Origin of the sequence: Actinomadura sp. NBRC 104412, from assembly GCF_030269515.1 — a bacterium.
Classification (GTDB): domain Bacteria; phylum Actinomycetota; class Actinomycetes; order Streptosporangiales; family Streptosporangiaceae; genus Spirillospora.
The window spans coordinates 1-85,269 of record NZ_BSTM01000030.1; the positions used below are offsets into that span (position 1 = coordinate 1).

The 85,269-nt window shown below is 70.2% G+C and carries 68 protein-coding genes and 2 pseudogenes; 37 read left to right on the plus strand and 33 right to left on the minus strand.

From position 1 onward, the window contains the following. Positions 1–123: 123 nt before the first annotated feature. Positions 124–288 carry a hypothetical protein gene (locus QSK21_RS28850; RefSeq protein ID WP_285700494.1) on the minus strand — a complete coding sequence of 55 codons (165 nt, stop codon included), beginning with the start codon at positions 286–288 and terminating at the stop codon, positions 124–126. A gap of 283 nt (positions 289–571) precedes the next feature. Here QSK21_RS28850 and QSK21_RS28855 point away from each other — a divergent pair, with 283 nt between their 5' ends. Then, on the plus strand, positions 572–997 hold the full coding sequence (locus tag QSK21_RS28855; protein ID WP_285700495.1) for a hypothetical protein: 426 nt from the start codon (positions 572–574) through the stop codon (positions 995–997). Positions 998–1,017: 20 nt separating this feature from the next. Further along, on the plus strand, positions 1,018–1,854 hold the full coding sequence (locus QSK21_RS28860) for an ABC transporter substrate-binding protein (protein ID WP_285700496.1): 837 nt from the start codon (positions 1,018–1,020) through the stop codon (positions 1,852–1,854). Between the two features lie 413 nt (positions 1,855–2,267). Here the strand turns inward: QSK21_RS28860 and efeU are convergent, their stop codons facing one another. From efeU to QSK21_RS36385, 4 genes are all read right to left on the minus strand, one after another. After that, positions 2,268–3,092 (minus strand): iron uptake transporter permease EfeU, encoded by an 825-nt coding sequence (efeU, locus tag QSK21_RS28865; protein WP_285700497.1) that lies wholly within the window; start codon positions 3,090–3,092, stop codon positions 2,268–2,270. Continuing rightward, positions 3,092–4,351 carry an iron uptake transporter deferrochelatase/peroxidase subunit gene (efeB, locus tag QSK21_RS28870; RefSeq protein WP_285700498.1) on the minus strand — a complete coding sequence of 420 codons (1,260 nt, stop codon included), beginning with the start codon at positions 4,349–4,351 and terminating at the stop codon, positions 3,092–3,094. The genes efeU and efeB overlap by 1 nt, the downstream gene beginning before the upstream one ends. Positions 4,352–4,361: 10 nt before the next feature. Beyond that, complete coding sequence (gene efeO, locus QSK21_RS28875; protein WP_285700499.1) at positions 4,362–5,501, minus strand: iron uptake system protein EfeO; 1,140 nt, start codon at positions 5,499–5,501, stop codon at positions 4,362–4,364. A 291-nt stretch (positions 5,502–5,792) separates the two neighbouring features. Further along, a complete protein-coding gene (locus tag QSK21_RS36385) occupies positions 5,793–5,960 on the minus strand; it encodes a hypothetical protein (protein ID WP_502871607.1) in 168 nt (55 codons plus the stop codon). A gap of 1,341 nt (positions 5,961–7,301) precedes the next feature. Between QSK21_RS36385 and QSK21_RS28885 the strand changes: the two genes are divergently transcribed. From QSK21_RS28885 to QSK21_RS28900, 4 genes are all read left to right on the plus strand, one after another. Beyond that, positions 7,302–9,299, plus strand: coding sequence for a fibronectin type III domain-containing protein (locus QSK21_RS28885; protein ID WP_285700501.1), 1,998 nt, complete (start codon positions 7,302–7,304; stop codon positions 9,297–9,299). A 201-nt stretch (positions 9,300–9,500) separates the two neighbouring features. Beyond that, complete coding sequence (locus QSK21_RS28890) at positions 9,501–10,481, plus strand: AAA family ATPase (RefSeq protein WP_285700502.1); 981 nt, start codon at positions 9,501–9,503, stop codon at positions 10,479–10,481. Between the two features lie 5 nt (positions 10,482–10,486). After that, a complete protein-coding gene (locus QSK21_RS28895; RefSeq protein WP_285700503.1) occupies positions 10,487–11,686 on the plus strand; it encodes a DUF58 domain-containing protein in 1,200 nt (399 codons plus the stop codon). Beyond that, the gene (locus QSK21_RS28900) at positions 11,683–13,842 is read left to right on the plus strand and encodes a transglutaminase TgpA family protein (RefSeq protein WP_285700505.1); all 2,160 of its coding nucleotides are present in this window, start codon (positions 11,683–11,685) and stop codon (positions 13,840–13,842) included. The genes QSK21_RS28895 and QSK21_RS28900 overlap by 4 nt, the downstream gene beginning before the upstream one ends. 25 nt (positions 13,843–13,867) lie before the next feature. Here QSK21_RS28900 and QSK21_RS28905 read toward each other — a convergent pair whose 3' ends face one another. Continuing rightward, complete coding sequence (locus tag QSK21_RS28905; RefSeq protein WP_352231337.1) at positions 13,868–16,054, minus strand: serine/threonine-protein kinase; 2,187 nt, start codon at positions 16,052–16,054, stop codon at positions 13,868–13,870. Between the two features lie 160 nt (positions 16,055–16,214). Then, the gene (locus QSK21_RS28910; RefSeq protein WP_285700506.1) at positions 16,215–17,357 is read right to left on the minus strand and encodes a hypothetical protein; all 1,143 of its coding nucleotides are present in this window, start codon (positions 17,355–17,357) and stop codon (positions 16,215–16,217) included. A gap of 206 nt (positions 17,358–17,563) precedes the next feature. On the opposite strand from QSK21_RS28910, the gene QSK21_RS28915 reads away from it, so the two are divergent. After that, on the plus strand, positions 17,564–18,562 hold the full coding sequence (locus QSK21_RS28915; RefSeq protein WP_285700508.1) for a hypothetical protein: 999 nt from the start codon (positions 17,564–17,566) through the stop codon (positions 18,560–18,562). Positions 18,563–18,668: 106 nt separating this feature from the next. Continuing rightward, positions 18,669–19,157 carry a hypothetical protein gene (locus QSK21_RS28920; protein WP_285700509.1) on the plus strand — a complete coding sequence of 163 codons (489 nt, stop codon included), beginning with the start codon at positions 18,669–18,671 and terminating at the stop codon, positions 19,155–19,157. On the opposite strand, the gene QSK21_RS28925 is transcribed toward QSK21_RS28920, so the two are convergent. Next, positions 19,144–20,316 (minus strand): hypothetical protein, encoded by a 1,173-nt coding sequence (locus QSK21_RS28925; RefSeq protein ID WP_285700510.1) that lies wholly within the window; start codon positions 20,314–20,316, stop codon positions 19,144–19,146. The two genes, QSK21_RS28920 and QSK21_RS28925, sit on opposite strands and share 14 nt — an antisense overlap. 41 nt (positions 20,317–20,357) lie before the next feature. Next, positions 20,358–21,959, minus strand: a complete 1,602-nt coding sequence (locus QSK21_RS28930; protein WP_285700511.1) for a CpaE/TadZ family protein — start codon at positions 21,957–21,959, stop codon at positions 20,358–20,360. 137 nt (positions 21,960–22,096) lie between these two features. Here QSK21_RS28930 and QSK21_RS28935 point away from each other — a divergent pair, with 137 nt between their 5' ends. After that, entirely contained in the window at positions 22,097–24,607 is a 2,511-nt protein-coding gene (locus tag QSK21_RS28935; protein WP_285700512.1) for an ATP-binding protein, read from the plus strand. A 98-nt stretch (positions 24,608–24,705) separates the two neighbouring features. Next, positions 24,706–27,744 carry a hypothetical protein gene (locus QSK21_RS28940; RefSeq protein ID WP_285700514.1) on the plus strand — a complete coding sequence of 1,013 codons (3,039 nt, stop codon included), beginning with the start codon at positions 24,706–24,708 and terminating at the stop codon, positions 27,742–27,744. A gap of 31 nt (positions 27,745–27,775) precedes the next feature. Here QSK21_RS28940 and QSK21_RS28945 read toward each other — a convergent pair whose 3' ends face one another. Further along, on the minus strand, positions 27,776–31,063 hold the full coding sequence (locus tag QSK21_RS28945; protein WP_285700516.1) for an NlpC/P60 family protein: 3,288 nt from the start codon (positions 31,061–31,063) through the stop codon (positions 27,776–27,778). Positions 31,064–31,156: 93 nt separating this feature from the next. Continuing rightward, positions 31,157–31,828, minus strand: a complete 672-nt coding sequence (locus tag QSK21_RS28950; protein ID WP_285700517.1) for a hypothetical protein — start codon at positions 31,826–31,828, stop codon at positions 31,157–31,159. A gap of 78 nt (positions 31,829–31,906) precedes the next feature. Here QSK21_RS28950 and QSK21_RS28955 point away from each other — a divergent pair, with 78 nt between their 5' ends. The 5 genes from QSK21_RS28955 to QSK21_RS28975 all read left to right on the plus strand — a co-directional run bounded on the left by QSK21_RS28955 (position 31,907) and on the right by QSK21_RS28975 (position 36,672). After that, positions 31,907–32,485 carry a hypothetical protein gene (locus tag QSK21_RS28955; protein ID WP_285700518.1) on the plus strand — a complete coding sequence of 193 codons (579 nt, stop codon included), beginning with the start codon at positions 31,907–31,909 and terminating at the stop codon, positions 32,483–32,485. A gap of 75 nt (positions 32,486–32,560) precedes the next feature. Next, positions 32,561–33,814, plus strand: coding sequence for a hypothetical protein (locus QSK21_RS28960; protein ID WP_285700519.1), 1,254 nt, complete (start codon positions 32,561–32,563; stop codon positions 33,812–33,814). A gap of 21 nt (positions 33,815–33,835) precedes the next feature. Continuing rightward, the gene (locus tag QSK21_RS28965; protein ID WP_285700520.1) at positions 33,836–34,204 is read left to right on the plus strand and encodes a hypothetical protein; all 369 of its coding nucleotides are present in this window, start codon (positions 33,836–33,838) and stop codon (positions 34,202–34,204) included. A 9-nt stretch (positions 34,205–34,213) separates the two neighbouring features. After that, positions 34,214–36,103 (plus strand): type IV secretory system conjugative DNA transfer family protein, encoded by a 1,890-nt coding sequence (locus tag QSK21_RS28970; RefSeq protein ID WP_285700521.1) that lies wholly within the window; start codon positions 34,214–34,216, stop codon positions 36,101–36,103. Beyond that, positions 36,100–36,672, plus strand: a complete 573-nt coding sequence (locus QSK21_RS28975) for a hypothetical protein (protein ID WP_285700522.1) — start codon at positions 36,100–36,102, stop codon at positions 36,670–36,672. The genes QSK21_RS28970 and QSK21_RS28975 overlap by 4 nt, the downstream gene beginning before the upstream one ends. On the opposite strand, the gene QSK21_RS28980 is transcribed toward QSK21_RS28975, so the two are convergent. Next, entirely contained in the window at positions 36,617–37,072 is a 456-nt protein-coding gene (locus tag QSK21_RS28980) for a hypothetical protein (RefSeq protein WP_285700523.1), read from the minus strand. The two genes, QSK21_RS28975 and QSK21_RS28980, sit on opposite strands and share 56 nt — an antisense overlap. A 31-nt stretch (positions 37,073–37,103) precedes the next feature. Continuing rightward, positions 37,104–38,000, minus strand: a complete 897-nt coding sequence (locus tag QSK21_RS28985) for a sigma-70 family RNA polymerase sigma factor (RefSeq protein WP_285700524.1) — start codon at positions 37,998–38,000, stop codon at positions 37,104–37,106. A 426-nt stretch (positions 38,001–38,426) separates the two neighbouring features. On the opposite strand from QSK21_RS28985, the gene QSK21_RS28990 reads away from it, so the two are divergent. Together QSK21_RS28990 and QSK21_RS28995 are read left to right on the plus strand one after the other, a co-directional pair. Then, positions 38,427–39,203, plus strand: coding sequence for a hypothetical protein (locus QSK21_RS28990; RefSeq protein WP_285700525.1), 777 nt, complete (start codon positions 38,427–38,429; stop codon positions 39,201–39,203). Between the two features lie 15 nt (positions 39,204–39,218). Beyond that, on the plus strand, positions 39,219–40,034 hold the full coding sequence (locus tag QSK21_RS28995; protein WP_285700526.1) for a hypothetical protein: 816 nt from the start codon (positions 39,219–39,221) through the stop codon (positions 40,032–40,034). On the opposite strand, the gene QSK21_RS29000 is transcribed toward QSK21_RS28995, so the two are convergent. After that, positions 39,961–40,692 carry a response regulator transcription factor gene (locus QSK21_RS29000; protein WP_285700527.1) on the minus strand — a complete coding sequence of 244 codons (732 nt, stop codon included), beginning with the start codon at positions 40,690–40,692 and terminating at the stop codon, positions 39,961–39,963. The genes QSK21_RS28995 and QSK21_RS29000 overlap by 74 nt on opposite strands. Positions 40,693–40,745: 53 nt before the next feature. Between QSK21_RS29000 and QSK21_RS29005 the strand changes: the two genes are divergently transcribed. After that, the gene (locus tag QSK21_RS29005; RefSeq protein ID WP_285700529.1) at positions 40,746–41,102 is read left to right on the plus strand and encodes a response regulator transcription factor; all 357 of its coding nucleotides are present in this window, start codon (positions 40,746–40,748) and stop codon (positions 41,100–41,102) included. Between the two features lie 31 nt (positions 41,103–41,133). On the opposite strand, the gene QSK21_RS29010 is transcribed toward QSK21_RS29005, so the two are convergent. The 15 genes from QSK21_RS29010 to QSK21_RS29080 form a co-directional block, all read right to left on the minus strand. Next, the gene (locus QSK21_RS29010; RefSeq protein ID WP_285700531.1) at positions 41,134–42,585 is read right to left on the minus strand and encodes a sensor histidine kinase; all 1,452 of its coding nucleotides are present in this window, start codon (positions 42,583–42,585) and stop codon (positions 41,134–41,136) included. A 188-nt stretch (positions 42,586–42,773) separates the two neighbouring features. Further along, complete coding sequence (locus QSK21_RS29015; protein ID WP_285700533.1) at positions 42,774–43,970, minus strand: hypothetical protein; 1,197 nt, start codon at positions 43,968–43,970, stop codon at positions 42,774–42,776. A gap of 272 nt (positions 43,971–44,242) precedes the next feature. Then, positions 44,243–45,214 (minus strand): DMT family transporter, encoded by a 972-nt coding sequence (locus QSK21_RS29020; protein ID WP_285700534.1) that lies wholly within the window; start codon positions 45,212–45,214, stop codon positions 44,243–44,245. Between the two features lie 311 nt (positions 45,215–45,525). Beyond that, complete coding sequence (locus QSK21_RS29025) at positions 45,526–46,599, minus strand: hypothetical protein (protein ID WP_285700536.1); 1,074 nt, start codon at positions 46,597–46,599, stop codon at positions 45,526–45,528. 158 nt (positions 46,600–46,757) lie between these two features. Beyond that, positions 46,758–47,813, minus strand: a complete 1,056-nt coding sequence (locus QSK21_RS29030; protein WP_285700538.1) for a hypothetical protein — start codon at positions 47,811–47,813, stop codon at positions 46,758–46,760. Positions 47,814–47,992: 179 nt separating this feature from the next. Next, positions 47,993–49,027 carry a hypothetical protein gene (locus tag QSK21_RS29035; protein WP_285700539.1) on the minus strand — a complete coding sequence of 345 codons (1,035 nt, stop codon included), beginning with the start codon at positions 49,025–49,027 and terminating at the stop codon, positions 47,993–47,995. A gap of 210 nt (positions 49,028–49,237) precedes the next feature. Then, entirely contained in the window at positions 49,238–49,849 is a 612-nt protein-coding gene (locus QSK21_RS29040) for a lysozyme family protein (RefSeq protein WP_285700542.1), read from the minus strand. A 269-nt stretch (positions 49,850–50,118) separates the two neighbouring features. Continuing rightward, positions 50,119–51,114, minus strand: a complete 996-nt coding sequence (locus QSK21_RS29045; protein ID WP_285700543.1) for a C40 family peptidase — start codon at positions 51,112–51,114, stop codon at positions 50,119–50,121. 256 nt (positions 51,115–51,370) lie between these two features. Further along, positions 51,371–52,330 carry an ABC transporter ATP-binding protein gene (locus QSK21_RS29050; RefSeq protein ID WP_285700545.1) on the minus strand — a complete coding sequence of 320 codons (960 nt, stop codon included), beginning with the start codon at positions 52,328–52,330 and terminating at the stop codon, positions 51,371–51,373. 2 nt (positions 52,331–52,332) lie between these two features. Next, entirely contained in the window at positions 52,333–53,100 is a 768-nt protein-coding gene (locus QSK21_RS29055) for an ABC transporter ATP-binding protein (RefSeq protein ID WP_285700547.1), read from the minus strand. Further along, positions 53,097–53,996, minus strand: a complete 900-nt coding sequence (locus tag QSK21_RS29060; RefSeq protein WP_285700548.1) for an ABC transporter permease — start codon at positions 53,994–53,996, stop codon at positions 53,097–53,099. Before QSK21_RS29060 ends, QSK21_RS29055 begins: the two co-directional genes overlap by 4 nt. Continuing rightward, positions 53,993–54,997 (minus strand): ABC transporter permease, encoded by a 1,005-nt coding sequence (locus tag QSK21_RS29065; RefSeq protein ID WP_285700549.1) that lies wholly within the window; start codon positions 54,995–54,997, stop codon positions 53,993–53,995. Before QSK21_RS29065 ends, QSK21_RS29060 begins: the two co-directional genes overlap by 4 nt. 15 nt (positions 54,998–55,012) lie before the next feature. Next, complete coding sequence (locus QSK21_RS29070; RefSeq protein WP_285700551.1) at positions 55,013–56,599, minus strand: ABC transporter substrate-binding protein; 1,587 nt, start codon at positions 56,597–56,599, stop codon at positions 55,013–55,015. A gap of 146 nt (positions 56,600–56,745) precedes the next feature. Continuing rightward, complete coding sequence (locus tag QSK21_RS29075; protein ID WP_285700553.1) at positions 56,746–58,320, minus strand: hydantoinase/oxoprolinase N-terminal domain-containing protein; 1,575 nt, start codon at positions 58,318–58,320, stop codon at positions 56,746–56,748. After that, positions 58,313–59,395: an S-methyl thiohydantoin desulfurase family protein gene (locus QSK21_RS29080; protein WP_285700554.1), complete on the minus strand. Its 1,083-nt coding sequence runs from the start codon at positions 59,393–59,395 to the stop codon at positions 58,313–58,315. Before QSK21_RS29080 ends, QSK21_RS29075 begins: the two co-directional genes overlap by 8 nt. Before the next feature lie 90 nt (positions 59,396–59,485). Between QSK21_RS29080 and QSK21_RS29085 the strand changes: the two genes are divergently transcribed. The 3 genes from QSK21_RS29085 to QSK21_RS29095 all read left to right on the plus strand — a co-directional run bounded on the left by QSK21_RS29085 (position 59,486) and on the right by QSK21_RS29095 (position 62,973). Next, a complete protein-coding gene (locus QSK21_RS29085; protein WP_285700555.1) occupies positions 59,486–60,946 on the plus strand; it encodes a PucR family transcriptional regulator in 1,461 nt (486 codons plus the stop codon). 259 nt (positions 60,947–61,205) lie between these two features. Then, positions 61,206–62,564 carry an alpha/beta fold hydrolase gene (locus tag QSK21_RS29090; protein WP_285700556.1) on the plus strand — a complete coding sequence of 453 codons (1,359 nt, stop codon included), beginning with the start codon at positions 61,206–61,208 and terminating at the stop codon, positions 62,562–62,564. 193 nt (positions 62,565–62,757) lie between these two features. Further along, complete coding sequence (locus QSK21_RS29095) at positions 62,758–62,973, plus strand: hypothetical protein (protein ID WP_285700558.1); 216 nt, start codon at positions 62,758–62,760, stop codon at positions 62,971–62,973. A gap of 557 nt (positions 62,974–63,530) precedes the next feature. On the opposite strand, the gene QSK21_RS29100 is transcribed toward QSK21_RS29095, so the two are convergent. Then, entirely contained in the window at positions 63,531–65,801 is a 2,271-nt protein-coding gene (locus QSK21_RS29100) for a GmrSD restriction endonuclease domain-containing protein (protein WP_285700560.1), read from the minus strand. Positions 65,802–65,966: 165 nt separating this feature from the next. Between QSK21_RS29100 and QSK21_RS29105 the strand changes: the two genes are divergently transcribed. Together QSK21_RS29105 and QSK21_RS29110 are read left to right on the plus strand one after the other, a co-directional pair. After that, positions 65,967–66,182 (plus strand): hypothetical protein, encoded by a 216-nt coding sequence (locus QSK21_RS29105; protein ID WP_285700561.1) that lies wholly within the window; start codon positions 65,967–65,969, stop codon positions 66,180–66,182. A gap of 643 nt (positions 66,183–66,825) precedes the next feature. Next, positions 66,826–69,471, plus strand: a complete 2,646-nt coding sequence (locus tag QSK21_RS29110) for a type 1 periplasmic-binding domain-containing protein (RefSeq protein WP_285700562.1) — start codon at positions 66,826–66,828, stop codon at positions 69,469–69,471. Between the two features lie 31 nt (positions 69,472–69,502). Here the strand turns inward: QSK21_RS29110 and QSK21_RS29115 are convergent, their stop codons facing one another. Next, the gene (locus QSK21_RS29115; protein WP_285700564.1) at positions 69,503–70,138 is read right to left on the minus strand and encodes a hypothetical protein; all 636 of its coding nucleotides are present in this window, start codon (positions 70,136–70,138) and stop codon (positions 69,503–69,505) included. A 413-nt stretch (positions 70,139–70,551) separates the two neighbouring features. Here QSK21_RS29115 and QSK21_RS29120 point away from each other — a divergent pair, with 413 nt between their 5' ends. The 14 genes from QSK21_RS29120 (at position 70,552) to QSK21_RS29185 (ending at position 83,652) form a co-directional block, all read left to right on the plus strand. Next, positions 70,552–72,210 (plus strand): helix-turn-helix domain-containing protein, encoded by a 1,659-nt coding sequence (locus tag QSK21_RS29120; RefSeq protein WP_285700566.1) that lies wholly within the window; start codon positions 70,552–70,554, stop codon positions 72,208–72,210. A 90-nt stretch (positions 72,211–72,300) separates the two neighbouring features. Then, complete coding sequence (locus QSK21_RS29125; protein WP_285700568.1) at positions 72,301–73,272, plus strand: fumarylacetoacetate hydrolase family protein; 972 nt, start codon at positions 72,301–72,303, stop codon at positions 73,270–73,272. 36 nt (positions 73,273–73,308) lie between these two features. Beyond that, positions 73,309–74,109, plus strand: coding sequence for a cyclase family protein (locus QSK21_RS29130; protein ID WP_285700569.1), 801 nt, complete (start codon positions 73,309–73,311; stop codon positions 74,107–74,109). A gap of 14 nt (positions 74,110–74,123) precedes the next feature. Next, the gene (locus QSK21_RS29135; RefSeq protein WP_285700570.1) at positions 74,124–75,434 is read left to right on the plus strand and encodes an ABC transporter substrate-binding protein; all 1,311 of its coding nucleotides are present in this window, start codon (positions 74,124–74,126) and stop codon (positions 75,432–75,434) included. A gap of 78 nt (positions 75,435–75,512) precedes the next feature. Further along, complete coding sequence (locus QSK21_RS29140; protein WP_285700571.1) at positions 75,513–76,424, plus strand: branched-chain amino acid ABC transporter permease; 912 nt, start codon at positions 75,513–75,515, stop codon at positions 76,422–76,424. Beyond that, a complete protein-coding gene (locus QSK21_RS29145) occupies positions 76,408–77,391 on the plus strand; it encodes a branched-chain amino acid ABC transporter permease (protein WP_285700573.1) in 984 nt (327 codons plus the stop codon). The genes QSK21_RS29140 and QSK21_RS29145 overlap by 17 nt, the downstream gene beginning before the upstream one ends. Beyond that, a complete protein-coding gene (locus tag QSK21_RS29150; RefSeq protein ID WP_285700575.1) occupies positions 77,388–78,116 on the plus strand; it encodes an ABC transporter ATP-binding protein in 729 nt (242 codons plus the stop codon). The genes QSK21_RS29145 and QSK21_RS29150 overlap by 4 nt, the downstream gene beginning before the upstream one ends. After that, entirely contained in the window at positions 78,109–78,816 is a 708-nt protein-coding gene (locus tag QSK21_RS29155) for an ABC transporter ATP-binding protein (RefSeq protein ID WP_285700576.1), read from the plus strand. The genes QSK21_RS29150 and QSK21_RS29155 overlap by 8 nt, the downstream gene beginning before the upstream one ends. Then, a complete protein-coding gene (locus QSK21_RS29160) occupies positions 78,813–79,433 on the plus strand; it encodes a carboxymuconolactone decarboxylase family protein (protein ID WP_285700577.1) in 621 nt (206 codons plus the stop codon). The genes QSK21_RS29155 and QSK21_RS29160 overlap by 4 nt, the downstream gene beginning before the upstream one ends. After that, positions 79,423–80,955 carry a class I adenylate-forming enzyme family protein gene (locus tag QSK21_RS29165; RefSeq protein ID WP_285700578.1) on the plus strand — a complete coding sequence of 511 codons (1,533 nt, stop codon included), beginning with the start codon at positions 79,423–79,425 and terminating at the stop codon, positions 80,953–80,955. Before QSK21_RS29160 ends, QSK21_RS29165 begins: the two co-directional genes overlap by 11 nt. A 136-nt stretch (positions 80,956–81,091) precedes the next feature. Further along, positions 81,092–81,238, plus strand: a complete 147-nt coding sequence (locus QSK21_RS29170; RefSeq protein ID WP_285700579.1) for an ArsR/SmtB family transcription factor — start codon at positions 81,092–81,094, stop codon at positions 81,236–81,238. Positions 81,239–81,382: 144 nt separating this feature from the next. Then, a complete protein-coding gene (locus tag QSK21_RS29175; protein ID WP_285700581.1) occupies positions 81,383–81,823 on the plus strand; it encodes a YbaK/EbsC family protein in 441 nt (146 codons plus the stop codon). 360 nt (positions 81,824–82,183) lie between these two features. Further along, positions 82,184–82,792 carry a TetR/AcrR family transcriptional regulator gene (locus QSK21_RS29180; RefSeq protein ID WP_285700582.1) on the plus strand — a complete coding sequence of 203 codons (609 nt, stop codon included), beginning with the start codon at positions 82,184–82,186 and terminating at the stop codon, positions 82,790–82,792. Continuing rightward, positions 82,789–83,652 (plus strand): phytanoyl-CoA dioxygenase family protein, encoded by an 864-nt coding sequence (locus tag QSK21_RS29185; RefSeq protein WP_285700583.1) that lies wholly within the window; start codon positions 82,789–82,791, stop codon positions 83,650–83,652. Before QSK21_RS29180 ends, QSK21_RS29185 begins: the two co-directional genes overlap by 4 nt. 477 nt (positions 83,653–84,129) lie before the next feature. Here QSK21_RS29185 and QSK21_RS29190 read toward each other — a convergent pair. Both QSK21_RS29190 and QSK21_RS29195 read right to left on the minus strand, forming a co-directional pair. Next, positions 84,130–84,391, minus strand: a pseudogene (locus tag QSK21_RS29190) (helix-turn-helix domain-containing protein); the annotation flags it as partial. 12 nt (positions 84,392–84,403) lie between these two features. After that, positions 84,404–85,147, minus strand: a pseudogene (locus tag QSK21_RS29195) (MFS transporter); the annotation flags it as partial. Between the last annotated feature and the right edge of the window lie 122 nt (positions 85,148–85,269).

An 85,269-nucleotide genomic window follows, 5' to 3' on the forward strand; every position in this document is an offset into this window, starting at 1 on the left:
GATGCCCCACCAGCGCCGCCGCGTCCAGCAACTCTGGCTCGCCCTTGCTCACACCCTGCACCACACCAGTATCCCAGTCGAGCGTTAGCTCGACCGGGACAACCGCAGTTATTCAGTGCAGTCCTAGGCGGTCTTGGTGTCGCCTCCGAACCGGGCCGACCGTGTCACCACAACCGTCCGGTTCTCCAGGTCCACCCGGTCCCAGCCCAGCGCCCGCAGCTCCTCGGTCCGCATCCCCACCAGCAGGCCCAGCACGACGTACGGGCCCAGCCGATGCCCGCCGTACATGGCTTCCCGTCGCAACAGCGATGCCTGTTCACATGACATCGACATCGACGCGGTCCCGGCCGGCCACATGGCGTGTCGACCAGCTCGGAGACGTTGCGGGCGACCTTGTCGTGCCGCCGCGCCCGCCGCAACGCTCGTGTCAGCAGCGCGTGCAGGATGCCGAGCGTGCTGGTCGACAACTTGTCCGCCCGGTCGAGCAGCCAGGTCTCCACGTCATCGGCGGTCAGCGTCCGACCCCGCGCCTGCCCGAGCCGCGGGATCAGGTGCAGATCGACCATCTCCCGTGGGTTTGCACGGTCGTGTCGGCCCGGCCCTGCGCGGCAAGTCTTCTCAGCAGATCATTCACGGCGCGCTCGACCGTGCAGTTCCGGTCAGCCTCGATGCCTTTCTCCAGCTCATCGACCGCTTCGCTGAGCTTCTGCATCACCAGCGCCTGGGTCGGCGCCTTACGCTTCAACCGCCGCCGCCCATCCGGGGCCGCCTGCCCCGTCAGGACCTCGAGGCGGCCGCGTCGGCGGCGGCCGTTCAGGTCGCGAGCGACATGTTCGCCCTGACCGGCACCTCGGCCACCGACGAGCGCTGGAATCTGCACCGGCACTGGCGCAATGCCCGTACGCACACGCTCCACGATCCCGAGGTCTGGAAATACCACCACATCGGCGACTGGGTGCTGAACCGGCGGCTCCCACCCGATGGCGCGCTTTTTTAGAGCTCTTTGAAGGAGGGACAATGTCCGCGACAGCAGGACCACGCGACGTCTGGTACACGGTATGCCCGGTGCCCGCGGCGTCGAGCCTGGCCATCGCCCGCGGGGATCTGCAGGCCCGGTTCTCCGGCGGCGACGTCGAACTGCGCTCGATCCGTGCGCACCCCGACCGTTCAGTGCGGGAGGCCCACTACGACCAGAGCCGGCCGGACGCGTTCCGCGAGGGCGGCAACATCCCGCCGATCTGGGCCAGGTCGCGGGGACGGAACGTGCGGGTCATCGGGCTGAGCTGGGTCGAGCACTACTCCGCCGTCCTGGCGCTGCCCGGTTCGGGCATCGCCACGCCCGCCGACCTGAAGGGCAGACGGCTGGCGCTGCTCCAGCGGCCCAACGATCCGGTCGACTACCCTCGCGCCACCGCGCTGCGCGGCTACCTCACCGCGCTGGCGTCGGCCGGGCTCGGGCCGGACGACGTGGAGTTCGTCGACGTGACCATCACCGAGCCACTGGTCGGCAAGGAACCCGAGGCCGGTGTTCTGAGCCGCTCACTGTTCAGCGCCCGTGACATGCGCCGCCGCCAAGGCCCCGAACTGCGGGCGCTGTTGCGCGGGGAGGTGGACGCGCTGCATGTGACTGCGCAGGGCGCGGAGTTGCAGGCCCTTCTGGACGCCACGGTGGTGGCCGACCTGGCCGCGTCGCCCGACCCCGCGACCGGATCAACAACCTCGCACCGGTCGTGTTCACGGTTCGGGGCGAGCTCCTGGACGAACGCCCGGACATCGTCGTCCGGTACCTCGCGCAGGCGCTGCGCACGGCGCGCTGGGCGGCGGACGACCAGGCGGAAGCCAAGCGGCTCATAGCGCGGGACTCCGGAATCGCGGAGGAATGGGTCGACCTCGCCTACTCCCCCGGCGTCGCAGCCGCCCTGCAGCCCAGTCTCGACGAGAACCTGATCGCCCTGCTGGAGGACCAGAAGAACTTCCTGCTGCGGACCGGATTCATCGACGACGATTTCGACGTCCACGCCTGGATCGCGCATGAACCGCTGGCGACGGCCCGCCGCCTGCTCGAGGAGGAAGACAGGAAGGGGGCCGCATAACGCCAGGTCGCCGCGGCCTCAGGCGCTGTCTGGCGCGGTGTGGGCCGGGCTCGGTGGCGCCCTCCTCATCGGCGCCATAGCCGGGCTCTACCCCACATCGCGCGGCGCGCCTCGCCCCCGCCGACGCGCCGCGAACCGCCTGACGCCGGAGCCGGCGGGCACCGGACGGGGCGATCAGCCGGAAGGGGCCGGAGCGGGCTTGCGCCCGGCGGGGAGCAGGAACAGCGTCAGGACCGGGACGACGTACAGCAGCCAGACGACCACCTGCAACACCGTGGGGTCGGGCTGAAAGTTGATCGTGCCCTTGAGGAGGGTGCCGTACCAGCTCTCGGGCGGAATCGTGCCGCTGACGTCGAACGCCTTGGTGCCCAGGCCCGGCAGGAAACGCGCCTCCTGCAGGTCGTGGAAGCCGTAGGCGAGCACGCCGGCGGCCACGACCACCAGCATCGCGCCCGTCCAGGTGAAGAAGCGGCCCAGGTTGATCCTGAGCGCGCCGCGATAGAACAGCCAGGCCAGCAGGACCGCGGTGGCCAGCCCCAGCAGCGCGCCCGCCAGCGGCCGTGCCCCCTCGCCGGTGGCTTGAACGGCCGACCAGACGAACAGGGCGGTCTCCAATCCCTCCCGGCCCACCGCCAGGAACGCCGTCACCACCAGTGCCATGGTGCCCATGCCCAGCGCCTGGTCGAGCTTGCCGTGCAGCTCGGACCTCAGATGCCGGGCGGTACGGCGCATCCAGAACACCATCCAGGTGACCAGCCCCACCGCGACGATGGACAGGGTGCCACCGAGGAACTCCTGCGCCTCGAACGTCAGCGTGGTCGTCCCGTACTCCAGGACCGCGCCGAAGGCCAGGCTGATGCCGACCGCGATGGCCACGCCCGTCCAGACGGGCCGTAGCGCGTCCCGCCGCCCGGTCTTGACCAGGTAGGCGACCAGGATGCCGACGATCAGGCCGGCCTCCAGGCCCTCACGAAGCCCGATCAGGTAGTTGGCGAACATCAGGCGAACAGCTCCTTGCCCCACCAGTCGGCCGCGTCGCGGACACCGGGTGGGATCGCGAAGACCGCCGAGCCGACATGCTGGATGTACTCATTGAGTGCGTCGCTCCGTGCGAGCCGGGTCTGCACGGGGAGGAAGCCCCGGCGGATGTCGCGCTGGTAGGCCAGGAAGAACAGGCCCGCGTCGAGCCGTCCCAGCCCGTCGGTGCCGTCGGTGTAGGAGTAGCCGCGCCGCAGCATCCGGGCCCCGTCGTTGGTGTCGGGATGGGCCAGCCGCACGTGCGCGTCGGGCAGCATCGCCGCCAGGTCCGGCTCGTCGTGCTCGCGCCGGCGCCCGACCGGCGCGCCCTCGCCCTTGGTGCGGCCGATGATGTCCTCCTGCTCCTTGAGCGAGGTGCGGTCCCAGGTCTCGATGCGCATCGCGATCCGGCGCGCGACCAGGTACGAGCCGCCGACCATCCACGGCGGGCCGTCCTTCGCCGACACCCAGACGTGCTCGTCCAGCGCGGCGACGTCGGTACCGGAGACGTTGCGGGTGCCGTCCTTGAACCCCAACAGGTTGCGCGGGGTCTGCGCCTCCGGCGTGGTCGAGGACGTCTTGCCGAATCCCAGCTGCGACCAGCGCACCGACACCTTGCCGAAGCCGATGCGCGCCAGGTTGCGGATCGCGTGCACCGCCACCTGCGGGTCGTCCGCGCACGCCTGGACGCAGATGTCGCCGCCGCTGCGCGCCGGGTCCAGGTTGTCGCCCGGGAACGTCGGCAGGTCGACCAGCGCGGGCGGACGGCGCGCGGCGATGCCGAACCGGTCCTTGCCGTCCTTCGCGAACAGCGTGGGGCCGAATCCGACGGTCAGGGTGAGGCGGGACGGCTTGAGGCCCAGCGCTTCCCCGGTGTCGTCCGGCGGAGCCTCGGGCAGGCCGCCGACCGCGCCGTCGCCGACCGGCCGTCCCGCGGTCATCCGCGCCGCGGCCCGCGTCCACTCCTTGAGCATGGCGACCAGCGCGTTCCGGTCATCGGTGGTGACGTCGAACGCGGCGAAGTGCAGCCGGTCCTGGACGGGGGTGGCGATGCCCGCCTGGTGCGCGCCGTAGAACGGCACGGCCTCCCCGGCCGGGGAGGCGGCGTCGTCGGCGATGCCGATCGCGGCGGCGGCCGCGCCGCCGGAGGCGGTCACGCCGAGCGCGAGGCCCGCGCCGCCCCAGCCGAGCACCGCGCGGCGCGGCACCGCACCGCGCGCGCCGGTGTGTTCGATGCTCACGGGGCCTCCCTCATCTCGCGACCGCGGCGGCCAGCTTCGACAGCGGCTCGGCGAGGGCGTTGACACCGTCCGACAGTTCCTTGCGGTCGTCCTTGCCGACGGTGTCGTAGGCGACGAAGCCGTCGGGCGAGCCCTTGTCCCGGTGCTCGTCGAGGAGGGCGAACAGGGCCTTGAACCGCCTGTCCAGCTCGGTGGTCAGCGCGGGGTCCCGCTCGGCCGCGACGGTCTTGAGCAGCTCGTAGGACTTGTGCGCGCCCTCCACGTTGGCCTGGAAGTCGGCCAGGTCGGTGTGGCTGTAGCGCTCCTCCTCTCCGGTGACCTTGCCAGTGGCGACCTCGTCCAGCAGTTCCTTGGCGCCGTTGGCCATGCTGGTCGGGGTGATCTCGGCGGTGCCGACGCGCTTCTGCCAGTCCTTCAGATCCTTGATCAGCTGGTCGGCCAGGTGCTTCTCGTCGGCGCCGATCCTGCCGTCCTGCCACAGCGCCTTCTCGAGGCGGTGCCAGCCGGTCCAGGTCTGGCCCTGCTCCAGACCGTCCTCGCGCACGTCCACCTTGGGGTCGATGTCGCCGAACGACTCGGCGACCGGTTCGGTGCGCTCCCAGCCGATCCGGGAGGCCGCGTAGGCGTCCTTCGCGGCCTCGATGTCGCCCGCCTTGACGGCGGCGGCGAACTTTTCGGCCTTGGGCAGGGTCTCGTCGGCCTGCGCCTGCACGTACTTGCGGTAGTCGGCGACGGCCTTGTCCAGGCGCGGGTCCCGCTGCTTGGGAGCGCCCTGGCCGATGGCGGTCACCTTCTGCCGGATGCCGTCACCCTTCATCCCGGGCTTGCAGGCGATCTCGTAGGACCCGGCCTTGACCTCGGCGGTGATGTCGGCACTGGTGCCGGGCCCGATGTTCTCCCGCTCGGTGACGATCCTGTCGCCGGGCGCGTAGATGTAGACCTCGGTGACCTTGGCGCCACTGTTCTTCACGGCGAGCCTGACATGTCCGGCCGGGAACCGCGTGCGCGAGACCTTGCACTCGCTGTCACTCGCGGTCACCTGGATGACGTCCGAGCCCCCGCCGCCATCCTTCTCGGCACAGCCGGTAACGGCGACGAGGGTCACGGTCAGGGCTGCCGCGACGCCGCTGAGGTGACGGACGGCTCTCATTCGGAACTCCAGGGGGTCGGGTGGCGGGCTGACCCGCGCACCGCATTTAGGCCAGCCTAAATTTAACTTAGCCTTGCCTAAGCTTCCATGCCGGGGCCGGTGATTCGCGACACCCCGTTGCCGGAGGTCAGCCGCCCGTCGGGGGCAATGTCGCCCGCACCTGTCCGAGGCCGACCGCAGCTCCTTCCACACCTTCGCCGCGATCGGGACGCCGTTGGCGGTGCGGGCCTCCGCGGTCGCCGCGCCGCGCTCGCCCGGGTACGCGACCTCAACCGCCTCGTCCGCGCGGATTCACGCCTTCCGCTTGCCTTCGACGATGTCCGCCACATACTCGGCGATGGCCATGGACGGATGGCGGATCAGCCACTGCTTGACCTGCTCGGTCTTGTGGGTGGCGTGGTTGTCCAGCACCAAGTGCAGATCCAGATCCTGGGGGACGGCGGCGTCGATCAGCTTCAAAAGCGCAGGAACTCCTGGTGGCGGTGGCGGCGGTAGTGCTGGGCGATCACCGACCGCGAGCCCAGGTCCAGGGCGGCGAACAGGCTGGTGGTGCCGTGCCGGACATAGTCGTCGGATCGGCCGACAGCTTCCAGGTCTGCACGGTGTGCGGCCTGAGGTCGAACGCCCGCCAGATCCGCGAGATGGCCGACTGCGACATCCCGGTCGCCGCCTGCGCGACAGGAAAGGCTCCGGAGTCCAGGCGGTACCGGTTATGGACCCGCTCGACGAGCAAGTCGACCTCTCACCCGCGCGGCACGTCCTTCCATACGACACCGCCGTGGCCAGTGACCTTCGAAAAGGATGGGTCGCATTCAACTCGGGCCTAGACCGTATCGTAGAATTGCGCAGGTCGCTTACAACTCTGTCCGTCGCCCCGACCAGCGCGCCGGTCAATGTCACGGTCGCCGGGCTACACCGCACAGGTGCCATCTCCATGCTGCACGGCCGCACGGTTCCTGAACACCTGCTGCACCGTGGAGAGCGTCCACCATCCGGTGTCCGCGTTCTCATGCTCGCGGATCTGCTTCTCGGTAGTGGCCCCGAGCACTGGATTGATGCCGCAGACCTGGGGCAGCTGAAGAATGCGGGCGATAGCGAGCTTTTGACGCCTGGGTTGAGACCGCCCCTATAGTGCTCGGCCCGCGGCTGACAGTCCCACGCCCGATGGTCGGACGGCTCGACCCCTGGTATCTGGCCGGGAGCCTGCGCACATCCGCCAACCTACGCCGCGCCGGAGGCCACGCCTCCACAACATCACGCGTCGATCTTGGCCGATCGAAATACGCCACCTGCCACCGCAAGAGCAACTGGGGATGTCTTCCGTCGGCTCATGATCTTCGGGGCCTCCCTTGCAGAGCTCTCAAACGTCGGCAGCGACCTAGGCCGCGCACTCAGCGACCTGCTCGCCGCTGGGCTGCTCCTCACCAATGACCGCACACCGCCCCCATCAGGGCCGATCGCTGGGCATAGGCGTCGCCACCCTCGGCGCCGGGGAACACCTCCGGCCGGCGGTACCCGCCAGTGATCTCGCCGGAACGACACGGAAAGTGGCCGACCGACCGTGATCAGTTATCCGAGCGGGAAGTGTTATCAGAAGTTCATAGATGTCTCTATGATGTTCAGATAGCCTTATTTTATTCATGTCGTCCACTGGGCAAGGGCTGCATCAGAGCGCCAATGGGTGGTTTCGTGTGCCCGACCTGGTGATGGGACCGGCGAATCGGAAGGATCACCGTGAGGGATCGACTCGCCGCAGTCAGACTCCGGATCCGCGGCGGCCTATCGGCGGGAACCGCGGGAGTGCTGGCGCTCGCATTGCTGGCGACCGTGTTCGGGGTCGGCGCCCTCGGCCGGACCGCCACGGTCTTCGACGGCAGCGGCTGGCTGTGGAGCAGCGAGAAGGCACAGGTCAGCCGGGTCAACGCGCAGACCGGCGAGGTCGATCTGCGCCAGCCCGTGCCGGACTCGCGGGGACACCGGGTGACCGTCACGCAGAACGACCGGTACCTGATCCTGCATGACCTCGACACCGGCCGGGTCACCTCGGTGGACCTGACGTCCCTGGGCTTCTCCGGCCGGCTGGACGTGGGCACGCGGGGGAGTTTCCATATCGCCCTCAACGACAAGGACGCTTTCCTCATCGACCGGGCGAAGGGAGAGATCCGCAAGCTCGACCCGGCCACCCTGCAACCGGCGGCACACGGGCTGCGCCTGCCCGGTCCGCTGGTCGGCGGAGAGTTCGACCGCAAGGGGGAACTGTGGGTCGCCTCACCGGGGCAGGGGACGGCCATCGGCGTCCGCCTGACCGGGGACGTACCGAAGGTGACCCACACGGTCCCGGTCGCCCGGCCCGGCGGTGATCTGGCGTTCACCGTGCTCGACCGGGGCGCGTTGGCGGCCGACCGCAAGGGCGCCCGGCTGGTGGTGGTCGACGGGGAGAACACCCGCGAGATCACCTCACCTGTGACGCTGACCGATGCGATCGCGCCCGATCGCACGGAGGGGTCGCTCGCCGCCGTCACCGTGCCGCCCGCGCGTGCCGTGGTGACGATCGACAATGTGCTGAGCGGCGGGGACAAGGCGCAGAAGACGTTGGTGCACAGCCAAGTCCCGAGCCCGGCGGTGCCCTTCTCCGGACGGCTCTACGTACCCGACTCCGAGGGGCGCCGGGTGCGGGTGTACAAGCCGGGCGGCCCCCAGGTGAGCGTGATCACCATCCCCGGTGCCGGTAGCCGCGGCGGCGCCGGCCTGGAACTCCGGATTCATGACACCAACCTGTTCATCAACGATCCCAGCGGCCCCAACGCCGCCGCCGTCACACCGGAGCACCAGGTCAGGATCGTCGACAAGACAGAGGGGCCGTCCACCATCGGCGGCGAAGAGAATCGTGACCCCGACCCGTCCGACGATCGCGGCGCTCCCTCGCCACCGCCGCAGTCGTCCGGGCCCGCACCGGAGACGCCCTCCACGCCCTCCACGTCCCCGTCCCCGGCGCCCCCGGCGCCGGAGGGCAGTGATCCGCCAGGGGCGCCGGTACCGGTGACCGCGTTGGCCGGTGACCGGCAGGTCACGCTGTCGTGGGAGGCGGCGTACTCGCCGGACGCCCCCGTCAGCAGCTACCGGGTGACGTGGAACGGCGGTGAGACCACGGTGGCCGGTGACCAGTTGAGGACCACGGTGACAGGGTTGACCAATGGCCGTGCGTACCGCTTCCGGGTGGCTGCGACCAACCGCTTCGGCACCGGCGCCTTCGCCCAGTCGGGGCAGGTCACACCGGCTGCGGCACGCCTCGACACCCCCACCGGGGTCAGCGCGGAGGAACTGGCGAACGGTGTCGTCGAAGTGAGCTGGGACCAGGTCGCCGGGGCCGACCAGTACATCATCGCCGCGACCAACCACACGGGCGGCGCGAGCTACCCAACGCGCACCTGGGGCACCTCACCGGTCACCTACGTCAACGGGCGGCCCAAGGTGCAGATGTCCATCGCCGGCATGCCCGACGGGTCCTGGACGTTCACCGTCGTCGCCCGTAGCAGCTCCGGAGTCAGCAGCGGCACCAGTGCCCCGAGCAACAGGGTGGTGATCTCTACGCCGAGCGCCCCCGGCAATGGGGGCGTCACCCCTGTCGACCCCGGCGGCGGGGACGTCACCCCCGTCGACCCCGGCGACCCCGGCGGGGGCAGCGAGGACGTCACCCCCATCGATCCCGGCGGCGGGGACATCATCTCCGTCGACCCCGGCGGTGGGGGCTCCGACGAACCCGGGATGATCCCCGGACACGGCCCCCTCGACCCGTAGATATTCGATCGATGGTCGACGGTGGCGATCGGCCCGCCGTCTCACGATGGCGGGCTCGGGTCGATTCCGGACGGTCCCACCATGCCCGGACGGCGCGTGACGACGGGACGGCCGGTCATCGGGACGACAGTGGACGCCCCGCGGGCAGCGGGACGACGTGAACGCCAGAGTTGGGACTCAGTGAACGACACTTCCAGACCGTTGACTCCGAACGAGGCCGCCATCGCATCCGACGAGGCGGATCGGATCGCCACCGCCATCGAAACGGTCGTCCTCGGCAAGCCCGACGTCGTGCGGCTGGCACTCACCGCACTGTTCAACGAAGGGCACATCCTCTTCGAGGACGTGCCCGGAGTGGGCAAGACGACCCTGGCCCGCGCCATCGCCGCGATGATGACCGGTACGTGGCGGCGGATCCAGTTCACCCCCGACCTGCTGCCCGCCGACGTCACCGGTGTCACCGTCTTCGACCAGGCGGCCGGCCGGTTCGAGTTCCATCCCGGTCCGGTGTTCGCGAACGTGCTGATCGCCGACGAGATCAACCGCGCGTCCCCCAAGACCCAGTCCGCGCTGCTGGAGGTGATGGAGGAGCGGCATGTCACCGTGGACGGCACGCGGCACCCCGTGCCGAGGCCGTTCCTGGTCGTGGCGACGCAGAACCCGGTGGAGATGGACGGCGCCTACCGGCTGCCCGAGGCGCAACTCGACCGCTTCATGGTGCGTCTGTCACTGGGGTATCCCGACGCGGCCGTGGAGCTGGCGCTGATGCGCGGCGCGGCGCGGCGTTCCGCGGACGAGGTGGAGCCGGTGACCGACGCCAAGGGGATCTCCCTGATGGGCGAGCTGGCCAAGCGCGTGTACGTGCACGACTCGGTGTACGACTACGTGCTCAGGATCGCGCGGGTCACCCGGGAGCATCCCGCGCTGCGGCTGGGCGTGTCCCCACGCGCCACGGTGGGGTTGATCCGCGCCGCGCAGGCGCATGCCCTCGCCGACGGGCGGCCGTTCGTGCTCCCCGAGGACGTCAAGACGCTGGCCGGGCCGGTGCTGGCGCACCGGCTGGTGCTGACCCCCGATGCGGCGCTGCGCGATCTGACCGGCGACGCACTGCTGGAGCAGATTCTGGAGGCGACGCCGGCGCCGCAGCCCGGAGCGGCGTACGCGGCCGCCGAGCGCGTCTGAACGCCATGCCGACCCAACGGGGACTGCTGGTGGCCGGAAGCGGCGCGGCGCTGCTGGCGGTGGGCCTGCTCTTCGGCTACAGGGAGCTGGCGCTGCTCGGCGCCGTGGCCCTGGTCGCCGTCGCAGCCGGGATCGTGCAGGCCGGGTGGCCCGCCCGGTTCCGGGTTCGGCGCCTGGTGGCCAACGCCCGGGTGCGTGAGGGGGACATGATCACGGTGACGCTCGAGGTCGCGGCCGAGACGCGTGGCCGCAGGCCACGGCGCGTCCTGGTGGCCGCGGAATGGGTCGACGGTCCGGACGGCCTCGTACGGCTGCCGCTGCCGGAGCTGCGGGTGCTCCCCGCTCAGGTCGGCTACGCATTCCGCGCCGACCGCCGGGGCGTGGTCGACATCGGCCCGCTGGAGGCCGGTCGGGTCGACGCGCTGGGCTTGGCGAGCAGCGTCCGCCGCCATGGCGAGACCACGCGGGTGCTGGTGCACCCACCGGTGCACCCGATGCGCGCGGTCCCGAACGGCGCGGTCGCCGACCCCGATGGGCGGCGGGACGCCGCCGACTCGAGCGGCCTGACCTTCCATGGGTTGCGGGAGTACGTCCCGGGCGACGACCTGCGGCGGGTGCACTGGCGCAGCTCCGCGCGGCACGGGCGGCTCATGACGCGCGAGCACGTCGACACCTCACGGCCCCGGATCGTCGTCCTGGTGGACCGGCGGGTGACCGGGCTCGGCGAGCTGGACGAAGTGGCGGCCGCCGCCGCGTCGGTACTCGTCGCGGCGTGCCGGGCCGGGCTCGGCATCGAGCTTCAGCTGATCGGGGGGCGCCGTGCCGACGGGAGGACCGGTCCCACCGCCATGCTCGACCTGCTCGCCGAGATGACACCGGCGACGGCCGCTCCCGCCCGCCCGGGTGACCGACACGAGCCGTCCGCGGACCCGCCCGCCACCGCGGGCTCCGCGGACCCCGAGCTGGTCACCGCGTGCCGGCTGCTGCGGCTGCGCCCGGCCGGAGACGTCGTCGTCCTGATCAGCGCCGCCGCCGATACGGCGGACCTGGTGGTGCTGGGCGAGCTGCGCGGCTTCTACTCCGCTCTCATCGTGGGCCTGATCGGCGCCACACGCGACGTGGCCATGCCGGGGCTGCTCGTCCTGAAGGCCGCCGACGCCGGGGAACTGGCCCTGCGCTGGGACAAGGTAAAAGAGTGGCGGTGAGGGCCGGCGACGGTCCGCCGGGAGGCCGTGGCGGTGCCGTCGCGGCGCACACGGCGCTGATCACGGCGGTGGGCGCCCCGGCGCTGGTGTTCGCCCCCGGCTACGAAGAGCCGACGCCGGTGCTCGCGCTGCTCGGATGTGCGGCGGCGCTGTCGGTGGCCGTCGCGGCGGGTCTGACCGCGCGCCTGTCCACCGCCGGCGCCCTCCTGTGCGGGCTGCTGGTGCCCCTGGCCTGTGTGACGGCACTGGCGGCATGGCGGCCGGGCCCGGTTCCGGGGGCGATCCCCGGGGCGGCCGACGCGTTGCTGCATTCGGGCGCCCGCATCCTGACGACGACTCCCCCGGCGCCGGCGACCGTGGACACCCTCACCCTCCCGCTGCTGGCGACATGGCTGGCCGGCGCGGCGTCGGCGTCGGCATTGCGCAGGGCCCGCCCGCTGACCGCGCTGCTGCCACCGGTGGCCCTGCTGACCGGTGCGGTGGTGCTGGCCGGTCCCACCGACAGGCCAGGCCATGCCGCCGTGGCCATCCTGGCGGCCACCGCCGCGATGCTGCTGGGCACCATGGCACCCGCAGGCTCCGGCGGTGGTCCGCTCCGGCGTCCCGACACCCGCACGGTCATGCGGACGCTGGCCTCGGCCGCCGCGCTCGCCGCGCTCGCCGCGCTCGCCGGACCACCGATCATGGCGGACTGGTCGCGGCGCCCCCCCGACCCCCGATCGGCGGCACGGCCGCCCACGGCCTCGCAGGACGTCGTCAACCCGCTGAGCTACCTGCCGGCCTGGGGACGGCGGCCGAACGAACGGCTGCTGCGGGTACGCGCCGACCGGCCCGTCGAGCTCCGGTGGGTGACGCTGGCGGAGTTCACCGGCCAGACCTGGCTGCCCGAGGCTGCGTACCGCCCGGCCGGCGTCCGGCTCCCGCCACCGAGTCCGGTGCCCCGGCGCGCCACCGCGCACACCGCGGACATCACCGTAGAGGACATGCCCGGCCCCTGGCTGCCGACCACCGGATACCCGCGCAGCGTGCGGGGCCTTGCAGTGGCCTACGACCCGAACTCGGGCACGCTGGTGGCACGCGGCGGGCAGAGCGCCGGACGCCGGTACACGGTCACCGGTGAGGTGCCGGACTGGCGGCCGGCCGACCTGGCCGACGCGCTGGTGCCCACCGACCCGGCGTTCCAGATCTATCGAGAGCTGACCCCGGAGCCCTCCGCGCGCATCAGGGACCTGGCCGTGCTCGTTGCCGGAAGGGGCGCCCCGTACCACCAGGCGGCGCGGCTGGCCGAGTACCTGCGCGAGCACTACGTCCTCGACAACCGGGCCCGGGGCGGCCACGGGTACGCCAGCCTCGCCTCGTTCCTGGTAGCCCCGGGCGAGGGGCGGCAGGGGGCGGGCACCGCCGACCAGTTTGCGAGCGCGTTCGCCGTTCTGGCACGCGCCGCCGGGCTGCCCAGCAGGGTCGTCGTGGGATTCGGGCAGGGGCGGCCCGACGGATCCGGCCACCGGTGGATCTACACCGGCGACGCGGTCGCCTGGGGTGAGATCTACTTCAAGGACGTCGGCTGGGTGCCGTTCGACGTCATACCAGGCAGCCGGACCACCACCGGTTCGCGGGCCGCCCCCGAGGGGGCCGTACCGAGCGCGAGGCCGAACAGCCGGCCGTCCCAACGGCCCTCAGCCGGGCAGCCGGCCGGACCGAGCGTCTCGGAACCGGGATACGCCACCCGGGACGGCGATCGCGGCACCCGGATGTGGACGCCGATCCTCGTGGCCGCCGGAGTGGGACTCCTCGTGTCGCCGCTGCTCGTCGTGCCGGCGCTGCGCCGTCGCCGAACGCGCAGACGGCTGCGCCGGGGTGCCCCCGCCGAGCGGATCCTGGGCGCCTGGGCGGAGGCGCTGGACGCGCTGCGCCTGGCGGGACGGCCCGTTCCCGCGGCCTACACCGTCCAGGACGTCGCGACCCGGTATCCCGAGCTGGAGTGGCTCGCCGGGCAGGTGAACGCTGCCGGCTTCGGGCCGCGGCCGGCGGCCGGTCCGGGTGACGCGGCGGCGGCGGCCGACCTCACCAGCACCTATTCCCGGACGCTGCGCAGGTCACAGCCGCCGCTGCGCAGACTGCTGTGGTGGCTCGACCCTCGTCCCTTGTTCTGGTGACCGCGGCGCCTGATGACGCGAGAGGTCACGGGGCGCGCGTGGTGCAGACGGGCTTGGTGGCGGCGACCTGGTCGATCGTGAGGACCGCGACCACGACGAAGCAGTAGTCCACGCTCGGGTTCAGCCCGCTGATCTCGGCTTTCGCGGTACCGGCCGCCGCCTCGGCCAACCTGGTGGGCGTTTGTCCCTTGGGGCCTCCCACCACATAGTGGGCGGCCTCACCCTCACTGGCGTCCTCCCACGTCAGCACCACCGCGATCTGGCGATCGACGATCCGGACCTGCCGCGGGGTGTGGGCTCCCGCCTTGCGCACCTTGACCATCGTGCTCTGCGAGGCACCCGTCTTCATGGACGCCTTGGCCCCGCCATCGGACGGGGGCGTCCCCCCGCGCAGCCCGAAGACGGCGTACAGGATCAAACCGAGCACCGCTCCGCCGATCGCGGCGGATACGTACGCCGAGCGGCGGCTACGGGGGTAGGCGGGCTCGACGGGCGGGACGCGGTGTCCGAGCGGGACGTCGTCCTCATGGTGCCGTAGGGGGACGTGCTCGGGCTCGGGCGGCGCCTCCGCGCTCATCCCCGGCGTGCTCACGCTCGCGGTCGGGCGGGGCTCACCGGACACGGCCGGCTGGTGCTCCTCCACCGCGAAGGGCTGGAACGCGGGAGCCGGGGAAGGCGGGACTCCGGACGCCCCGAACGGCTGGGAATCTGTCGCCGGGACCTCGGACGCGCCGAACGGCTGCGGACCGGAATCCGGAAAGAGCGGGGTCTCGGACGATGTGCGGGGCCGGGACTCGGACGCCTGCGACTGCGACTGCGACTGCGGAGCCTCGGACACCGCGAAAGGCTGGGGCGCGGACGCCGGCGACTGTGACTGCGAAGGCTCGGACACCGCGAAAGGCTGAGGCGCGGACGCCGGCGACTGCGAAGGCTCGGACACCGCGAAAGGCTGGGGCGCTGAGACCGGGGAGACGTCGTCGGTAGGCGGCACGGCCGGCTGGACCCGATCGCCCTCGGCATCGCCCTGGCCCGGTTCTCGCCCGGTCGCCTCGTCCAAGTCCAGGATGAGTTCGGAATGGCGTTCCGGCGGCCGCGGCTCCCCGTCCGGATCGGGATCCGGCGCGTGCCCGTCCGGAAACGCCAGCCACTCCTCGTCCAGCCACTCCTCGTCCAGCCAGGACTCCCCGGGCTCGGGCGCCGGTTCGGGAGGCGCCGGTTCGGGAGGCGCCGGTTCGGCGGACTCCGCCTCGGCGGGCGGAACCGGATCCGTCTCCCGAGGCTGGGGCGATGGCGACGCGTCGGGCGCCACATCGAAGAAGCTCCATCCCACCGTCGTCCCCGGCTCGGGCCGGGCGGCCTGCCTCGGTTCCGCCGCAGCCGACCATGCGGCCGCCGACAGCGCCAAGGCGAACTCCTCACCGTCGCCGAAACGGCGGTCGGGGTCCCGGGCCATGGCCCTCGACAGGACGTTCTGGAATGCGTCCGGCACATCCCCGCGCCGGATCCTCGGCGCCGGGTCCCTCAGTACCCGTTCCCGGTAGATGACGACGTCGGGCTCGGCGCCACCGGGGTCGGCGAAAGGTGAATAACCGGCCAGCAGGGTCCACATGGTGGAGGCGAGAGCATAGATGTCGGACGCCGGCGACGGAGCGGATCCCTCCAGGATCTCGGGCGCGAGGTGACGGATCACGCGGACACCCAGCGCGTCCGAGAGCTCCTCCGGCGCGCGGCAGACGGGGAAATCGGCCAGCAGGGCCCCGGCCTCGCCGCGCAGTATGTTGCCCGGTGTCACAGCCCCGTGCAGCTGGCCCGCCGTATGCGCCGCCGTCAACGCCGCCACGACCGCGGTACCCATCTGGACGACCTCGTCCACCGGCAGCGGGCCGCGGGCGGCCAGGATGTCGGCGTAGGACCCGTCGGGGCAGTACTGCATCGCCACATAAGGCCGGCCAGTCGAGGTGACGCCCGTGTCGAAGATCTCGACGATGTGCGGATGTGCGCCGAGGCCGAGGGTGACGGCCCATTGCTCGTCGCCCACCGGCCCGGCCGATCCCGATCGGTTTCGCCGGAGCACCTTGAGAGCCGCCGGCGCGTCGGTGCCGTCCCGCAACGCATGGTAAACAACGGCGGTTCGCCCCCGACGCAGCACGGAAAGCGAGTCATAACCGGGAACCAGGCGGGTGACGACGTCGTCACCCTTCATCCACGACATATCAGAGACTCCTCCCCCGCGCTTCCCAGTTTCTGGAACCCTAGAGGGAATCGCGGCACCGCCCCGGCATACCGCCCTAGAATACGGCTGTTGTCCGCTTTTATGGCTTAACCTGGCCGGTCGTTCGCTTCCCCGCCCGTGCCGCGGGAGGGCGGGCGGCTCAGACCGGCTGTACCGGCTGTACCGGCCGTATCTCGGCCGAGCGGGGCGTGGCCTTCAACCCGGGCAGGTCGGTGGTCGCGGCGCGCAGGTCGGCCACCGCCTCCTCGCCGAGATCGGACAGCATGATGTCGTAAGCCATGTCGTTCACCGTCTCCGGGCCCAGCTGCCTCTGGACGACAGCGGCGATGGTGTCGGTCAGCACTCTCTCATAGGCGGGGAACGCCACCATGCCCGCCACCGCCGGGTTCCATTCCATGTCCGCGCCCTCCGCGAGGTGGAACTGGAGCGCCCCGGTCACAGGGTCGAGGTGGTCCAGGTCGATCTCCGCGGCCACATGGCCGCGCGCCGCCAGCGTCCCCTCCTCGGTGAAAAGCAGCACCGGCACGGTGAAGCCCACCCGCTCGGCGGGAGTGCGCACCCAGGGAATGGACGGCAGAGGCGGGACGTCGACATGGGTCAGGGCGGACAGCATCCGGAACGTCGCCAGGCCGAGCACGCTGTTGAGCGCCATCGCCGTGGCCCGGGTCACCGTCTCCGCCTCTCCGGGCTTGCGCGTGAGGTAGCCGGCGAAACCGTACGCGAGAATCCGGTCCCTGACCGGGGAGCGCATGAAGACGCGCAGACGGACGCCGGTGACGGGAAGTTCGAACCATACGTCGGGGTCGTCGATCGCGGTCCAGACGTATCGGTCCTCGACCCGGCTCAGCTTGGCCGTCAGGCTCAGCCTGTCCTTGACGCCGGTCCGGGACAGCGTCAGGACGTACAGCTCGCCGTCCAGCTCGGCGATCACCTCGTCGCCGAGCACCACCGCCAGTGAACGCGCCGACTCGCTCAGGTCGTGCAACGTCTTGCGGGGCATCCGGGTGACCAGCAGGTTTCGCGCAGCGGACTTCCCGTCTCCCCCGGACGCGACGTGCTCGATCTCCTTCTCGGCTTGCCTGGCCGTGTAGTTGCGCAGGCTGAACGCCACCACCTCGTCGTCGGTGCGCACACCGCAGGTGGCCTTCAAAGATTTCTTGGCGCTGAGCGGAAACGGCAAGTTCTGCCTGACGTACTTGGTCGCGTCCACGAACAACGGGACGTCGTCATCGAAGAGACGCAGAACATAGAATTCTTCTTTGGTGTGCGTACTTTTAGCCAACGTCCACCTTCTTCGTGTCCCCTCCACCGACCGTCGGCCAATCGCCGGTTATGTTGTAAGCCTGGCCGGGCTCGGCACCGATCCATCATCATGACCGTTCGGGGGCGCACCGATTCGGCAAGCGCCGGATCGAGCGGGTGCGGATCGCCTCGCGGTCAGGACGGTAAGCATGCGATCCCTCGGACAGACCACGGAGGCAAGGACACATGAACAAGCTGACCGACTACGTGCTCGCCGTCCGTACCGCAGGGTCGCCACCGGGGCCGGAGGGCATCAAGACCGTGGACCTCGTCCCCGGCGAGGGCGACATCACCTCCTCGACACTCGACGCGCTGCGGACCAGCGGACTGATCCCCGAGGACTTCCGGTCACGGGTGATCTACCTTGCGCCCGAAGGCCCCGGCTGTCTGGTGCCGTACACCGCGCTGTGCGGATTCGCCGGGCGGCGTGTCGACGCGTACGCCGGCGGCACCGTCCTGGAGTTCTCCCGGCTCGACCAGGAGGACCTCCCGGATGCCGGCAGACCTCCGGGGCATCTGATGTGGGCGCAGGTCGGCGGCCCCGCGGCCGAGGGCATCCCGACCGTGCACCTCGACCCGGACGGGGGGGCCACCCCGGAGGCGGTGAGCGTGATCCGCTACGCGGCGCGGCTTCGGATGGTACCGCCGGAGTCGGCCCATGGCGCGCTGGTCATGCTCATGATCGTGGCCGCGATCCGCCGCCGGACCGAGGACCGGTTCCCGTACCTGTCCACCGGGACCGAGCCCGCTCCGGTGACCAAGGCCGACCCGAACCAGGGCATCGACCTGGAAAACATCCGGCGGGGCGCGGCACGGCACCGGCAGCTGCTGCGGGCCGGCCGCCGTGGCGCCGAGGTGGTGCCGCCCGTCCCGGTCTCGGACCGCAACAAGCGCCTCACACGAGCCAACAACGCGGACATCCGTGTCGTGCTGAGGCGGCTGGGCTCATCGCCCGAAGCCGACGATGCCGGCCACTGGCACTGCCCGCGTGCGCGCCGGCATCGCCACGGCGACAGGAATCCGTCGATGACGGTGTACAAGGACAATCGCGCCAGATGCCAGCACTGCGACGCCGAGAAGATAGGCCCGCTCCGGCTGATCGTGGATGTGCTGGGACTGACGCCGGACGAGGCGGCCACCTTCATCCTGGAGTCCGACCGTGCGATCGGAGCGCACGCCGGCTGAGCGGTAGGGTTCGAACGAGGCTGCCGCCAGGGTGGAGAAAGCGCCATTGCATGAATCGCGACCAGCACAGGACCGGCCGGACGAGCCGGGCAGGAGGCTGGGTTTCATGGTGCTCACCGTCGACGGCCAGGATGCCGGCGTCCTGCATCGCAGCGTGCTGGACCTGGTCGCGGAGATCGCCGGTCGGCTGGGCGGCGGCCACGCCACCGCGCTTGGCACCCGGCCGGCCGCGTTCGACGCCGACCAGATGCCGCGGCTGCGGCGTGAGCTGGAGCAGGTCGCCGCGTTCGCGGACGCCACCCGGCGCCACGGGTGGTCGCTGGGGGAACTGGCCGCCGCCCCGGGAGAGCGGCCGGTCCCGCTGCTGGAGACCGAGCAGGGCACGGTGTGGGTGAATCCGGTCCGCGGGTTCGAGCTGCACGGCCCAGCCGGTGTGCGGCCGCTCACCGAACTGGCCGGAATGCCGGGTACCGTACGCCGGACGCCCGTGACCCGCCTCATGGGTCCGTTGCTGGCGGCGGCGGCACGCGCGCGTCGACTGGAGATCCGAGAGCGGGACCGACCGGCGCCACCGCGCCCGGTCAGTGAGCGGTGACCTTGCCGGGCGCCGCGAACCGGCCGGAGACGGTGTACCGCACCCCAGTGGTGAACGGCGTCCGCGGGTTGGCGATCAGGGCGCCGATTTGCCCGGCCGCCGCCATCTCCTCCGCCTCCCCACCCAGGCGGACCCCGACGACGTAGTCGGCGCACAGCGGACTCACCGCCGCGACGCACCCCCGGGGGAGCACCCCGAACGGGCCCAGGAAGATCCGGCTGCCCGGCGGGATGAGCGAAGCGAAGGCCCGCAGGACGACCCAGGCCGCCGGCCCTGTCAGCGTCACGGCGCTCAGGTCGCGCAGCGTCCGCTCGACCTCGGAGATCTGCTGGCGGGTGACGACGCCGGCGTCGACGAGCGCGGCCGTGTCCGTGGGCCCGACATTACGGCGGCTCACGATGATGGAGCCGCCGGACTCGGTCAACACGGCGCCCGCGTCGTCCGAGGAGACGATGACCGCCTCGACGGCCCGTCTTGCGGCGTCAATGGCCCCGAAACCGGGAATCTCCCGAACGCCGGACGAACCGCAGACAATCACCTCGGTACCCCGGATGTGAATCTCCTCCACATCCGGGTCGCGCCACAGCTCCCCCAGGAGATGCCATCCGTTCAGCAGGTCGTGAACCTTGGCGGCCAGGCCGCTGTCTCCCTGAGCCGGCCCGATCAGCGCTTTCAACCCGGCTGCCCGCCGCGGCCCGTCGACGACGTCGGCCGGCCGCGCCGTGAAGTGCCCGCGCAGCGAGTGGTACAGCCGCTCGGCGGCCTCCCAGGACGGGGAGGACGGAGCGGACGGAGCGGACGCGGCCGTGGGAGGGGCCGGCCACTGCGCCGGCCGGACGGACGCCGGCTCCGACGAGGCACCGTTAGCCGCGGGTACGCCTTTCGCCACGGGCGCGCCTTTCGCCACGGGCACGGCCGCCCCGACCTCCGTGGATCCCTTGGTCTTCCCTGCCTTTCTCGCTTCCCTGACCTCGTCGGCCTCCCTGGGCGCCTTGGGGGGTCTAGGCGCCTTGGCCCGGGGGGCGCGCCCCTTTCCGGCCGCCCGTTCGCCCTGCGGCGCCTGACCCGGCTGGGGGGCCGCCCCGTCCCCGTCCGCTTCGGTGACGCCGATGAACGCCCAGAAGTCCATGCCCTGATCGAAGTCCTGGTCACTCGCCATGATGGTCGGTCCTTCCCTGAGAGATTCGTCGGCGGCGCTGATCAGACCCGGTTCAGTCCGAGCACCTTCTTCCACAGATTCGCGCGGCCGTTCCCCGGCGGGTTGAGAGTCGCCGTGCCGAACGCGGTCTCACCGGTCACGGCCTGGAGGATCTCGCGGAACGTTGCGTCCAGCCCTGAGCCGACGTGCATGCCGACCAGCCGGTGGTTGTTCACCGCCTGCATCCACTCCTCGTCGTCGGGAATCACCCCGACGAGCCGCCAGCCGGACAACAGGTCCATCACGTCCTCCGGGCCGCAGTCCACGTCGCCGCGGGCCCGGTTGAGCACCAGCGACAGCTTGCGCGGATCCACGCGCCCGTCCCGGGAGTGCTGCGGCAACGTGATCGCCCGCAGCCAGGCTTGGGCGGCCTCCAACGTCACCCGGTTGGGCTCGACCGGGACGAGTATCGCGTCGGCCTCGGGCAGGATCAGCTCGGTGAAGGTCGTGTGGTACAGCTCCGCCACCGGCGTATCGACGAACACGAAGTCGAACGCGTCCCGCAGCGCCGCGATGATCCGCTGGTACAGCTTCGCGTTGATCACGGCCGGGTCGGCGGCCACGATGTCGGGCGGCCCGAGCAGCGCGTAGAGGTCTATCTCGGCGATGCGCGCCATGTGGCCGCGCAGGGCCTGCGGGTACAGGGCTCCGGGGTGCTGGAACACATCGAGAATCGTCGGGGAGTCCAGGGAGAGGTAGCGCCCGACGTCGGCTTGCTGGAAATTGGTGTCCACCAGGGCCACCGTGCCCGCCCTGTCCACCGCCTGCAGCAGGCGGGCCGCGTACACGGCCAGATTCACCGTCATGCTGGTCTTGCCGACCCCGCCCTTGGCCGCGGTGACGGCGATGACCTTGCCGCGGCGGCCGACGGATTCCGGCGTCTCGGCAGCCACCGGTTGTCGCGCCGGCCACGCGAGCGAGGCAGCGGGCCTGGGCGGCTGCTCGGCGGTCGCCGCACCCGCGACACGAAGGTCGGACCTGGACGACTCGACGGTCGCCCCACCCGCGACACGAAGGTCGGACCTGGACGACTCGACGGTCGCCCCACCCGCGACACGAAGGTCGGACCTGGACGACTCGACGGTCGCCCCACCCGCGACACGAAGGTCGGACCTCGGCGGCTCGGCGTTCGCCGCACCCGCGACACGAAGGTCGGACCTCGGCGGCTCGGCGTTCGCCGCACCCGCGCCGCGGGGGGTGGCCGCCGCGTGTACGGCGTGGGGCCCGGCCGCGGTCGTCCCGTCCGGATTGCGGGTGGCGCCGAGCATCGTCAACAGTTCCGACAGCCGCAGTCGGCCGCCGGTGACGCACACCCCGGAGCCGAACTCGTCCCCCCGTTTCTTGAAATGGTCGTGGACCAGCACGGTGAAGCCGTTGCCCGCCAGCCCGTTCGCCAGCACGCTCACGTCGGCGCCCGGAAGGTCCTCGATGAATCCAGGCGCGAACATGAACGCGGCCGGGCGGCCGACCCGGCCGCTTTTGGAGAGGGCGCGAAGTTCGGCCGCCGAGGCGACGTCGAACACGGCGGTGAACCTCCCGGTCTCCCGCAACTTTCCCGCGACGCTCGGATCCCCCGCCACGACGAGGTTCGGCGTAGTTGCCATCTCTGGTCCCCAGGTTGTCCGCCAACCGGTGCAGGCGGTTGGTCTCTGCTGCGATCGTGCGGACAAGGGCGGCTGCGGCCACCACCGATTTCCGGACGATCCCCCCGAGACCTTACGCAAACCGGGAGACGACATACATGGCGCACCTCAGGGCGACGCTCCGGCGGCTGGCAGGAGTCGGCCGAGCAGGCCGGTCGGAGGCCGATACCGCCACCATGTGGACGACGCCGTACGCATGGCGCACCGCCGACGGCATCTACGTCGGCCACAACGGCGAGGTGTGGATGTACCGCGCCCTGCCGCTGTCGCCGATGAAATGGGAGGATCCGGAGCAGCAGCTGACGCTCGCCCTGCCGCTCGCACGGCTTTTGGGCGAGCTCGGGGGAACATCCCGGCAGCCCATCGGCGGCCTGGCCACGCTGTCCAGCAACCGGCACATCCACGTCATCTCGATCACCTGGGACGACCTGGTCGTCCCACCGCAGGAGAACGCCCCTGCCCTGCGGTCCTACCAGGCCGGGGCCTTCGGGTTCCTGGCCCCCCGGCGGACCCTGCTCGTCGGGGTGCTGCTCCGGTCGTCACTGATGGACAAGGCGTCCAGAACGGATCGGAACGCGAGCGGCGTGGCGAAGTTCAAGGCGCTCACGGAACTGGTCAAGGAGTCCATCGCCGAGGACGTGCCGAACCTGGAGCTCTACCGCAAGGACATCGAGCTCCTCCAGGTCATCTTCGAGCGGGGGAACGCGCGGCCGCCCACCCGCCAGGAACTGGACCACCTGGAGTCCTGGTACAACCTCGGGCGCGGCCCGGACGCGGTCCTTGAGGAGTTGCCCACCCGGCTTCGCGTGCACGGTCTCGGAGAGCTGGAGATGGCCGCCGTGATGCGCTTCGACCAGCCGATCCTGGAATCCCCGCACTCGCAGTGGGCGATGGAGGCGGTCAGCCTGCCTGGCGACGCGCCGCACGTCATCTCCATCCGCGCCGAACTGGAGCCGGCGAACCTGACGCGGGCCCGAGCCCGCAGGGCGCAGCGCCGGATCATGGCGAACATGCAGGAGGAGCAGAAGACGCAGGACCTGGAAAAGGTCGAGCTGTCCAAGACCTTCCGGCAGGCCAAGGAGGTCGAGGACTACCTCGCAGGCTCCAACCAGCCGATGCTCGCCAACTGCAGCATCATCATGGCACGCGAGGTCAGTGGCGCCGCCCAGACCTACACCGACTACCTCAGCCAGGTCTACGGCATCCAGATGAAGCCGCTGGAGCACCGGCAGATCCAGGCCCTGGAGGAGACCCTGCCGTGCTCCTCGGTACGGGTGAACCCGTTCCTCCAGGACGTCAACGTGCCGATGATCTCGCACGCCGGCCTCCAGTCGTTCTCCCACCTGGGCGACGGCACCGGGGTCTTCGGCGGCCTGATCGACCCGGACGGCACCCCGTTCTTCGTCGACCCCCTCGGCGCACCGCGCCGCAACCTGCCGCCGGTCTTCGGGATCTTCGGGGACCCCGGCAGCGGAAAGACGTTCTTCGCCCAGTCGGTCGCCATCCAGTCCGCGCTGAACGGCCTGCCGGTGATCTTCGTCAATCCCAAGGGCGGGGACTCGCTCTACGGGATGGTCGACTACGCCCGCAAGCTCGGGCTGCCCAGCGGCCGGGTCTCCATGGCCGCCCTGGAGGAGGCCCCGGGCGCCTTCGACCCGTTCCGGTACGCGCCGCCGGTGATCGCTGCGGAGATCGCCAACGTGCACATCCTGGCTGCGCTGGACGACCACCGGGACGGACTGACACTGACCGAGCGGCTGGCTCTCGGGTCGGGTCTCAAACGCGGCGCGCTCAACGGAGCGCGCTGCGTGTGGGACGCCCTGCGGTACGTGCCCGGCGAGCAGGCCGAGCGGCTGCGCGGCCTGGTCGAGCAGCAGATGGAGGCGTCCAGCATGTTCGCCCTCGGCATCGCCCTCACGCCGCTGCCGCGCCTCGACATGACACAGCTCCTGACGCTCGTCGACTTCGATCGCGATCTGGGCCTCCCGGAGGGCAAGTCCCCCAGCGAGTACTCGGTATCGGAACGGATCGGACTCGCCGCCGTGCGCCTGGTCATCCGGGCGTCGTTGGAGATCCTCATCTCCAACCGGTCCGGGGTCCTGGTCGTGGACGAGGCGTGGACGTTCCTGTCGCAGGCGGAGGGCCTGGCCTCGCTGCAGCGCATCTCCCGGGAGGGCCGTTCGCTCAACATCCTCCCGGTCTTCCTCACCCAGCGGATCGCGGACGTCGTGACCAAGGACCTGGAGTCCTACCTCAGCCGCGTACTGGTGCTGAAGCTGAACGAGCGGAAGGAGGCGGAGGCGGCGCTGAACCTGTGCGGGCTCCAGCCGACTCCCGAGCGCATCGCCGATCTCCGCGATTTCGGGCCGCTGCCCCCCGAGAACGGCAAGCCCGGCCGCTGGGCGCGCGGCATCTTCCGCGATCTGGCGGGGCGGCACGCCCAGGTCGTCCTCGGGCCGACGCCCCCGGAGGCCGCCGCGGCCTACAGCACGCACCCCGAGGACCGCCGGAAGCGCGAGGAGCGGCGGGCGGCCGCCGAGCGGGCCGGGCACGACGCCGCCGTACCCTCCAAGGCGAACGTCGAGGGAGACGCGTGGCTCACCACCTGAGCCGACGACGGAGTGGGCCGGGTCCGGCGGAGCGCTCCCGCCCGGTGAGGGCATCCGGCGATGCGGCGACGCGGCCCCGGCGAGGTCTCCAGCTCCTCGTGTGGGCGCTGGTCCTCACGGTGTTCTCCGGCCTGGCCCTGCTCTCGGGACAGCACTCCGGTTCCGATGACGCCGACACGGCGCCGGTGATCATCGCGATGGCCGCGTCCACCACGGCGGGCGCGCGGCAGGCCGGTTCACCGGCTGCCGCCACGCTCGGTTCCCCGGCCCATGCGCCCACCGCCCCACCCAACGCCGAGCCAACCGAGCCAACCGACACCGAGCCAACCGACACCGAGCCGAGCGACGCCGAGCCGAGCGACTGCAAAACGTACGGCGAGGTACGGGACTACCTGCCGCTGAACCGATGGACCTCTTTCGAGCTCTTCGTCGTCGACAACGCCAGATTCATCCAGACCCGGGCGTTCATGTCGATGCTCGCCAGCTTCCTGTTCATGGCGGCGGCGCTGGCATGGCGCATCATCGGCATGGCCATGGGGTTCAGCTACAGCTTCGACATGGTGTGCCTGGCCGCCCCTTCGATCAACTCGGCCGCCCGGACCTTCGCCCTCTACGCGTCCTGGTTCCTGATCCCGGCATGGCTGTTCGTGCTGGCCGCCGCGGCGCGGCGCTGGAACGGCGGCAAGCGGAAGGGCGGGCCGGCGGCGGCCATGCGGATGCTGACCGCGTTTCTGGCGGCCACCGGACTGATCTTCTTCATCGCGGACCAGTCCGACGAACCCAGCAATCCGACCGGCGCCTACACCGTTCCCTGGATGGCCAGGACGGTGCAGGACTGGTTCGGCCGGGCATCGGAGTCCCTGCTGGACCTGTCCAACCTCGCCGACCTCAGCCGCCGGCGGGAGGAGAGCAACGTCTTCTACGACCATGATGCGGCGGTGGCCGGGAAGGCCACGTGTGCCGCACTGGAGAAGGCGCTCTACGACAAGTACCGGGCCGACAACGCATCGACGGGGTTCGACGAGGGCGTCGCGGCCATGGACCAGGTGAGCAGGATGTGGGAGACCACGCTCGTCCGGTCCTGGATGCTCGCGCAGTTCGGGGACGGCAGCGCGAAGAACCCGTCGCCCGCCCACGCGGCATGCCGGCTGCTCGAAGCGCGCGCCGATGTCGACGTCACGCAGAAACTCGCGGCCTACGACCTGTCGATCGGGCAGGCGCCGGGTACCACCACGCCGGAGATGCGGCGCGGGGTCGCCATCACCGCCCGGACCGGCGAACAGACCCTGATCGTGGCGTGGGGCGCCTGCCGGAGCGACAGCGGGCTGGGCGGCGGGCAGCCCCTGCCGCAGTGGGACGGCACCGGCATGAGTGGGATGTCCGAGGCTTGCGAGTTCCTCTACAGCAGTGACGGGCTCGGGATGACCTTCGGGGAGTTCGTCGACGTTCTGCTGGACACCGCGCTCCCCGGACAAACGAGCGGCGAGGGTCTGGGGGCTTTCTACTTCAACGGCGACGACGAACTGAACGACAAGCTCGGGGAGTGCGTGATGACCTCGGAGGAATGCCGCGCCAACTGGGCGTTCGTCGCGTCCTGGCTCGGCGGCAACGAGGCCGAGCGGATCAGCCAGGGGCTCATGTCGCTGATCATCGCCGCCATCTTCCTGTTCGTGCTGGGTCCCCTGTCGATCGGCCTCACGCTGGTCAGCGTGGCACTGGCGGGGCTGGCCATGATTCTTCCCATCTCCTTGATCATGTTCGCCGCCCGGCTCGAACAGGGCAAGCGGCTGCTGAAGTTCACCGGTGCCGCCGCCGCCGGGAAGTTCGTCCTCACCCTCGCACTGACCGCCATGTTGATGCTCATCGTGGTGACGACCGGGGCCATCCGGGCTGCGATCGGCACCGACACCCCGAGCTTCTTCGAACAGATCGCCGAGGCCGCGGCCCCCCTCGCCGCGCTCTGGCTGTTCAAGAAGGTCACCAAGACCATGGGGCTCGGGAACATCACGAGCATCAACGGCGCGGTGGGCTTCGCGGGCGCCGCGGCGCTGAAGGCGGCCGGCGACGGGCCGGCCTCCCGTAACGTGGCCGACCGGGCGAGCACGGCGCCGGCGGAGGGGCTCGCCGCGTTCAAGCGGGGCTTCGGCACGCTGAACGAGCGGTTCCTGAAACACTCGGGGACCGCCGACGGGACCACCGACGGTCAGGCGGACACCGCCAAGGACAAGCCGGACTCGGCGGACACCGCCAAGGACAAGCCGGGCTCAGCGGACACCGCCAAGGGCGGGACACAGGGGTTCACGACGCAGCCGACCTCGTCCCGGGCACCGGATGACGGACCGATCTCGGCGGAGCAGCGCGCAGCCGCCTATCTGAAGGTGCTCGAAAGGATGGACGGACCGTCCCCGCGGGGCGGCACGAACGGCCCCGACCCGGACGAGGGCGGCACGCCGCCCGGCCCGGCATGGGTGGGGCACGCCTCCCTCAGCGAGATCAGGGACATGAAGAACGCTCCGGCCCGGCTTCCCGACGGACGGCCGACGACCGCCGGAATGATCGGGGAGGAGCTCGACCACGCGTTCGGCGCAATGGAGGACGTCGCCGAGCGGATGCGCCGCCTCTTCGAGCAATGGGACCGGCTGCCGCCGGAGGAGGTGCGGACCCGCCGCGATCGGCTCGTCGCCGAGCACGGCGCCAATGTCGAGCGGATCGACGGCCTGACCACGAGCCTGCGGGACTCCCTGCTGGCCTCGATGTCGGCGCGCAGCCTGGTCGACATGCGCACCGACGAGCTCAGCCGCCCCGGCGGCGCGCGGAACACGGGGGAACGCCTCAAAAACCTGCACGACCAACGGACACGGATGAACGAGCTGTTCGACCGTGGGATCGGGGCTCTGTCCGTCGTACCGGGCGACGCCGGCGCAGCCGAGAAGCTCGGTACCAGTGTGCAGGAGTTCAGGTCGGCGGTGGCCACGCTGATCAGGAACGAGTACTTCGCCAACCAGGATTCGGTCCGCTTGCACGACGAGGCGCAGCGGATCGCGGACGAGGTTCGGCGGACGCGCGAGTCCGATCCCAGGCAGTCGGCGACGCCGAACTCGCGCGCGATGCTGAAACGGATGTACCGGCAGGAGTGACCGCGAGGCGCATCCGCCCGGGAGGCCCCGTTCAGACCTTGGAAGGGTCGACCCAGCCCACCCAGGTGGCCGACGAGTAGGCCCGAGTGACGTGGGCGACGTCGCCGGGCCTGTTGGTGTGCACCTTGTAGCCGCCGGCGAGTTGCATCGCCACGTGCCCGGGGTGCGGCTCCACCAGGTCACCGGGTTTGGCCCGCCCGAGGGAGATCTGTCGCATCCAGCTCAGCCGGCGCAGGGTGTGCGTGGTCGGCGCGTTGCCCGTGTAGAGACCGGGGATCGCGTCCCGATAGGCACGGGACACGAAGCTGGAGCAGTCGGCGTAGCCGGGGTCGTTCCGATGGGCCTGGCTGTACTTCATGCCGAGATGCGACAGGGCCCAGATGATGGCCTTGGCGGCCTCCGGGGTGCGGGCCTTGGCCACCGCGTCGGCGCACAGCTTCGCGATGCCGATCTTCGCGGCACCCTGCCGGAGCGTGTTGGGCGGCGCCTTGGTGGGGCAGCCATCCGGCCCGACCTCCTTCTGCTTGGGTGCCGGTGGCCCGGATCCCTTCGGGTCATCCTTGGGCCCGGATTCCTGGTCATCGTTGGGCCCGGATTCCTGGTCATCGTTCGGCCCGGAGCCGTCCGGGTCATCGTTGAGCAGGGTGCCGATCCGTTCGCCGGCGCTGTCGAACGGATCGATCACCCCGCCGAAGAACCAGGCGAAGTCCACAGCCCGCTGCGCGGCCGGCAGGTTCACCCCCTCGCCGGTGCCGGCCCGTGACCAGGCCTCGGTGGCGTCGGGAGCGATCGGGGCGCCGACGTCCTCCAGCGGACGTACCGCCAGCCTGGGGATGACCAGGGTGTCCTTGCCGGGAACCGGCTCGGTGGGCCGGATCGCGTCCTCTTTGCCCTGGTAGTAGTTACCCAGCCCGACGAGGTTCGGGCCTCCCGCAGGGTCGGCGCCGGCCAGCTCGGTGGCGTGTTCGGCCAGCGCGGCGTTGAAGCCCCGCGCCCATGAGCCGACCGCGCAGGCCGGGTCGGACTCCGGGGCGGTGATGCCGTGCGCACCGCGCAGGGCGGTCAGTTTCGGATCCCAGGTCCGCCGCAGTTCGGACGCGGTGGGCACCTCCCGCAGCGCCGCGAACTCCGCGGCGTGCGGCGCGATGGCCCGAAGATACGCGATCATCACCGCGGTGCAGGCCTCGCTTTCGGTGTAGTTCCGGCTGGGGCCGACCTTCGAGAACAGCCCGAGGTCGTCGCCCATGGCGATGCTCAAGCGCTGCCACCCGCCCGCCATCGGCTGGAAGGGCCCGAGCCCGGCCGCCCGGCTCCGCGGCGGCACCGCCTCATCACCGAGCACCAGCCGGGCCGCCCCGGCGATGTTCGCGTCGACGTCGCAGCGGTCGGTCACCCGGGCGGCGGCGGCCTCCTGCTTGGTCATGGGGAAGACGCCCTGCCGCCCGTCCGCGCCGTCGTCGCACCGGCGGGTCTCCCAGCCCCCTGCCGCGTAGCTGACCGCCAGCGCCTCGTCGACGAGGAGCTTGATGGCGGCGGACCGGTCGGGCTCGACCTCGAACTCGACGGAGCCGTCCGCGTACCTGCCTCCGGTCACCAGATGCAGCTCCGCCGACCGGGCGCCCGCGCAGCTCCAGATGGAGATCACCTTGAAGCTGATCGACCACGGCTTGTCCGGATCATCCGGCCGTGGCACGGAACACTCCGCATCGTCGTCGGCGGCGCCTCCAGGCTCGGTGAACAGCCCGGAGGCCGCGATGACCTTGGCCCAGTACTCGCGGGCCCGCTCCTGCCTGCCCTCGGACTCGGCGGGCATCTTGTAGGGGTTGGACGGGTCGTCCGCCATCTTCCGCGCCGTCGCCGAAAGCTTGCGTGCCACGTAGACGGAGGCTTCGCACGGGTTCTGTGGGTCAAGGCCCGCGCGGCGCATCTCGGCCGCGGCCGCGGGGCCGAGCAGGTAGGGCCCGGAGCCCTCCGTGCCCTTGCCGCCGATGGGCGGGGACGGGGCGTCCACCACGCAGCCGCCCGCGTCCGCCCGAGACGGCGTGCCGCTGGGCGAGCCGGTGGCAGCGGCGCGGCGCACGGTGGGCGTCATGGTCGCCGTCGTCGGCGCAACGGCCGGTGACGTGGTCGTGGACGTCGGCGTGGACGTCGGCGTGGACGTCGGCGTGGACGTCGGCGTGGACGTCGGCGTGGATGTCGGCGTAGGCGTCGGCGTCGATGTGGATGTGGATGTCGGCGTAGGCGTCGGAGTGGATGGTGCCGTGCTCTCGGGCGCCGGACGGCCCTCCGTCCCACCGCCGGTCAGGATCTCCTTCACCGAGCGCCCGGGGTCGCGGTCGATGGCGTCGTACGGGCTGTACCGGCCGAAGGTGGTCTGCGCCGCGGCCAGCCCGGCCAGGATCGTCCAGGGCACCGCGGCGTGCACCGGCGCACCGGCCTCGGCACGTTCCGCGGCGTGCTTCAGCATCTGCTGCCAGCCGGGCGGGAAGTACTCGGCGACGGCCTCGTCGGACTCGGCGGGCGGCTGGGACGGCGTGGCGTCGAAGGACGCCTGCGTTCCCAGCACCAGCGTGGCGATCAGCATGACGCACAGCAGCGGCAGCAGTAGCGGCAGGGTGACGGCCAGCACCATGGCATACCGGCCGCTACCCGAGGCCGCGCCGGAGCCGCCGGTCTCGTCGTCCGCACTCCCACCGGAGCCGCCCTTGCCGCCACCCGACTTGAAGAAGCCGTCCTTCACGGATTTGGGCAGCAGCCGGCCCGCCACCGAGCGATCCAGCAGAGCCCGGCCCGCCTTGGTGTTGAGCAGGCGTTTGGCCGCGTCGTAGACGGGCGGCGGGACACCGGCCGATGCCGCTCCCTGGCGGGCGCCTTCGTCCAGGGCCTGCCCGGCCAGATGCCCGGCCTTGTCCTTGAGCGTGTCACCCTCCGGTGGGACGAACCCGGGTCTGCCGGCCGACCCAGCAGCGCTCGCCGAACCACCGGCGCCCGCCGGCCCGGCGGCGCCCGGCAGGCCCGCCGACGCGCCGGGAGCATCGCCGCCGGTCCCGGCGGCTCCCCGCCCGGCAACGGGACCGGCCGAAGGGCCGGCCGAGGGATTGCCGATCCCTTCCCGTGCCGGGGCGCCGAGCGGGTTGGCGGGGACGTCCGGGCGGCCGCTCCCGGTGCCCTGAGGCGGGCCGGGCGCCGCCTCGGCCGGTGGGGTCCTGTCCGCCGTACCGGAGTCCTGGTCGGCGATGAACGCCGAGGCGCGTCGGCGGGTCAGCCGTGACGCCGCAGCTCGCGGATCGGACCCGGCAGCGCCGTCCGCTTCGTTCATCCGCCACCTCGCGAAGGTCTCAAGGTCGGAACCGGCCAGTCGGACGCGGACCGGGGATGTCGTTGCGTCGTGACGGGACGCCCGGCGGGGGTCTCAGGGCCGCCCGGTCTCCTGCGGCGTTCGCGAGACCACAAAGCCGGACCGGTCGCGTTCGACGTCGATCGCGACGCGATAGGGCGGCTCCGCCGGGCCGTGTGTGATCGTCGCGCTGAACCTGTGCAGGCCGGGGCCGGTCACCGCGGGGTCCTCGACGGTGACGGTCCCGATGACGGAGCCCTCCGGCGTCTTGACCACCCCGCCGGCGTCGCCGCGCACCGGTACCCCGGTCCAGTCACCGGTCGCCGCAGCGCGGGCGGCGGCCAGCGCCAGGTTCCAGGCGCCCACGGGGATGGTCGCCATACCGCCCCCGGTCCGGGGCACTCGCACCGGTGCGGTCGCCCCGAAGTCCCCGTGCGAGGGAACCCGTGGGGCCTGCGAAGGGCCGGGAGGAGCGTCCGCCCCCGCTGCCTCGGGGGACGCCGCTTCCCGCGTCGGAGCCACCCGGTGAGGGTTCACGGGCTGGATCGTGTAGCGAACGGCCCCGGTACTGGCGGTGGCGCCACCCGATCCACCACGGGCGGCCAGCCCGCTCACCACGAGAGCGACCACGACGCCGACGAGGCCCGCCCAGATGGCCAGCGTCCACCACTCGGGCAGTTCCACCGCCTCCCACGGGCGCCGGCGGCGTTTGAAACCGGCTCGCACGTGGTCCGTCATCTTCGGCATGTATCGGACCGTCTGTGGTGACGCCGAAAAGGCAACTCCGGCTGTGGCCAGGGTCCGGTGAGCGCGGACGGTCCCGGCATGAGCGCCGAAGACGAAGTGCGCGGCCCGACGATGCTGGCCGCGACCAACATGCTCAAGCCGCCGCCACCCGTGATCGGCGGCATCACCAAGGAAGTCACGCTGCCGCGAACCGTCAGGCTGACCACCCTCGTCGTTGTCACGGCCGGCGCGACGCTGGGATTCCTCGGGACCGTCTTCATCTTCGGGCCGGGACTCCGGGCGTTGATCTACGGCCCGATGCTGGGCGGCGCGGCCGGGTGGGCGGCGGCCAACTTCTCGCCGCTGCCCGGCGAGTCGCTGACCCGATGGCTGGGTCTGCGGCTCAGCACCGCCAGGACGCGCGGTCCGGTGGTCGACGGGCGCCCGGTCCGCCTGTACGTGGGGATCGCGCCCCTGCTCAGGACCGCCGCGGGGACGGTCCGGATGCTGCCCGGTGGGGTCCCTGTCGACGCCGTCGACTGGGACTCACGGGGATACCCTCTGCGCTCGGTACCGCGCGCCGGACGGCGGCGTGGCCGCTACCGGCTGAGACGACGACCGAAGGCATCCGGCTCCGGCCGCGGGAGGCGCCGCGGCACCCGGGGCCGGCGTGGCTGAGCGCCCTCGCTTGCCGATGGGCGTGACGACCGGACGGTCCCGCCGACGAGCGGAGTACAAACCAGGAGCCGGAGCATGCCGGAACCATCGCCCACCCGTTTCACCATGGTCCCCGCCAGGCGTTCGAACGAGCCGACGGCCCGCAGGCGCGCCAGGCGGATCCTTTATGTGCTGTACCTGGCGGCCGCCCTCAGCGTGGCCGCGACGGCCATCTCCGTGGCGAACGGACGTTCCGGCCGCGAGGCGCCTCCGGCGGAGCCCGAGGGCCGGAGCCTGGCGCACGCGGCGGCGATGAGCTACCTGTCGGGGGGTACGCTGAACGTCCCGCACGCCGCCTCGTTCGACCCCGAGCAGGCCGCGCCTCCGGCGACCGGCCGCGCCGAGGACGAGGGTGGCCCTCCGCTCCCCTACCGGTCACTGAGCTGGGTGGGCTTCACACCTCAGCACTTCGGATCGAAAGAGCTCGGCTTCACCGACTTCGAGATCCATCATTTCCTGGTCATGCTGCCGGCGCCGGGGGAGCCGGACCAGGATGGGAACGAGGCCGGCACCGAGCCGGCCCCCACCGCTTCCCCCCGGGAGCGGCCGGGCACCAGGGCCCCGCGGGGGGCCACTCCGAGCGCCTCGCCCAGCAGATCGGCTGACGGCTCGCCCACCACCTCCCCCAGCGCCACGCCCAGTGCCACGCCCAGCGGCTCCCCCAGCGGCTCCCCGAGCGCCACGCCCAGCGGCTCCCCGAGCGCCTCACCGACTCCGGGCGCGGGCCCGCAGGTCCTGCGACTCGACGTTCCCGTGCTGCTCAGCGCTCAGGGCCCGCGGCTGGCCGCCGCACCCGCCTTCTCGGCCCGCGGCGACCAGCCGGGCCAGGCGGTCGGCCAGGGCGATTACACCGGCTATCGCGACCTGGTCACCCCGGTTGGCGACCGGGTGAAGGAGCAGGTCGGGCGGTGGGCGCACGCCTATGTGACCGGCGACTCGGCGGCGCTGCTGGCGCTCACCGGTGATCAGAACGCCGACCATCGCTACGTGGGGCTGTCCGGTTTCACCCTGCCCGACTCGGCCCGGTCCGTTCAGGTGCTGTCGGCGATCCGGGCGTCCGGTGGACGGCTCATCGTCCGGGTGCGCGTCCTGCTGGCCAGGGCGCCGCAGGCCGGAACGGCGCCCGAAGAGCCGCCGGAGGGCGCCACGGCCGCAAGGTTCACCGTGCACGCCGATTTCGACCTGCTCGTCGGGGCTCCGGAGGGAGTGCGGCCGCCCGTCCTTGCCTGGGGACCGGCCGGTTCCGCCGCCGGGCTGGAGCCGTTCTCCAACGCTTACACCACCCGATAACCCGAACACGGAGAAGCCGAGATGAGAATCACCATGCTGTTGGTAGCGGTACCTCCTGAGGGCGCCGAAGACGGTGCCACCAATTTCCTTGAATCCACGCTTGGCAAGGGCATCGCGGCCGGGTGCGGCGCGGTCGCCGTCATCGTCGGCCTCATCTGCATTCTTACGCTGGTCAGGCACGTTTCCGCCGGGAGGGCCGGGGAGGGATTCAAGAAGCTGTTGTTCGGCCTGACCGTCTGCGGTTTGCTGTTCAACCTGGACTTCACCGTGGAGGGCTCGAAATTCATGGGCGCCGTGGCCGGCGCGGTCTTCGAGAGCGTCACCTCGGCCACCGGCCTCGGCGGAGACGACAACGACGAAGACGGCACCGGCGGAGACGGCACCGACTGAGGACCGCAGATGGTGGACTTCGGCGAGCCGATCCGCGGACGCGAGGAACCGGGCGTCGGCTATGTCGGCGCGGCCTTGATCACGCTGGCGCTGGCGCTGGCGCTACTGCTGACGCTGCTGGCCGCCTGCGCGATCGTGCTCTTCCTGCTGCTGCGCCGCGTCCTCCGCCGCCGGGACTGGGTCATCCTGCTGGTGGCCGGGCTGGTCGGGTTCTGCTGGCGGCTGCACGAGAACACGCTGGCTTACGGCCACTGGCTGATGAGCTTCGCCGGCGTCGGCGTCGGGCACCCCGCCCGGGTGCCGGCCACCGCGGTGCTCTGCGTGGCGGTCGCGCTGGCGGGATGCGCCGGCCTGGTCCCCCGCTCCGCCCAAGCCCCCACGTTCGGGGCGGTGATGCGGTGCAAGAAGGCGGTTCAGGACGTGCTGGACGGCACGTGGCTACGCCGCCTGGAGATGACCGAGGACCCGATCACCCCTCGCAGGGGCCGGCGCGAAAGGCTCCGGCGGCAGGTGTCCCGCCGGATCACCCTGGCGGACATCCCCGCCGTGCGCGGCCCGCACGCGACGCAGAAGGCGCGCGCCACCGCCCTGGCGGACAAGTCCATCCCGCTCGGGCTCGGCGGCAGGAAGCGGCCCGTGTGGCTGAGCACCGGCGAGCTGGGCATGCACGGCTGCGTGGTCGGCTCCACCGGGAGCGGCAAGACCGTCACCCTGATCTGGCTCATCGGCGCGGCGGCCGACCTCGGATACGACGTCACCGTCATCGACATGAAGGAGGACACCGAGCCCGGGGGGCTGCGGGATTTCCTGCGCGGCTACTCCCTGATGCACCAGGTGCCGCTCCAGGAGATCGCGCTGGGGGACCGTCAGTCGTCCTACTGGTTCAACGCCCTCGCCGACATGTCGGCCGACGAGGCGTTCGACACGATCATCTCGCTGGTGGAGTTCGACGACGCCTACTGGAAGGCGTTGAACCGCAAGATCCTCCAGCAGGTCGTGCAACTGTGCTACGAAGCCGCCGAGGTCGCCCCGGACCGGTTCCCCCCGCCCACCTTGCTGGAGCTGGGCAAGATCATGGAGGCCGGCCCCAGGATGCGGAACGCCGTCCGGGACCGGGTCCAGGCGATCGACACGGTCCGGCGCGCCGGCCACTGCCAGGGCCGGTACACCAATGTGCTGGAGCCGAGCGCCGACGAGGCCAAGTCGGCGGCCGGCTTCGGCACCAAGCTGACCGGGCTCTACGACTCCGGCGCGGGCCGCGCCCTGCTGATCCCCGGGGACGGACGGCGGATGCTCGACGTCCGCGGACACGGGCTGACCTACATCGGGCTCAACTCGCTGGGTCAGCCCGACATGGCCCGCATCCTGTCCTCCTCGGCGCTGCAGCGCCTGTCGGTCTACGCCGCGCAGCGCATCCAGGGCCGCCTGCCCAAGGAGCGGCCCCGGCTGATCGTCATCGACGAGGCCAACTTCATCAACCGGGACATCGCCATGAACATGCTGGCGCGGGTCCGGTCCGCACAGTTCAGCATGGTCCTGTGCACCCAGGGGCCCACCGACTGGATCGACAAGGACGGCGACGACTGGTCCCGCCTGACGCAGAACATCAACTGGCTGTTCGCCATGGCGCAGTCATCCCCGGAGTCGGCGGAGAAGTGCGCCGAGTTCCTCGGAATGCGCGACACCAACAAGCTCACCGAACGGGTCGACGGGTCCCCCGGTGCCAGCGAGATCCGGGCCCAGGACGACGAGAACTTCCTGGTGACCCCGAAGGAGCTGCGGGACCTGACCATCGGCGAGGGCTATCTGCGGGTCAACAAGCCGCGGAGCAGGGTCGCGTTCGCGACCGTGCCGCTGCGTGATCAGGAGCTGCGGTTCTACGAACGGTCACCGCTGTGAGCGGCCCGCCCGAGCCCCGCGGCAGGCTGCGGACGGCATCGGCCGAGGTCGCGATCGTCGCCGCGCTGGGCCTCGGCCTGGCGGCGGGCTCCGCGGCCCTCATGATCCTCCAGTACGGGGCACGGGTGCGCTTCGGGACCGCCGACCTGATCGGCGGCGCCGCCGCCGGAGTCTGCGCCGCCGCGATCATCCGGGTGGTCGTGCGGCTGCATCGCCACTGGAAGCGGTCGATCGGCCGGATCACCGCCGCGGCGGCGCTGTGCGGGCTCGCCGCCGTCATCGGGGCGCTGGCGGTGTTGATCCCGCCGCACTGCCCCGGCGACATCGTCGTCACCGGCCGATGCGGGGTGCGCGAGTCGGCCGCCTGGGGTCAGGTGGCGGGCCTGGCCATGGTGCTGAACTTCTTGGTGGCCGGCCTGGCGCTGGCACTGGCACGCGGCGTCCGCGGTGTGCTGCGGGACGGCTCCGCCCAACTACTGGCCTGGGCCGCGAAACTCCCCGCTCACCGCCGGCTCAACGCACCGAGAAGATCACCAGCAGCACGGCCAGGAAGGTCACGACCGCGGTGACGGCTATCGGGCCCAGGTCGGGGCGGGAGGTTCGAGTGGGGAGCCCGGGCGCCGACACCGCGGGCTGAGGCGACGCGGGGGGCGAGGGGGGCGCAGGGGGCACGGACGGCGCGGGGGACGCCACCGGCTGAGGGGGCGCGGACGGTGCGGGGGCGGGAGGGCCGCCGTGGGCGGCCAAGCTGGAGGACGGGGCTGCGGGCGGGGTGACCCGCATGCCGTTCCACGTCGTCCCGGCCAAGTCCCAGCCCTCGTTGTGCCGTTCGGGTGCCGGGCGTCGCGGACGGGGGTCGGGCGGGCTCGCGTCACCCTCGTCGAGGTCGTCGACGATGATCCACGAGTTCGGCTCCCCGTAACCCGCCGCGGACCCGGTGCCGGATGCCGGCCTGTGCGCGTCGTCCATCGGGCTCGTCCTCGGCTCGTCCCGCTGCGTGTCACACCGCGTCTTCGAGGCGCTGGTGCAGCTTGGCCAGAGCTCTGCGGTGAATCTGCCGTACGCCCTCCCGGGACAGCCCGAGCTGCTCCCCGATGACACGGAACGGCTGCTCCGGTTCGCCGTCCAAGCCGAACCGTCGCGTCAGGACATACCGTTCGCGGGAATCGAGGGCCGGCAACCCCTCGTATCGGATGATCCCGAGCTGGAACCGCAAGAGGACCTGTTCCTCGATGGACGGGACGGCATCGGCCATCCGCTCCTCCCGGGAGTCGTCCTCTTCGTCCGGCGCGGCGCCGCCCGCGTGCAGGCTGTCGAGCCGCGGCGGCGCCAGCACCCGCCGGACCTGGGCGACCGACACCCCGGCGCGCTCGGCGATCGCGGCGAAGTCCAGGACGGCGTCCGCGCCGGCCTCCTCCAGCAGGGCGCGCTCGGCCGCGAGAATGATCGGGCGCTTCTCGAAGTCGCCCGGGTTGAGGTTCGGGTGGTCGGCGTCGCGCACCGCGCGCAGGATCTCCCGCTGGATCGGCTTGAACGCCCAGCTCGCGAACGAGCCGCGGGCGGGGTCGTAGGTCGAGATGGCCCACAGCAACCCGACCTTGCCGGCGCTCTCGAAGTCCTCACAGTGTTCATAGGACTTGGAGGTGAACAGTGCGACGTAGCGCCGCACCAGGCCGTAGTTCTCCTGCACGAGCTTCGCGGTCACCTCGTCGAGCTCGCGCTCGGCCCGGCGCAGCACCAGTTCCGGCAGCGCGCCGAACTCGCCGGTGGCGACGCGCTCGCGAAGCCGATCGATCCGCTCCAGGAGTTCCCGGCGCCGGGCGAACAACCGGGCGTTGCGGTCGTGGAACCCCGTGACGTCAGGCTGCCGGTCGGCCGGCCGGAAGATACGGTCCATCGTGCCCCTCCGATTCGATGCCCACCCGGACAGCATGGCCTGTCCGCGGGGTACCCGTCCTGTCGAGCCGGAGATGTTGACGGGCCGCGGCGACCGCCGCGGCCCGCGTCCGGACACCGCGCCGGCATGCTCCCGGGCGACTCCCTCCCAGGTCGGTAGGGATATGCGCCGGTGGTGGCCCGGTGCCGGCGGGAGCCGTCGCGCCGCCGAGGCGTTGACACGGTGTTGAACGATCGGTGTACCGGTGTTGCGATGCTGGTGACGGCGTCATGCGCGGCCGGTGACATGCCCGGACGCCGGGCGGCCCGGATACGACGTTGCCATTCCCACGGCGGAGCGGACTCTATAGGTAAGCGGCACCGTACGTATATAGGATGCGGGCAAAACCGGGGCCGCAGTGCGCCCGCGCGGATGGAAGGATCACCGGTGCGAACGATCTTGGGCGATCTCGGGCTTGAGTCCCCGATGGTCGGGACGACGGTGACCGCCCACATCAAGTCCAGCGGGCCCGACGGGTTCCGCTGCGCCGTGTACGACCCCGCCACCGGCCACGCCATGGGCGCGCACTTGCCTCGGGCCGACGCCTACGACGTCCCGGACGGCGCCGCGCCGCCGGAACTGGTCGCGGGAGACACGCTCATCGCACTGGTCGTGGGGGCGCCCGCGGTGACGCCGGACGGAGACCAGCGGCTGCTGCTGTCCGTCACCGCCCCCGAACTGGTGGAGCGCCTCCTGTCCGGGTTCGTCGACGAGCTGCGCACCGGCGAAGTCGTGATCAAGAGCATCGCCCGGGTCGCCGGGAGCAAGACAAAGATCGCTGTGGCGCCCACGAACGGCCGGGTCGACGCGCGTGGCGCCTGCATCGGGCGCGGCGCGAGCCGGCTCAAGGGCGCCGAACGCCTGCTGAACCGGGCCTTCGGCAAGGAGCGGCTTGAGATCATCGAGTATTCGAGCGACCGTGCCACCTTCCTGGCCAACGCGATGAACCCGGTGCACGCGATCGACGTCCTCGTCGAGCGCGACACCGCGGTCGTCTCGATCGAGGAGCACCAGCTGTCCGGCGGCATCGGCGAGGGCGGCCTGAACGCCCAGCTCGCCGGGCAGCTCACCGGCCTGTACGTCCGGGCGGTCAAGGACGGCACCGACCTGCGGGCGGCGCTGCGTCAGGCCGTGGCCGACCGGTCCGCCGCACGGGCCGTCTGAGGGGTTGGTGGCCCGTTGCCGAAGCGCACGTTGACGATGCCGCCGCTGATCGTGCGCGCCCGAGGCGGAACCCAGCCACGCGACGTCGACGACGTGCTGGGCGGCACGCAGCGCCTCAGCAGGGAGGCGCTCGTGGCGGCCGGGCAGGCGCTGACGTGGCAATGGATGTTCACACATGGCCGGTTCACCGCGATTCCGCTGGACCGGGCCGTCGCGGTGCTCCTCACCGATTCCGGCGGCGGGGGGCCGGAGGGCTGGCACGAGCGGTTCACTCGGGGGCTCGCCCATCGGGTGGCGGGTGAGCTGACCATCGCGGCCGTGGCGGCCGGGCTGCTGTCGGAGCGCTCCGGCGAGGGGGACGGCGCCGACTACGCCGACGATGCCGAGCTGCTCGGCTCGGCGATCGGCGGGCTGTTCGACGTGTGCACCGACCTCGGTGAGGGCGGGCACGGCGAGAACCCCGCCGAGCGGATCGTGCGGGACGCCGCCCGAACCCACGAGGCGCTGATGGGCACGCCGCTGCGCCAGCGGATCTCGGTCCGGTGGCGGGACGGTTTCGCGGTCCACACGGTGCGTTCGGTCTCCGGGAACCTCGGCCGGGCCGCCCTGGAGGAGATCCGCGGCCGGATCGGGCTGCCCTGGCCGTCCCGCGACGGCGACCAGGTCGGCCCCGACCTCGGGGTGGTCCGCTGGCGCGCCGCGATGCAGGCCCGCGGCGAGCAGATGTGGTGCCGGCTGGAGGGCGAGAACGCCCTGGTCACGGAGTTGTGGTTACGGAGTCCAGCGAGGTCGGAGCCGCCGGGATCAGATACCCGAACCCCGTCTGCGTGACGATCACGTCGTCGCCCAGTTTGCGGCGCAGCCGGGAGATGTGCTCGGCGAGCGTCCGGGAGGCCCGCCGCTCGATCCCCCACACGTGCAGCATGATCTCCTCCTTGGCGACCGCCCGGCCGCGGTTGACGGCCAGGTACTCCAGCACCGCGTACTCCATGGGGGCGAGCCTGACCGCCACGCCGTCCTTGAAGACCTGCCGGGCGGTGAAGTCGATCCGCACCGCAGGCAGCTCCAGCACGTCCCCGCGGGTGGCCGGGGGCCGCTCGGCCGGGCCGGAGGACGGGCCACCGCCCGCGGTGCGCCGCAGCACCGCCTGCACGCGGGCCACCAGCACCTCCGCGTCGAACGGCTTCGGGATGTAGTCGTCGCCCCCCAGCCGCAGACCCAGCGCCTGCTCGTGCGCCCGGCCGTGCACGGTCAGCAGAATGATCGGCGTCTGGTTGCCCTCGTCGCGCAATTGATGGAGCAGGGACAGGCCGTCGATGTCGGGGAGGTTGACGTCCAGCAGAGCGATATCGAAGTTGCCCCGGCGCAGCGCCTGGAGGGCCGACTCGCCGTCGTACACGGACTCCACGTCGTACTTGCGTCCGCGTAGCAGCCGCACGATCGCCCTGACGAATCTCGGATCATCGTCAACTACCAGGACCCGTGCCACAACCAGATGATATCCGCGTTCGCCTCGCGGCGGTCCTGGTACCTTCTGTCGCCATGCGGGTGCTGATCGTGGACGACGACGCGGGAGTGGCCGGGCTGCTGCGCACGATCCTCGTGAGGGACGGGCACGGGGTGAGCGTGGCCGCGGACGGCGCCGCGGGACGGTCCCGCCTCGCCCTCCCTCCGCCGCCCGACCTGCTGATCCTTGATCGCATGCTGCCGGACATGGACGGCGCCGACCTGCTGGCCCAGGTGCGCGCCGATCCGCGGACGGCGCGGCTACCGGTTCTCATGATCAGCGCGGACCGGGCGCCGGTGGACGCCTACGGCGGAGGTGCCACCCGGGTCCTGGCCAAGCCGTTCGACCTCGCCGACCTGCGCGCCGCGCTGTCCGCCCTGCGCACGCCCTGACCGGCGGCCCACCCGGCGAGGCCCGGCGCCGTCAACGAGGTTCGGCGGGCAGCGGCAGCCACAGGACGACTTCGAGCCCGCCCGACGGCGCGGCGGCGAGCCGCATCCCGCCCCGCATGGCCCGCATCGTCACGTCGGCGATGTGCAGCCCCATCCCCGAACCGGGGCGGGAGCGGGTCGCGGGCGACCGGTAATACGGCTCCGTGGCCCGGCGGCGCTCGCCCGGCGAGAGACCGGGCCCGCTGTCCGCGATGCTTATCACCGCGTGCCCACCCTGGGCGCGCACGGTGATGGCGATCTCTCCATCCGGCGCGTACTTGTCGGCGTTGGTGAACACGGCCAGCAGGCACTGCCGGAGCCGGACGGGGTCACCGAGCACGGCCAGCTCCGGCGGTGTCGCGACCGTGGTCCGGGCCGCCACCGCCGGAACGCCGCGCAGGGTCCGGCGCAGCAGCGGCGGCAGGTCGACGACCTCCGTCCGTGCGGCGGGGACCGCCGCGGCCGCCCCGGTACCGGCGGTGCGGATCAGGTCCTCGGTGACCCGGGCCATGATCTCGGTGGCGTCCAGGATCGCCTGCGGCGAGCCCGTTCCGGTCACCCCGGCCTCCAGCAACTGGGCGTGCCCGCGGATCGTGGTGAGCGAGCCGAAGAGCTCATGGCGGACGGAGTTCAGCAGCAGGTTCCGCGTCCGATCGGCCTCGCCCTGCGCGGACCGGTCGACGAACACCGCGGTGAGCACACCGGACGCCGTCGCCTGCGCGGGGCTGGAGGACGTGACCTCGACCCGCAGCAGCCGTCCCGTGCACGTGGCCAGCCTGGCCCGGGCGCGCAGCCCCATGGTGAGGGGGGTGGGGGCGCCGTCCTCGGCGACCAGTTGGAAGAAGTCCGTGGCGAGACCGCCGATGGCATGCTCCCGGGGCACCCCGACCAGTTCGGCCATCGCCGCGTTCCAGACGACGATCCGGCCGTCCGGGTCGACGGCCACGATCGCGGCGCCGCACTGGTCGATGACCGAGCCGAGCCGCGGCCTCGACAGCCAGGTGCGCAGGTACAGCATGCCGACCGGGATCAGCGCGAGAAGCAGCCACAGCAGCTGCCCGGTGTGCACGCCGCGCAGCGTCAGCAGCGCGTAGGCGACGCCGCAGCCCACCGCCGCCAGCGAGTCGATCGTGATCGCCCGGCTCACCAGCCCGTACACCACGACGGCCGCGACCGCCAGCACCGCGACCTGGGCCGCGTCGGCGCTGCCGTTGGCCAGCGCGGCGGCGGCGACCAGCAGGCCCGCGCCCGCCAGCGGGAACGCGGTGAGTGCCGCGTCGACCGCGGTCCGCCGCCGGTTCCGCTGCACCAGCGCGTCGCACAGCAGCAGCCCCGCCAATGCACCCGCCGACACCGGGAAGGGCAGGGCGGCCAGCCCGTATCCCAGCGGCACCGCCGAGACCAGGATCGCGGGAAGGACGATCGCCCTTGGAAGCCGTGGCATGCCTGGACCGATAGGGCTCATGGGGACCCTCTCGCGCGCGACAGACAGGGCATCCACCCAGAAATCTATCACTGAGAGCCGAAAAAGGATCTTTTTCCGACGCTCCGCTCGATCAGAGAATGCCCTGGTGGAACGGCGATCGCCGGTCCACCAGGGCATCGTTTCGCTACGAGGTCACCGTGGCGACCTCACCTCGGGGACGGGTACAGCCGCCGGAGCAGCTGACTCGTCCCGATCCTGAACCCCGTATGGGTGAGGAGGTGATGACCCGGGTCGTTGTGGTACGTCCCGGGCCGCTCCCCCTCGGAGCCCTCGGAGAGGGCGATGAACGTCTCGGCCGACAAGACCGCGATGGCGTTGATGGGCAGACGCGGGTTCTTCTTCGCCACCCTCGCCACGTTGTCGTAGATCTTCGCCTCGGAGCCGGTGTCGAGCTCCAGGACGAAGCGCGTGGTCGTCCTGTCGGACAACGCCCGCCTGAGGAGAGCAGCCGAGTACGCGAGCCCGTTGGCCTGCTGGACCGTCTGGGGAAGGCCCACCGAGTCGAACAGGAGGCGCCAGACCGGGTCCTTCGTGCTGAAGTCCACGATCTTTCCCAGGTGCGGGACCCGGTTTTGGAGCAGCTGCTCCAGGATCCGGGGGGCCACCCGCTGCAGCTCGTTGCTCTGGGTAATGACGGGCAAGTTCCTACCCCGGTAGGACAGGAACTCCTTGAGCCGTCCTCGGTTGTGCTCGACCACCATCGAGCTGTGGCGGAGCACGTTCTCACCCCAGTACTCGCGAAGGTGGAGCGGGATGAGCCCCTTTTGCGCGGCGTCCAGGATGTAGAGGAGGTAGTGCTCCCTGGGGATGTCCAGGGTCACCGTGAGCCGCGGACCGCGAACTCCCCGCACGAGGGCGGCGAGACCGTGGTCGAGGCGCTCGGAGATCTCGACCTCGTAGCCCGTGAGCCCGGTGGCGCACCGGAGCTGCGTGGCCTCTTCCTCCAGCTTGGCACTGGATGCCTGGCCGACAAGGTCGAAGCGACCGCCGCTCGCGGTGGTGAGCTGGACCCCCTGAGAGCTCCAGAGGCATCCGCCCGTGACGGTGTTCAGCTCGTCGAACGCCGTGAGCGGCTGCGTGGGGAGGTTCCCGAGCACCGTCCAGAAGTGGACGGCTCCCGCGACCTCGCACCCCACGAAGACCCGCAGGGACTTGCCGTCGACTCGCACCAGAGCCTCGTCGAGCACCTCGGCGCCAGGAACCTGGAGGTAGTCCACCAGGCGCTGAAGCCTCCCATGCATCTTGGCCGCCGCCTTGGCGAACCAGTCCGCATTTTCGTAGTTACTGCGCCGGACCCGCTCGATTCCACGGAGGTGGAACCAGTCGGTGGCCAGTTCGACCACTTGCCCCTGCCTCGGTTCGGGGAGAGGCATGATTGTCGTCAGACCCCCGCCCAGGGGTCGGACGGTCTTAAGGCGTTGCGCCATAAGACACTCCTCTTGTTTGTTGTTCGCCCCGGCCGAGCCGGAGCGGCGTGGCATGTGCCGCGCATTAGGGACCGTGCCGACCCGATGGGAATCGGCAATGGCCGAAGAGGCACCGTTTCCGCAAAAGGGAACGGCGGGGAGGATCACTCCTCCCCGCCGTTGTCATTCGGCCGCGGACTCCGCCGCCGTCAGGTGATCTGCCCCTGCCGGGGCGGATCGTCGGGCATCAGTGTGTTGAACACCGATGCGATCATGAGGATGGCGATCCCCGCCCACACGAGAAGTGAGGGATGGTGGGACGCCGCGATCAGCCCCAGACCGGACCCGATCAGGCCGACCACCGCCGCCATCGCCGAGTCGGACAGCAGCCACAGGCCCAGATCCCCGGCCGACAACCGCGCCGAGCCCCGGACCTGGAGGAGCATGGGGATGAACAGGATGAACAGGCCCGCCACCAGCGCGAGACCGATCTGCTCCGGCGGCAGCCAGGTGTCGCCGGCGATGCCGGACACGAAGCGGCCGAGCCAGGGAAGGGCGCTCAGCGCGTCTTCGATGGCCCAGAGCAGCAGCAACAGGCCCCAGATAGCAGGGGTGCTCAGCCACATGGCCGCGGTTGTTCCCTGGTCGCCCAGACCCTTGCGGGTCATCTTGTTGATGACGACCGTGAAGTTCCAGAAGCAGAAGCAGCTGATGACCGCTGCGACGGCTCCGGGAACGGTGGCTTCCCCGTTCCACGGCTCGTTGGCCAGGAGGATCGCGGCGAGCGCGACCACCCGGATGCTGATCTTGTAGCGTCCCCAGGACGTGGTCCGATGCCTCCAGAACTTCGCCCCGTCGACCATCAGCAGACCGAAGGAGACGGCCGCCGCGGCGGGTCCGATGCCCAGCTCTTGGACGGAGTAGAGGAAGCTCACCGAGATCACGGTGTCGCTGACCGCCATTCTCACGATCAGCCACCACATGCCCAGGCCCATCCCCCGCTTGGGGAGTCGTCCGGCACGCATGTTCCACAGGGTCAGCGCGACGGCGCCTCCCGTGGCGTACCACGCGGCCGCCTGCAGGGCAGGCAGTTCCGCGATCGCCGCGTATCCGGCCGACTGCGAGAGCAGGGCGGAGAGGATGAAACCTCCCCCGATCAGCCTGTGGATTCTGCCGGTCATCCGGCGAAAGAATCCGGAGTTCGGTGACATACGTCACCCTCCTTTGGTTTGTCGTCACCCGGGCGCTGCGCCCGGGTGGTCGGCTCCGAGAGCCGACACCATGACCGTGCCGAGCAGCGCGGCAGCGACAACGGCGGATCGGGAGGAGTGAGCAACGGTCCCGCTCGCCGGGCGGGAGGCGCCGGACACGAAAAACGTCCCGGCGGGTACGGCACAAGGGCCGTCCCACCGGGACGCGGTGTCGAGGTCAGCGGCGGAGCGCCGCCGCTGACCGTGCAGCCGCCGCCGTCACGGCGGCCTTTGGACGGCCGCTATGCGCGACCACCGTCCCCATCGTCTTCGTCGGGCTCATCGGAGTCCTTGCTTCCCAACCCGAGATCGTCCAGTGCCTCGCTGAGTGCGCTGGAAGGGTCGGGCGGGGTGAGGAGACGGTCCGCAGCGCAGGCCACGAGAACGCAGCCGATCGCGATCTGCCAGACCAACTGGCTCGAACCGGCGATACCCGGCCCGTCGACGACCGTCCCGGCCCAGACCGCAGCCGGGCCGAGCATGGCGAAGAACAGGCCGAGATTCCGGGTCCCCATCCGCGGAGCCGCCGCGGACAGCAGAATGGTCGAGACGGCCAGCACCAGTCCGGCCAACGCGGGCGTCCAAAGACGCGCGAGCGTCAGACCGAACCCGCCGCCGCACTGCTCGGAGAACAGGTCACCGAGCACGGGCAGCCCGCTGTTGCAGGCGCCCAGCGACATTCCGAGCAGCAGCCCGGACGCCAGCACGTAGGCGATCCCCGTTGCCGTGAGGAGGGATCCTCCGGCCTCCTGGATCCGCGGGAAGCAGACCAGCAGGTGCCACACGCAGGCCCCGGCCACCAGTGCCGCAGCCCAGGCCGGGAAGTCGAATCCGGTCCACGGACTGACGACCACCAGGGCCCCGGTCCCCAGCGTCCAGGGAAGGAAACTGATCTTCCCTCGGATCGTGCGGCGCTGCGCCCAGATCCGGCAGAACGCCATGGTGAGGGGGCCGAAGGCGACCAGCGCGCCCACGGTCACGGGCTCGCTCTCCGGCGTCAGCGCGTACACCAGCGCGAGGACGCCGATGCCGGTGGTGAAGGCGAGCCGCACCACCAGCAGCGCCACCCGCAGCCTTCGACGTTCGCTGGTGTATGCGAAGTCGAATGCCGTCCTGCGGGACACCAATCCCTTGCAGAACTTCCAGCCGAGGATGACGATGCCGCTGATGAGCGGCACCACGAAGGCTTCCGGCAGTCGTAGATCCACGACGCCGAAGATTCCGAACGCCAGGGCGAACAGCGCCCCGGTCGCCAGCGTCACGCCGGCGAGCCACCCGCCTAGGGCCGGTGCCCGGCCGAACCTGAGTCGTGACATGAGCCACCTTCCTCTTGTTTGAGTCGCGTGGGCGCTGCGCCCGCGCGGTCGGCTCCGAGAGCCGACACCGATGACCGTGCCGATCGGGACGGCGATGACAAGAAGAAATCCCGGCGGGTGCGGCCTGAGCCGCCCCGCCGGGATCGAAGTGGTGCGCCCTACCCGGCCCCGCCCGGGGCCGCGCGCGGCGCGTACGCGCTGCGGTACAGGTCGCCGAGCCTTATCAGCCGGCCGCCGTCGTCAACGTACGGTCGGGCGAACGGGTTCTGGCCCTGCTCCCCGGCTGGGCCCTCGATCCTGAACCGCACCATGCGCAGCGGCACCAGCCCCTCGGCCCCGTCCGGGACCGTCCTCAGGACGGTCCCGACCTCATCGGCATCGCCGATGAAAATGCCCGGGTTCTGCCGCAGGGGGCGCAGCAGTTCCACTGAAGAAATCCAGCAGGCCTTGGGCAGTTTGGCCTTCACCCACCAGTTCACCCAGCGGTTGAACTTCTGCGCCTGCAAGCCGGCGCCGAGCCGCGCCAGGGCGCGCGGGTCGCCGGAGCCGCTGTTGAGGGCGACATCGAGCGTCGGGTCCAGGATGTGGTATCGGTTCACCTTGGCTCCGAGACGGGTGACCGCGCGCAGGACGGAGTTGAAGTTGTCCACCAGCCGCCGCGCCCCCGCCTGGGTCTTTTTGAGAGCCGCTTGGATCTCCTCCGCGATGGGACGCCTCGTCCTGGCCGCGGCCTTGGCCGCCTTGACCATCACGAGCTGACGCCAGTCCGGGAGGAACACGACCTCGATCGGGCTGTCCTGGCGGCCCCGGTGCAGCGCGGCGGCGACCGAGGCCGTCTGCCACACGCTCGCCCACGTGAGCGGGGAGAGCGGGTCTCGCGACCAGGACCTGACCCGCAGGACCAGCCGCAGGACCGGCAGCCACGACGGATTCCCGCCCGTGATCGGGTGCCAGAACTGCCGGTTGCCGCCGGGTTCGATCGTGACGCCGGCGTACCTGAGCTCCCGTCCGGCGTTGCCGGCCGTCACCAGGTCACCCACGGTGGAAACACCGTGGGCGTTGTACCGTTCGAGCAGTTCGTCCAGTTTCCTCTGGACGTCGGTGCGCGCCGTTCGGTCGTAACGTATCCCCGCGGGTGGACGGTCCGCGAGGTCCCTGGTGTCGAGCAGCGGTGGTCTGCCGGGCCGCGCCACCACCTCGTACATGGATGGCATTTCGTCATCCCTTCTGGTTTGTACGGTTCGCCCGCGCGCGTCGCGCGGGCGGCCCGGCTCGGAGGCCGGACACCTGAGACCGTTCCGAACCACCGCGCGGGTGCCATGGCCCACGCAGAGAAAATGTCCCGGTGACGCGACCGAAGGCCGCGGCACCGGGACATCAGTTCACCCGCGGGTCACGGCCTGACCCACGGCGCGTAGAACCCGCGGAAGATCGCTTCCCACTGGGCGGAGGTGTACCGCCCGACGTAGGGGTCCCGGACCTTGTCGGCGCTGTAGATGCCGCTGGGTTCGTGGAACCACACCATGGGGAGTGGCGCGATCTTTACGAGGTCGTACCGCCCCTCCCGCCGGGCGCTTTCGACAAGCGGATCGGCGATCCGGCTGTCGCCGATGACAAACCGCGGTCCGTGTCCGAAAACCCCGGACACCCCGACACTGCTGTTGGCGATGTTCTCCGTCACGAAGGAATCCCACTGCTCCGGCGCCACCGTCGGGAGCAGATCGGGCAGCCAGTCGAGCGAACCCTGCTGTTGCTGCCAGTGCGTCACGGGCCCGTGCGTGGGGTCGAGGATGGAGCAATCGGCTACCGGGTGGTCTCCGATCTGTCCAGCGATCCGGAAGAGGATCTTGTTGAACTCGCGGCGCAGCAGTGCGGCGCCGCGGTTCGCCTCCTTCGTTATCTGCCGCGCCAGCCTCAAGTTCGGCGACTGCGTCAGCCTGACACCGGCGAGCAACGGCAGGTGGGGGACGATGGTGAGGCGAATCTTCGGCTTTCGCCAGCGGTGCAGAGCGGCTGCGACGCTCGCGAAGCGCCACAGCGACTCCAGAAGCCGGGGCGGAATCCTGTCCGGCGGCCATGAGCGCACGGAGACCATCACGTGAATCTCGTGACGCCTCCAGAAGTCGGCGCTGACGGCGTCCACCTGCGGGTCGATCGACCAGAACTGCTCGCTGATCTGATCGGTGGTGGCGCCGTTGCGGACCCCGACGTAGTAGCGGGGCAGCGGGTCGTCGGTCACGACGATGCTGTCGGCGTCGAGGACCTGCACCCCCCGCATCACGCGCAGCAGCCGCAGCAGCCGCAGCCGAGCCGACGCGTACGGTTCTACCTTGGGCGAGCGGGGGTAGTAGATCATCCCGGGAGGATGCCGCAGCAGCCGCGCCTGCCTCCTCTTCGTGGGGAACACCTCGAGAAAGGTGCCGTCCATTCTGTTTCCCTTCTTGTTTGTGTGCTGCTCACGTGCGTCACGTGAGCGGCCCGGCCATGGAGACCGGACGGTGAGGACCGTCCGAAGCCGATGACGGGCGGCAACCCAGCCGCCCGAGCCGGGAAGGGAAGCGCAAAAGAAACGCCCCGCTCAGGCGAGCGGGGCGTTCCGTTCCAAGGACCCGTCAGCAGCCGGATGGAAGCCGGCGGGTCATGCGGCGCATGCCTTCATCGCAGCGCTCAGATCGAAGCCGGGCGCATAGCGCTCGGCCGCTTCGAGGGCCTGCCGGGCCAGCTCGCCGGCCTTCGGGTCGGGCTTGGGCGCATTCGCCTGGGCTCCCCCGGACGAATTGTGCGCCTTGAAGCGCATCGCGATGGTCGCGATGGAGTCCGCCGGGGTGTGGAGGTCGATCAGACCGTTCTCGTCGCCGTCGGCCTCGTTGCCCGTCCCGGTCGCGGGGCGCACCGGAACGCCATCCGTTACGGTGTCAAGCCGGATGCCCATCGGCCCGACGTGCTCGTCGTCGGCGACGAGCTTGCGACCGTGGTCGCTCTGGACCTTGCCGATCCCGGCCAGCAGGGGCCACGGAACGTGGTAGCGCTCCCCCGCTTGCTTGTAGGCCGAGAGGAAGCCAGGGGGGATGTCGGCCGTGGCCTGCCGGCCGACAGCCGGCTGACAGGGCGCGGCCTGGGCGCCCCCGAACTGGATCGGGGGGACGACGAGCGCCAGCAAGGCGCCGCAGACGATCGCGGCGAGGGCGATCAGGATGTCCCGAACCCTCCTGCCGACCTTGGTCATGCGCTGATTGATGCTGTGTGACACGGTGTCACTCCCTCTGGTTTGTGTGTTCGCCGCGCGTCGCGCGTAACGGCCGGGCCTGGAGACCTGGCGTAGGGGACCGTCCCGTGCCGCCGCCGGACGGCCACACCCGCCACGCCAGGAACCAAGAAAAAAGATCGCCCCGCTGCGGAGAGCGGGGCGATCTGTTCGGTGGCCCGTCATCGGCCGGAGAAGTCCCGTGGCGGTGGCCGCCACAGCACCTCCACTGGCCGAGGACGTGCGATTCACGAAGCGGATGCCTTCGGCATCGCTCACTTGGGCCGGGTGAACCCCTCGAGCGCCGCCTTGAAGCTCCCCACGGTGTAGGACTGGATCTGCACGTGGCTCCCGCTGCTGGGCGCGACGATCATCCGTCCGTAGCCGGCGACGATGCCGACGTGGCCGGGATGCCCCGGGCGGCTTCCGGGCCCCAGGTCGAAGAAGACGAGGTCGCCCGGTTCGGCCCGGTCGACTCGGGGGCCCTTGGAGTACTGGTCCCAGGAGACGCGGGGAATCTGGATTCCCGCCGCCTGGTAGGCCCGCAGGGTGAGCCCGGAGCAGTCGAAGGCCTTCGGGCCTTCGGCACCCCACAGATAGGGCTTGCCCTGCTGGGCGAGCGCGTAGTCGATGATGCGCCGCACTCGCTTGCTCGCGACCTTGCCACAGTCCGGCTTCTTCTTCGCCTCGTTGATGAAGGCGCCGCCGATCCCGTATGCGACGGCTTGGTCGAGGACCTTGTCAACGTACTCCTCGGAGTGGTTGTAGGCGAATAAGGCTTCCCGGACGTCTCCCGGGAGGCCGTGGGCCTTGAGGTACCTGGCGGCGGCGAGGATCGCGTCCGCGGGATCGTAGACGTCCTCCCAGCCGTCGCCGTTTCCGTCGGCGCCGTGCGGGGAGCCGTCCGCGCGGTGTCTCGGGGCGCCGCCCCAGGTGTTCCCCGCTCGGCCCCCGATGCCGAACTGCATCGGCCCGGCCGCTCCGGCGGAGTTGCGTCCCGAGCGGACCCCGCGCAGGGGGGAGCGCCCATGGTCGCTTTCGATCTTGCCGATCGCGGCCAGCAGGTCCCAGCCGATCCCCTCCTTGGCCGCCATCTCCTTATAAAGAGCGAAATAATCGTCCGGTATATCGGACTTCGCCTTTTCGGTGGCGGCGGGCTGGCAGTCCACCCGGCTCTTGCCGGGGGGCTCATCGGCGGGGGCGTGCGGCATGCCCAGCGGATTCAGTGGCGACAGCGCGAAACCGGCACCCAGGAATGCCGACAACAGCACGCCACGAATGGTTATGTTCCGCTTGTGCTTCTTTTGGGCGGTGCTCCCGCGCTTTTTGTGTGCGGTGCTCCCGCGATTTCGGCGCGGCATCGCAACCCCTTCTGGTTTGTCGTTCGCTCCACGCGCGTCGCGTGGAGCGGCCCGGCATCTGTGTGCGGGCGTAAACGACCGTCCGGAAGAGGGCGCGTTCGGCAATACGGCCCCGCCGAGCGGCGTGGGCCGTATTCCGTTCGTACGGTCTGGGGTTACCCGGCCGCTACGTCCTGCCGGACGGCGAGGCGGCGGCCGTGGCGACGTGGCAGGCGACCTGGTGGCCGTCGGCCACGGGCCGCGCCGGGGGCATCTCGGTGGCGCAGCTGTCCACGGCGATCGGGCAGCGGTGCCGGAACGGGCATCCGGTGGCGGCGGGCAGCGCCTCGGGGGTGCCGCCGGCCGACACGGGCGGCCCGCCCAGCCTCGGGACGGCGTCGCGGAGCGCCCTGGTGTACGGGTGCACGGGGGCGGCGAGCACCGTGGCGGCCGGGCCGGACTCGACGATGTGCCCGGCGAACAGGACGTGCACGTGCCGGCAGAGCCGCTCGACGATGGCGAGGTTGTGCGTGATCAGCAGGTAGCCGAGGCCGCGCTCGTCGCGCAGCCGCGCCAGCAGGTCCAGGACGGCGGCCTGCACGGTCACGTCCAGCGCGCTGGTCGGCTCGTCCAGGATGAGCAGCCGCGGATCGACCGCCAGGGCCCGCGCGATGATGACGCGCTGCCGCTCCCCGCCGGACAGCTGGTGGGGACGCCGGTCCGCCAGGCCGGGGTCCAGCAGCACCGCCGCGAGCAGGTCCGCCACCGACGGGGTCGCCCTGGACATCGCCCTCGGGCCCGCGGCGGGGCCGCGGCGGCGCCGGATCCGCAGCGCCTCGCGGATCGAGGCGCCGACGCGCATCCGCGGGTCCAGCGCCTCGTCGCCGTCCTGGAACACCGGCTGGACCTCGGAGCGGTAACGGGCCCGGCCCTCCCTGTCGAGCCGGGCGATGTCCTGGCCGCGGAACAGTACCCGCCCGCTTTCCGGCCTGACCAGCCCGAGCAGGGCGCGGGCGATGGTGGTCTTCCCCGATCCGCTCTCGCCGATGACGGCCACCCCGCCCGACGTGTCCGGCAGGTCGAGGGTCACCGCGTGGACGACCCGGTTCCGGCCGAAGCTGACGGTGAGTCCTTCCGCGCTGAGCATGGTCACCTCCTGATCGCCGGGACGGCGGCGAGCAGTTCCCGGGTGTAGTCGGCCGTGGGATGGTCGAGGACCGCGGCCACGGGCCCTGATTCGACGACCCCGCCGTCCCGCATGACGACGAGCCGGTCGGCCACGCCGGACACCGCGGCCAGGTCGTGGGAGACGAGGACCATGGCGATCCCGTACTCGCCGCGGACACGGGCCAGCAGGTCCAGCACGGCCGCCTGCACGGTGACGTCCAGCGCGCTGGTGGGCTCGTCGGCGAGGATGACGCGCGCGCGCAGAGCGACGGCCATCGCGATCGCGAAGCGCTGCGCCTGGCCGCCGGAGACCTGATGCGGATAGCGGCGTAGCAGCCCGGGGTCGAGCAGCACGCTGCGGAGCGCCGCCTCGGTCCGTTTCCGGGCCGGCGCGCCGTGCAGCCCGTGCCGGGCCAGCGCCCGCCGCAGCAGGGTCCCCAGCCGCATCGTCGGGTTGAGCGAATGCCGCGGGCTCTGGCTGACCAGCGCGATCGCCGAGCCGCGGAGCCGGCGCAGTGCCCGCTCACCGGCCGTGACGACGTCCACGCCGTCGACGACGATCTTCCCGGTGACGCGCAGGCCGTCGTCGGTGAGGCCGAGCATCGCGTTCAGCGTGGTGGTCTTGCCCGAGCCGCTCTCCCCGACGATCGCCGCGCACTCGCCGGGTCCGACCTCCAGCGAATCCAGCGAGGCGAGCAGCCGGTCACCGGCGCGCACGCGCAGGTTCTCGACGGTCAGCACGGGGTTCATCGGGTGATCTCCCGTCGGGGGTCGAGTGCGGAGCGCAGGCCCTCGCCGAGCATGTTGAAGCAGAACGCCGTGATCACGATGGCGAGCCCGGGGAACACGACGACCCACCAGTTGGTGGTGAACAGGCTCTGGCCCTGCTGGACCATCAGCCCCCATTCGGCTGTGGGCTCGCGCGGTCCGAGGCCGAGGTAGGACAGCGCCGAGACCGTGATGATGACGCCGGCGGCGTCCAGGGAGAGCTGCACCAGCACCGGTGTCAGCGAGTTGGGCAGGACGTGCCGCAGCGCGATCCGGGTCCGGGAGACGCCCAGGCAGCGGGCCGCGTCGATGAAGCCGCGGGATCTGATCGAGGTGGCGGTGACGGCGCTCATCCGCGCGTACCAGGGCCACCAGGAGACGGTGATCGCGAGGATGGCCCCCTGCACGCCGGGCGGCAGGACCACCGCCAGCGCGACCGAGAGCAACAACGCCGGGAAGGCGAGGAACACGTCGGTGATGCGCATGATGACGTCGCGGACGGCCCCGCCCGCGTACCCGGCGGTGACGCCCAGCAGCACGCCGACGACGCAGGACAGGGCCAGTACCGTCACCGTGATCGTCAACGATGTGCGCGCCCCGTACAGGACGCGGCTGAGCAGGTCACGGCCGACGCCGTCGGTACCGAACCAGTGGTCCGATCCGGGCGGCCGCAGCGCCTCCGCCGGGTGGGTCGCGTCGGTCCCGTCGCCGGGGTACGGGGCCAGCAGCGGAGCCGCCACGGCGGCGAGCACGATCAGCGCCAGGACCACCGCCCCGCAGGTGGCGAGGCGGTCCCGGCGGGCGAGCCGCAGCAGCCTGCGCACCGTGCCATAACGGTGTCCGGCGGCCGCCGCCTTGGCGGTCATGGTGTGGGTCATGTGAGCCTCACACGGGGGTCGAGGGCGGCTTGCGCGAGGTCCACCAGCAGGTTGAGGAGGACGTACGCCAAGGCGACTGCGATGGTGACGCCCGCGATGGCGGGCGCGTCGGAGGAGCGGATCGAGTCGGCGGCGTAGCGGCCGAGCCCCGGCCAGTTGAAGATGGACTCCACCAGGAACGCGTTCACCAGGGAGAAGGCGAAGACCAAGGCCAGCAGCGCCAGTACCGGGCCGAACCCCGGCCGCAGCGAGAAGCGCGTCAGGACCTGCCATTTGGAGAACCCGAGGGCGCGTTCAAGCCGCGCGTGGTTCTGCGTCGTCTCCTCGATGAGAGCGGCGCGGGTCATCTGGGCGACCACGCCGGTGGGGTAGGCGGCCATCGCCAGCGACGGCAGCACCAGGTGCCCCAGGGCGCTGCCGAGGACGGGCCAGTTACCGGTCAGCAGCGCGTCGACCACCGTGAGGCCGGTGTAGACGCGCAGGGGGCTGGTGGTGTCGAGGGCGGGATCGTACTCTCCGGCGACGGGCAGCCAGCCGAGCTGGGTGGCGAACACGTTCTGCGCGATGAGGGCGAGCAGGAACACCGGGCACGACACCGCCAGCATGGAGGACAGCCGAACCGCGGTGTCGGCCGGGCTCCGCCGCAGCCGCGCGGCCAGCAGCCCGAGCGGCACCCCGGCCAGCACCGCGATGAGCATCGCGGTGCCGACCAGCGACAGGGAGGCCGGGAAGGCGGTGGAGATGTCCGACAGCACGTCCTGGCGGGTGTGCAGGCTGGTTCCCCAGTCGCCGCGCACGAGCGAGGTCAGGTAGTCCCACAGTTGGGCGGCGATCGACCTGTCCAGGCCCAGCTCTTCGCGCACCCTCTCCAACTGCTGGGCGGAGGCCCGGGGGCCGGCGTAGGTGACCGCCGGGTCCCCGGGCACCAGCCGCATCACCACGAACGTGACGACGACGACCCCGGCCACCACGAGGGCCGCCTGGCCCACTCGGCGGAGCATGTAGCGCGCCATGGGTCAGCCGGTGGGACGCAGGTTGTGGACGAACACCACGTTGGGGTAGGCCGGGTTGTCGGTGTAGCCGTCGATCTCCGCCTGGTAAGCCCGCTGGTACTGCTGGACGTACAGGGGGGCAGCGACGGCCTGGTCGACCAGCAGGGTGCGTTGCAGGGACTCGTACGACCTGCTCGCCGCGGCCCGGTCCATCGCGGTCGTCTGCGGCAGCTTGTCGATCAGGCCGTCGATCTTGGGGTCGTCGAGGTAGGTGAGGTTGAACGCGACAGGGTCGGCGGAGCGGAACAGGTTCAGGAACCAGCTGTAGGCGTCGGGGTAGTCCGGGAACCAGTACATGACAAAGATGTCCTGGCGTTCGTCGGGGTCATTGGACTTGCCGCGGGACCACTGGGCGTCCCACTGCATCGGCTTGGCCTGAAGCGTGACGTTCAGTTGCTTGAGCGCCGAGCTGAGCAGCGTCACGAACGTCTGCTGGTTGTCGTCGCCCTGCGCGTAGGTGAGGTCCAGCGTCAGGGCCTTCTTGCCGGGTCCGTATCCCGCTTCGTTCAGCAGCCTGGTCGCCGCCGCGGTGTCCCGGTGCCGCGCGAGGCCGGGGGCGTGTCCGGTCAGCCCCTTGGGCACGATGCCTTCCGCCGGGACCGCCGAGCCCTTCAAGGCCGACACGAGGCCGTCGTAGTCGATCGCCGCCTGCACGGCCTTGCGGACCTTCGGATCCGTGAGAGGCCCGGACGCGGTGTTGAAGAAGGCGATGAGGTTCTGGAAGGAGGGCGTCGACTGCGTCTTCAGTTCCTTGATGCTCTTCGCCTGGGCGAACAACTGCGGGTTGAGCCGGGCCACGAAGCTGACGTCGCCGCTTCGCAGTTGCTGCCACGCGGTGGTGACCTCCGGAACGACGCGGTATTCGACCTGGGTGTAGTGGGCGCCGGCCCACCCGGCCCAGTACGCCTTGTACTGCTGGAGCCGCAGTTCGACCTCCTGCCCCTTGTTCCAGGTGCCGACGGTGTACGGGCCGCTGCCGGTGTCGTGTCCCTTGGCCAGGTGGTCCGCCAGGGAGCCACCGCCGGGCGCGGCCGTGTCATAGATGTAGGCGCCATAGTCCGAGGCGGCGATGAAGTCCATCGGCGCCGCGTGCTTGAGGCGGAACACGAGCGTCCGCGGATCCGGCGTTTCGATCTTCTCGACGGGGCTCCAGATGTAGGCGGCGCCGCCCTCCATCTTCATGGTGCGCTCGATCGCCTTCTTGGCCAGGGTGGAGGTCAGCTTGGCGCCGGTGTGGAACGTGACGCCGTCGCGGAGCGTGAACGTCCAGGTCGTGCCGTCCCCTGAGGACGTCCACTTGGTGGCCAGCAGCGGCTTGACCTTCTGGGTGGCGGCGTCGTAGCGGGTCAGGGACTCGTAGATGTTCTGCATCGCGATGATCTCGTTGGAGTACGAGGTCGCGGGATCCCACTCGGTGACGATGTTGAGGTTGTAGGCGTAGGTGAACGTGCGCGCGGCGGAGGCGGGCTCGCGGACGGATCCGCCGAAGCAGCCCGCGACGGTGACGGCCGCGGCCGTCACGATCGCCAGGACTCGTATGTGCCTGAGCATGGCAAGGGTCTCCTGCGGTGAGAGGGGTTCGCAGTCGAGGGTGGACGGGGCTCGCGGGAGGGGTGGACGGGATCCGCGAGTGGGGTGGGAGGGGTTCGCGGGAGGGGTGGACGGGGTTCGCGGACGGCGGGCCGTTCGGGACCCGGTCAGAGCTTGCCCAGCGGACCGGCGGCCTTGACGCGCAGTCGCAGCGCGGGTTCCGGCAGGTAGCTCATCGGCACCTCGGTGACCTCCACCACCTCCACTCCGGTCGGGTCGGCGCCGGCCTGCACGGCCCGCCGCCGGGCGTACTCGATCGCCGCGTCGATCGCTCCGCCGCGGCCGTCACCGGCCGGGACGATGGTCTCGACGGTTCCGCTGACCAGTGCGATCGCGGCACCGACGGCGTTGGCCACGTCGCCGTCGGAGGGGCGGATCACCTCGGCCACGCCGGGCAGCCCGTCGGGCACCAGGAACGCCCCGCCGCCCACGACGACCAGCGGCAGGTCGGTCTTGCCGAGCGTCATGCGGTCCACCGCGTCTGTGAGCATCCCGTCGGCCCGCCGTACCGCCGTGGTCAGCGCCCCGTGCAGGTCTTCCGGGATGGACCCGCCGTGCGGCCGGGTCCGTCCCGCCAACACGCCCGCGTCGGTCATGGTGGGGGTGCTGCCGCCGAAGGAGAGCGCCAGGTCGGTGATGTGATGGCCGACCGACCGGGTCCCGACCTCTCCGGCCGGGCCGACGATCGTGCCGCCGCCCAAGGCGAGCGACAGGACGTCGGGCATCCGGAAGTTGGTCCGCACGCCGCCGATCTCGATCCCGGCGCTGGACTCCCGCGGGAACCCGGCGGTCAGCACGCCGAAGTCGGTGGAGGTGCCGCCGACGTCGGCGACCACCGCGTCGCTCAGGCCGGAGAGGAACCCGGCCCCGCGGATCGAGTTGGCCGGGCCCGAGCCGATCGTGAGCACCGGGTAGCGGGCGGCGTAGTCGACCGCCATCAGAGTGCCGTCGTTCTGCGCGAAGTACGTGGTCAGGTCCAGACCGAACGCGGCGAGCGTCGTGTGCAGCGCGCTCGCCACGTCGCCGACCACCTGGTAGAGGGCCGCGTTGAAGATCGTGGCGCCCTCGCGCTCCAGCAGCCCCAGCGTCCCGATCTCGTGGCTCATCGAGATGGGAACGTCCGCGCCCAGCTCCGCGTGGACGATCGCCGCCGCATCCAGTTCCTGCTCGTCGAACGCGGGACTGAACACGGCGGTCAGCGCGACGGCGTCGACCTCGCCGGCGACCTCGCCGAGGAACGCCCGCAGCCTTCCGGGGTCCAACGGTGAGATCGGCGTCCCGTTGATGTAGTTTCCGCCGGGCAGCACCGTCGCACCCCCGATGATCTCCTTCACCAGTTCCGGCGGCCAGGACTGCAACGGCGGCACCGACGTGGTGGCCGGGCCCCCGAGCCGGATGGCGGCGACCCTTCCGAGCCCGCGGCGTTCCAGGATCGCGTTCGTGGCATGCGTGGTGCCGAGCATGACGCGGTCCAGCCGGTGAGCGTCGTCGCCGATGGCGGTGAGCACCGCCGTCAGCGCGGCCTGGAGGCCCGACGTGACGTCGGAGCTCGTCGGGCGCTTGGCCTTGGTCAGCACCGTGCCGTTCTGGTCGAGGACCACCGCGTCGGTGTTGGTCCCGCCGACGTCGATGCCGATACGCAGGCCCCCTTCGGCATGGCGCCTGTTCTTGGGGTCAGGCATGGGCGAGCTCCTCCACGGGGGTGTAGTCGATGTCGTAGCCGAACGCCCGGGGGCCGACCGTCGCCAGGCCCCGCTCGGTACGCCAGATCGGGTCGCACGGCCAGGACAGGACCGACACCCGCTGCCCGTACCGGAGCGACTCGGTGGAGATGGCGTCCGCGGTCTTCTGGTCGACCACGGTGATCAGGTCGGGAACGGACGCGCGCAGCCGGCCGTCCTCGAAGGCGATGAGGTTCTCGTTCTGGATCTCCACGCGGAGCAGCCGGCCCTGATGCTCGCCGGTGCCGTCGACGACGAGGCTGCCGCGGACGAACCCGCCGGTCGTCCACCGGTCCACATCGATGACCTTCCCGTGGAGCAGCACCGTGGCGCCGAGCGTCTCGCACAGGCCGGCGACCGGCTCGGCTCCCTCCCGGACCGCGCGGCCGATGGCCAGCGCGGAGCTCACCGAGCCCTCGATGACCGCGCCGCGCGCCTGCGCGGCGGTCAGCACATAGTCGGCCATCAGCGCCGACCCGCCGCAGGCGACGCACACGGCGCGGCCGATGCGCTCGGACCACATCGCGTCCACCGGGCGCAACGCGATGACGTTGCCCTGCACGTCGGCGAGGACCACGATGTCCAGCGGCCGGTCCGCGATGTACATCGCGACCATCTGGACCTCTGGGAAGGCGCGTCCCATCCCGTCGGCGTCGACCAGCGGCAGCCCGAGCCGCGCCGCCCAGGCCACCGGACCGACGCCGTTGGAACCTCCGATCTCGGAGGCCATCACCGCGGCCACCGGGCGGCCCAGCAGCCGCTCGACCTCGTCGCGGATGAGGACCGGTTCCTCCCCGCTCATGGGCATCTCGTGGGCGACGGTCGGGGCGCCGATGCCCGACAGCGGCAGGATCAGCCCGTCATCGGGCACCTCCGACAGCGGGATCAGCGGTACCTCGCCGTACTCGGCGATCGCCTTGGCCGCGGTCAGCGTGCCCGTCTCGACGTTGCCTCCGCCCCCGGTGCCGAGGACGGCGCAACCACGCGCGAGCGCCGGGAGGTCGCCGAGCGTGAGACATTCGGTCGTCGTCTGCATGTAGGAAGAATCCTTGAGCGGTCGGCCTGCTGAGAAGTCGCCGCATCTCAAAGTTCCGCCGCCGATTGTGCTGATGACACAATCGGACCCATGCCCTATGTGTCCGATCTACTCCGCTCTGGGGCTCGGATCACCGTCAACCTCCTCGCCGGCCCTCCGGACGCCGCGCCGTTGACCTCCGTGACCGCGGTCGAGACCTTGGAGGGTCTGAAGGACGCCCCCTCGGGGGCGCTCACGGTCGTCACCGGCCGGGCGTTGAACGCCGCCGCGTACCAGATGGACATCGCGATCAGGACCGCCGCCGACCGCGGGCTGCCCGCACTGGTGCTCATCGGCAGTGGCCCGCTGCCGATCACCACGACCCGGCTGGCCGAGCGGGCGCGGCTGGCGGTGCTGAGCACGGAGGCGGGCTGCGACGTCGCCGAGGTCGTGCTCTGGCTGGACCAGACCATCCGCGGCGAGGCCGCGGACACACTCGCGCAGGCCCAAGCGGCGCTGGGGATCCTGCGTGAGCAGCGCGATTCCGACGGCGACCCGGCCGAACTGCTGGAGCGGGTCGGCGCGGCGCTCGGCCACACCTTGACGATCACCGAGGCCGCCGGCGAGGAACCCGCCGGCGAGCCGATATGGGTGGCCGGGCGGCGGCACGGCACCGTCATCGGCCCGCCCGACGACGCGGTACGGCTGGTGCTGCCGGCCGTGGCCGCGGCGATCGGCAGGCTCAAGGAGGCCGCGCTGGCGCGCGAGACCGCCCCGGGCCAGACCCGCTCCGACATCCTCACCGAGCTGATCGTGGCCGAGCGCGTTCAGGCCGGGCTGTTGGCCGATCGGGCCCGCATGCTCGGCCTGGCCATCGACGACGTGCACATCGTCATCTGGATGACGTCGGAACGTCCCGCGGGCGCCGACCCCGGGGAACTCACCGAGCAGCGGCGGCTGTTCGACACCCTCGCCCTGCACACCCACCAGTTCGAGCATCCGACCGGGGAGTCGTGGAATCTGGCCCGGCTCGCGGCCGACATCGTGGTGGTGGGGACGGCCCGCACCGAGATCACGCAGAAGCGCGCCCACCAGATGATCGCGTCACTTCGGGAGGCCATGGCCGGCGAGCACCCAGGCATGGTGCCGCGGTTCGGGATCGGCACCGCACAGCGGGGCATCGACGGGCTGCGCGAATCCGCCATGGAGGCGCGCGCCGCGGCGGAGATCGCCGTCCGCTCCCGGGCGTCCGTGCACGTCTTCGACGCCACAGGCATCAACCGCGTCCTCGCCGCCATCGCGGGCACGCCGCTCAGCCGGCGCGTGATCGACGACCTGCTCGCCCCCCTCGACGAGCTCGGCCCGGTCCGGGCGGCCACGGCGATCGAGACACTCGGCGCCTACCTCGACGCCCGGGGCTCCCTGAAGGGCGCAGCCGTCCGGTTGCAACTGCACCCCAACGCGGTCAACTACCGGATCAAAAAAATCATCGAACGGCTGGACGCCGACTTGACCGATCCGGATATTTCGTTCGCCCTGCACCTGGCCTGCCGGGTCCGGCTCAGCGACTGACGAGGACCCGGCGGTCGCCCGCGCCGGCACGTCGGGATGCCGCGACCCTTTGGGGCCGCTAGGGCATACGACGCAATCGACTGGCAGGCAGGGCTCCGGGGCCACCCTTTCACAGCGTTCCTTTTCTCCGCTCACCGTGTTACGAGAATGTGAACACTTCTAATCTGCGCGGCCAGAAACTGTCTTCGGACACATGGCGGCGGGAAGTGCCGGGCCGTACAGTATGGGGTGCCGAGTTGGCGGACGCAATCAATGGCCCGTGGTCGGTACTCCATGCCCAAAAGCCGAGGAGCGGCAGTTTATGAGGAGAATTCGCAGACTGTTCGGCCTGCTGGCCGGGCTCGTTCTCGTCGCCGGAGCCCTGGTGGTGCCCCCTGCCATGGCCGCCCCACTGCGTCCCATTGTCTTCGTCCACGGGTATTCCGGGTCCGGCAGCCAGTTCGAGACACAGGCGAAAAGGTTCGCCTCCAACGGTTATCCCGCCGAATACATCGAGTCCCAGGAATACGACACCACGTTCGAGCAGAACAGCGCCGAAGACGTTTACGCCGCACTGGACGCGCGGATTGCGCGGTTGAAGGCCGCGACCGGTGCGGACAAGGTGGAACTGGTAGGGCATTCGCTCGGTACGTACATGTCGCAGAACTACCTGAAGAGTTCGGCGGCACGGGCGGCCAATGTCGCGCACTACGTGAATCTGGACGGGTTCCCCGCGGACGCTCCCCCTGGAGGCGTGCCCACACTCGCCATCTGGGGGCAGAGCAACGACACCGCGCGAATCGGCGGGGCGACCAACGTCTATTCGCCAAACGAGGCGCATGTCGAGACGACCTCGTCGGTGGCCTCGTTCCGCGCCATGTACAGGTTCTTCACCGGCGATGAGCCCGACACCACGAACGTCGTCGCGGAGGCCGGCACGATCCGGCTGGGCGGCCGCGCGCTGTCCTTTCCCAGCAACGTGGGGCTGAGCGGCGTCCAGTTGAACATCTATACGATCAATCCAGCCACGGGAGCCCGCGTCGGCGGGGCGGTGGCCTCCTACGCGTTGTCGGGTGACGGCTCCTGGGGGCCGTTCCAAGGAACGGGGACCGCGTACTACGAGTTCGAACTGGTGCGGCCGGGCGGTGTTCCCGTCCATCACTTGTACTTCCAGCCGTTCCGGCGCACCGATCTGGGTATTCGTCTGCTCAGCACCGACCCGGGCACCGGAATCGACGAGGACGTCGACCGCAGTTCCCGCAGCATCGCGATGCTCGCCTACCGCAACAAGGAATGGTGGGGCGACCAGGGAGCGAACTCCGACACTCTGGTCATCGGCGGCACCAGCGTCCTCAACAGCAGGACGGCGTCGCGCGACAAGGGCGCCATCGCCTTCTTCGCCTTCGACGCCTATTCCGACCGGATCTCCGTCCCCACCCGGACTCTTCTGCGGTTTGCGCTGACGCCGTTCATCACCGGTGTGGACCTCTACAAGGCGGCGGCTACACCGTCCACGGGAAGCGTCGTGGTGGAATCCGCGCAACGCGGAGGCAATGGTGCGGTGAGCCGGCTCGCCGTCCCGAACTGGCCCTCCAGCGGCCACACGATCACCGTCAACTTCGACGACTACGTGTCCTGACGGTTCCGACGGCATGAACCAGGGCGCGGACGAGCCGAGGTCCGTTCGCGCCCTGCCGCACGGTACCGATCGCAGGCTCCCGTGAATTACGAGCCGTGAGCGCGGGCGGATCGATCACCCTGCGGCAGATGTCCATTGACGACTGGGACGGGTTCATCGCGTTGGCCGAGGCCGGCACTGCACCATCCGATGAGTGCGGGTGCCGACCACCCCGGAGGCGTACGACCCGCTGCTCGCCGAGGTGAGCCACGCCGTGTGGCTGCTGCCGACTCCCGCGTTCCGGCGAAAGGTCTTCGACCGCCGGGGCGGTACGGCTTGGGGGTTCCCCTTGCGAGCGGCCAGGCTACGGTGCCAGCGCAGGATCGCAACTGGGGTGACCGGGAAGATCTCCGCCCACCGACGGCGGTGAACCAGCCGCGACAGCGCCGCCGCGGCGGTGGTGAGCACCCATCAGGTTGTGATGAACGCCCAGGACAAGTACATGGCGGCGGCCGGTGAAGGTTGTAGTGGATCAGGTACCTCGCTAAGCACCAGAGTCAGATGGCGGTCGCCAAGGATCAGGATCCATCCAGGAGTTCGCGGCGGGGGTTTCGAGGACGCATTCGCGGATGGCGTTCGTGTGCGGGGTCCGCGGCAGAGTCGCGAAGATTCGCAGCCCCTCGGCCCTGAAAACTTGAACAGCGGATCGCGATCGTGAATCAGGAACCGCAGCGTGTCGATGCGGTCGCCCAGGTCCATGGCCAGGTTCCGGGCGTGCTGATCCGTCCGCGCCCGGGTCGGTTGCGCGGTCACCCGCCCAGATGAAGCCTGCGGGCCCCGTGCTGGATGTATCCAGCACATACCACCACTTCAGCAGCACCGTCTCCACCACGAAGACATCGCAGACGGTGATCGCGTGGGCCTGCGTGGTCAAGGACTGCCGCCAGGTCAGCCCCTGCCTGTGGGGAAGTCGGGCGGCTCCGAGCCTTATCCCCAATGCTCCTTTTGGTATTTTACGAGGTCGTCGCCGTGTAGTTGTTTGGTCGCATTGCCGACGCGTACCCAGAACTCTGAGGGTTTAGGGGCCTTGGCGGTCTTGGCGAAGACTGGGTGTGCCGAGGCGGCGACGCTGAGTTTGCAGACCGTCTTCGCGTTCACCACGGGGAAACTGATGCGGACGGTCGGCGCGGTCGAGGCTGACAAGGAGTCATCGAGTAGTTGCCTCAGGAACAGTTCGTAGCCGTCGGCGTTCTGCTTCTTGCCCAACGTTGTGAAGTCGTCCTCGATACCCAGTACCTGGCCGTCGTCGCCCACCCCGATAAGCAGGAAGCCGCCCTCGGAGTTGAGGAATCCGCAAACTGTTTTGATGAGGTTCTGCGCGAGGTTCGGGTCGTAGGTCTTGGTGTGGACGTTCCACCGGCCACTGGCCTTGAACTCCGTGGTCTGCGTTTCACCGGCGGCGATCAGATCGGCGGTGGTCGCCTGCGAGTACTTCTGGTGCTCACCGGTGAGGGTGTTGAATCCGTCACGGACGACACCGGCGATGAGCTGCCGGCGCCGCTCGAGGAACGTCGGATAGTCCATGTTTTCCCAGCCGACCGGAAGCGCGTGCCACTGGGCCTGCCGGGCCATTTTCTGCGGGTCGATCTTTTTCCTGATGCGGGGGAGATAGTCAGCGGGGGGATCGGCGTTGTCGAGCTCGTCCGCAGGCCATTCGACGTAGGCCATGTTGGCGATGGCGCTGGTCTGCCGTGTGCCGGAGATACCGAGCGAGTTGAGGTATTTGCCGTGGAACAGGCGGTCGCGCTCGATGGATGTCGGCGCCGCCCCCGAGGGATCGAAAAGGTCCCTGATACGCAGGTCACTGAAGAGGACCTCGGCGTCCAGAAGGTTGAGCGCGGCGATGTAGGCGAAGAGCGCGGGTGAGCGGGACGAGGATGTGTCGAGGCGGTTCGGAAGTGAGATATTCCAGTAATCTCGCGTGAAGTTCGCGGCGATTATGCGATCCAGTTCGGCAAGGAAGGCCGCTCCGTCACCAGTCTGGAGGCTCGCGATGCGCCCCAGGTCGGACTCGAGTTGCGACTCCGGAGATGTGGTGTAGCGGCCGGTCGTGTGCGCCATGAAGAACCACCGCGCGATTGCCGGGCGCAGTGCCGAGGCATCAAGGGAGAAATCGTGATGGCCGATAAGCCAGATCGCGTAGCTGAACAGCAGGGCGTTTTCCGAGGTGATCATCTTGCGGCTGCGGAAGCCCGCGCTGGACACGCACCTGAAAAACTCGTGCCAACTGCTTAGATCCAGCACCTTCTCTTGCGCCGCCGCCAAGAGAGCGAACTGCTCCTGGCGGCGCTCCACGCTAACCTGGCCGGTCTCCAGGTCCTTGCCACGCAGGATGTTGTAGACGTGCTGAAGCCGGGCACGGCGGAACGCGACCGCGACCGCGACACGCAATAGCTGGTCTGGTCCGGGATCCAAGAACGGATTCCGGGGGCTTTCCCCCGTCACTGTGGGGTCGACCGCGTTGCGACTGAAGTCCTCAAGCTGTCGGCGGCCCTTCTCCCAGTGCACGGACATGAGAGTGAGGATGAAGTCAGACTGGTTGAGTTTGACGCCCTCGGAGTTGATTCGGACGAAGATTTCGGCGACCTGCTCCTCATCAGTGGCCGAGCCCAGCTCGATCACCTGGAAACGGAAATCGCGCAAGTCGCGGACACGGTCTATGCGGTCTTCGAGTTCGTCCTTGTAATCGGTCGGCAGATCTTCTTCTAGTGTCTTACCAAGGCGCTCGAAGAACTGGCGCACCGTGTTCTTGTAGCCGTCCGACCAGAGCGCGGAGATGTCGGGGATGAAGTGTGCGTCGCGCTCGATGGCCGCATCGGCCACCTCGAAGGTCTGGTCCTCGGGGCGAAAAGCGATCTTTATGTACCGCTGCTCGAACGACTTGGTCAGCACGGGCCGACCGGTGAGAACGGCGAACAGGGAGGTCAAGCGTTGCTGGCCGTCCACGATCAACAGTTGCGGAGCCTTGGTGGCGGACTCCATCCCGATCTGACGGGTGCCGACCTCCGCGCCGGTCTCCCAGAACATCAGCGTTCCGATGGGGTAGCCGCGATACATCGAGTCGAACAGGTCCCGGGCCTTCGCCGCCGACCACACGAAGGGGCGCTGAATGTCCGGAAGACCGATTCGTCCGATCTTGATGTCTTCGATCAGGTGATTCAGCGAGTACCCGGTATCGCGGTAGAGGGTGGTTGGCACTGCTGGTGCTCCTTGACCAAGCGTTCGACATGTACGGACGGCGCCTTGTGTAGTACACCACTTCCATCACATGCCTTCCAACAAGTCACGGATTCGATCTGGGCTCGGCCCGATAGCTCTGGACGTGAGCACCCCCAAGCACCCCTGAACTTCAAAGTCACCGCCGTGTCGACTGTGGCCGAGGTCATCGCCGGGGTCGACCTTGTCCGGCCAAGCCGCGATCATCATGGGCGGCACCTCTGGCCTGGACACGCCTGCGACCTGCGCTCCACAAGCGATCCCGCCTTGACGGCGCGGATCGTCGCCGAAGTCCAAGAGGAGCTGGCCACGGTGGAGCAGGCCGAACTCGGCTACCTTACGGCCGTTCCGGCCAGGCCGTAGCGCTCACGTGCCGACGCCCTGCCCACGCAAGTCCACGCCGCCGACACGTTCTTCTGCGACAGCCCGCTCGGTAGTCCCGCGCTGTTCACCGAGGTCGACCCGTCCGCCGCTGCGATCGCGGCCGTCCAGGCTGCAAGCTTTTGCCGTGGGCTTCTCCCAGCCGCCTACGGCCTCTGGACCAACAGGAGTCCGCACTCCGATCCATTCCGAGACGCAGCCAGGAGAGGACGAAGCCGGTGACCTGGAAGATCCCCGCGTCGCGGGCCGGAACTAGCTTCTGAAGCCTTGGGGGGTGCGGATCCAGCGACGGTGCGCTGTCAGTAGACGGGGGGAGGTACTCGATCACCGGACGTGGGATGTCGAGCATGGCAATATGGAGGACCAACGCCAAGTCTCTGGTGTTGTGGACGATCTTGTGGTGAGACCTGTCCTACCGGGGGCTTTGCGGCTTCCAGGGCTCAACGGCACAACGCCCTGAGTCATCCGAGATGTTGCTCAATGCCTGGATCGCCCCAGGCCGCCGGTTCACTTCCGTTGAGCAGACCTCGATCTCGAAATATGATTTTCGTCCATAACCAGTTGTATATCACTGCGAGCGGTTTAGGCTACCGTCCCCAGAATCCTATCCTCCAGGGAGTCTTTGATGGGGTTTCCTGACGACCGGGCCTCGGCCTTCGTCCTTGGCTTTCCAGCTGTGGTGGCGCCCGAGTACTCGAACCGGGCGAGTCTGGGAACCAGCCCGCCGCTCTTCATCCTGCGAGTGCCGGAGACCGCGGGCACGTCTGGCATAGATGAGGTCATCGAGGCTCTCTACAGGTCGCTCTTCGGCAATGGCAAGCTCGTGCCGCTCGCCCGTCTGGCCGCCGAGGACGATTCGACGCTGCTCTCCGAGATCGCCGGAGCCCAGCTGAGGACCGGCGCGCCAGAGAATATGACGCCTGATCGCTACCCGAACTTCCTTGTCATGCGGGACCTCATCACCTACATCCGGCAGAATCCCCGCGCATGGAGAGCGGGGCCGCAGACGCGGGAGCTTCGGCTGCACGCCAGTGAGCAGCGCGCCAAGCGCGGCGGCCTGTTGGGCTTCACCCAGGTGGCGGGTCCTGACGGAGGCTGGCTTTGGGGTTTCCTGATGAAACTGGTCTGGCGTCCGTTGGTACAGCGAATGCCCAGGCGGGTGTGGGCCGCCTGGACGTCGCGCAAGGTGATGCGGGACTGGCTGGGCGCGGAGAATACCGCCGGGGGTGGCCGGGACCTTTTTCGGGCGATGAACAACGGGGGTGCCCTGTGGAGCACGCAGCTGGGGAACGACCCGAATCACGAGGAGGCTCTTCAGCAGCTCGATCGGCTGCTGTGGCGCGCCCTTCTGGAGGACCTGCGCAGCCCGGTGATCGGCCGGCTCCTACCTGGACGACGGCGCAGGACCGCGCGTCCCGTTCTGCTTGTGGAACTGCCGCCACCGGCCGCACGGGGCAGCCGTGCGGCCGAACGTTTCCTGCGCTCGGTGCATCAAACGCCCACGGCCAAGGGGCCGGGTCCGCTCGTCGTGGCGGTCGGGCAGCCGTCCGAACATCTGCTGGCGGATCTTGGTGATCCCGAGCAACTCACGTTCACACAGGCGAGCATTCGCCTGAGCGATCAGGCCGGGCCGCCGGTTCTGGTGGCCTTCAGCGACGACGCCATGGCCAAGCCACGACTCCAACTGCCCAGGGTCAACCCGAGGACGTTCAGGTTCAGCCGGATGGTGCCCACGGCGATCATGGCTGGTGTGACCGTCCTGGTCATGGCGGGCACAAGCCTGGGCATCGTTCAGGCTTTCGACGACCACGATTGCATTGGCGGCGTCGATTCCGTCGCAGAGTCCGCGCGTGCCGACCCCGTCCCGGTCCATTCCAAAGCCTGGTACGACGCGGCTATACGGGAGATCGACAAGCAGAACAAGCGGGCTGAGCAGGCCGCCGTCGAGGGCAGAACGGTACGGACTGTAGTGGCGTTCGTGTCCAGCGTGCCGACGGACGAGAACGAGTCGCGTTTCGACGGAATGATCCCCGAGTTGCGCGGTATCGCGATGTGGCAGCGAAAGCTGCTCGACGACGCCGTATCCAACGACTCGGCCGTAAGGCTCCGAGTCGAGGTCTGGCCCACCGGGCAGGCGTTCCAGAACGCCGAAGCCGAGGCGAGGAAGCTCGCGAAGCGGGTGGCGGACGAGGGCACCGCCAAGAACATCGAGGATTACACCAGGGTCGTCGGCGTCCTCGGATACGCGCAAAGCCGGGACGAGACCCAGGCCGCGCTTCGGGTTCTCGGCGACGCGAAGATTCCCACAATCGGTACTACGGCGACCGCTGATGAGATGCTGACCGGCAACGCGAACCGCAGCTACTGGCCCTTTACCCCGACCAACTCGACCGAGGCGAGTATCGCGGCGAACTTCGCGGGCACTCGGAACATCGTGGCCATCCCCAACTCCAAGGGGGACTGCTCCCCTGCCCGCCACGCCCTCGTCATCGAAAGCTCCACCGACCTTTACAGCCGCAGCCTGGCGGACAAGTTCCGCGCCGAATTCCAGGGTACCTCCCAGGTGTTCAACTTCAACCAGGAGGGCGACTTCGACCCCCCGTCACCCTCCGGCGCGACCAACATGAGCAGCGCGGACGAACTGGCAAGCCAGCTATGCCGGCAGCTGAAGGCGAAGCCGGGGTCCATCGTGTACTGGTCTGCGCGAGCCCGTGACTTCACTGCCTTCATCAACGCCATGCAGACCCAAGGCACCTGCATCGATGACGACATCACCGTTCTCGGCGGCAACGAACTCACCAACGTCGCCCAGACAGGCGCATTCAACAACAAGCACTGGTTGCGGCTTTACTACTCCGCTCACCGGCTTCCCGCTACAGATGTGAACGCCAGCGACCAAACAAAGCAGTTCGTGGATGATTACACCGCATTTGTGAAACGCACGACGAAGGGCATCGACCCTTGGATCCAGGACGGCCACTCCGCCGTCTCCTATGACGCCTTCCACGTTCTCTCCCAAGCCGTCGACCAGGCCCACCGGCAGGCCGGTACCGTGTCCCGCGAGTCCGTTCTCGTCGCCCTCGGCGGAGGCATCACCTTCAACGGCGCCACCGGATTCGTTTCATACGACGGGAACAGCAATGCCGCGCCCGTTGACAAGACCCTTGTCCTGCTCCGCCAGCTCGGAAGCGGCCCAAAGACCGTCCTGGTGTGCGGGGCGTACGACCAGGGCGCGTCCAGCGAAGCACAGGGACCACCGTGCACCCGCTAATGCGGCGTGATCTCGCCATTAAGAGCGCGTCCTACGTGGTGATGTGAGTCCGCTTCTTGAAGCGGATCAGGGCGGCGGCCAGGGTGAGGAAGGCGGCAAACAGGTGCCCGTGACGCTCCCGGCCAACGCCCAGACGGCGGTAGCACAGCAGCCAGGCGATGGTGCACTCGATCGCACACACCGGTGCCGTCCCACAGGCGCCGGCCGGACTCGATGCCACGGCAGGCGATGCGCGGGACGACACCGCGCCGGCGCAGCCATTGCCGCAGGCCGGCGGAGTCCTGGCCTTGCCGGCGCGGGCCTTGCCGGGGCGCCGGCGGCGTGGCCCGCGGCGGGAACGGATCGGCGGGATGGCCAGCAACAGCGGCTTGAACACCGGGATGCCGGCGGTGTCGGCGGTGCCGGCGGCCCGGACACCCACCACCGGCGGCAGCCCTTCTGCCTCGGACAGCACGTGGATCCTGCTGCCCATCCTGGCCCGATCGACCGGATCGGCCCCGGTCAGCGATCCCCCTTTCCCGCTCAGACGGCGGCGGCGTCCACGATCCCCGGCGCTCCCATCGAGCATCCCGCACCCGCCCAGCTCGTCCAGCGCCGCCTGGTGCGGCCGCGGCCACAGCCCCGTACGGGTCCAGCCGGTGCACCGGCGATGCGCGGTGGAGCGCATCACGCCGAACCCGCCCGGCAGCCTACGGCCGCAGATCGGCGTCCTCCTGACCCGGCGAGCAGGCTGGGCACCAGCGCGGCACAGGACGGGCGGAGGTCGGCACTTCCCTTCGGTGAGCACGCAGGGTGACCGCGCAGCCCCGATCGGCTGCCGGTCCCGGGGCCTGAACGCCGAGCACATAGGGGTCAGCCGAAAAGTCAGCGAATGTGGTGGCCAATGTAGCGGGTCCAGGGTCTGGATTCCCCGCCGGATCTGTGGTGAGCTGCGAAAACACCCCCCGCAGCACCTCACGGTCAGCGGAGACAACCAATGATCCCGAACCGGGCAATCGATTCAGCGCCGCGACCGTGCCAGGCCCCGGCACTCGATGCCACACGGCCAACTCCAAGCTCAATCGATATCAGGAGTGGCTCATGACTGCTCTGTCGCTTGTCCCTGATACACCGCAGGAAACCGACGCCGCCTTCCTGCGCCGGCTCCTGGCGGCGAACGACACGACGCAGGCCCTCCAGATCGCCGTGGACCACGTCGTGGAGGCGCTCGGCTGCGCCGTGTCCTGGGCCGGGCTGGTCGAGGGCGACTACCTGGTGATGGGGGCGCACTGCGGCCTGATCTCGGCCGAGATGCGGTCGGCGTGGCGGCTGAAGGTCGGGGAGGGGATCGGCGGCAAGGTGGCCGCGGAGCGCAGGCCGTACATGAGCCGCGACTACCGGCACGACTCGCGCCGCGTTCCCCTGATGAAGCGGCTGATCGACAACGAGGGGATCCAGGCGACGCTCGTGGTCCCGCTCCTGATGGGCGACCAGGCGCTCGGGGTCCTGTACGGCGCCCAGCGGCGCCCCTACCCGTGGTCCGAAGAGGAGCAGGTGGTGCTCGACCAGATCGGCCGGGACCTGGCGATCCGGTTGCGGCAGCTCGACGTGGACGGCCGGCGCGAGCAGCGGGCCAGTGAGGTTGAACGCAAGTACCGGCGGACGCTCGGCGCGCAGCGCGAATGCGCCGCGCTTGCGGGCAGTCTCGCCGCGCAGGGGGACGCGGCCGTGGCGCTGGACCTGCTGGCCCTCAAGGTGGGCGGGCTGGTGGAGCTGCGCAACCGCGAAGGCAAGCTGCTCCGCTCGGCGGGAGCCGTCGGCGACGGCAATCCCAGGGTGGTCTGGAGGCGTGAGCTTCAGGGCACCGACGGCCTGACCGTCTCGGTCGTCGACGTCGCGGACCTTGACGAGGTCGACGCCGCGACCGTCGAGCTCGCGACCGCTCTGTTCCGCTTGCAGTTCCTTCGCCTGCGGGAGCACGAACGGACCGTCGAGCAGCTCCGCGGGGAGATGCTCGACCAGCTCCTGACCGGACGCATCGCCGACCCCGGCTCGTTCCGGCAGCGGCTGCTCACGATGGGGTTCTCCGCCGAGGAAGGCCAGGTCGTCGTGATCGGCAGGAAGCGCGGCGAGATCGGACCCGACTCGCCCATCGCCACCGCGATCGAGGGCGCCTTCCCGCGCTGCACGACCGGGGTGCGTTCGGGCCGGCTGGTCGCGGTGGTGGACATCACCGACCCCGACACGGACGTCCGGTGCTGCCTGGAATCGCTGCTGGTGCGCGGGCCGTATCGCGACCTGGTCGCCGGCGTGGGCCGGTCCTGCCGGGACCTCGGCGACTACGCGATCTCCTACGACCAGGCGCGGGCGGCCTGCGAGCTCGGGCTGCGCGGGACGGGCAAGTCCGCGGTGCTGACCGCCCGTGACCTCGGGATCATCCCCCTGGCGAGCGTCCCGCTCGAACATCTGCGCACGATGGTCCGGGACACGCTCGGCCCACTGCTCGACGCGGACGAGACCCGCGGGACCGACCTGGTGGAAACGCTGCGCGTCTACCTGAGCAACGACCGGCATCTTCCCGCCACGGCCGCGGCCCTGCACGTCCACTACAACACCGTGCGCAACCGCATCGCGCGGATCGAAGAGCTGCTCGGTGTGGACGTCCGCGACGTCGAGGACCGCTTCCGGCTTGAGACCGCGTTGCGGATGCACGCACTCACGCACGTGTTGACGCAGGACGACGAGGATGTCATGGCGTGACAAAGGCACTGTGAATTGATGGCGCGCCAAGACCTGGGGTGATGAGGGTCACTCTCGCCACGGTGGAACCCCACCGACGAGAGGGACGTCATGAAGCTCATCACGTTCACGGCTGACAACCGGACCCACGTCGGCGCGATCGACGGCACGGGCAAGACCGCCATCAGCCTGACTGACGCGTCGAAAGGCGACCCGCGTTTCGCCTCGATGCTTGAGCTCATCCGCGGCGGCCGGCCGGCCCTGTCCGACGCGGCCGAGATGCTTGAGCTTCACCCGGTGGACGCCGCCTACGACCTCGACGCCGTCACGCTGAAGGCTCCGCTGCCCAACCCCGTGCGCCTGCGTGACTGCTCGCTGTTCATCGAGCACCTGCAACCCGCGTTCCGCGGCCTGGCCCGCAAGCTCGCCGCTGCCGCGGACGACCCCGAGGCCGAGTACGAGCGGCTGGTGGCGACGGGCAAGTACGACATGCCCAAGGTGTTCGAGGGACAGGTCATCTACTACAACGCCGACCACACCGCGATCAGTGGGCCGGGGGACGTCATCGTCGTCCCGCAGGAAACGCGTCAACTCGACTACGAGCTGGAGTTCGCCGCCGTGATCGGCCGGACCGGCCGGGATATCAGCGCGGAGGACGCCATTGACGCGATTCTCGGTTACACGATCTTCAATGACTGGAGCTGCCGGGACCTGCAATCGACCGTGATGGCCTCGCAGCTCGGCCCGTCGCGCGGCAAGGACTTCGACGGCTCCAACACCCTCGGCCCGTGCATCGTCACCGCGGACGAGCTCGGCTCGCCCTACGACCTGGAGCTGACCGCCCGGGTCAACGGCGAGGTGTGGTCACACGGGTCCAGCTCGACGATGCACCACTCCTTCGAGGACGCCATCGCGCACTTCAGTCTCGGCCGCACCATCTACGCCGGCGAGGTCCTCGGCACGGGCACCGTCCTGAGCGGCAGCCCGGTCGAGATCGGCAAGGAGCTGAAGGACGGCGACGAGGTCGAGCTGGAGGTTTCCGGCATCGGCGTCCTGCGCAACCGCGTCCAGCTCCCGTACTGAACCCCCCGCAACCGAGGTCAGAAAGGGAACCCAGCCATGACCAAGCTCGTCGACCTGTCCCGGACGCTCGACCCGGCCAACCGCGACCTTGTCCCCGAGGCGTACAAGTCGCTGAACACCATACTCGCGCCGAAGATCAAATACCTGCACCCCGGCGGCGAGGGCAGGGACCGGATGATCGAGATCTTCGAGTGCCCTCCCGAGGACCTGCCCAACAGGGAAGGCTGGGGCGAGGACTGGCTCACGGAGATGAACACCCACTGCGGCACCCACGTGGACGCGCCGCTGCACAGCGCCAGCGTCATCGAGGGGAAGCCGGCGCGCACCATCAGTGACATCGACCTGTCGGAGCTGTACCGGCCCGGAATGGTGCTCGACGTGCGGCCCTGGGCCGAGCCCGGCAGAGCCATCCCGATCGACGCGCTGGAGAAGGCGATCCAAGCGACGGGCCGCGAGGTCCAGCAGGGCGACGCGGTGCTGCTGCGCACCGGCCAGGAGCGCTACCAGCCGAAGGACCCCGAGTTCTTCAACTACCCGGGCATGAGCGGCGACGGCACCCGGTACCTGACCGGCCTTGGAGCCACCATCCTCGGCACCGACGCGCTGGCGTGGGACCGCCCGTTCCCCGTCATGAAGGACGCCTACAAGGCGACCGGCGATCCGAAGGAGATGTGGGACGGGCACCGCGCCATCATCGACAAGGAAGCGTTCATCATCCAGCAGCTCGACAACCTCGGCGCCCTGCCGCTCACCGGATTCCACGTCGGCTTCTTCCCGATCAAGCTGCCCAGGACCAGCGCCTCGCCCTGCCGGGTTGTCGCTTTCCTCAACAACTGAACAGGGGCCCGACCATGCTTCTCCCCCTAAGACGCGGTACGGGGATCGCCGCGATCACGGCCGCCGTGATGGCGTTGGCCGCATGCGGCGGCGTCAAGGATCCCGCACAGAGCGGCGGCGCGACGGCCGCGCCCTCCGACGCCAGGCTCGTCGCCCCCATCGAAGGCATGGAGTGCAAGGAGGGCAGCCGGCCGACCGGAGAGCCCATCGTGGTGGGCGCGTCCCTGAGCCTCACGGGCGCGCTGGCGCCGACCGCGCTCGTCCACCGGACGGTCGGGGACATCGTGGCCGAATGGGTCGGCAGGTGCGGCGGCATCAAAGGCCGACCGATCGAATGGAAGGTGCTCGACGACCAGTCGACCCCGGCCCAGGTCACCTCCAACTACACGCGGCTCATCGGCGACAGGGTCGACCTCGTCATGGGTCCCTACGGCGGCGCGGCGACGCTCGCCGGCGCCGGCCCGGTCACCAAGGCCGGCTACGCGTACCCGACCGCGACCAACGGCGCGCCCGACAAGCTCATCGGGGAGAACCACTTCCCGACGTGGCAGATCGGCGGCGGTGTCTCCGAGCCGTCGAAGATGTTCGACGCGCAGGCGAAGACGCTGGTGGACGCGCTGAAGTCCACCGGCAACCCGCCGAAGTCGGTGTTCTTCGCGGCGGCCAAGTTCCCGACCACCCTCAGCTACACCGCCTCGCTCGAGAAGGCGCTCAAGGCCGAAGGCGTCGAGGTCGTCGGAAACGTCCAGTACGAGATGGGCACGACGGACTTCAGCTCCATCGCCACCCGGATCTCGGGCCGGAACCCCGACCTCGTCTACCTCGGTTCGCTCGGCGCGGACGTGACGAACATCTACCAGGCGTTCGACGCGATCGGGTTCACGCCGAAGACCGTCTACGCCGCCCTGCCGTCACCCGCCTCGATCGCGGGCCTCGGCGACCGGGCCGAGGGGATGATGCTCTCCTCGATCTACGAGAACCACGCGCCGCTCGGTGACACCGACATCGCACGGTACTTCTCCAAGAGCTTCACCGAAGCGGCCCAGAGGAAGAAGCTCTTCCCGCTGGTCGAGACGCAGGCCGCCACCGGGTTCGCCGCCTGGCAGGTGCTGCTGACCGCCGTCAACGAGGTGGGCGTCGACAACAAGAAGATCATCGACTGGCTCAACGACAACAAGGTCGACACGATCGTCGGCGAGCTGTCGTTCGACGGCTACAACAACTACGGCGGCGACATCAACCGGGTGGCGCAGATCCAGAACGGCAAGCGCGTCCTCGTCTGGCCGAAGGACGTCGCGGGAGCCGAGATCCGGTACAAGCCCTGACGACTCCGCCCACCCGAGCATGCGGGTGCGGCGGGACGCGTGGACCCGCCGCACCCGCGCAACCCGGAAGGACCGCACATGGCGGTATCGACGCTCGCCTTGGTGCAGACGTTGCTGAACGGGCTGTTCATGGGCTGCCTGTTCGGAAGCATCGCGCTGGGGATCACGATGAAATGGGGCCACCTCGGTGTCCCCGACTTCTTCCACCTCTCACTCACACTGCTGGGCGCCTATCTGACCTACACGCTGCTCACCACGCAGCTCTGGAGCCCGTACCTGACGCTGCTGGTGACGATGCCGGCGTTCTTCGTGATCGGCGTGGTGGTCCAGTACTTCCTCCACGTCATCAAGGCGCAGGCGTTCACCAGCCTGCTGATCACGTTCGCCCTGTTCATCGTCGCCGAGGGCGCCATGTCGCTGATCTGGAGCCCGGACCTGTTGTCCATGCGGTCCTGGTTGTCGGACGGGCTCACCCGCAGCATCCGGGTCGGCTCGCTGTCGGTGTCGCCGATCGATCTCGTCGCGGCCGTGGTCGCGGTGATCACGGTCGGGGCGTCGGCGTTGGCCCTGCACCGCACCCGGTGGGGCAGGGCGGTCCAGGCGATGCGTCAGGACGCCCCGATCGCCGAGACCCTCGGGGTGCGGATCCTGCCCATCGCCCTGGTCGTCTCCGGGCTGGCCGCCGCGAGCGCCGCGGCCGCCGGCATGGTGGTGGCGCTGAAGATGCCGCTGTCGCCCGGCCTGCCGCTGAACTGGGTCGGCACCGTGGTCGTCGCCGTCCTGCTCGGCGGGCTCGGCCGGCCGCTGGGCGCGCTGATCGCGGCGATCGTGCTGGGGATGATCCAGAACGCCTGGTCGCTGTACTTCCCGCCGGAGTGGTCGCCGGCGGTGACGTTCGGCCTGCTGTTCGCCTTCCTCGCCCTGCAACCCCTCGCGCGCCTGTTCCGGGAGCGCATGACGTCGGGAGTCCCCCGTGAATCGCTGGCTTGATCCGTCGCTGCGTCGGCACGAGCTGATCGCGGCCGGCTGTGTGCCGGCTGTCGTCCTGGTCGCCGTGTTCGGTTCCGGCTTCGCGGTCTCGTTCGGCTACCAGTTCTTGATCTGGGTCGCGCTGGCGCTGAGCTGGAACCTGTTCTCCGGCAACTCGGGGTATGCGAGCTTCGGCCACGGCGTGTTCTTCGGCCTCGGCACCTACACGGCCGCCGCGGTGCTGCGCTCGACCGACGTCCCCTTCGTCGTCCCGCTGCTCGCCGCGGGCGCGGTCGGAGGCGTGCTCGCCCTGGTCGTGGGGCTCGCGGTGTTCTCCTCGCCGCGGTTCGCCGGTGACCTGTTCGGCCTGGTGACGCTGGCGATGGCGTTCATCGTGATGACGATGGTGTCGAACGTGTCGTTCCTTGACGGTGGCTCGGGCGTGTTCGTCCGCGAGCACACCGCCGGGACCTGGATCGGATCGAGCACGCGGAATCTGTTCATCGTGGCCGCCCTGCTCGCCGGGCTGTGCGCGGTCGCGGCCGTCGCGACGTCCACCACGCGGTGGGGCACGGCCCTGCGGTCGATCCGCGACGACGAGGGGGTCGCCGAGTCGCTGGGCGTGCCGACCTACCGGTACAAGGTGGTCTCCTTCGTGGTGAGCGGTGCGCTGGCCGGGCTGGCCGGGGCTCCGCAGGCGGTGTTCCTCGGCTACGTCGAGGTGGGCGCGGTCTTCGCGCTCAACATCCCGCTGTTCGTGATCATGATGGCGATTCTCGGCGGCATGGGCCGGTGGTGGGGCCCGGTCATCGGCGCCGCGCTGGTCGTGACGCTGCGGGAGGCGCTCCTCGGGCTGGGGTCGCCGGAGATGGCGCAGATCGTCGTGGGGCTGAGCCTCGTCGCCGTGATCGCGCTGATGCCGCACGGCGTGTCCGGCTTCCTCTCACGCGCCGGCGTGGCGCTCGGCGCCAAAGGAGGGGCACGATGACCCTGCTGCGTTGCGTGAACGTCACCAAGCGGTTCGGCGGGGTGACCGCCCTCGACCGCGTCAGCCTGGAAGTGTCGGAAGGCGAGATCGTGGGCCTGGTCGGGCCGAACGGCTCGGGCAAGACCACCTTGCTGAGCAGCATCGCGGGCTCGTTCCCGGTGACGGGCGGGACGATCGGCTTCCGCGGCAGGGACATCACCCGGACCTCGCCGCATCGACGCGCTCACCTGGGGATCGCCCGGACCTTCCAGATCCCGCGGCCGCTCGGGTCGTTCACCGTCGTCGAGAACGTGGCGACCGCGTGCATGTTCGGCCGCGACCGCATGTCCAGGCCGGCGGCGCTGGAGCGTGCCCGTGGCGTGCTCGACCGGGTGGGGCTGGCGACCCACGCCGATCGCCCCGTCGACGTCCTGAACCTCCACGAGCGCAAGTTCCTTGAGATCGCCCGGGCGCTGGCGCTGGACCCGCAGCTGATCCTGCTCGACGAGGTCCTCGGCGGGCTGAACCCGTCGGAGACCGAGGAGGGCATGAAGCTGATCTCGTCGCTGCGCGACAGCGGGGTCGCCGTCGTCTACATCGAGCACAACGTGCAGGCGGTCGCGGCCCTGGCCGACCGCATGTACGTGCTGAACCAGGGGCGCAACCTGGCCAGCGGCCGTCCCGAGGAGGTGCTGGCCGAGTCCTCCGTGGTCGCCGCATACCTGGGAGGAGAGGTCGATGCTTGAGGTCAGGGATCTCAAGGTCAACTACGGCGAAGCGGTGGCGCTGCGCGGGGTCGACCTGCGGGTCACGCGGGGCTCGGTCGTCTCCCTGGTCGGTTCGAACGGCGCCGGCAAGAGCACCCTCGTCAAAGCGCTGATGGGCATGCAGCCCATCAGCGGCGGCACCGTCGTGTTCGACGGGACCGACATCACGGCGCGGCCCGCGACCGACCGTCCCGCGCTCGGCATCGCCCTGGTGCCGGAGGGACGCCGGCTGTTCAAGGACATGTCGGTGCGTGACAACCTGCTGCTCGGCCTGCACCATCCGGCGGCCCGGCGCAGAGCGAGCGGCGCGCTGGGAGAGGTGTACGACCTGTTCCCGGTCCTGGGGCGTCGTCCGCGCCAGCTCGCGGGCACCCTGTCCGGCGGCGAGCAGCAGATGGTCGCGCTCGGCCGCGCCCTGATCTCCAAGCCGTCGCTGCTCGTGCTCGACGAGCCGTCGCTCGGCCTTGCTCCCATCGTCGTGCAGGAGGTCTTCGCCACGATCGAGCGCGTGACCAAGGCCGGCGTCACGGTGCTGCTCGCCGAGCAGAACATGCAAAAGGCCCTCGAGCTGTCGGACCGCGGCTATGTCATCGCCGACGGACAGGTGGTGCTGGAGGACACCGGCGCCGCGCTGTTGCGGTCCGACAGCGTGCGCAGGGCCTACCTCGGCAACCGATGAGCCCGGCGACCGGCGGACGGCCGCGGCTGGGCCGCGCCCCCTGGACGACGGCCGGCGACCTTGACGACGCACAGCGCGCCCTGGTCGACCGGATCCGGGCCGACTGGGGCGGCGGGTCGCTCGGCGTGAGCCCGTTCGACGACGCCGGACGGCTGGTCGGCCCGTTCGACCTGATGGCGGCGAGCCCGCGCGTCGGCGCGGCCATGCTGGAGGCCGCGTCCAGCTTCCGCGACTCGGACCTGACGGTCCTGGAACGCGAGCTGGTGATCCTGGTCGTCGCGGCCGCGGAGGACGCCGGTTTCATGTGGGCCGGGCATCACCCGGTGGCGCTGGCGGCCGGCCTCGCCCCCGAGGCCGCCGAGAGCATCCGCTCCGGCGCGGAGCCCCGGCTCGGTGAGCCGCTGCGCACCGTCCACCGCGTGGCCCGCCGCCTCGCCGATGACGGCGACCTCGACGACACCGCGTTCGACGCCGCCCTCGACCGCCTCAGCTGGCGCCGGCTCCAGGAAGTCGTCTGGCTGACCGGCCTCTACCGGGCCTTCGGCCTCGCCATGCGGGTCGCCCGCAGCCCCTACCCCGGACGAGAACTGGAAGGACAGGACGAACGTGACCGGTGAGCCCATCCTGCGGGACTATCTGCCGGCCGCGATCCGGCGCCATGGATCGCGCCGCGCCGTGGTCGCGGACGGCAAGACCTGGACGTACGCGGACCTGGATCGCGCGTCGCGGGCGGTCGCGGGTTACCTCGACGACCTCGGCGTCGGGCCGGGCGACCCGGTCGCGCTCATCCTGCGCAACAGCGCCGAGTACGTCGTGGCCGACCTCGCCATCGCGCTGCTCGGGGCGGCGAAGGTCCCGCTGAACATGATGTTGTCGACCGAGGAGCAGTCCTACATCCTCGCCGACTCCAAGGCCCGGGTGTGCCTCATCGAGCAGGACCGCCTCGACGTGATCGAGGCCGCCCGCGAGAACGGCGTGGACCCACACGTCGTGGTCCGCGGCGGCGAGCCGGGCGCGGGGTCCTGGGACGCCGCGGTGAACCATGCGCCGCTCGCCGACGAGCCGGCCGTGCCGCCCGACGCGCTGGCGTTGATCATGTACACGGGCGGTACGACGGGACGGCCGAAGGGTGTGCTGCACACCCAACGGGGGATCGCGGCGAACCTGCTCTCGCACCTGATCGAGATGGAGCTGGTCGCCGAGGACGTGCTGCTGCTGACCTCGCCGCTGCCGCACAGCGCCGGGTTCCTGTTGCAGGCCGCGCTGTCCAAGGGGGCGTCGGTGTTCGTCGAGCCGGGCTTCGACATCGAGGGGATCCTCGACCGCATCTCTCGCGACCGCGTCAGCTACCTGTTCCTGGTGCCCACGATGATCTACAGGTTGATCGACGCGGTGGCCGCGCGCGGGGACGTCGACACCAGCTCGGTGCGCACGATCCTGTACGGCGCCGCGCCGATCAGCCGCGAACGGCTTGAGCAGGGCCTGCGGATGTTCGGGCCGGTGTTCATGCAGTTGTACGCCCAGTCGGAGGCGCCGAACTTCCTGACCCGGCTGCGCCGCGACGACCACCGTCTCGACGGCGGGAACGTCCGCCGCCTCACCAGTTGTGGCCAGTCGGTGGTGATGGCGCAGGTCGAGGTGCGCGGGGAGGACGGGGCGCCGTGCAAGCCGGGCGAGGTCGGGGAGGTCGTCGCCCGCTCGCCGTACACGATGATCGGCTACCTGGGCTTGGCGGCGGAGACCGCCGAGGCCCTGAGCGATGGCTGGCTGCACACCGGTGACCTCGGCTACCTCGACGAGGACGGCTACCTGTACCTCGTCGACCGCAAGAAGGACATGATCATCACCGGTGGCCTCAACGTGTACTCCACCGAGGTCGAGCGGGCGTTGGCCCAGGTCCCCGGCGTGCGGGAGGCGGCCGTCACCGGGATCCCGCACCCGGACTGGGGCGAGGCCGTCGTCGCGTTCGTCGTGCCCGACCGGCCCGACGTGACGGCCGAGGAGATCCAGGAGGCGTCCCGCGAGGTCCTGACCTCCTACAAGCGGCCCAAGCGGGTCGTCCTCGTGCCGTCGTTGCCGGTGACGGCGGTCGGGAAGATCGACAAAAAGGAGCTGCGGCGAAGCTGGCCGGGCTGGTAACCGACCGGCGCAACCGGGTCGGGCCGCTGGACGGCCCGCTCACGCCAGGGGGAGGCGCGCCCGCCGCCGCGGAGCTTCCGGAGCGGCACCTCCCGCCGCGGCGCGACGGCGACCTGGTCCGTGACGGAAGCTGGGGGTGAGCCAGCCGACCTGCGGTGAGCACCTGCGGGTGCCGGCCCAAGCCGGGCTGGTACGCGGCAAGAGGATCAAGCAGTGGGTCTTCTACCAGCGCGACGCGGACCGGATCGCACAGGCCAGGGAGTCGCTGAGCGTTGAATGGTGAGATGGACAGCGCGACCGCGACCGCCGGCGGGCGGCGGGCGGGGCTCTATGAGCGGCTGATCGCGGACCTGGACGCCGCCCGAGGGACGCACCGAGGTGGTCAGTTCCCTGCTCGGACACAACGTAGCCCAGGCCGCACAATGGCATGGTCAAGATCGGCAAGAGGCGGACCCGGTACGTGCCGGCCGTGGTGCCCGGTGACGCCCGCCTGGACCTGGAGGCGGTCAAGGACCTCCTGGAGGCCACCTACGCCGCCTTCGCCGGCCGCGACAAGGCCGAGGAACTGGCCGGCAGCCCCAGCGGCACGGTCCTCCCCTTCAGCTACCACCCCAGATTGGAGCTCATCGCCGATCCGGCGCTGCTGGGGTCGCCGAAGCTGTTCTACAACGCCGCCCGGCTCGACCGTTCGATCGCCCTGTCCACGGACGACTATCGACGCATGGCCAATCCCCGCCTGGCCCCCATCAGAGGCCACTACGCCATTGGCTACGAGCCGCTGTTCACCGCCATGCAGATTATGGACGTCCAGGCGATGATCGAACCCTGGTTCAACCTGATCCAGGTCGGGGACGTGTGGGTGCGCTAGGAGTCAGGCAGGGCCGGTTCCACTGGCACAGGCACGATGAGCAGGACAAGTGCTTCTTCGTCCTGGACGGACGGTTTCACATCGAGCTGGAGCACGCCGACGCCGTTGAGCTGGGGCCGCCCCTCGCCAGGCACTCACCGTCCCCGCAGGGATGGTGCACCGCCCCGTCGTTCCCGTCCGCAGCTCCGTAAAGGTCGGCGTCGCCGCCACCGGCGACTGAGCCACACGAGGCCAACGTCAACAACGCTGGGGCGGCCTGTGCCCCAAGGCAGCCTGACACGACTCATCGGGCAGGCGGTCGCCAGACCGTGGCCACGTGCCCGGTTGCAATTGAGTTGAGCTCAACTTACGATCGCTGCCATGGAACGGCAATGGTCCGCCCGGGGCTCGGCGGCGCGGCAGCGGATACTTCAGGCGGCCACCGAGGAGATGGCCGCGACCGGCGACATCGAGGTGGCGGCCGTGGCGCGGCGTGCGGGGGTGAGCGTCGGCCTGCCCTACCGCTACTTCGGCACCCGCAGCGGCCTGGTGAGCGCTGTCATCTCCGATTTCCACGACCGGCTGGACGAGGCGGTCACCAACCGGGAGTTCGACGGCGACACCTGGTACGAGAGGGAGCGGGCACGGGTCACCGCCTGGGTCGACCACCTGTACGACGATCCGCTCGCCCCCGTCGTACTCAGCCGGCAGGGCGGCGACGCCGGGAAGGCGGGCATCGAGACGCAGCGTCTGCACAAGGCCATCGAGCAGGGTGCCCGCAACATCGCACGCGGACAGCGCGACGGCGATCTGCCCTCCGACCGGGACCCCGAGCTGCTCGTGGCAGCGATCCTGGGCGGCGTTCACACGGCCGTCGCGGTCGCCCTGACCCGCACCCCTCGCCCCGACCGCTCACGAGTCGCCGCCGAGCTGTGGGCCTTCGTCGCCGGTGCCGTCGGTGCCGCGAACACCTCCGGGAGGACATCATGACCGAGCAGAGCACCAACCCCGAAGTTCACAGCCTGGAGGATCTGACCAAAGATCTCGCTCGCACGCACCGGGCCACCGGTGGTGGCGACCGCGGCGTCGAGCCCGCGCAGGTCCGAGCCGACCTGGCCGCGCTTGAACGCGACGGCTACGTCATCCTGACCGACCTGCTCGGTCGCGAGGAGTGCGATGAACTTCGCGCCGAACTCACACCGCTGCTCGGCCGGACAGGGCGCAACGCCTTCGAGGGCCATCGCACCCAGCGGATCTACAGCGTGCTCAACAAGACCCGTGCCGTGGACCGCCTCGTTGACCACCCTCGCGTCCTAGCCCTGATCGACCGGTTGCTGCTGCCCAACTACCTGCTGTCCCAGTTGCAGGTCATCAACATCCTGCCCGGCGAGGACGCCCAGCTGCTGCATCCCGACGACGGCTTCTATCCGGTTCCCCGCCCCCGACCGGAGCTGTCGGTAGCCACCATCTGGGCGATTGACGACTTCACCGCCGACAACGGCGCAACCGTCCTCATCCCCGGCAGTCATCGCTGGCCGAACGGCAGAACCCCCACCGATGCGGACTCCCGCGTGACCGCTGTCATGCCCGCTGGCTCCTGTGTGTTGTTCGTAGGCACCCTCTGGCACGGCGGCGGCGCCAACCTCAGCGCCGCGCCACGCCTGGCCGCCACCGCCCAGTACTGTCAGCCCTGGCTGCGGACGCAAGAGGCGTTCACCCTCTCCACCAGCCAGGATGTCGTCCGTGAGGTCTCGGAAGACATCCGTCGAATGCTCGGCTACAGCATCCATCCGCCTTTCGTCGGCATGGTCGACGGCATGCACCCCAAACGCCTCTTGGACCGCCACTGATCGGCATAGCCGGACTGGCGTGTTACCCAATCCGGTGAACATTTGTGGACACTCCAGGCAGGAGGTGGCTTGTTTGCCGTTCCTGCCTCGGTCGGCTCTACCCTGCGGCATCGTGGGCTTAGGTGCTGTTCCAGAATTTTGATAACCGCACCGTCAAGCGGATGGAGTATGACGCAGATAGGTCCATCGCTTTCAAGATAGGGGCTGGGATATCGAAGTCATCGATGGCGCTCCCCTTGGGAGCACCAGGCTCCATGAATATACCCACCACTCCCCCCGCCTCGCGCGCCGAATAGTTCGGCATATCAATCACAGCCTGAACGATAGTAGGTCATCCCGGACTACCGCCTTGTTGAATCTTGCGAAGCCACCCGGACAAAAAGTCGTTGCTGAATCGGTCGATGGTCGACCGATCGGCCAGCATCTCGCATCTCCTCCACGACAGAGGAACGCCACGGTGGTGGCGGCCTTTTCATTGAGTTCGAGGGTGATCCGGCGGGCGGACCACGTGTTGTGCCGCCGCAACCGCTCGATCCGTTCGACGACATCCGGGGTGGGACGGTAAGGATCGCGGGACGCTTGGGCGCTCCTGCAGCCTGACTTCGCCGTGCGTGTCGTACCGGTTCTTCCACTTGGACAGGCAGGCGCGGGAGACACCGGCCTCGGCGGCGACGTGCGCGATCGGACGGGTGCGGCAGCGCTCCACGAGCCTTCGGCGTCCCTCGATGTTCAAGGGCACGTTCGCGTTGTGTCACCGGAGCACCTTCGCGCTCCGTCCGGCCGTGATGGCGGTGAGGAGAGGGAGAGCGATGAGTAGCGCGACCGCGACGAGGAGTCCGCTTGCCCAGAGCGGCCCAAGGTCCCCGGCTTCGGTGTTGAGGGTGGCCGCAGCGATGACGGGGCCGACGGCGGCGCCCACGTTGAGCGCCGCCGTCGCATACGAGCCGGCCATGGTGGGCGCTCTTGCGGCCTCGTAGAGGACCCGCGTAATCAGCGTGCTGCCCAGCGCGAACGACAGGGCGCCCTGCAAGAACACGAGGATGAACAGGGCGACCGGCTCGTCGGCCAGCATCGCCAGGGACGGCCATCCGATGAGCAGCAACGGGCCGCCGATTGCGATGACCGGACCGGGACGCCGGTCGGACAACTGGCCAGCGACGGTGACGCCCACGAAGGAACCGGCGCCGAAGAGCACCAGAGCGACAGAGATCCACAACTCGCCCAGCCCGGCGCTGTCGGTCACCACGGGGGCGAGGAAGGTGAAGCTTCCGAAGGTTGCAGCGTTCACCAGCGCGCCGAGCAGCATCACCAGAATCAACCGCCGCTGTGTGAGCTGGGCGAGCTCCGCTCGCAACGCCGGCCTGCCGGTCGCCTCATCTTCGTCACGTCCTGCTGGGATTGCCTTCAGGATGCCGAAAGCTGCAGGCAGGCAGAGAGCACCGACCGCCCAGAAGGTGGCCCGCCAGCCGAGCAACGTGCCAAGCACCGAGTGAGGTTCCCCCCGTTGCACGGATACCTGCGATGAGGTCACTCGGCGGTGTCTGAGGGCAGGTTGAGCCCTTCGAACGTGACGGGGCTGTGCATCCCGATACTGGAATGCCGCCTGTAGGGATTATA

Excerpts from the sequence above, each read along its gene's own strand:
- QSK21_RS28850 (WP_285700494.1), bottom strand. The coding sequence starts at position 288 with ATGTACGGCGGGCATCGGCTGGGCCCGTACGTCGTGCTGGGCCTGCTG.
- QSK21_RS28860 (WP_285700496.1), top strand. The coding sequence starts at position 1,018 with ATGTCCGCGACAGCAGGACCACGCGACGTCTGGTACACGGTATGCCCG.
- efeU (WP_285700497.1), bottom strand. The coding sequence starts at position 3,092 with ATGTTCGCCAACTACCTGATCGGGCTTCGTGAGGGCCTGGAGGCCGGC.
- efeO (WP_285700499.1), bottom strand. The coding sequence starts at position 5,501 with ATGAGAGCCGTCCGTCACCTCAGCGGCGTCGCGGCAGCCCTGACCGTG.
- QSK21_RS28895 (WP_285700503.1), top strand. The coding sequence starts at position 10,487 with ATGCCGACCCAACGGGGACTGCTGGTGGCCGGAAGCGGCGCGGCGCTG.
- QSK21_RS28905 (WP_352231337.1), bottom strand. The coding sequence starts at position 16,054 with ATGTCGTGGATGAAGGGTGACGACGTCGTCACCCGCCTGGTTCCCGGT.
- QSK21_RS28915 (WP_285700508.1), top strand. The coding sequence starts at position 17,564 with ATGAACAAGCTGACCGACTACGTGCTCGCCGTCCGTACCGCAGGGTCG.
- QSK21_RS28920 (WP_285700509.1), top strand. The coding sequence starts at position 18,669 with ATGGTGCTCACCGTCGACGGCCAGGATGCCGGCGTCCTGCATCGCAGC.
- QSK21_RS28925 (WP_285700510.1), bottom strand. The coding sequence starts at position 20,316 with ATGGCGAGTGACCAGGACTTCGATCAGGGCATGGACTTCTGGGCGTTC.
- QSK21_RS28930 (WP_285700511.1), bottom strand. The coding sequence starts at position 21,959 with ATGGCAACTACGCCGAACCTCGTCGTGGCGGGGGATCCGAGCGTCGCG.
- QSK21_RS28935 (WP_285700512.1), top strand. The coding sequence starts at position 22,097 with ATGGCGCACCTCAGGGCGACGCTCCGGCGGCTGGCAGGAGTCGGCCGA.
- QSK21_RS28945 (WP_285700516.1), bottom strand. The coding sequence starts at position 31,063 with ATGAACGAAGCGGACGGCGCTGCCGGGTCCGATCCGCGAGCTGCGGCG.
- QSK21_RS28950 (WP_285700517.1), bottom strand. The coding sequence starts at position 31,828 with ATGCCGAAGATGACGGACCACGTGCGAGCCGGTTTCAAACGCCGCCGG.
- QSK21_RS28955 (WP_285700518.1), top strand. The coding sequence starts at position 31,907 with ATGAGCGCCGAAGACGAAGTGCGCGGCCCGACGATGCTGGCCGCGACC.
- QSK21_RS28960 (WP_285700519.1), top strand. The coding sequence starts at position 32,561 with ATGCCGGAACCATCGCCCACCCGTTTCACCATGGTCCCCGCCAGGCGT.
- QSK21_RS28965 (WP_285700520.1), top strand. The coding sequence starts at position 33,836 with ATGAGAATCACCATGCTGTTGGTAGCGGTACCTCCTGAGGGCGCCGAA.
- QSK21_RS28970 (WP_285700521.1), top strand. The coding sequence starts at position 34,214 with ATGGTGGACTTCGGCGAGCCGATCCGCGGACGCGAGGAACCGGGCGTC.
- QSK21_RS28980 (WP_285700523.1), bottom strand. The coding sequence starts at position 37,072 with ATGGACGACGCGCACAGGCCGGCATCCGGCACCGGGTCCGCGGCGGGT.
- QSK21_RS28985 (WP_285700524.1), bottom strand. The coding sequence starts at position 38,000 with ATGGACCGTATCTTCCGGCCGGCCGACCGGCAGCCTGACGTCACGGGG.
- QSK21_RS29005 (WP_285700529.1), top strand. The coding sequence starts at position 40,746 with ATGCGGGTGCTGATCGTGGACGACGACGCGGGAGTGGCCGGGCTGCTG.
- QSK21_RS29010 (WP_285700531.1), bottom strand. The coding sequence starts at position 42,585 with ATGCCACGGCTTCCAAGGGCGATCGTCCTTCCCGCGATCCTGGTCTCG.
- QSK21_RS29020 (WP_285700534.1), bottom strand. The coding sequence starts at position 45,214 with ATGACCGGCAGAATCCACAGGCTGATCGGGGGAGGTTTCATCCTCTCC.
- QSK21_RS29025 (WP_285700536.1), bottom strand. The coding sequence starts at position 46,599 with ATGTCACGACTCAGGTTCGGCCGGGCACCGGCCCTAGGCGGGTGGCTC.
- QSK21_RS29030 (WP_285700538.1), bottom strand. The coding sequence starts at position 47,813 with ATGCCATCCATGTACGAGGTGGTGGCGCGGCCCGGCAGACCACCGCTG.
- QSK21_RS29035 (WP_285700539.1), bottom strand. The coding sequence starts at position 49,027 with ATGGACGGCACCTTTCTCGAGGTGTTCCCCACGAAGAGGAGGCAGGCG.
- QSK21_RS29050 (WP_285700545.1), bottom strand. The coding sequence starts at position 52,330 with ATGCTCAGCGCGGAAGGACTCACCGTCAGCTTCGGCCGGAACCGGGTC.
- QSK21_RS29055 (WP_285700547.1), bottom strand. The coding sequence starts at position 53,100 with ATGAACCCCGTGCTGACCGTCGAGAACCTGCGCGTGCGCGCCGGTGAC.
- QSK21_RS29060 (WP_285700548.1), bottom strand. The coding sequence starts at position 53,996 with ATGACCCACACCATGACCGCCAAGGCGGCGGCCGCCGGACACCGTTAT.
- QSK21_RS29065 (WP_285700549.1), bottom strand. The coding sequence starts at position 54,997 with ATGCTCCGCCGAGTGGGCCAGGCGGCCCTCGTGGTGGCCGGGGTCGTC.
- QSK21_RS29070 (WP_285700551.1), bottom strand. The coding sequence starts at position 56,599 with ATGCTCAGGCACATACGAGTCCTGGCGATCGTGACGGCCGCGGCCGTC.
- QSK21_RS29075 (WP_285700553.1), bottom strand. The coding sequence starts at position 58,320 with ATGCCTGACCCCAAGAACAGGCGCCATGCCGAAGGGGGCCTGCGTATC.
- QSK21_RS29080 (WP_285700554.1), bottom strand. The coding sequence starts at position 59,395 with ATGCAGACGACGACCGAATGTCTCACGCTCGGCGACCTCCCGGCGCTC.
- QSK21_RS29085 (WP_285700555.1), top strand. The coding sequence starts at position 59,486 with ATGCCCTATGTGTCCGATCTACTCCGCTCTGGGGCTCGGATCACCGTC.
- QSK21_RS29110 (WP_285700562.1), top strand. The coding sequence starts at position 66,826 with ATGGGGTTTCCTGACGACCGGGCCTCGGCCTTCGTCCTTGGCTTTCCA.
- QSK21_RS29115 (WP_285700564.1), bottom strand. The coding sequence starts at position 70,138 with ATGCGCTCCACCGCGCATCGCCGGTGCACCGGCTGGACCCGTACGGGG.
- QSK21_RS29120 (WP_285700566.1), top strand. The coding sequence starts at position 70,552 with ATGACTGCTCTGTCGCTTGTCCCTGATACACCGCAGGAAACCGACGCC.
- QSK21_RS29125 (WP_285700568.1), top strand. The coding sequence starts at position 72,301 with ATGAAGCTCATCACGTTCACGGCTGACAACCGGACCCACGTCGGCGCG.
- QSK21_RS29130 (WP_285700569.1), top strand. The coding sequence starts at position 73,309 with ATGACCAAGCTCGTCGACCTGTCCCGGACGCTCGACCCGGCCAACCGC.
- QSK21_RS29135 (WP_285700570.1), top strand. The coding sequence starts at position 74,124 with ATGCTTCTCCCCCTAAGACGCGGTACGGGGATCGCCGCGATCACGGCC.
- QSK21_RS29140 (WP_285700571.1), top strand. The coding sequence starts at position 75,513 with ATGGCGGTATCGACGCTCGCCTTGGTGCAGACGTTGCTGAACGGGCTG.
- QSK21_RS29150 (WP_285700575.1), top strand. The coding sequence starts at position 77,388 with ATGACCCTGCTGCGTTGCGTGAACGTCACCAAGCGGTTCGGCGGGGTG.
- QSK21_RS29155 (WP_285700576.1), top strand. The coding sequence starts at position 78,109 with ATGCTTGAGGTCAGGGATCTCAAGGTCAACTACGGCGAAGCGGTGGCG.
- QSK21_RS29160 (WP_285700577.1), top strand. The coding sequence starts at position 78,813 with ATGAGCCCGGCGACCGGCGGACGGCCGCGGCTGGGCCGCGCCCCCTGG.
- QSK21_RS29175 (WP_285700581.1), top strand. The coding sequence starts at position 81,383 with ATGGTCAAGATCGGCAAGAGGCGGACCCGGTACGTGCCGGCCGTGGTG.
- QSK21_RS29180 (WP_285700582.1), top strand. The coding sequence starts at position 82,184 with ATGGAACGGCAATGGTCCGCCCGGGGCTCGGCGGCGCGGCAGCGGATA.
- QSK21_RS29185 (WP_285700583.1), top strand. The coding sequence starts at position 82,789 with ATGACCGAGCAGAGCACCAACCCCGAAGTTCACAGCCTGGAGGATCTG.